The organism is Vibrio sp. 2092 (assembly GCF_033339635.1).
In the GTDB taxonomy this organism is placed as follows: Bacteria; Pseudomonadota; Gammaproteobacteria; order Enterobacterales; family Vibrionaceae; genus Vibrio; species Vibrio alginolyticus.
In genome coordinates this window covers 221612-336954 of sequence record NZ_JAWOUY010000004.1, presented here as the reverse complement: position 1 = coordinate 336954, position 115343 = coordinate 221612, and the positions used below count along the sequence as shown (strand labels likewise).

The window sequence follows — 115343 nt, the reverse complement described above, 5'->3', positions numbered from 1 at the left end:
TTGTCAAAGGGAACAATCCCATTATTTACATTTGATATCGTTCACGACTAAGGAAAGATAAAAAGCACGAATAACGTCCAATATTGGAGTGAAAAACCAACATCGTCTATTCAAAACTGGCTCTGTTTTTACTTCGAAACATCTTGAGCGTATTGAAGCGCTCGGGCTTCTTTATCATAGACTTGTGACAGAGTTTGATATTGTGAAGAGAGGCGCTTGTAATCTTCAGCAAGTTCCAAAGCGTTGGTGTTATACCATTCCGCAGTTATTTGATTGGCTGTTTTGTTTGACTCGCGGCACTTCTGGGCCAGTATCTCCCACCCATTTGCTGACCATTGGGATTGTGTGCTCAATTTAAGCAGCTGATTCGCTTTAGTTGTGAGCTCTTCTTTGTATTGAATCGATGCTTTTAATTGCGCTTTGAACACATTTTGGTTCGACTTGGCACGCCAAAGTAGCACGAGCTCATGCAGTGAAAAGGTTTCGGACAATAACTGACGCTGTTTATGTTCGGTCAAAAGTGTATTGAATACCTCAACATGCTGATTGTAATTGGACTCTAAACGATTGAATTGGGTAAGATTGTCATTCCACGACGATGGGTTACATTGAATATTGGCGTGCCCCGTTATCGGGAACAGAAGAAATAGTAGTATCCAATTGAGTCTGTTGATCATTATTGCTCGCGTTAGTTGACTTGCTCTTTTGAGTATATACCCAAATTTCTACGACATGCGTGCTGCTGGTGGGATAAGAATAAAGAATGAAAAGGAAAAGGGCATGAAGAAAATTCTCGTCGCATTGATTGTCATGCTGTTGCTCGGCGGAGCGGGGGCTGGATACTATTTCTTCTTTATGCAGAAAGATGAACCTGAAGCACCAAAGGCTACACAAGTCGAGCAATCGTCACTGCAAAAAGAAACATCCAAACCGATTCTGGATTTAGAAGCCGTTCCCCCGGAAGTTACCGAGTACTACGTTATTGAGCGTCGTGTCAATGTTTACAACAAGCCTAACCCTAATGCTTTAGTTGTCGATACGCTCTATAAGGGAGAAAAAGTATCGGTGTTAGAAAAAGTAGATGGGTGGTACCGAATCTCCGGCTATCTTGTCTATGAAGAGGGTGGAGAAGAAAAAGCCGAATGGTTGAATGCTGAAGGGTTATCGGATGCAGAGCCAGTTATTAAAGAGCAAGAGCGCTTAGAGATATTGGATGAATACCTACAGAAGTCGGATGATTTAAAAGTTCACTTGGATATTTTCCGTAAGAAAACACAGCAATTGTTAGACGATGAAACCTGTGATCCGAGTGATTTTGAGGAGCTCGGAGGCTGGGTTCGTTCTGTGACGTTCAAAAAGCGCAACGTTTACTTCATCTATTGTGGCGGTTTGGAGCAAGAGAACAAGATCTACTTAGATGTTGATAAGGGCGATATTTTTTATCGATAACTCACCACCAATTACACTAGTTTTCTAAAGACGTTTTGATAAATGCAATAACGATGCAAACCTGAAATCAGAGATTTATAACTTTTTAGTTGTGAACCATAATCAATAGGAATACTATCAACGAGTCAAGTGACCTAACTTGGCTCTTTGTGTTTTTAGTGAGTTCCTATGCCTTGGATTTACCTTAGAAAGTTGATTTTGCTGCTATTTGCAATGGTATTGCTACCAGTGCATGTATCTGCTGCGCAAATCGACCACAAGGCTCACGTACCGCACTTTTCTAAGCTACAACCTTTTGTAGCCGTAAGTGTATCGCCAAACTCTTCCGTCGATTTTTCTGAAGTTTCAGAAGAAAGCTCTCAATCTCCAGTATCTGAAGGCCATGCAAGTCTCGATTCCGTTGCTTTGTTTAACTCTCAGCGCTGGACGTCTTACTTACGGGAAGGGCTTGATGACGAGCACGTAGATTTTGTCGGCGATCTCACTACTCCGTTTTACGCTGATGCGGGTTACGCATACAGCTTGATGGACATTAACTGGCGTCACAACCAGTCCACATTTTATCATTTCACAAGCGATCATCGCATTTCTGGTTGGAAAGAGACCAATGCCATGTACGTCGCACTCAATAGTCAGTTTTCTGCCTAAACACCATTTATTTGCACCATTGTGCACTCTTAACACGACGATTGTATTCGACAGGACGTGAGCGTTCTGAGCATTTCATACCCTGAATTTATTCTGGGAGCATCTGTCGTGTGTTAAGCCTTGTTATTAAAAGCTTCACTTCATTGTGAAGGGATGATGTTTACATGAAAAAAACACCAAAGCAGCAAAAGAACAGAAAGCTGATGAATCACTACTCAGCTTGGAAATATGTCGTATTAATCACGACGGTCATTATTTTAACCCTAAGTGCTATACCAACTTGGTTTGGCGAACAGCCTTCTATCCAGTTGACGTTTGCGGATCAAAACAACAGTGAAATGTCGGTTGTTCATCTGAATCAACTGCTAAAAACCAACCATATTTCAGCCGACAAAATCATCGAAAAAGACGGCAAAACAACCATTGTATTCGATGGTGAAGATGCGCAAAGTAAAGCTCGTGCGTTGTTAAACAAAGAGCTAAATAAAGACGACAGCATCACTTTCTCATACGTATCGGTTGCGCCAGAATGGTTGAATGAGATGGGCTTTAGCCCAATTAAACTCGGTCTTGATCTTCGTGGTGGCGTTCAGTTCTTGTTGAATGTTGATGTGAATAAAGCGTTTGAAGAGCAACGTGATGCGTTGATTGATGAAATCAAAGCGAATCTGCGTGATCAACGTGTTCGTGGTGTGCAAGTTCGAGCAGAAAGCGGCAACCGAATTACGGTAAACAGTGACAGCGAGCAAGCATTGTCGGAAGTAAACAAGTTCTTGCGTCAAAACTACCCGGGCTGGATTTCAAAAAGTTCATCTCGTGGCTTTGTGCTTGAACCGAGTGAACAAAATATCCAAGAATTTCAATCGTCGACTCTTCAACAAAACCTGAAGATCATGCGTGGTCGTATTGAAGAACTTGGTATCACAGAAGCACTAGTGCAACGCCAAGGTAAAGAGAGCATTCGAATTGAGCTCCCTGGTGTACAAGATCCTGCTCAAGCGAAAAACGTTATTGGTGCAACAGCAAGCTTGGCGTTTTATGAAGTGAAAGATGCGAGCCAAGCACACAGCAGCCAAGATCTTGTTCTTCAAGATAATGACGGTCGTACTGTGATTTTGGCAAAACGACCAGTTCTAACGGGCGAGCACATCGTGAACGCTCGTGCTGGTGTCGACAAAATGGGCATGTCAGAGGTAAATATCTCTCTTGACCACGCTGGTGGTAAGAAAATGAGTGACTTCTCAGCGACTCACATCGGCAAGCCAATGGCGACCGTTTACCGTGAATACAAAACAAACGATCGCGGTGTAACTGAGCGTAGTGAGCGCGTTATCAGCGTCGCGACTATTCAATCTCAGCTTGGTAGCCAGTTCCGTATTACTGGGGCAGGTAGCATGGACGATGCGCAGCAGTTGGCGCTATTGCTTCGCGCGGGGTCACTGACCGCGCCAGTTACTATTGTGGAAGAGCGAACAATCGGTGCTTCTCTGGGTGCAGAAAACATTGAAAACGGCTTTGCAGCACTGGCTTTAGGTATGGGACTAACACTGACCTTTATGGCACTTTGGTACCGCCGCTTAGGTTGGGTAGCGAACGTGGCGCTTTGCGCCAACATGCTTTGTTTGCTTGGCTTAATCGCCTTGTTACCAGGAGCGGTTCTAACGCTTCCGGGTATTGCCGGTTTAGTGTTAACCGTCGGTATGGCAGTAGACACCAACGTTATTATCTTTGAACGTATTAAGGACAAAATGCGTGAAGGCCGCAGCTTCGCTCAAGCGATTGATCTTGGCTTTGACAGCGCATTCTCGACCATCCTTGATGCCAACATTACTACCATGATCACCGCCGTGATTTTGTACGCCATCGGTAATGGCCCAATCCAAGGCTTTGCCTTAACACTCGGATTAGGTTTGTTAACCAGTATGTTTACAGGCGTATTTGCCTCTCGAGCAATGATCAATTTAATTTGGGGCCGCGATGCCCGTCGTGATGTGAGGGTTTAATCATGGTCGAAATGCTAAAACAAAATATTCGTAAAATTCGTTACTTTACTACGCTAGTTTCCATCATTTTAACGGTGATCGCGATCGTCGCTCTAGGCTTTAAAGGGTTGAACCTAGGTTTGGACTTCACTGGCGGTATGGTGACAGAAGTAAAGGTAGATAAGCAGCTAACTAACCATGATCTGCTTGACGTTCTGCAACCAAAGCTTGGTGAATCTGCGTCAGTGACACGCTCTGGTGAAGATGGCCGTTGGGTGATTCGTTACTCTGCGCCGGAAGATGGACAAACGTTGCCAAGTGTAGAAGAGGTGTTGAAGCCAATCTCTCACCAAGTTGATGTTGTCAGCAACAGTATAGTTGGCGCTCAAGTTGGCCAAGACTTGTTTGAACAAGGTGGCTTAGCATTGTTGATTTGTGTGTTGAGTATTCTCGGTTACTTGTGTTTCCGTTTTGAGTGGCGTTTGGCCAGTGGTTCACTGTTTGCTTTGGCCCATGATGTGATCTTAGTGCTTGGTTTCTTTGCAATTACTCAAATGGAGTTCAACTTAACCGTTTTTGCAGCGGTGTTAGCAATTTTAGGTTACTCATTGAATGACTCGATCATCATTGCAGACCGAATCCGTGAGCTGTTGATTGCGAAACAGAGTTGGAAAACAGAAGACATCAATGATCAAGCTGTTATCGCGACGTTTTCACGCACTATGGTGACATCTGGTACGACATTGATCACTGTTGGTGCATTATGGATTATGGGAGGAGCGCCTTTGGCTGGTTTCTCAACCGCCATGTTTATTGGCGTTCTGTCGGGTACATGGTCTTCGATTTCGATTGGTACTGTGCTGCCGGAGTGGTTGAAACTGGAGCCGAAACATTATCTTCCAGTTGAGATTGACGCAGCGCCGTAGCATTATTTTTAAGGTAAAAGTGCTTGCGCCACTCATCTTGAGTGGCGCTTTTTTGTGCTTATTTCACGCGCATCAAGCGATGTTTCACAAGTCCCAAATCGAACTCTAAGACTTGTGAGCGCTTCATTGCTTCGACTTTATTCAACATCGACTCTTGGTAGCCTTTCTTCTTCATCCACTGAAGAGGTACAGAGAAAGCATCTTCATTAACGACATAAGACTCGCCTTTATGCTCACCGCTATAGACGTTCACAACCCAAACTCGGGCTTGAAAGTCCAATACTTCACCCATGACTTTAGCGATTTTATTCAGAATATTTTTCATTGTTTCCAGTTTGCCTTAGCTTAGTAGCAACCAGACACCAACCCCCATCATTAAAGTGCCTGCGATACGGTTCATTAGGCGTACATTCTTAGACTGACCTAATACGTGTTTCAACCCTTTACCACCAGTAGCGTACAGAGACATGCAAATGAACTCAAACAGTAAAATAATGGAGACAAGTATGATCAGTTGCGGTGCAAGTGCTGCGTTTTGGTCTATAAAAGGCGGTAAAAGAGAAATCATAAATGCCCAGCCTTTTGGGTTTGCGATTGCGGTAACGAAGCCTTGCATGATAAGTGCGATATTGTCACTCTTTGGTGTTTCTAAGTTGTCGACATTAATCGCAAGTTTCCCTCGCGACCGCCACATTTCAACACCAAGATAGAGTAAATAACCGCCACCAATGAACTTTAACGCGATAAACATCCAAGGATAATTGAGCATAATCGCAGCGATACCTAACACCGCAGAGACTGACACCAGCGCAACACCGAGAAGCTCTCCTATCATCATCCATAACGTGCGACGATAACCGATACTCATACCTAACGTTAGGGCGAGAGTCATGCACATACCAGGCGTGATTGAGACAAAAAAGAAAGTAGGGATGAACATACTGAGCAATGCAAGATTCATATCTGTTGATGATTTAGTGATTAAAGAGAAGCCACAAAGATAGTGCAAAGTGGAAAAGGATGCTACTACAAAGCGAACGATTACTTTCACTAGTAGCTAGTTGATGTTCTTCGAATATATAAATTTAAAATGAAATTATATTTTAATCTATGCGTCATAATAGTGCGTATTGCACCAGTATGAGACAAGCTCTTATATCATTTTTAGATTAAATATATTTAATTTATTATATTTTATCGGTATTAATCATCACTGTATTAAAATAATCGAATTGATAACTAAATTATCATTAAATGCAGTAATTAAATGATATGTTTGATAATTATTTTTACTGATAATTGAATTATTATTCTAATCTCAAGTTTGTTGTAATCATATAGGCTTAAAATTCAGATCTTAAATCATGACATAATGTAACGTCTACCATTCTGTATGTAAGTTCATGATATTTAATAATTATGTTTCTATTTCTGTTGGTGTGGCTTTTGTGGAAGTGTGATTTAAAACAATGACTTATGTAAAATTAACCATTTTATAACATTTCACGGGTAATGAGATCTAAATCAATCTTATGCAATTGGATGAGTTTTTTATTTGAAATGTAATATTTCTAGGTTAACTTAAAATAAAGGCAGCACGGGATTGGTTGTCAAAAGAATAAATAAACATGTCAGTTGGTGAACTATTTCATCAGTGTATTAAGTTTGCTTTTTAAATGCCGTTAAGAATGGAGTCTTCAATGAAGAAAGTCGCTTTGATCACTGGATCAAAAGGCGGAATTGGTTCTGCTATTTCCTCTCAATTAGTCAATGACGGTTACCGTGTAATCGCTACTTATTTCACAGGTAACTACGAATGTGCGCTGGAGTGGTTCAACAGCAAAGGGTTTACCAAAGATCAGGTTCGCCTTTTTGAGTTGGATGTAACAAACACGACAGAGTGTGCAGAGAAATTGGCGCAATTGCTTGGGGAGGAAGGAACCATTGATGTTGTTGTCAACAACGCAGGAATCACACGTGATGGCGTGTTTAAAAGGATGACTGCGCAAGCTTGGAATGATGTCATTAATACCAACCTCAATAGTTTATTCAACGTTACGCAACCCCTCTTTGCTGCAATGTGCGAAAAAGGCGGTGGTCGTGTCATCAATATCTCTTCAGTCAATGGTCTTAAAGGGCAGTTTGGTCAAGCAAACTACTCGGCGGCGAAAGCTGGGATGATCGGTTTCTCTAAAGCCTTAGCATACGAAGGTGCTCGCTCGGGTGTGACAGTTAATGTTATCGCTCCGGGTTACACGGGTACGCCAATGGTTGAGCAAATGAAGCCAGAAGTGCTGGAATCCATCACGAACCAAATTCCAATGAAACGTCTTGCGACACCAGAAGAAATTGCAGCATCAGTGAGCTTCTTGGTCAGCGATGCGGGCGCCTACATCACCGGAGAGACTTTGTCGGTGAACGGCGGCCTATACATGCACTAAGGAGAGAAGATGATGGAAAAAGTATTTATCGTAGCGGCGAAGCGTACTCCAATTGGTGCTTTTGGTGGCAGCCTGAAAAATACTTCTGCTGGCGATCTGGCAGCAGTAGCGATTAAAGGCGCGTTGGAAGCGGCAAAGTTGCCTGGCGACAAGGTTGACGAAGTGATTGTTGGCAACGTTGTTGGTGCAGGTCAAGGAATGGGTGTTGGCCGCCAAGCGGCACTGTTTGCGGGGATTCCTGAATCTGTTCCTGCATATGGCGTAAACATGGTTTGCGGTAGTGGCATGAAAACGGTCATGGATGCCGTGTCCCATATCCGTAGTGGCGATGCTGAGATCGTTGTTGCAGCGGGTGTTGAAGTCATGTCTCAGATTCCGTTTGCCGCACCAAGCAGCATTCGTGATGGCAACAAAATGGGCAATCTGGAGCTAAAAGATCTGCTCGTAGCGGACGGTTTAACCGATGTTTACAACCAATATCACATGGGTGTGACGGCAGAAAACGTAGCAAAACAAATCGGCTTAACTCGCCAGCAGCAAGACGAATACGCGCTGTCTAGCCAACAGAAAGCGGTAGCCGCTATCGAAGCTGGCAAATTTCAAGACGAAATTGTGCCAGTGGAAGTAAAGCAACGCCGTGAAACCGTGATGTTTGATACGGATGAATACCCAAAAGCGAACGCGACAATGGAAGCCTTAAGCAAGCTACGTCCTGCTTTTGACCGCGAAGGCACTGTGACTGCGGGTAATGCATCAGGCATTAACGATGGCGCGAGTGCGATTATCGTGGCGTCTGAAAGCGCAGTTAAAGCGCATGGATTAACGCCGCTTGCTGAGATCGTAAGCTATGCGCAATCGGGTCTTGATCCGAAGATCATGGGCCTAGGTCCTGTAGAGTCGGTCAATAAAGCACTCGAAAAAGCGGAACTCACAGTAAATGACATTGACGTTTACGAGTTAAACGAAGCATTTGCAGCGCAAGCACTTGGCGTGATTCATCAGTTGGCGGAAACAAACCAAGTTCCAGTTAACGCGATTCAAGATAAAGCGAACTTTAACGGTGGTGCTATCGCGCTAGGACACCCGCTTGGTGCATCTGGCAACCGAATCTTAGTCACGCTGGTTCACGAGCTTCATAAGCAAAATGGTCAATATGGCGTTGCTTCACTTTGTGTGGGCGGCGGCATGGGCACGGCTGTGGTTGTAAAGACAGTTAAGTAATTATTTAAACGGACATTTTTAATTCTTTCTCTAGGAGACAAACCATGTACACAGATTTCTTCAAAACATTTAGCGATCAAACTGAAAAAAATCTAGAACCTTACTTGAAGTTCAACAAGCTAGTGACAAAAAACGTAGAAGTGTTGACCGAGCTTCAATTGAACGCCATTCGCACATACAGTGAAGTGGGTCTAAACCAGATGAAAGCAGCGACAGAAATCAAAGACGTAACGTCATTGACTGCTTTCAACAGTCAGCAACTAAGCGTACTTACTAAACTTTCTCAACAAATGATGGATGACAGCAACAAGCTTCAAGCGATTGCAAAAGAGTTCAAAGAAGACGTTGAGAAAATGACTTCGGAAAATCTAAAGACTGTTACTCCAGCGTAATTTGTCCGATTCTCGCCGCCCCTAGATTTGGGCGGCGTTGTTTTTTCCGAATATAGGAGTAAGACTATGTTTCAACACTTCTTTTCGGACTATCTTGTGAAGCTTCAGGAAACCAATCATCAGTGGTGGCATGATTTCGAAGTGAACAAGGCAGTCGTGAACTCTCCTTTAAACAAGGCCATGCAAGAAGTGAACTTTGAGGATACTGCCAAACTGTTCGAACAAGCTGCGAATCAGCCTGCTGCGATTTTAAAGCTGCAAGCACAGTGGTGGGAACAGCAGCTGCAAATTTGGCAGAATGTTGCATTGGCAGGGAACCAAGCACAAATCGTCGAAGCTGAAAAAGGGGATAAGCGTTTCTCAAACGAAGCGTGGCAAAATGAAGCCATGTATAGCTTCATCAAACAATCCTACCTTTTATTTAGTAAGACCTATCTGGACACCATCGAGTCTTTGGAAGGCTTAGATGAAAAGACGAAAGAACGTATTATTTTTTTCTCTCGCCAAGCCATTAACGCCCTTTCTCCTTCCAACTTCATCGCCACTAACCCAGAGCTTTTGAAGCTGACACTTGAGCAAAACGGTCAAAACTTACTGGCAGGCTTAGAGCAGTTGAAAGAAGACGTTGAGTCGAGCGCAGACATTTTAAAAATTCGTATGACGAATAACAATGCATTCCGTGTGGGCGATGACGTTGCGACGACACAGGGCAATGTGGTTTTTCAAAACGAATTGTTTGAGTTGATTCAATATCGACCTCTAACAGAGAAAGTGAATGCGACGCCGCTGCTCATCGTCCCACCTTTCATCAATAAATACTACATCCTTGATTTAACAGCAAAGAACTCAATGGTTCGATGGTTGTTAGAGCAGGGGCACAGTGTATTTATGATGTCTTGGCGTAACCCAGGCAAGGCACAAGCGCACATAGAGTTTGGTGACTACGTGACAGAAGGCGTGGTGAAAGCCGTCGCTGCAATTGAAGATATAACAGGACAAGAGCAAATCAATGCGGCTGGTTATTGTATTGGTGGTACTGTTTTAGCAAGCACGGTTGCGTACTACGCTGCAAAACGTATGAAGAAGCGCATTAAGTCTGCCACTTTCTTCACCACGTTGCTCGACTTCTCTCAACCAGGTGAAGTCGGCGCGTATATCAATGACACCATTGTTAGTGCAATTGAAGCGCAAAATAACGCAAAAGGGTATATGGACGGCCGTTCCTTAAGCGTGACGTTTAGTTTACTGCGTGAAAACAGCTTGTACTGGAACTACTACGTAGACAACTACTTGAAAGGCAATAGCCCAGTCGATTTTGACTTGTTGTACTGGAATAGTGACAGCACCAACGTCAGCGCTGCATCTCACAATTTCTTGCTTCGCGAGCTCTATTTAGAGAACAAGCTGGTGCAAGATAAAGGCGTCAAAATTGGTGGAGTATGGATTGATCTAAATAAGATCAAAATTCCTAGCTATTTTGTGTCAACGAAAGAAGACCACATTGCGTTATGGCAGGGAACTTACCGTGGTGCGCTGAACACGGGTGGCAACAAAACGTTTGTCCTCGGTGAGTCTGGTCATATTGCGGGCATCGTGAACCCTCCAGCTAAAAATAAGTATGGTTATTGGTTGAACGATAATTTGGATGACTCTGCTGATGAGTGGTTGAATAACGCGGAACACAAAGAGGGATCGTGGTGGACACACTGGAACGAGTGGTTACTCCAATTCAACCCTAAAGAGCAAGTTGAGCCTTTCTCTATTGGCTCAGAAAACCATCCGGTTATTGATGAAGCGCCAGGACAATACGTCAAACAGGTTCTGCCAGTAAAAGAATCTTAAACAACTCCCTATAGCAGTAAATCTTAGCGGCCTTTATGGTCGCTTTTTTTATGTATGATTGCTTGTTTATTTATTGTTGGCAGTACCATTGAGCAATAAATAAAAAGCGCCGAGCATTTGCTCGGCGCTCAGTGTCAACAAATAGGCTAGTTGACGAGTAGAGATGCGTTACGTTACACCTCTTTATCCTTACCAAATGACAGCAGCCAGAGAGAGATTGCTGCTACCGCCACAAAGCCGGAAAGAATAATCACTGGCATAGCACTGTAGCCAAGGATATGCCAAATTACAGATTCTAATGTACTCATGGTAAGTCTCCTTAGTGCCAGCCTTCAACGCCGCTCATGTCTGGTAGTTTGTGCGCAATACCTTTGTGACAGTCTACACATGTTTTCTCGCCTGAGGCTAGAGCGGTGGAGTGCTGTTCTGCCGCACGTGATCCTTGCTGAGAGTAATCCATGAAATCAAACTCATGACAGTTACGACATTCAAGAGAGTCATTCTTTTTCATACGTGCCCACTCTCGCTCTGCGAGGTGTCCACGACGCTCTTGGAACTTCTCTGGCGTATCGATCGTCTTCGTTACGAAGTGTGCAAATAGCTCTTTAGATGCCTGTACTTTACGAACGATCTTATCCGTCCATTCATGAGGAACGTGACAGTCTGAACAAATCGCACGAACACCAGATCGGTTGGAGTAGTGAATTGTTTCTTGAATTTCAGCAACGATCGGCGCGTGACAGCCAGAACAGAATTCTTCTGTGTTGGTTGCTTCCATACCTGTGTTGAATGCGCCCCAAAATAGAAGGCCACCAGCGAAGCCTAGAAATAAAACCACACCAGCGGCAGCTTTACTCGGGCTCGACAGTCTCTTCCAAAACGCTTTAAGTATTTTCATAAGTAACCTCTTAGTACTCGCGTTTCAATTACTGAAGCGAATCGACTGCCTTAAACTCGTTTTCCACTAGTGGCTTTGCATCCGTTTGTGGAACGTGACATTGCAAACAGAAGTAACGACGTGGAGACATATCTGCCAGTACCGCATCTTCTCTGTTTACATAGTGCGTTACGCTAATTTTAGTCGCACCTGACTCTTTTGCATTTTTCCAGCTATGGCATGCAAGACACTTGTTAGCATTTAACGAAATTTCGTAGTGACGAATGCTGTGTGGGATCAACGGTGGTTGATAAACATAGCTGTCTTCAACAATTTGATCTTTAGGGAAGTCTTTGAACTCGTCTGCTGGACGCGTATCTTCCAATTGAGACATTCCACGTAAAGATTCTAGACCTCCAATACCACCTGGATTATCCAACTCAGCTTGCGCAATGCCTGTCACTAACGCACCTACAGATAAAACTGCGACAAGTAATTTTTTCATCATTTCATCTCCGCCTTTATGGCTTAAATTCTTTATTAGGCCGCCATAATGACGGCCGTAGCATTCAGTATCTGAAGGTTAAGAAATCTTAGTGATTTTGACTGGGCACTTCTTAAAGTCTGTCTGTTTAGACAATGGATCAGTCGCATCTAGGATAAGCTTGTTAATCAAAATACGTGCATCAAAGAACGGTACGAATACCAAGCCTTTTGGCGGACGGTTACGACCGCGAGTTTCAACACGAACGCGTACTTCACCGCGTTTGTTTGCCATGAGTACTTCTTCACCACGACGAACATTGCGTGCTTTTGCGTCTTCTGGATGCATGTAACACACTGCGTCTGGTACTGCTTTGTATAATTCAGGTACACGACGAGTCATGGTGCCTGTGTGCCAATGCTCAAGAACACGACCAGTACATAACCACATATCAAATTCATCGTTCGGTACTTCTGGTGGCGCTTCGTATGGCGCGGAAATGATCTTCGCTTTGCCATCAGCATTGCCGTAGAAGTCCCAACCAGAACCTTCTTTTGCGTATGGGTCTGAACCTTCTTTAAAGCGCCACTGTGTTTCTTTACCATCAACAACAGGCCAACGTAGACCACGTACTTGATGGTAGCGGTCGTATGGAGCCAAATCATGCCCGTGACCACGGCCAAATGTTGCGTATTCCTCAAACAGACCCTTTTGGACATAGAAACCGAAGTGGTGAGCATCGTCATTCAGTTCACGAGCTTCTTCGATAGGGAATTTGTCGACGTTACCATTGCGGTAAAGTACGTCGTACATTGTTTTACCACGGTATTGAGGCGCTTTCGCTAGAAGCTCTTCAGGCCACACTTCTTCCATTTTGAAGCGTTTCGAGAACTCCATTAGTTGCCAAAGGTCCGATTTTGCTTGACCGACTGTGCCCACTTGTTGGTACCAAGCTTGGGTACGACGCTCTGCGTTACCGTAAGCACCTTCTTTTTCAATCCACATTGCGGTAGGAAGAATAAGGTCTGCTGCTTGTGCTGTTGCTGTCGGGTATGGGTCAGACACAACGATGAAGTTTTCTGGGTTGCGGTAACCTGGAAGACGTTCTGTGTTGATGTTTGGACCGGCTTGCATGTTGTTGTTACATTGAACCCAGTAACAGTTCAGAACGCCGTCATTCAGCATACGGTCTTGCAATACGGCGTGGAAGCCAGGTTTTGGTGGAATCGTACCTTCTGGCAGTTTCCAGATGTCTTCTGCAATCTTACGGTGTTTAGGGTTAGCAACCACCATGTCCGCTGGCAGGCGGTGAGCAAACGTACCAACCTCACGAGCGGTACCACATGCTGATGGTTGGCCCGTTAGTGAGAATGGGCTGTTCCCCGGGGTCGAGATCTTACCGGTTAGTAGGTGGATGTTGTAAACCAAGTTATTCATCCATACACCACGAGTATGTTGGTTCATACCCATCGTCCATAGAGACATCACTTTCGTGTTTGGATCCGCGTATTGCTTCGCAAGCTCGATAAGCTTCTCTTTCTCAACACCAGAGATTTCAGATGCTTTTTCTACTGTGTATGGCGCTACTGATTTCTTGTACTCTTCGAATGAGATAGAAGTGAGTTTGCCAGAGTTCGGGTTCTTCGCTGCTTTTTGTAGCGGATCATCGTCACGTAGACCGTAGCCGATGTCAGTGTCTGCTTGAGTGAAGTTCGTGTGTTTGTTCACGAAGTCCCAGTTTACTGCATCGTTTTCGATGATGTAGTTTGCGATGAAGTTAGCAATTGCAAGGTCAGACTGAGGATTGAAAATGTAGCCGTGGTCTGCCAACTCAAATGAACGATGGTAGTAAGTAGAAAGCACGTTCACTTTAACGTGAGGGTGGCTTAGGCGGCGGTCAGTAATGCGAGTCCATAGAACCGGGTGCATCTCTGCCATGTTTGAGCCCCAAAGAACGAAAGCGTCTGCGTTCTCAAAGTCATCGTAACAACCCATTGGCTCATCGATACCGAATGCGCGCATGAAACCTACAACGGCAGAAGCCATACAGTGGCGAGCGTTTGGATCAATGTTGTTTGATCGGAAGCCTGCTTTCATTAACTTTGATGCAGCGTAGCCTTCCATTACTGTCCATTGGCCTGAGCCAAACATACCTACGCTTGTTGGGCCTTTTTTCTCGAGGGAAGCTTTCCATTTCTCAGCCATGATGTCGAAAGCGTCATCCCAAGAGATAGGTGTAAATTCACCATCTTTGTGGAATTTGCCATCTTTCATTCGTAGCATCGGTTGAGTTAGACGGTCTTGACCGTACATGATCTTAGAAAGGAAGTAACCTTTGATGCAGTTCAGACCTTTGTTTACTGGTGCTTCTGGGTCACCCTGTGTTGCTACCACTTTGCCGTTTTGAGTGCCAACAAGAACAGAACAGCCTGTACCACAGAAACGACAAGGTGCTTTGTCCCATGTGATTTTGGTTTGATCAGAGCTTGCAATCAGGTTGGCTGCAGATGCTGGTAGTGTCACACCTGCGACAGCAGCAGCTGATGCAGCCGCGTTTGCTTTCACAAACGCACGTCTTGTCATTTTCATACTTCACCCTCGATTTGGGAATGTTGTGTTCCAGTGTCTTCTTCATCCGTTTCTTCAAGCCCAGTTTCGATTTGGTGATAAACCAATACCGTGCTTAAGACGTTCGGTAAATTGTTAATGGCATCGATAGTGTCTGTGATGAAACCTTGGTTCTCAGTTTCAAGTACGACGATAATCTTGCCTTCAGGACTGTCACCATAGATTTCCGCATTTTCGTGTGCTTCTATCTTTTGTTTGATTTCGTCCAAATGTTCCGGCAGCACATGTACTACCAAACTTGAAATATGCACTTCATTTAGTGACATATAGCTCTCTCATTTATTTTTATTGCCTTTGGCCGACGACATTCGGCTTAGGCTGTTATATTGCTCACATTGATGGATGAAGTCGGGCACACTGAAACACAGGCGCCGCAGCCGTTACACTCATCAAGGTCTAAATTGGGTTGTGCTACTTTCCCCAGTTCTAATTTGAACTGAATTGCCATCGGGTCGCACATATCCCCACAGCTTCGGCATTCGACATTTTGTTTTGCTAAGCAGTTATCGTTGATACTTGCTTTTGCTTGCCAAGGTTGTTCTGTTTTTGGCAAGAAAAGGGGCTCAGGACAGGCGTTTGCACATTGATAGCAAAATGTGCATTCATCGATGGAAAAATCGACCGAGGGGAATCCGCCATCACTTTTGGTTATAATCTTTGTTTCACAGGCCTCAATGCATTTACCGCAGCGAGTGCAATCGTCCGTAAACTGTTCCGGTTTAGTTAACCAAGGCAAACGTACGGCGTTGTCGGGGTGCGCTTTTCTTGCAAAGAGTCTTCTTCTGGAAAGGTCTACCACTTAGTCACCTCGAAACTTGGAACCCAAACTAAGCATAGTCCACAATTTTCATTAATAAACTGTCATTTAAACTAACGAAATTGTAGTTTTTGACATATTTGTATAAATACCTCTTAGGGGGTAAATGGTATGCAATATTGTTTTGGATCAATAAATTCCGTCGCAGGTGATCACATATTGATAAAGTTGAAAGGTAATGGGTTCATTGCACGTACAAATAGGATTGTTAATGGGCGAGGAACTCAGATTGTTTAAAAATGTGAAAAAGTCAGTGACGCGCACGATTGCGTCCGCGATGCTTCTTATTTTGCTGCTCTCAGTCGCTACGACTGGTTTTGCGATTTTTACGTTAGCGTCCAGTTTGAACGATGCTGAAGCCGTCAATGTTGCTGGCTCGATGCGAATGCAAAGCTACCGTCTGGCGAATGATATTCAGGTTAAATCTGTTGACTATTCTTCACATATTGACGCATTTGAACATTCGATATATTCACCTTCAATGAAAGCGCTTCAGCATTGGTCTGTGCCTGAAGACATCACTCACGATTACTACCGTCTTATTATCAGATGGCATGAACTCAAGGCGGTGCTTAGAGGAGACAACCCGGCAGAATATCAACTCCTAGTGGCCGGTTTTGTTGAACAAATCGATGAGTTTGTATTTAAGCTGCAAAGCTTTTCGGAGCAAAAACTGATTAACTTAGCCTGGATCGGCGGGTTAGGGTTGGGTGGCATCCTTTGTGTCAGTATGTTTGTCGTTCATTTTGTGCGCCTCGAAGTTGTTCGGCCTCTGCGTGCCTTAGTTTTTGCTAGCGAGCAAATTAAAAATCGCTCATTCAATATATCGCTCAATGTATCTAGCGATAATGAAATGGGAATACTGACTCGAACCTTTAACCGGATGGCGACAGACCTTGGTAAGTTGTACCGAGGATTAGAGCAAGCGGTTGATGAGAAAACACGTAAATTGCAGCATGCCAACCAGTCTTTAGAAGTGCTGTATGACTCGTCAAAAGAACTCACGGCGTCGCGTATTAATCAAGACAATTTCCAGGCGATTTTGCAGCATATTGTCAGTCTTGAGGGCATTAAAGCGGTCAAACTTGAAATCGAGCAGCTGGGAGAACCGAGCTGGATATTGATGGAAGGAGAAGAATGCTGCCAAGATTGTGATGAAGATTGCCACGGTAAAGCCCTGATGCTAGATGGCGAGCACTTGGGCTATTTATATTGGAAAGCAGGGTTACCTTGTCCGAACGAGGCTCTTATTGACAACTTCGTGCAGATTTTATCACGCGCCGTGTATTACAATCGGGCGCAGCGCCAAGCAGAACAAATTCTGCTGATGGAAGAGCGAGCCACTATTGCTCGGGAGTTGCATGATTCATTGGCTCAAGCACTCTCTTACTTAAAAATTCAGGTCGCTTTGTTAAAGAGAAGCGTAAAGAACTTACCTGACGAAAAGGCGATCGCGCAGGCTAATCAAGTTATTGCTGAGCTAGATACGGGCTTATCTGCGGCTTATACGCAGTTACGCGAGTTGCTGACGACGTTTCGTCTTACGATTAAAGAGGGCAGTTTTGGCCAAGCATTGCAAGACATGGTTGAAACGCTCAGTGAACAAACTGCTGCGGACATTACGCTAAAAAATAGACTTTCATCAACTGAACTGGATGCACATCAGCAGGTTCATTTACTACAGTTGATAAGAGAAGCGGCAATTAATGCTATCAAACATGCGCAAGCAGATAATATTCACATTCAATGTCTCGATAATGATGGAAAAGTCACAGTAACCGTTAGCGACGATGGAATAGGCTTTGAACATCAAGACGAAAAATTAAATCATTACGGTATGAGTATCATGCAAGAGCGGGCCGCTAGACTGCATGCCGATCTTCACATCGAAGCATCGATAAACAAAGGTTGTACCGTAAAATTAGAATTCCAACATAGTAAGGAAGTAAACAGTGACAGTGTGTAAAGTAATGCTGGTGGATGATCATCCACTCATGCGAAGAGGTATCCACCAGCTTTTAAGCTTTGAGCCTGAGTTTGAGGTTATTGCAGAAGCAAGTAATGGCGCGGATGCAGTAGCGAAAGCGCATGAGCTGGAACTGGATCTTGTACTTCTTGATCTTAATATGAAAGGCATGTCTGGCCTTGATACTTTGCAAGCACTGCGTGCAGATGGCTGTGAAGCCAGAATTGTCATTCTAACCGTTTCAGATAGCCCAGCAGATATCGAAGCAATAGTTCGAAGTGGTGCCGATGGCTATTTATTGAAAGACACTGAGCCCGATGAGTTGGTTGAGTTGCTAAAACAAGCGCACCAAGGGGACAAGGCATACAGCCAAGAAGTTTCTAAGTATTTGAGTGAACGTTCAGAGCAAGAGGACGTGTTTGATACACTGACCGATCGTGAATCGCAGATCTTAAGAGAGGTGGCAAGAGGTTTCCGCAACAAGCAAATTGCCGATCGTCTTTTTATCTCTGAGTCTACGGTTAAAGTACATATGAAGAGTTTACTTAAAAAGCTTCAAGTTCCTTCTCGTACTGCAGCAACCGTCCTTTATCTTGAGCGCTTTGGCGACATCAAATAACATTGTTGGATTTGAATCTGTAATAATAAATAAAATCAAACAGTTATATTGATTCTGACGAATAAAAAAACCGCCTGTTAGGCGGTTTTTTTACTTGTCTGGGCGAATAGAGTACAAGTCACTGTTGTGCTTACCACACTCCAAATAGTACTGATAAGCCACTTTTTTGCTTTCAGCAATGACTCTCATGCAGTGCATTTTCCCCTGTTCAAAATATCGAATCTCATATTCTACACTGGTATCAAGTTGCTCAGCGGCTGCCATACTTCGCCTCCATAAACCATCCAAAAAACATCCATGCAAATTATATGCCGTTATAGGGAGCGTCGTTCGGTACGTTTTTTAGCCGATAATTGCGCTCTAACTCACTTTTTTGCGGATAGCTGTGATCAAAAAGTTAATTTCAAACTCTATATATTATTAAGGTGGCAATCAATATTTGTCACACTGGTGTAAGTTTGCCGCAATACTAAGTGATACAGGTTGAGTATAGAACTTAATCAACAGAAAAGGGAATACGAATAAGTGACTAAATTAAAGGATGTATCTAATAAGGCGCTTCGTTATGGCCTTCTATTTTGTTTCGTATTTCTGCTTGCCGGTTGTGCGAAAAAGTTTTTATACAGCAATATCGATTGGTTCGTGCTCGATTACTTAGAGGACTATGTCTCGTTGCAAGGGGAACAAGAAGTCCTAGTGGAAGAGCGCTTATTATTGTTGGCAGACTGGCACAAGAAAGAGGAGTTACCATTATATATCGAACATTTAAAAGACCTTGAGAGATTAAAAGCGAGCGATATCACCTTAAATTACTTACAACAAAATCGAGATAGAACGCGAGCGCATTACGATAGAGTGGTAAGCAAAGCAGCACCAGATCTTTTTGCGTTAAGTTTGCAATTAACGAAAGAGCAAGAACGCGAGTTTTTGAGTAATGTACAAGAACATTATCAAGAGCGAAACGCAAAATATGCCGATAAGACAGAAGACGAAGTGCGTGAAATTATTCTGGATAACACTGAAGAGTGGATGGAAGAATGGCTGGGGAATCTATCAGGAAATCAGCGTCAATTAGCTCAAACATTTTCTCAGCAAGTTATTTTAAACAGCCCTTTATGGAGAGATTATCGAGCCACGGTATATCAAGAGCTCGAATACTTGTTCGACAACAAATCTAATGTTGTGACTTATCAAGATATATTTATGCGACTCTTGTTCGAGCCAGAGAGTTATTATAGTGAGCAGCTTTCTCTGAATATTGACTCTAACTTTGCATTGGTTGATCAACTGACATTAGATGTTTCTCGTTCGATGACCGATAAGCAATGGCGTCATTTTCGTGAAAAGGTTAAAGAGTGGCGAGTACTGGCAGAGGAACTTTTAGATTAAATTCGTGCTTCAATTAGCGAGGGCAAAGTGCAGAAGCCTTTCTTATCAAAAAATGATTCAAAGCAAATTCTTATTGAACTAAGAGCGTAACATAGCGTGAGGTTTGATGAGGCAACGTCAGCTTATCAATGCGTGATAAGGCCTCATCGTACAAAACAATGAGAATAAATATGAAACATTTAGTTGAAAGATTTCTTCGATACGTCACGTTTGATACCCAATCCAATCCACATGTGACGCTTTGCCCAAGTTCACCTGGTCAGCTTGTGTTTGCTGAGTTACTTAAAAAAGAGATGATCGAGCTTGGTTTAAGTGACGTGATTTTGGATAAAAATGGCTACTTGATGGCTAAACTGCCAGCCAATGTTGATTATGAGGTTCCTCCTATCGGCTTCATTGCCCATATGGATACCGCGCCGGATGCATCTGGCAAAAACGTAAAGCCGCAATTCATCGAAGATTACCAAGGTGGCGATATTGCATTAGGGTTGGGGGATGAAGTGCTATCTCCCGTGCAATACCCCGATTTACATCACCTACATGGCCACAATCTTATTACTACCGATGGCACTACATTACTTGGCGCGGATAACAAAGCCGGTATCGCAGAGATTCTTTCCGCGGTAGCTCTGCTACTGGAAAACCCAGACATTCCACACGGCGACATTTGTATCGGCTTTACTCCGGATGAAGAAATCGGTCGTGGTGCAGATTTGTTTGACGTTAAAAAGTTTGGCGCGAAATGGGCATACACTATAGATGGTGGCCCGCAAGGTGAATTGGAATACGAAAACTTTAATGCAGCAAACGCTGATGTAATTTTTCATGGAGTTAGCGTTCATCCAGGTACCGCAAAAGGCAAAATGGTCAATGCGATGAACTTGGCTGCGAAATTTCAAGTTCAAATGCCCCAAGATCAAACTCCGGAAACAACCGAAGGTTACGAAGGGTTCTTCCATTTAAAATCGGCAGAAATGGGCGTTGCACGAAGCGAGCTAGGTTACATTATTAGAGACTTTGACCGTCAAAGACTTGAGGATCGAAAAGCCTTTATGCAGAAACTCGTCGATGAAATGAACACGGGTTTACGCCATGGTTCTGTAGAGCTAAAGATAAAAGACAGCTATTACAATATGAGAGAAATGGTTGAGCCTTACCCTCATATCATTGAGCTGGCAAAGCAAGCGATGGAAGCGTGTGATGTGGAACCGATTATAAAACCTATTCGTGGTGGTACAGATGGTGCTCGTTTATCTTTTATGGGTTTGCCGTGCCCGAATATCTTCACCGGTGGTTTTAACTTCCACGGAATTCATGAGTTTATTTCTGTTGAAATGATGGAAAAATCAGTACTCGTTATTGTCAAAATTGCTGAGCTCACAGCGAAAAAACACAGTTAAAAGACTACGTCGAGACCTCTTGCAGATTTAATAACAAAATAGCCCAGATCTCTCTGGGCTATTTAAATATTAAGATGGAATACTAGCGCACGTCTTTGTCTTCAATTTCAATGTCTTCTAGTGGTAACCAGTCGACTTTCACACCCGCTTGATCGAACATATCTTGACTGACTTGGATTTTATCTCCCCAGCGAGATAAAAAGTCTTCAGACTGCTCAGGGCAGTGTACGTGTGAGATCCCTGTTTGAATGATCTTTGCCGCGCAGTTAGGGCAAGGAAAATGCGTTACCCAAATATCACATCCGTCTAAGTCACGTTTTGAGAACAAAATTGCGTTCTCTTCCGCGTGCAGTGTTTTAAGGTATTTCAACTCGCGCTCATCGGTGTCGACACTGTCAGAAACACCATGCGGATAGCCATTAAATCCAACAGATACAATGCGATTCTGTTTAGTAATAACGGCACCGACTTGTGTTGATGGGTCCTTACTCCAAGACGCCACTAGTTCTGCCATCTGGTAAAAGCGTTTCGCCCATTTAGAAATCATAGTCATCCTCTCTGTCGAAGGCGTTGAATTAATTGAATGATAACCCATTTATATTAAAAAAATAGTCAAAATCGGGGTCTTGAGTATGAAGGCGTCACTTTTCACCTTTTTAGCCACAAAACGTTCTTATCTTGAGCACTGAATCTCACTTTACGTCCGAATACAATACTCCCGTTAGTGTTTCCAAGCACACGCTAAAATTCGCGATCTCCTAAGGCGTATATTAAATAGTTATGATTGAGTTGTATGTATATTGCTCATTGAATACCACTGTTAACTAAATTACTTTATTTTCCTTTTGTTTCTCATGTTTACATTTAGAAACACCTTGGGCGCTTTTCAGTGAAGTTTTCAGTGGCAGCAAGGAGTAAGGTTGATAGGAATTCAACAATATCCTGTTCTATAAAGACGGTAAATACATGCAAAAGAAACCACTTGTCGCACTAATGGCGGCTACAGCAATCCTCGCTGGATGCGGGGAAGCTAATAATGCCCAAACGAAAGGTCAAGCGCCTCTCGTAGTGACTCAGGATGTCACGGTTATCGACTACCAACCGAGCAAGTCTTATATCGGTCGCATTGAAGCAGTAGAAGATACCAATATTACCGCGCAGATTTCTGGCTACTTAAAAGCTCGTCACTTTGAAGAGGGGCAAATGGTAGAAAAAGGGCAGCTCCTTTACTCTATCGAGCCATCTTCTTTTGAAGCCCAAGTCGCGAGTGCTAAAGCCGCACTTGCACAAGCTAAAGCGGCGCTAAAAAAAGCCGAATTAGATCATACTCGAGGTAAAAACTTGTTGCCTCGCGGTAGTATCTCTCAATCTGAGTTTGATGCTTTAACTGCGGCACTTCTTGGTGCGAGAGCAGAGCTAGAAGCGGCAAATGCTCAACTTAAACTTGCTGAAGTTAACCTTTCCTATACTCAAATCCGAGCACCTTTTAGCGGACGTATTAGTGATACCAAAGTGAGTACGGGTGATCTGGTTTCTCCATCATCTGGCGTGCTGACGACATTGGTGAGCTTAGACCCAGTGCATACTTCATTTAGTGTGAGTGAGCGCGAGCGTTTAGCTATGGGTATGGATCAAGTAAAAGGTGATGGCTCGGCTGAATCAAACCGCGTTGAAGTTCAGCTTGAACTGGAAAATGGACAGTTTTTTGAGCATCTCGGTAAGCTTGATTTCTTAGGTAATCGTATTGACACCAAAACGGGTACGATTGCTATGCGCGCTAGTGCCAAACCCAGAGCAGAAGTTACTTCCGGGTCAACACATCAAAGTGAACTTGAGAGATAAGAACACGAAAGACGTTATTGTTATCCCACGACGTGCCGTACAGACTGACTTAGAAGGTGACTTTGTGATGGTGATGGCTGAGGGAAGTGTGGCAGAGCGTCGTAACGTCGAGCTTGGCCCTCAGGTTGAACAAGGCATTATCATTCGAGAAGGGCTCGATCAGGAAGATACGGTTATTACACAAGGCCTACAACGTGTGCGTAATGGTGTAGAAGTGCGCCTTCAAGCACCTGCTGAAGATAAGCAGTAGGGGGCACTATGTTAAGTCGTTTCTTTATTCAGAGACCTAAATTCGCGCTGGTTATTTCGATCATATTAACGCTAGCCGGCGCGATCTCACTGGCGATTTTGCCAGTGGCTGAGTACCCACAGATAAGCCCGCCATCAGTAAGCGTTTCGGCTTACTACACTGGCGCGAGTGCGGAAGTTGTCGAGCAGGCCATTGCGGACCCCATAGAGACCTCAGTCAACGGCGTTGAGGATATGATATACATGTCTTCAAAGAGCGCGAACGATGGCTCTTACAGCCTAAACGTCACGTTCGATGTTGGCACCGATCCAGATATGGCGCAAGTTAACGTGCAAAACCGCGTGTCACAGATTGAGTCAAAACTGCCTCAAGAAGTTCGCATGGTTGGTGTGACGGTGAAAAAGCGTTCACCTGACTTGCTGATGGTACTTAACTTCTATTCACCTGATGGCAAATACGATGATCAGTTCTTGATTAACTACATTAACTTGAATGTAAAAGATCAGTTGGCTCGTGCGAAAGGTATCAGTGAAGTTAACGTGATTGGTGGTGGCGAATACGCAATGCGTGTTTGGTTAGATCCTGAAAAAATGGCCAACCTTAAGCTAACCACGTCAGACATATACGCCGCTTTGGCTGAACAGAACGTTCAAGTTGCGGCAGGGCGTGTAGGTGCAGCACCATACAACAATCCGCAAGAAGTTCAGTTTAACCTTGTGACCAAAGGTCGCTTGGAAAGCGTGAGTGAGTTTGAGAACGTAGTCCTTCGAGCTAATCCCAATGGCTCTACGGTTTATCTGAAAGATGTTGCTCGCGTTGAACTAGGCAAAAAGTTCTACGATGGTAACGGTAAGTTCCGTGGCCAGGACGCGTCAATCGTTGCGTTGTCTCTTCAATCGGATGCGAATGCGTTAGAAAGTGGTCAGGCCGTCATGGAGCTCCTTGAAGGCTTGAGCAAAAACTTCCCAGAGGGAATGGAATACGAGACCAGCTACGATACAACCGTGTTCGTATCTGAATCGATCAAAGGGGTAGTAAAAACACTGATTGAAGCGATTCTATTGGTGATTGCTGTAACTTACTTGTTCTTGGGTAGTGCGCGTGCAACGTTGATTCCTGTTGTCGCGATCCCCGTTTCTCTGATTGGTACGTTTGCCATCATGCAGGCAACGGGCTTCACCATTAATACGGTTACTTTGTTTGGCTTGATCCTTGCGATTGGTATCGTGGTGGACGATGCGATTCTGGTTATCGAAAACGTCGATACTACCATGGCGAAAGACCCAACCATTTCACCGCGTAAAGCGACGTTGCTAGCGATGAAAGAAGTAACGGGACCAATCATCACGTCGACCTTGGTTCTACTTGCGGTATTCATACCCGTCGCCATGCTGCCAGGTATCACCGGTATCATGTATCGCCAGTTCGCTTTGACCATCTGTATTTCGGTTGTGATTTCATCCATCAATGCATTGACGCTGTCTCCAGCACTTTGTTCTCTGGTATTGAAGCAGGGTGGGGGCAATACCGCTAACTGGTTCCAGGCTTTCAACCGAGGCTTAGAGCGCATCACTACGCGTTATGGCCAGATCGCTGGTTTCTTGGTGAAGAAGTCTTTACTGCTCGTGACGTTCTTTATAGTTGCTATCGCAGCGGTCACTTTCTTTGCGAAAACCACCTCTACAGCGTTTGTTCCTCAAGAAGATAAAGGCATTTTGCTGGTTAACGTACAGCTACCAGATTCAGCCTCTTTATCACGCACTGAAGAAGTCACCAATGATTTAATGAAAATGATCGGTGAAGAACCTGGTGTGGATGGTGTGACGGTTGCGAACGGTTACTCGTTTATGACAGGCGCAGCAGCATCAAACGGTGCTTCTGTATTTATCAAATTGCATGACTGGGATACTCGTAACTCGCTGCAAGGAGAGCACTCTGCTAATGCTATCGCGGCACGTATTAACGGTCGAGCGGCGACAGAGCTACCTCAAGCGGTTGTTTTTGCGATGGGACCACCGGCGGTTCCTGGTATGGGCGCTGCGTCTGGTTTTGAGTTTGTGCTTGAAGACACGCTAGGGCGAAGTCGTACCGATTTGTCGATGGTCATGGGAGAAATGATCCAAGCGGCTAACCAAGCGCCTGAAATTGCCTACACGTTTAGCACGTTCCGCGCGAATGTTCCGCACTACTACGTTGATATCGATCGTGAGAAAGCGCAGCAATTAGGTATTTCGCTGTCGTCTATTTTCCAAACCTTGCAAGGCAACTTAGGTTCGCTTTATGTGAATGACTTCACCATGTTTGGTAAGAACTTCCGCGTAACCATGCAAGCTGATAGCCAGCACCGTAGCAGCATGGAAGATCTAGAGCGTTTCCATGTTCGTTCTTCGAACGGTGATATGGTTCCGTTAAGTACGCTAGTGAGCTACGAGCAAGTGTTTGAGCCTGATGTGGCATGGCGTTACAACATGTACCGCAGTGCTATCATTCAAGGCCAACCAGCTCCGGGTTACTCTAGTGGTGATGCGATTGCCGCAATGGAACGCGTTGCTGCTGAAGTTCTTCCGCAAGGGTACACGTATGAATGGACAGGTATGGCTTATCAGGAAGTGCTCGCGGGTAACCAAGCCATTTATGCGTTTGCGCTGGCTTTGATCTTCATTTACTTGTTTATGGTGGCTCAGTATGAAAGTTGGAGTATTCCACTGGCTATTATTTTGGTGGTCCCAGTAGCCACGTTAGGTTCCTTCCTTGCGTTAAATCTAACTGGCACGCCGCTTAACTTGTATGCCCAAATTGGTCTTGTCTTGCTCATAGCCTTGGCGGCGAAAAACGCAATTTTGATTGTGGAGTTCGCCAAGCAAGAGCGTGAAGAAAAAGATGCTGATATCGATAGTGCAGCGGTTAAAGGAGGCACGTTACGTTTCCGCGCTGTGAATATGACATCTTGGTCATTTATCCTGGGTATCTTCCCGCTTATCTTTGCCGCTGGCGCGGGGCACGTGAGTCAAAACTCACTCGGCGTGTCGCTGATTGGTGGTCTATTGTGTGTGCTTCTAGCAGGTACATTCTTGATCCCAGGCTTCTACGCTCTGGTGCAAAGACAGCGTGAGAAAGTTCATGGCGGCAACACCAAGCTGGTTCCTCTTGATGATGAATAATCACATCCGAAGTGCGCAGTAAGCACGAAGTGACAATTGAAAAAAAGCCCGAAGCAATGATTGCTTCGGGCTTTCTATTTTGAAAAGGGTTATTTTAGCGCAGTTTTGAATTGTGCAACGGCTTCATCCATATCATGAGCTTGAGCAGAGACAGAGTTCACTTCATGCAAGCATTCCTGAGCGGATTGCATGTTATTCTCAGATATTGCGTTTAGCTCGGTGATTGAACCGCTAACTTGGTTCATCACGATACCTTGTTCTTCAATTGCTGAAGCTATGCGCTCCGAATTACCTTGAATTGAATGCATGTCAGTAATGATCTGTTGCAGGCTAGAATCCAGTTTTTCAGAAGCATTAAGTGTTTGTTGCCCTTGATCGTTACATTGATCAATATCAGCAACAACTGTAGACATTTGAGTTTGAATGTCTGCAACGACCCGCGTGATTTCCTCTGTGGATTGATGAGTTCGGCTAGCTAGGGCGCGTACTTCATCGGCGACAACTGCAAACCCGCGGCCTTGTTCGCCTGCTCGCGCGGCTTCAATTGCTGCGTTGAGAGCTAGTAGGTTGGTTTGCTCTGCTATTTCTTGGATGATGTTCACGGCACCACCAATTTTATCTACATGCTGATTCAGCGAGCCAATCGACTGCTGGCTGTTTGATAAAATCGTGGTTAGTTGACCGATGTTGGTTACCGTCGCCTCAACAACTCCTCGACCTTGTTCGGCATTATTCGCTGCCTGATGTACGCCTTCTACCGCAACTGATGTGCTTTCAGAGATTTCACCTATTGTGGCAACCATTTGCTGAACTGCCGTCGCCATTGATGCTGTGTGGTCAGTTTGCGTGTGGAATTGCTCCATAACGCCTTCTAACTCACGATGCATATTATCGGTACTTGCAGTGAGTTGCGCCGATTTTTCTTGGGTACTACTAATTAGATGCTCAAGCTTATCCAATAGGTCATTGAGGTGATGACTGATATCAAATAGCTCGTCTTGACCTTTCAAATCAGATCGAAGTCCCATGTTGTTCGTTTCGCTGATACTTCGAATGGTGCCAAGTAAGCTATTCACTCGCGTATTGATTGAACGTGAAATTTGCCAAATCAATGCGAAAATAACGACTAAGATCAGAGCTGTAATGACCTGCTTGATGGTCGACATTTGTTCATCACGTTGTGCGGCAGCAGAGCTAAGGGCTGTGGAAAAGGTTTCAAATTGCTCTTCTACGGCATGAGATAATGCGCGAGTTTCACCGAGTAGGCCTTTGTCATAAGCAACCCCAACAACTTGCTTTTGGGCCGCCAATTGCTTACCTGTTTTGATAAGCTCAGGAGCATATTGCCCCTCAAGCAAGTCACTATTGAATAGTCCTGCTTTTACCGCAGAGTCAAAACGGACTAATGCCAATAACTGCTGGTGGTCTGAACGTTGTTTTGCTTCTAATAGTGCTTGTTCGTAACCAGCGAGAAGCCCACTCTTTGAATCAAGCCCGTATCGTTGGTAAGCGCTGACCAGATTCTGAAAGCCCCTTTGGTATGCGAGCAAGTCTTGCTTAAATTGTTGACTGGAAGGTAATTCATTACTCTTGAGTATGTTCGCAAGCTCTTTTTCTGTGTCTATAAACTTGTCAACATTGGCGTCAAACTTATTTAGATATTTGTCATTACTACGTAGTAGGAAATCTTTTTCATTTCTGCGTAAGTTGAGTAAGCGTATTTCTAGATCACCAACGAGTTTGATGGCGTGATTAAGGTCATTGCTCTTATTTTCAAAATGGGATGACGTACCCAAAAGGGCCACGATGCCTAAAATGGCGATAACTCCGAGGAAGTAGAGTTTTTGCCTAATAGTCATATTGTTGTTTCCTGAATAAGTAACTAAAAAGAGAAATCCAATGAGATTTCCAAGGGCTAGCAAACGTTGTTCAACTAACATGTCGAGAACACGACATGCACTAATACAGCACTTTTTTACGTTGCTGTTTTTTCGCTCCGTGCTTGTTTTTTGTATCAAGTCGTCGGCGTTGAGAAGCGCGGGTTGGTTTCGTTTTAATACGCTTCTTCTCCTGTAAAGCGGCAGCTTTTATCAATGCTTGAAGCCGATTTAGGGCGTCTTCCTTATTTTGTTCTTGTGTCCGAAATTGTTGCGCTTTGATGATGATCACGCCATCTTTACTTATACGACTATCAGAAAGTGCAAGTAATCGCTCTTTGTAAAAGTCAGGTAAGCTGGAATTCCGGATATCAAAGCGCAGGTGTATAGCGGACGCTACCTTGTTAACGTTCTGGCCACCATTTCCTTGAGCTCTAATTGGGGATAATTGAATTTCCCACTCTTGAATTGTGACGGAGTTCGAAATTTTGAGCATGATAAGTAAATGCCGGTAAGGACGATTGAAAGAGCTGATAAATTAACATTACAGATGCACAAATAGAAGAAAAGACATGAGCACGATTGATTTTAGACCCTATGAGGGATTCATATTTGATATGGATGGTACTCTAATCGATACCATGCCAGCCCACTTGGCAGCTTGGCAAGCAACTGCTGAGCGTTTTGATTTTCCGTTTTGCCAGGAATGGTTTCACAGTTTGGGAGGGATGCCGAGCTTTAAAATTGTTGAGGAACTAAATCGTGTGCATGAGCTTTCGTTAGATCCTAAAACTGTCGCGACATTTAAAATGGAAACATTCGCTGCTATGGAGCTTCATGGTGACGTTATTCCTTGCACGAACATCGTGTTAGAGGAATATTTAGGCCATAAGAAAATTGCAGTCGGGACTGGCAGCCAACGAGAAAGTGCCATGCGCTTATTAAGTCATGCAGGTTTATTAGACAAGTTGGATGTTGTAGTAACCGCGAGTGATGTAGAGAACCATAAACCCTTTCCAGATACCTTTTTGGTGGCCGCGGAACAACTCGACTTGGAGGCGTCACAGTGTCTTGTGTTCGAGGATACTGAGTTGGGGAAGCGAGCGGCGCATGCAGCTGGTATGGATTGCGTTATGGTGCAAGATAATGAGTTGATCTTTTTCCCAAAACCATAGTGGCAATATCCCTTAATATGAGATCAAAATGGGGTGCAAATGCACCCCATTAATTTTTACCACATCATCGATCATGAATCATAGATGCTTATTCTGGTTGAACTAGCTCTTGATATTCAAATGAAGGTACCACAACTTCTACGCGACGGTTTTTCTCACGACCTTCGCGAGTGCTGTTGTCAGCAACTGGGTTTTCTTCACCCATACCTTTAACTGTCAAACGATCTGAACCAATGCCAGCTGCGGTTAGGTAATCAGCAACAGATTGAGCACGACGCTCAGACAGTTTTTGGTTGTATGCCGCAGGGCCTGAGCTATCCGTGTAACCAGTAATCTCTACTTGAGCTTGAGGATATTCGTTCAAGAATGAAACAAAGTTGTCCAGACGTTCAGAAACGGACTCTGTTAACTTAGCACTATCGAATTCAAACGTACCTGTACCGTACTCTTCTTTGTGCACCTTGCTCATCATCACTGGTTCTGGATCTGGCTCGATCACTTCTTCCGTTACAACTGCTGCAACAACTGGAGCTGCTGCGAATTTGTAGTTAACACCGATACCAAAGAAGTTAGCATCCATGTCGTCCCACACGTCGTCAGACATGTCTTGGTAACGTTGGTATTCAGCGCGAACACTCCAGTTTCTATCGATCGAGTATTCAGCACCCAAAGAACCTGTTGGGACAAAGTCTGTTTCGTCATCAGACATCATGTAAGCACCACCGATCTTAGCAAACAGATTCCAAGAGTCGTTTAAGTGCCAGTTGAATTTAGGTGCAAGTGTTAAAGCCGTTAGATTGCCGTCAATCGTATTAATCGTATTAGCCCCTGACCTAGAGTTTCCTTCATAGTCGCCTAAGAAGTCTACGCCGTACTCTAGCCCGATGATATCGGTAAAGTCATAACCGATATGTAGTCCTGCACCGAACGCTTCATCATCACAAGGGCTATTTAGATAGCAAGCGTCGTCAAGTGTAGTCATGCCCACTTTGCCCCCGATGTACATTTCAGCTTGAGCAGAGTTTAAAAGCGCGCTACTACCAGCTACCACTGCTGCTACTGCAATTGCTACTTTGTTCATAATGTTTCCTTGTATTGATTGCATATTAACTTCTACTTCGTTTTATCAAAAAATTAGAAAAAACCAGCGTTTATAAGAAATTAGTTTAATATTCTAATCATTTCATATCAAGCAACAATATATTTGAACTTGATCAACATTTACTACCCAAAAATACCTCACAAACTTCTGATATTTCTTACATTGTAGTAAAGATTTTTTGGTGCATAAGAAAATTGATGATTATTTTGAACTTTTTTTCGTAAACTTTACTTTACATTGTGCGCGGTGGTTAACAGGTGGTTTTTATTTGCATTTATTTGCAAAAACTGATTGCAAGTCTACGCCTAAGCCGATAAGTTACTTAAACGCTAGACAGAAAATGACCACAGCCCTTGATGCTGCTCGCTTTGTGAACAATGTTGCAATGAGTTCAGTTGGTAAGAATGGGGTCGGAAATAAAACCAGGAAGTAGAAGTAATGTTTCAAACTGATGATGTAAGAATAAATAGAGTAAAAGAGTTATTGCCACCTGTTGCAGTATTAGAGAAGTTCCCAGCGACTGAAACCGCTTCTTCGACCACTTTTGATTGCCGTAACGCCATTCACAATATTCTTGAAGGAAAAGACGATCGATTACTCGTGATCGTTGGCCCGTGTTCTATTCACGATCCGGCTGCCGCGGTTGAGTACGGTAAAAAGCTAAAAGTACTACGTGATGAACTGGGCGAGCAGCTTGAGGTTGTTATGCGAGTTTATTTTGAAAAGCCGCGTACAACCGTTGGTTGGAAAGGCCTTATCAATGACCCTTACTTAAATGACACCTATAAGCTAAATGATGGTCTACGTATCGGACGTAAACTTCTTCTTGATCTAACCGATATGGGCTTGCCAACGGCAAGTGAATTCTTAGATATGATCACACCTCAGTACGTGGCGGATTTGATCAGTTGGGGCGCTATCGGTGCTCGTACGACAGAATCTCAGGTTCACCGCGAGCTAGCTTCTGGTCTTTCTTGTCCTGTAGGTTTCAAAAACGGTACAGACGGGAATATTAAAATAGCGAGCGACGCGATTCGTTCTGCAAGCGCTTCCCATCACTTCCTTTCAGTAACAAAATACGGTCATTCCGCGATCGTAGAAACCGCTGGTAATCCAGACTGCCATATTATTCTACGTGGCGGTAAAGAACCAAACTACAGTGCAGCACATGTAGCTCAAATTAAAGATGAGCTGGACACTGCAGGTCTGCCGAAAAAAGTGATGATTGATTTTAGCCATGCTAACAGCTCGAAGCAGTTCAAGCGTCAAATGCTGGTGTCTGATGATGTATCCGAACAAATCTCTGCTGGCGAAGAAGCCATTTTTGGTGTGATGATCGAGTCTCATTTAGTTGAAGGTCGCCAAGACTTAGTGGATGGCAAAGCAGCCACTTATGGTCAGTCGATTACTGATGCATGTATTGGTTGGGAAGATACGGAAACGGTACTTCGTCAGCTTTCTGATGCAGTAAAAGCGCGCCGCAACAAGTAAGCTCAACAGAAAAACTTTTTAAAAGCGAAAAGTGAATAGTGAAGAGCCAGAGGTACTATGCCTCTGGCTCTTTTTGTTGAGAATTACTCTCGTATCTTTCTATTGTTTCTGCTTTCCTATATGTTATCTGTATACGTTGTAACCAAAAGGAATTTGGAATTGAATCGTAATGTATGGCTTCTATCCCTCTGCCAAGCCTTATTAATGACAGGGAATATTTTACTCATATCTGTTATCGCCCTTATTGGCAAAACACTTGCGCCGTCATCAAGTTTTATCACATTACCAGTTGCACTGCAGTTTTTGGGACTGATGGCCGCGACAATTCCTGCGTCGCTAATTATGGGCAAGTTAGGGCGTCGCCTTGGTTTTAGCCTTGGCAATGTCATTGGCATTTTGGGTGCTAGTCTAGCGACGTATGCATTAAGTCAACAAAACTTCTATCTGTTCTGCATGTCTACGTTTTTGCTTGGTGTTGGTATAGGTTTCGGTACTCTATACAGGTTTGCTGCCATTGAAGTGTGTGAAGAGTCGGCAAGGCATAGGGCGATTTCGATATCTATGGCGGGTGGGGTGTTAGCGGCGATCCTTGGACCTAATTTGGCGGTGTACTCACAACAGTGGTCAGGTGATGGCTTATACATTAGTGCATTTGCTGTGCTTGTCGTGCTTTATATAACCGCGTTGGTTGTGCTACAAACCATTCGTTTTCCACCTGCACACACACAGGCGCTACACGCTAAGGCGGATAAGCTGAGACTGATTATTCGTCGACCTAATTTCATGCTGGCAGTTATCGCGGCAATGGTTGCGTACGCGGTGATGAACATTTTAATGACAGCAACTCCTTTAGCGATGATTGGTTGTGGCTTTGATTTTGATAAAGCGGCGGGAGTGATCGAATGGCACGTGTTGGGTATGTTTGCACCTGCGTTTGTCACGGGCCGTCTGATAGAGCGGTTTGGCGCTAAGAATATGATTTTGGCGGGTGGATTGCTATTTGTTGCTTGTATTGGAATTAATATACATGGAGTGTCTATCTGGCATTTTAGTCTTGCTTTAATCCTGTTAGGAATAGGGTGGAACTTTATGTTTATCGCAGCAACTGGGCTGTTTAGTCAAAGCTATGAAGCGAAAAACAGAAGCAAGGCTCAAGCGTTTAATGAATTCTTCGTGTTCAGTTGTGTCACCATCACCGCATTACTATCTGGTTGGCTTGAGTCTACCGTAGGTTGGCAGAATCTTAATTTGTATGTTCTTCCATTTGTGTTACTCGTTATCGCGATGTTTGCGTTAAAAACGAATAAAAAGCCAGAATCACAAACCGCTTAATTAAGTCTTAATACATAACCCGGCCGCTCGTGCCGGGTTTGTTTATTAGCTCAAATCAACAATCTCTTCTTTATGTTTTTATCGATAATGTGAATTCCCATAATAAAAATGTCGATTTGATAAGACTTTTTATCTAACTTTTTGTAATAAAAATAAAAATCCTGTATATATCTTGCCGAAAATCAATAAAAACTAAAGAAGTTTCGTCTATGTCAGCCAATATTTCTCATAAAGCTCAAGAAACTCTCGTGAGGGAGTCTGAGGAACTCGTCTCAACAACGAACTTACAAGGTGTTATTACATATTGTAATGAAGCCTTTTGCCGCGTTGCTGAATACACTCACGAAGAACTTGTCGGTCAGAACCACAATATAGTTCGTCATAATGATATGCCTAAAGCCGCTTTCGGTGACATGTGGGCACGCCTTAAACAAGGTAAAGCCTGGCGTGGAATGGTTAAGAATGCCACTAAGTCTGGCGGTTACTATTGGGTTGATGCTTATGTCACCCCTATCTACGAAGACAACCATGTTGTTGGGTATCAATCAGTGCGCGTGAAACCAAAGCGAGAGTGGGTTGATATTGCGACAAAAGCCTACAAAAGCATGCGTGCTGCAGAGAAGTCTGGTCGAACTTGGTCGTTGAAAATCAATGAAACCATTCGCTATGCGATTCTACTTGGTGCACTAACCGCACCTGCAACCGCATATGCGTTGTCTGTTGAAGGGCCGTTGGCTTGGCTTGCAAGTGCGTTACCTGCAAGTGTTCTGGCTCTGTTATTCCGCCAAGAGTTAATTGATACACCTCAGCAACTTAAAAAGTTACAAAAGCAATATGACAGCGTAAGTCGCTTGATCTATTCCGGTAACACGGCATTTTCGATTGCCGATTTCCATATCAAAATGCTATCCGCAAGAATTCGAACCGTGTTAGGAAGAATGACTGACTCCGCATTGCCTTTGCAGCATTGCGCCGAAGAGCTTAGTCAAACAACGGCAGAAGTCTCGGCTGCATTAAATCAGCAAAATACCGATATTCATCGTGTGCGAGATGCTACCCAAGAGGTGGAGTCGTCGGCAAATTCGGTTTCTTCGAGTACCAATGATGCCCATATGTTGATTGATGATACATTGAAGTCATGCTTGATGGCGAAGGAGACCATCGATCAAACGCACACCAATCTAGCGAAGTTAAGCCTTCAAGCTGAAAAAGCGACGGAAACGACGTATCAACTGAGTGATCAGGCGCAGAAGGTGAACCATTTGATGGAAGAGATTGGTGGGATCGCAGAGCAAACCAATTTACTGGCACTTAACGCGGCGATTGAAGCAGCAAGGGCAGGGGAGCAAGGTCGTGGTTTTGCTGTTGTAGCTGATGAGGTCCGCGCGCTTTCTGGGCGCACATCCAATGCAACTGAACAAATCCAAGCTTCTATCTCCACTATGTTGGCAACGATTCAAAGTTGGCAGAAAGATATTCTGGCAAACAAAGAGCAAACCGATGCCTGTTCTCAAGTAGCAGAACAAAGCGCGTTGCGTTTGTCTGAAGTTGAACAGATGATGCAAACCATGAGTGGGCTGATGGTTGATGTAGCAGAAGCGGCGAATAACCAGTTAAAGCTATCTAGTGATGTAAACCAGCACATTCATTCTATCGCTTCGACCGCAGAACAAAACTTGGCAGCAACACATTCAGTGGAACAAAACAGCCGGCAGTTAAAAGACCAAGTACAAGATTTCTATCAGCTCGCACTTCGATTTGAAGACAAATAGTCGTAACGAAAGTTGTAATGTTTATGTCCTGGCTGCGTTTATGCGAATAGGAGCCAGATAAAAGAAAGCCCCGCCATTGCTGGTGGGGCTTTTCAGTTTTCACATTCGCAATAGAGAAAACTGACTATCTTTTTACTGCAATTACGCGAGTAGCTCTTTTGCTGTGTGCACTACGTTTTCAGTCGTGAAACCAAACATTTTGAATAGTTCGCCGGCTGGTGCAGATTCACCGAATGAAGTCATACCAATGATGCGACCGTCGAAGCCTACGTACTTGTACCAGAAGTCAGCAATACCTGCTTCAATTGCGATACGCGCTGTTACGTCTGATGGCAGTACAGCTTCACGGTAAGCGGCGTCTTGTTTGTCAAACGCATCTGTTGATGGCATTGAAACAACGCGTACTTTCTTACCTTCAGTAGTTAGCTGTGCTGCTGCTTCTACTGCTAGTTCAACTTCAGAACCTGTTGCGATAAGGATTAGCTCAGGCTTGCCTTCGCAATCTTTCAGAATGTAAGCACCTTTCGCGATGTCTGCTACTTGTTCTGCTGTGCGCTCTTGTTGCGCAAGGTTTTGACGAGAGAAGATAAGTGCTGTCGGTGCATCTTTACGTTCAATCGCTAGTTTCCAAGCTACAGCGGACTCAACTTGGTCACATGGACGCCATGTGCTCATGTTTGGTGTTAGGCGTAGCGATGCCATTTGCTCAACTGGTTGGTGAGTTGGACCATCTTCGCCAAGACCGATAGAGTCATGCGTGTACACTTGGATGTTCTGAATTTTCATCAGCGCAGCCATACGCATTGCGTTACGTGCGTACTCCATGAACATTAGGAATGTTGCGCCGTAAGGAACGAAACCACCGTGTAGCGCGATACCGTTCATGATCGCTGTCATACCGAATTCACGTACGCCGTAGTGGATGTAGTTACCAGAGAAGTCGCTTGCTTCTAGAGACTTAGAACCAGACCACATGGTTAGGTTAGAAGGTGCTAGGTCAGCAGAGCCACCCATGAACTCTGGTAGTAGAGCACCAAATGCTTCTAGAGCATTTTGAGACGCTTTACGTGATGCAATGTTTGCTGGGTTAGCTTGAAGATCAGCAATGATTTGGCTTGCTTTCTCTTCCCACTGTGCAGGAAGCTCACCGTTTACGCGGCGTTTAAATTCAGCTGCCAGCTCAGGGTACGCTGCTTCATAAGCTGCAAATTTCTCGTTCCACGCTGCTTCCTTAGCTGCGCCTGTTTCTTTCGCTGACCATTCTGCGTAGACTTCTTGCGGAATTTCAAAAGGACCGTGCTCCCAACCTAGTTCTTTGCGTGTTGCTGCGATTTCTTCTGCACCTAGTGGCGCACCGTGACAATCGTGTGAACCAGATTTGTTTGGTGAACCAAAACCGATGATAGTCTTAGTACAGATAAGTGTAGGACGTGGATCCGCTTTCGCTGCTTCAATTGCTGCGTTGATTGCGTCAGCATCGTGACCATCGACTGCAGGGATTACGTGCCAACCGTAAGCTTCGAAACGCTTAGGTGTGTCGTCAGAGAACCAACCTTCAACGTGACCGTCGATAGAGATGCCGTTGTCATCCCAGAATGCGATCAGCTTGCCTAGACCAAGAGTACCTGCAAGAGAACATGCCTCGTGCGAAATACCTTCCATCAGACAGCCGTCGCCCATGAACACGTAAGTGAAGTGGTCAACGATGTCGTGGCCTTCTTTGTTGAATTGCGCTGCTAGCGCTTTTTCAGCTAGAGCCATACCAACCGCGTTAGTGATGCCTTGACCTAGCGGACCCGTTGTGGTCTCGATACCTGGCGCGTAACCATACTCTGGGTGACCAGGAGTTTTAGAGTGAAGCTGACGGAAGTTTTTCAGATCGTCGATAGACAACTCGTAACCTGCAAGGTGCAGTAGAGAGTAAATCAGCATTGAGCCGTGGCCGTTAGACAGTACGAAACGGTCGCGGTCTGCCCACTCAGGGTTTGATGGGTTGTGGTTTAGATGAGAGCGCCAAAGAACTTCAGCGATGTCAGCCATACCCATAGGTGCACCTGGGTGACCAGAGTTAGCTTGTTGAACACCATCCATGCTTAGCGCACGGATTGCATTTGCTAGATGTTTACGATCCATAGTGATTACTTCTCGATATTTGATTTAAATAGAGGGAACTCGCCGAAACAAGTTCAAATAGAATTTTTTGAAAATAGTGCTGATGGTAAAAGCGAGTAGACGGGCTACTCGCTTTTGGTAAGCAATTAAAGCTTAGCTTCGATCATCGCTTCTAGTTTGCCTTGGTCAACGGCGAAGTTGCGGATACCTTCAGCCAGCTTCTCAACAGCCATTGGGTCTTGGTTATGTTCCCATAGGAACTCAGCGTGAGTCATTGGTGCTGGACGCTCAGCTGCGCCTTTAGAATCAACTAGTTTCTCAACTACTTCACCTTCAGCTGCTTCTAGTTCTGCAAGTAGAGCAGGAGCTATAGTTAGACGGTCACAACCAGCTAGTTCTAAGATCTCACCGATGTTACGGAAGCTTGCGCCCATAACTACAGTTTTGTAGCCGTATTCTTTGTAGTAGTTGTAGATCTTAGTTACAGATAGTACGCCTGGATCTTCTTGAGCTTCGAAGTCACGGCCTTCTTTCGCTTTGTACCAGTCCATGATACGACCAACGAATGGCGAGATTAGGAATACACCCGCTTCTGCACAAGCACGTGCTTGAGCGAACGAGAATAGAAGCGTTAGGTTACAGTTGATGCCTTCTTTTTCTAGGATCTCAGCTGCGCGAATGCCTTCCCAAGTTGAAGCCAGTTTGATAAGGATACGGTCGTTAGTGATGCCAGCATCGTTGTACATTTTCACTAGTTGACGAGCTTTCGCTACGCTGCCTTCCATATCGTAAGATAGACGAGCGTCTACTTCTGTAGAGATACGACCTGGGATAGTTTTTAGGATTTCTTTACCGATGTTTACTGCAAGCATGTCACAAGTATCTTGAACTTGTTGAGCTTTGTCGTTGCTCTGTGCTTTAGCGTATTCGATTGAAGCATCGATTAGAGGTGCGTACTCTGCGATTTGAGCGGCTTTAAGGATAAGAGAAGGGTTAGTTGTTGCGTCTTCTGGCTGATACTTTTTAATTGCATCAATTTCGCCAGTGTCTGCTACTACAGTCGTTAGTTTACGAAGTTGCTCTAACTTGTTGCTCATAATCGATCATCCTATTTAAATGGGCTTAAGCGTGATTTTTGTTATCACAGCTTGTGCATTTGCAAGCGAGTTAGCTAACCGTCTCATCGCATTTAATGAGACATCTGCTCAGCCAACTACGGAAAATTTCGTTACCGAACAAATGCTATGAACATTTGATCGATAGCTGAGTAAATGATGTGTCCATATTTATCCTATCTATGCTGAAAGTCAATCGCTGAAATGGACTTATAGTGAACTTCATCAACGTTTTTTTACTGTGTGTTTAGTGGTTAACCCAAATAAACGTTTGCCCTTATTGTTCAAAGCTTGAGCGTTGTCCAAGAGGGTAAAAAATTGTAGTGAGAAAATGTTATTGCGATGAGCAAATGTAGCGTTTAAATTGATAAAGAACATATGCTAAGTCAATGAGCATATGTTCACTTATTGCATACAATATCGATCCTCTTAAAGGGCGAGAGAAACCATGAGCAGTTCTAATCAAGATATTTCCATTGAAAACACGGATTTGTTGACAGAGATTTCCGTCGCGTATTATCAAGACGGTGCGACTCAGGAAGAGATATCGAGAAAATTTGCCATATCACGCGCAAAGGTCGGGCGAATGCTCAAGCAGGCGCGTGATGAAGGCATTGTTGAAATTACCGTTAAATACCATCCGGTGTTCAGCGCCAAGATCGAACAACGTTTGATCGAGCGATTCGGCGTTAAGCGCGCGCTTGTTGCTCTTGATCAACCGAATGAAGAAGCGCAACGACTACAGGTATCGGGATTGGTGTCCAATTATCTCACTAGCACGCTCAAAAACGGCATGGTGGTGACGGTCGGACAAGGGCGCAACGTATCGTCCGTCGCTCACCATATAGGTGTTATTACGCCGCGTGACTGTAAATTTGTGTGTGGCATTGGTGGTATTCACCCGCGTGGCGGTATGTATAACGCCGACCATATTTGTCGTCAGTTGGCGAAGAAGTATGGGGGAACCTCTGAAACCCTTTATGCGCCGGCATACGCAGAAAATAGAGAACAGAAGTTGGCCTTCATGCAAAATGCAACCGTGAAACAAACGCTCGACCTAGCGCGTAAAGCCGATGTCGCTTTGGTTGGTATTGGTGACATGAGCGAAAACAGTTACATGGTCGACTTAGGTTGGTTTACGCCTGATGAAGTGGTTCAGTCGAGACTTCAACAAGGTGTGGTAGGGGATTTTGCAGGTTATGACTTCTTTGATATTCACGGTAATGTAGCGAACACGGTAATGAGTGACCGAGTAATTGGACTTGGTATTGAAGAGTTTCGGCCGATCTCGGAAGTTATTGCGATCGCAGCTGAGAACAGCAAGCCACTCGCTCTACTCGGAGCATTAAGAACTGGAGCGATAGACGTGATCGCCACGAGCGTTAGCAACGCATTAACCGTGCTCAACTTAGATGAGCAAATGCACGGTAACGCGACATCTGAACGCTAACGGAAATAGTCGGCTTTTGATGTAGTCAGGCTATGAGGAGGGACAAATCACTCATAGCCAGTTTCTATTTCGAAATGACAAGTTTGGTTTAGAAGCTGCGTTTAGTTTATTGGAACACATCATCTTTAGATAAACGTAAGATACTTTGTTAAACAGACACTTGTCTTAACACTCGATAGGTAGAGAGTGGTCTGCACCCCATTCGGTCCAAGAACCGTCGTACACCGACAGGTTGTCCAGACCAATTTGATACGCCGCGAGTAATAAAATGCATGCGGTTACACCGGAACCGCAACTAAAAATAATCGAATTGTCACTATCTATCGTTAGTGCGCTAAATATCTGTTGCAACTCTGAATTTGGTTTAATGTGACCGTTGGTCAAGAGTTCTTGAAACGGTAAGCAAACCGAATTTGGAATGTGCCCACTACGTAGACCTTCTCGTGGCTCAGGCACTTCACCAAGGAAGCGAGCTTTGGCTCTGGCATCGATGATATTGGCACTTTTATTGGTTGAATGAGCAAGAACATCTTGTGCACTCAAAAAGGCATTTTGGTTGAGCTTACCCGTAAAGTTGCCTTCTTCGCTTGGTTGCGATAGGGCACTTTCGGCAGGGAGTCCTGCTTCAATCCAAGCTGGAAGACCGCCATTTAAGACTCGAACATTGTCATGCCCCATGGCTTTGAACATCCACCAAGCTCTTGGTGCCGCTAAAGTGCCTGAGTTGTCATAAACCACAATCAAGTCTTCGTTGTTCAAACCGAGTTGTTGCGCACTTTGGTTGAAGCCTTCTTCTGTTGGCATCATATGCGGTAGGGAGGAGCCGGGTAAGCAAAAGTCATTGTCGTAATCAAAGCGTAAAGTATTTGGAATCCACTTATCTTGAATCTTTTTGCCTTCAGAAGGGATTTGAAACGCAATACTAGCGTCGAGGAGCTTGACGTTAGGTTGGCCGAGAAGGCTATTGAGTTCATCAGTACTAATCAGTGCTTGCATTGTCTTTAGTTTGTTAGGTGGATAATCTTACTGTTTTACAACAAAAAAATCGCATGTTCAAAAGAACGATGCGATTTTTAAGCTTGAGATTGAAGATTTATGATGAAGGGGCGCTTTCGCTATGCCTTCAATCTATCTAGTTACATGGTCCAAGTGTTGTCTCCAGAAGTAATCACTTTCTGAATTGGGTCACTACCGTCATAGAACCAAATTTCAACAAGTAGGCTACCTTGGCTATCAGAAACATTAAAGTCGACATTTGCTGTACCATTGTTGAGTGGAACCGATGCGACTTTGCTTGGGTATTTTGCATCGTAGTTACCTGAACTGTTCTCGACAAACTCTTTGTACACGCTTAGGTGTGCTCGTTGTGAAGAGAAACCACTGATGTCTACATTGAGCGTACCTTCCGTCACTGGGTTGTAGCTAAAGCCATCTGGTACTACTAGATCATGCATGGTTGCATCTTCCACTGTTACCGTTGTCTCTTCTTCAGTAGTTTCTTCCTGCTGGGTAGTATCTTCCTCTGGCACCGTGGTTTGGGTTGGTGGAGGTGGTGTACTGTTACCACCACCGCCGCCTCCGCCACAAGCCATTAGTGCTAATCCCATGATGATTGTGATAAGTGCTTTCATAATGTTATCTCCCTATGGAATGTAGCATTTGTTAGGTGTTGGAGAGGTGTGCCAATCTGTGCTTAGTTCGCCACCAGACTCAGCCCAAGTTTGGAATTGAGGGTATGCATCGACCATGTCTACACGCTCTAGCGGCCAATCCCAATCTTCTACTATCAGCAGTGCCCAAGGTAAGTTGTTTGCTGTTTTGAAGTACACTCCTTGTGCAGGGTCACTTGCATCGACGCCGACACCGAAGAGGTTTTGGTCATCAAACTGTTCTGTTGGTGCTTGGTCTGCTAAGTGAACTTCCCATTTACGACCTGGTTGGAAGGTAATCCCGTCGCCATGGTAAGTCCCCGGCGTTGCGAAGATGAACGGGTCGTATGGCATGGCTTGAATGGCTGAACGGTCAGAGCCTTCGGTGAAGTACACATTCAAGGTAAAGGTGAGTGAAACGTTATCATCACAGCCAGACTCGGTACGGAAGTAGCTACAGCTGCTCGCCGCGTGTGTGCTTAAGTCTTCACTGATGATGAAAATTGCTTCATCAGAAATACTTTCCAAACCATTAGATGCTTGTTCTACACCATTGAAGGATAGCGTTGTTAATCCGTTTTCAATCGAGCTTCTCAATACACCCGGTAGTCGGATTGCGAAGCCATTTTTGTAACTTGCGCCGTAGGCCGCTAGGTCACCTGTAATCTGGATATTCTCAACATGACCAGCAAGACTGGTTTCAGTGATGCGGAATTTCACGACCACATCGTTCATGTCGTAGTCTGCGGTGTATGGCCAGTTATCTTCGTAAGCCACGGTGGCGTAATCTTCTGCACTCGGGAAATACTCCACTGAGTAACCATTACCAGTGATGGTAATTGGGTAATCTTCCACCTCACCAGACGTCGAACCACCATCGTAGTTTAATCCGGTTTGTTGGCTAAAGCGGAATCGACTCCAGCTTGAACCTTCCGTTGCAGCGGTTGAAACTACAAACGGTAGGGGATTATTACCCGCAGACAGTAATTGGTCGGTAAAGACTTGCTCACCTTCATCATCAAAGTCACCATCGCGGTTCCAGTCAAACCATGCTGATAGGTAGCCAGAAGTAGAAGCTGTCACATTCACAATTGAGCTTAAGCCTGGATCAAGTGCGGATACAAAACCAACACCATCTTCATCGGCTGTGCCCACAGAGTTATCGTTTGCCTGTCCGTCGGCATCACCATCTGGAGCGACGGAACCAAGCCAAGTTACACCGTCCACTTCGTGACGAGGACCGTTTGACGCAAGTGTTGTGTGGTAGCTGTCTGGAGCATCACCGAAATCAATTGGCTCGTCTTCGTTAATCACCGGAGCATTTGCACAACGTGCACCGTCATTTTGGCTTGAGCTTGGACCGTTGGATACAAACTCAACCGCAGGAACGATACCTGCTGCGATATTGGCTGCGTTACCTTCCGAAAGGTCAACGCGATAGATTTTGCCATCTTGGTTACGTGACACGTAGTAGTTGCCGTTTACATCGAAGTAGCCAGCACCAAATGTGCCTTTCTCACCTGTGTCACCTATCGCAGTTGCGCTACCGTTTGATGGGTTGAACTGATATAGCACACCAGAGTTGTTGTCGATGCCGTAAAGGGAGCCATCACCTGGATGGAATGCAAAGTCGGTTAGGTTCACTGTCGCTGTTGAGCTAATTTTCACGATGCTCAATGTCGCATTTGGATCAGAATCGAGCGGAGAAAGGTCAATGGAGAAAAGTCCTTTGCCTTTGCGGTACAAGTAGTAGACGTGGTTGTAAACGTCACCTACGTAAAACGTGTGGTCGGTAGGAAGGCCCGAAACATCAAGCGTCTCTGCTTGGAAGTCTTTACCAAGACGAACAATCTTTTTGTTTGTGGTGTCGTAGCCGTAGATATAACGGTCAGTGAAGTTAAAGCCTACACCGTTGATGCCCGAAGCCAAACCTGTGTCGTCCTCTAAAAGAGTCGTAGAGCCTGTAACCAAATTGACGCCATAGATTTGAACCGGGGTTGATTGGAATAGGTATGCTTGGCTTGGGCACGTATCAAATGGCGCCGCTTGTGCATAAGCGCTCACTATTAGAGACCCAAGTAGTAGTGATGTCCTTTTCATAATTCGCCCTCTCATTGGTTCGTGATATATGCAATGAAAGGAATGTGCCAACTTTTAAATTGTTGAATTTTATGAAGTTAAAATTTGTAAGAAGAAGGGTTTTAAATCTGATTGTCAAAATGAGAAAAAAGCCCAACATCGAGTTGGGCTTTTTGGGAATGATTAGAGGTTTAGAACTAACTACAAACCGGACAGGTTGGCATTTTCATCAGATTCATTTCTCGCCAAGACATGCTGAGCGCGTCCAAAATCAGAATTTTGCCTTTCTTTGGTTGGCCGTAATCAGCAATCACTTTAATCGTCTCCATCGCTTGTACTGCGCCAACAATACCCACAACAGGAGCCATGACTCCGGCTTCGACACAACTTAACGCACCGCTGCCGAAGAGGGCACTTAAGCACTGGTAACATGGTTGCGCTGGGTCATCATAAGTAAACACGCTCACTTGGCCTTCCATACGAATAGCCGCGCCTGAAATTAGCGGTGTTTTGGTTGCAAAACATAGGCGGTTAAGTTGATTACGCGTATCGACGTTATCTGATGCATCGACAACAATTGTGTGCTTTTCGATCAAGCTTTTTAGCTCTGTATCATCAAGACGTTTTTCGATGGTATCTACGATAATGTACGGGTTAAGTTCGCGTAGTGCATCAGCAGCCGATTCGACCTTCTTACGACCAATATCCGCATCGTGGTGCAGAACTTGGCGCTGAAGATTAGACAACTCGACGATATCATCATCAATCAGCGTAACTTTACCGACACCAGCAGTGGCCAAATATTGGCTTGATGCACAGCCTAAACCGCCAGCACCAAGCATCAATACTGATGCTTGTTTGAGTGCTTCTTGTCCTTCAAAGTCAAACTGACGAAGAATGATTTGGCGGTTGTAACGCAGCATTTCCTGATCGGAAAGAATATCCACAACGACTTCCTAGTAAAGGGTTGAGTTGAATAGTTGAATCTGAACCGTTTCGCCCACTTCAACTCGGCCGCGTTCACGTTCCAATACAACAAAGCAGTTCGCTAGGCTCATTGAGCGGAACGCACCAGAGCTTTGGTTGCCCGTTGTTTCAACCACAAACTTGCCATCTTCTAATGTGTAGATACCACGTTGGTAATCGGTACGACCTGGCGCTTTCTTAAAGGCGGTTTTGGTTGTTGCCGGAATAGACTCGGGTGCTTTCCATTCTGTATGGCCTGCAAGTTTTGCCAGCATTGGTTGAACAAGCACGTACATAGTAAGAACTGCAGAAACCGGGTTCCCCGGCAGACCACAGAACCAAGCTGTACTTAGCTTACCAAACGCGAAAGGTTTACCCGGCTTGATTGCTAGCTTCCAGAAACCGATTTCCCCAAGTTCTTCAAGAATGTCTTTGGTGTAATCCGCTTCGCCCACACTGACACCGCCTGAGGTCACGACCACATCTGCCAATGTTTGTGCTTTCTCAAAAGTTGCTTTCAGAGTCTCTGGGCAATCTGGAATGATGCCAAGATCAACTGCTTCACAACCGAAGTTCTCAATAAGTGGTTTAATGCCGTAACGGTTGCTGTCGTAGATTTGGCCTTCGTCTAGCGGCTCGCCCAGTGGTTTAAGTTCATCACCAGTAGAGAAGAAAGCAACTTTTGGCTTACGTACTACTGTCACATGGCTTATACCAAGAGACGCAATCATCGGAATATCGCGAGGTGTCAAACGTGCACCTTTTGCCAGTACGATGTCGCCTTGCTTGATGTCGTCACCTGTTGGGCGGATGTTGTTTTGTGGCTTCACGTCGGTTTGGTTGAACTGAATGCCATCATCTGTCACTTCAGTGTTTTCTTGCATGATAACGGCATCACAACCCTGTGGGATTTTTGCGCCAGTCATGATGCGAACACAGGTACCTTGAGGCCATTCACCTTCAAAAGGTTGTCCTGCAAATGATTTACCTGCCAGAGGCAATACAGAAGATGACTCAAGATCTTGAATGCGAATAGCGTAGCCATCCATTGCTGAGTTGTCGAATGGCGGTACGTGGATAGGAGACAAGATTTCTTCTGCCAGTACAAAACCGAGTGCTTCAGCAAGTGGAAGAGAAAGCGTTGTTTGGATAGGTTTGATTCGCGATAACATTTTGTCCATCGCTTCTTCAATTGGCATCAAGCCAGGTGCGTCGCAGCAGCCCATTGAGAAAATCCTGTGTTCTTTTGTTTTGTGGCAACTTTACCATAAAAGGGGACTGAGTAAGAATGTCCACCTATAAAATATGGGTGTAATTATTCAAAAATCCGAGTATCCTTGTCAGCCATCCAAAAGGGGTAAAAAACCTGCGGAGCTCAAGAAAATCAGCTCAGTACCTTCATCTGATGTGACTTGGTGTAAAGACACGAACTGAGCAACTCAAAGCGAAAAGTATGAATGCAATTTTGATTGGGTCTGTACGAAGGCTGAAGTAAAACAAAAGAGGAAGTGGAATGTCAGGTCTTAGCGAGTCAGCGAAGTTAGTAAAAGAAGCGCTAGAGCAACGCGGTTTGGAAACGCCAATGCGCCCAAACAACGTAAGTCGTGAAGAGAAGAAAGAGAAGATCGAACACCACATGCGTGAGATTTTAGGTCTACTTCAACTTGACCTCACTGACGATAGCCTAGAAGAAACCCCTCACCGCATTGCTAAGATGTACGTTGACGAAATCTTCTCTGGTCTGGATTACTCCAACTTTCCTAAAATCACGGTGATTGAGAACAAGATGAACGTGAGCGAGATGGTTCGCGTGAAGGACATCACAGTGACCAGTACTTGTGAACACCACCTTGTGACCATCGATGGCAAGGCTGCTGTGGCTTACATTCCACGTGGCAAGATCATTGGCCTGTCAAAGATCAACCGTATCGTTCGCTTCTTTGCGCAGCGTCCACAAGTTCAAGAACGTATGACTCAGCAAATTCTTGTTGCACTTCAAACGCTGCTTGAGTCCGATGATGTGGCAGTGACGATTGACGCAACACACTACTGCGTGAAATCTCGCGGTGTGATGGATGCAACCAGCGAAACGACAACAACTGCATTGGGTGGCATCTTCAAGAGCAACCCAGCAACGCGTGCCGAATTTCTGCACGGTTTACGCTAGGTAACCAAGTACTATTCTAAGAGGATGGCAAACGCCATCCTTTTTTTATGCTTGTTTAGAAAATGACTTCATGATTTCTGGCCAATACATTTTGACGTAACCTGCCGATACCCAAACAACCAATACAGTCGCGATACTGAGCTCTAGAAAACCAAAGTCGTGTAGCCAGTGCCAGTGAGGGTGCGATTCGGCAAAAAAAGAGGTTAAGCGATGCATTGCGATAGCGCTGATCACGGAAGGAAAGGTTACTGCCGCGATAGAAGGTTGAAACTTCAAGCGAAGTAAGCGGAAGTAACATAAGTAGATCAATAAAGTCATAGTGATGGCGATCCCGGCCAATGCGCCTGTCAGTATCGGATCAGGTAAGGGAAAGTTCACCAAGTATGCTGCTAATGACAAGTTTACCGGCGCGGCCATAATCGCGAGGGTCGGTCTTGCTCGCCTTGGTAGAGAGCCGAAAAACACCAAACGATACAACACGAGTGGCAGCATGAAGAAATAAATGCCGATGCACATCATCGCTAACGTTTCGGAAAATAAGTTGTGACCTAGTTGAGAACCGGCTAGTGAACTACTGATCAGCCCCACCGGATAAAGAAACCAACTCGGTACGATATTGGACATTTTGAAGTTCATTAGCTGAAAGCTAAAAAACAGCACCATCATAGTAAAATGCAGCAAAAGCGCCATAAACCAAAGTGGATAAGCGATGATAGGCGCTACAGCGGCAAGGTAATCTGCAAGGATCAGTAACGCCATACTCATTGGTGCCATTAAACTACCACTCAGCGGGTGACGAATGTCGACCATGAATAATCGTGGATTAGCGGCATATTTTATGAGTACAGGGGCGAGTAAAAGTGCGCCGAGTGACGCCAAAAATGGACGTATCGGTTCACCAATCTCAGGAACATAGAGTGCCCAAGCTTGCCCTAAACCTATCATACCTAGTGCCAACGCGGCTTGAGACGGCGGGACACTATAAAACTGCACAAGTCTTCTCCAGTTCAAATCTACTCCATTTGATTTTTGCCTGAATGAAACGAAACATGACGATTTGGATGAAATGCTCTATTTAAGTAGCGAATACTAACAAGTATGGAGAGGGGTTTCTCATGAAAGGTGGTGAGCAAATATCAGAGAATGATAATTTTGTGAGTTTGGTATCGAATATTTGGGAAAAGATGTAAAAATGCAGAGTTTATCGCTCCAAACCCTTCGATAGTCTGGAGCGAAGTGATAACAAAGAGAATGTTATGTTGATTGATTCTCCGGTAGATCCTGTTGGCGTAACTTTTCGTTTTTGATTGTGCGATGCAGCAGCTGGCTGTAAATAGGTTGTCCACCCAACAATTGAGCAATAATCACAGCGCCCAAACAAGTAATGATCAATGGCAGGATTAAGTAGTAGTTATTCGTCATTTCAATCACTAACAGAATACCTGTAATCGGTGCACGTACCGTTGCTGCAAACAGGGCACCCATGCCCGCAATCGCAAATACACCAGGCTCGATATCAAGCGCAGGGAGTAAGACATCAGCACTTGCTCCGAACGCATAGCCAAATAAGGTTCCCAGAGCAAGCATAGGTGCAAAGATGCCTCCCGGCGCACCAGAACCAAAACAGAGCAGGGTTGTAATTACACGACCAAAGAAAAGCAAAACTAAAATGGATACCGAGTAGTTACCGTTAGTAATGTCAGGAATAAGGCCGATACCACCACCAGTTAGTTGGGGTACGTACAAAAGAAGCAAGCCAAACACGCCTCCCAGTAACGAACCTACAATCAAGTAGCGCTTACGATCGTTTTTGTGAATTGCGACAAAACTGTCTTGTGCCACGGTAATCAGTTTATTGAAGATCACGCCAAACACGCCAAACAATGCGCCAAGCAATAAAAACAGCCATAGGGTTTGAAGCTCTGGCGACTGGTATTGCGGCATAGTGATAACGGCGTCTTGCCCGTTGATGGCGCGAAACACTATGTTCGCCATAATGGCAGAAATGATCACTGCGCGAATTGAGATCAAAGAGTAGCGAAACTGAGGTCGCATTTCCTCCACAACGAACATAATGCCTGCGAGTGGGGCATTAAAAGCCGCAGCCAAACCGCCAGCAGCACCAGAAGCGAGCAGGGAGTGGCGGGTATCGTCATCCTTTACCCGGAATATATCGGTCACCATTCGACCTACAGCACCACCCATTTGAACGGTTGGGCCTTCACGACCCAGCACCATACCTGAGCCAAGTGCGCCCATGCCGCCGAAGAATTTTACTGGTAGAACTCGCCACCAGCGCACTGGACGAATATTATCCATTGCCCCTTCGATTTCAGGAATACCAGAACCTGCCGCTTCTGGCGCAAAGCGGTGCACAAGAAAATAGCCAATAAAAGCTAAAAGTGCGCTAATGAGAACCGCTGCCAGCCACAACGGTAGAACATTACCAATTTCGCTTCTTAACCATTCTGTTCGTGTTTCAGAAACGAAATGAACGGCAAGCTCGAAATACGTACCGACAAAACCAGCCAACGTACCCACAATGGCGGCCATAATGAGAACAGAAAATGGTGTTGACCCTCGAGAGACAAACTGGTTAATCGCATCTTTCGGTACGTGCGCCAACACAGATTTCACAATTCTCTCGCGTTTGGTCATTAACAAGCTCTCCTGTTGCTGGGGGAAGGGACGAAAGAAAGTATACGCTTCGCAGAGTCTAGACCTAATCAATAAAGATGCAATTTAGCTTTTCACTATTGAGTGTTCGAAGTGTCGCGATATTATTCATTCACTCAGATTGTGCTATTGCTCTCATAATTTAGGATAAAAAACTTGTTTTTTGAGAAAAATGAACCATGCTTTAATTGTAAAGCAACATGACTGCTTCAGAAGGAGGGATGTGAAGTTTTACACACAATTTGGATGGATTCAAACCCTACGGTAAGTCCTCGTTTTATGTTCGGGATGCATCAATAGACATCGCCGATTCGCACACTCACGATTGAGTAACGAGGTAGAGGCGCACGAACATGTGCGCCTTCTTAATTTCTGCGTTATAACTTTCATCAGCATAACTTTCATCGCCACCTGCCACTATTTTTCTCTTGAACATTTTCTTGCAGTTAGTAATGTCTTGGTTCGATGTCAACCAACTAGAGCAGTGCATGCGCTTTTATCTTCGACTCTTACTTTCTTTATGTTGTTGTTCGGTAACGTTTCCGGCACTTTCAACGCCGAGCTGGTGGCAAGACACGTTGTCAGCAATGCCATATTCCAATTTAAAAGAACGTATAGAAAAAAGTGGAAGCTGGTATGGTTGCGAAGTGCAGTTGCGAGACAACTCAACGTTTATCAACGCATTTTGTTTGGATGATTTTTCGTACTACCAGCAGCACTTGTATGGTGAAGTGATTTTGAGAAGAGAAAGTGCTCAGTTCTCGTTTCTTACTGAATACGAGTGGCAGCGTCTGAATGACTTACTTCTCAACTTAAGAAAGGATGGGTTAGTTTTACGCAGAGTCACTATCGGAAAAGAGCAATATGATGTCGTTGAAGCTCTGGAAAAGAAATCTTCCGAGCTTGTCGATAAAGAAGTTATTTTGTTGATGAACCGCTATCCACAAGAAACGATTCGAAGTTTGCTTTGGGTAAAACCGGACGAGTTTCTGACGCCATCACCGTCCTTAAATGTGCACTTGCGCAGTGATGGCGAAATTATCGAGGTCAAAGTGACTCGTTTTTAGATTCTTTATGGAGAGATAGGAAGGTCGCCATTGCTGATTCATCCAAAAAACCATCCGATTTTTTGTGAGCGCGCAGGTATTGATATCCTGCAATTAGCTTGCGGTGTAGCTCTTCTGCATCGTCTGACAACGGCTGATTCATAACGTGTTGAAAGGCAAGTTTGTACGCATCCATATCCACGACTTCAGCACGGCGATATAAATAACCGCATCCCGTTGCTAACCATTCGAGAGAGCAATTGGCGCGCATTGCAATTTGATTTGCTTTAGTTAGGCTAGGTTCACTGCCTTTAAGGTATTTGCGTATTAAAGCTTCAGACACATCGACGCGTCGAGCGAACCCGCTGATGCTTTCTTCTCCGATCAGGGTGGCTAGGCGTTGGGCAAAAGACATATTTCGTACTCCAGTTCGAATTGCGAAAGTTTACCCGTTGAGCCGGTACGAAAACAAGACTACGATGAATGCAGATCAATTGAAGGAGAAAACCCATGGTTGCAAAAGTAGTAACTGCACCAAAAGGCCCAGAGTTCTCAGAGCTGGTTCAAGGATATTGGCGTGCAGTTGAGTGGGGAATGACGGCTCAAGAGCGTTTGTCATTTCTTAAGCAACACATTGAGTTAGGCATTACGACAGTCGATCACGCCGACATCTACGGTAATTACGAGTGTGAGGCGTTGTTTGGTGAAGCGTTAGCTTTAGACAAGAGTGTTCGTGAGCAAATTCAGATCGTGACGAAATGCGACATCAATTTGTGTGGCGATAAAACGCCAGAGCGTAAGATCAATCACTACGACACGAGCTCAGCACATATCTACCAATCGGTGAATAACTCGCTAGAACGTTTGAATGTGGATGAAATCGACGTACTTTTAATTCATCGTCCTGACGTGTTAATGGATGCAGACGAGGTTGCAGAAGCATTTTCTGAGCTTCATAAAGTCGGCAAAGTGAAGCACTTTGGCGTGTCTAACTTCACTCCACGCCAGTTTGAACTGCTGCAATCTCGCTTAGGTAAGCCGTTGGTTACTAACCAAGTGGAAATCAACCCACTTAACTTTGAGGTTGCACACGATGGAACGCTTGATCAAATGCAAATGTTGCGCACGCGACCAATGGCTTGGTCTTGCCTCGGTGGTGGTTCAATTTTTAGTGGTGACAGTGAGCAAGCTGTTCGTGTCCGTAACGAATTAGAAGCAATTCGTGAAGAAGTGGGCGCAGCGAGTATTGACCAAGTAATTTATGCCTGGGTACGTCGTTTGCCATCTAACCCTATTCCAATCATTGGTTCTGGTAAAATCGAGCGTGTGCAAACTGCAGTCAATGCATTGAATATCGAACTTACTCGAGAGCAATGGTATCGAGTATGGGTGGCTTCTAAAGGTCACGGTGTGCCATAGAATTGATATCTTATCGATGAAATTGTTATTAAAGGCATCCTCTATCAGGGTGCCTTTTTAGTTTTAGCGCGTTACTGTTTACCCATTATGGAAATGGAAAGAATGAAATTCGAGCAAAAATGGGCTTTGGATGTTTGCTGCAACTTTTTGCTTACTTTGGGTGGAGGAGTTTTACCCATGTTTGTTTTATGTCACTAAACAGCGAATGTGATGCTTGCTTTTTAGTCATTTTGTTCACTCATTCATTCATATTGCGTATGCTTATCGAATAATAAAGAAATAAAAAACTCGTCAGTTTTCTCGTATTACATGCTGTAACAATCTGTTAGACTCCGGCGCAGATTGTGGAATATAAAAAGGTGATTGAATGTCTTTTCCCGTACTCATCTGTGATGATTCAGCGTTAGCACGCAAACAGATGGCGAGATCACTACCAGCCACATTGAATGCCGATATTACGTTTGCTATCCACGGAAAAAACGCGCTAGAAGAACTCGAAAAAAACGAGTTTAAATTGATGTTTCTTGATTTGACCATGCCAGAAATGGATGGCTTTGAAACACTAGAGCACATGCAACGGTTGGGGGATAAAACTCCGGTGGTTGTGGTGTCGGGGGATATCCAACCTAAAGCGAAAGAGCGCGTGTTCGCACTGGGTGCAAAAGCGTTTATTCAAAAACCGATTGCCAAAGATGAACTCAAGAAGGCGCTTAAAGAGTTGGTCGAGCCAGAACCTCGTCCTCAAATTATCACGCCTGTCTCTATTGAGTTACCGATTTTACGTCGTCGCGATATTTACATGGAAGTGGCTAACGTTTCAATTGGTCGAGCAGCCGATGCGTTGGCGCGTCACTTTGATGTGTTTGTGCAACTACCTCTGCCGAACGTCAATATCTTTGAAGTGAGCGAACTTCACATGGCCCTACGCGACTTGGCGTCGCATGACAACGTATCGGGTGTTTGTCAGGGATTTTGTGGCGAAGGTATTGCTGGCGAAGCGCTAGTGATCTTGAGTGACTCAAGCGTATCTGATCTCAAAAAGTTGATGAAAGTACCAGCAGACAGCGAAGAGCTAGAAGAGCTTGAGCTGCTAATGGATATTTCTAATATTTTGGTGGGGTCGTTCTTAAATGGTTTAGGCGAGCAGTCTGAAGTCCGATTCTTCCAAAGTCCACCAGTACTCCTTGGTCAGCATATCTCAATTGACTCGATCATTGAATCTACAACTGGAGCATTCAGCCGCACGATGACATTCGAAGTGAGCTACAACATTGAAGGAACGTCGATTCGTTGTGACTTGTTGTTTATGTTTGTGGATGAATCCTTGCCGCTGCTTGATAACAAACTGTCTTATCTAATGGAGGAGTTCTAATGTTGAATATGCCAGCAGAGTTTGAACAACTCCATTGGATGGTGGATATGGTACAAAACGTCGATATGGGCTTAGTGGTCATTGATCGAGATTACAATGTACAGGTCTGGAATGGGTTTATGACTCATCACAGTGGTTTGCAGTCTCATGATGCGATAGGTCGTTCTATATTTGATATCTTCCCTGAAATCCCACAGGAGTGGTTTAAATTAAAAACAAAACCAGTGTATGACCTAGGCTGTCGCAGCTTCATCACATGGCGACAACGACCTTACTTATTCTGCTGTCGCAATGTTCGACCAGTTACGCAGCAAGCGGAGTTTATGTACCAGAATGTTACGTTGAACCCAATGCGCACACCGACTGGAAAAATCAACTCGTTGTTTTTGTCTATACAAGACGCGACGGCTGAAGCTCTGATGTCTCAGAATCAATAGCGATAAAAAACTTTCTCAAAAGCCAAGGTCCGCCTTGGCTTTTTTGTATACTTATAATTGTGTTTCCCAATGCGTAGAACGTGAATATGGACTTTAATCTCGCTCTAAAACTCTACACCGCAGAGCAAGTAAAAAACGGTGAAACGCTGGCTGCGCAAATGGCTGGTGTTTCTATGTATAGCTTAATGCAACGCGCTGGTATGGCCGTGTATGAGCGCTTTTTACATCTGTATCCTAAATCAAAAAATATCTTAGTGATTTGCGGTAAAGGGAATAACGGTGGCGATGGTTACGTATTTGCATCTCTTGCGAAACAAGCTCAACTCAATGTACATGTTTTCCAAATTGGTGATGTATCTGTGCTAAAAGGTGATGCTTTGCGCGCATACCAAGACTGGCAGTCAATCGACGGTGTTAACAATGATTGGGATGAATGGAATACCGCATTGCTAGAAGCAGATGTGATCATCGATGCCATGTTAGGCACTGGTTTAAGCGGTGAGGTTCGTTCGGAGTATCGTCGCTATATTGACCAAATTAATCAAATTCATACCCCTGTGATTGCAGTCGACGTTCCTTCTGGTCTGTGTGCTAATACAGGTGCAGTTTTAGGTGATGCTATTCGTGCCGAGCATACTGTAACCTTCATTGGGGTTAAGCAAGGCTTATGCACTGGACAAGCGAGAGATCGAGTTGGCGAGCTCTACTTTTGTGGTTTAGGCGTCAATACTAAGTTTGATACTATCGAAGTAGAAAGTGCATTAGGTATTGATCATCAGGTTGTTTCAAGATTAATGCCCAAGCCAAATCCAACGGTCCATAAAGGTGACAACGGGAAGTTGCTTTGTGTTGGTGGCAACCAAGGGATGTCTGGAGCGATTCGTTTATGTTCCTCCGCTGCGATTAGAGCCGGAGCGGGTTTAACTGCCGCAATTACTCACACGAGTAGCCTTATTCCACTGCAGGTTGGTTGCCCAGAAGTAATGAGCCAGAGCATCACCGCTGACTTACTCAGGGATACTGAGAACGACTTAACTAAACGCATACGCTGGGCTGACGTATTAGTGTTTGGTCCTGGCTTTGGAGATGATGAGTGGGCTTATCAAGCCTATCAATATCTGGCTCAAGAGCAGAAACCTAAAGTTGTTGATGCTGATGGCCTCAATATTCTAGCGATGCTGAGCCAGCGATGCGATGGCACTCTAGTGTGCGACAACCATCGAGTGATCACGCCGCATCCTGGAGAGGCAGCTCGACTACTAAATGTAACCATTCAACAAATAGAAAGTGACCGATACTCTGCTGCAAGACAACTGCAAGAGCGTTATGGCGGTGTAGTGGTTTTAAAAGGCGCGGGGACGCTTATTTACGATGGAACGAGAATGTACGTCTGTCTAGCGGGTAACGCCGGAATGGCGACGGGGGGAATGGGAGATGTGTTATCTGGAGTCATTGGTGCATTACTAGCCAAAGGTTTACCAATTTCTGTTGCCGCACGTTTAGGTGTGGTACTTCACAGTCATGCTGCTGATATAAACGTGAGTCAGAATGGTCAAATTGGTCTTTTGGCAAGTGATGTCGTTAGCACTCTTCGTACCGCTATCACCCAAGAGCTCTATCGAAATTAATTAGATTTCATGCATTGCTGAGAAAATTGGTCGATTTTTTTGAGTACTTTTTTACGAATTAGCAGGGCATCTTAGTATTAGGTGATTGAGTTTTAGGCAGATTTGAGAGGTGATGCGTTTTAATTTTTAAGATATGACGCAAAGGTTTGCGCAATGGGTTAACTTAAGTGCTTTCTCAAGTTGTTGATAGTTATAAATAATAAGAGGTTTTGGTGACTTGGGGAGCGTTTTTGATATGCGATTTTCCAGATGGTATCACAAAAAAAATTCAAATATCAGACTTGTAGGAAATAAATCACAGCCTATAATGCTGAAAACCGGAGCGTCTGCCAACGCTCCGGTTTTTTTGTGTCCGAAGAACAGTGAACTCGTCTGCCAACGAAGTCACTACGCACTCTGAAATGACACATATACATATGAATCAAGGAATTACACAATGCGTATCGAACAAGAACTTAAGTTAGGTTTTAAAGATGTACTGTTTCGCCCGAAACGTTCTACCCTTAAGAGCCGTTCTCAAGTAAATTTAACCCGCGATTTTACATTCAAGCATAGTGGTCGTCAATGGTCTGGTGTGCCAGTAATCGCAGCAAACATGGATTCGGTTGGTAGCTTTGCAATGGCTAAAGCGCTGGCTGAGCATGGTGTAATGACCGCTGTTCACAAACATTACACGGTAGAAGATTGGGCTGAGTTTGCTAAATCAGCAGATAAAGTAACCATGAATAACGTTATGGTGTCTACGGGAACATCTGATGCAGACTTCCAAAAAACCAAAGACATCATGGCGCTTTCAGATGAATTTATTTTCATTTGTATCGACATTGCAAATGGTTACTCAGAGCATTTGGTCGAGTATGTTGAACGCGTGCGAGCAGAGTTCCCAGACAAGGTCATTTCTGCAGGCAACGTGGTTACTGGTGATATGTGTGAAGAGCTAATCCTAGCTGGTGCAGACATCGTTAAAGTGGGTATCGGCCCAGGCTCTGTATGTACAACTCGTGTAAAAACGGGTGTTGGTTACCCGCAGCTTTCTGCAATCATCGAGTGTGGTGATGCAGCCCACGGCCTTGGTGGCATGATCGTCGGTGACGGTGGCTGTTCTTGTGCGGGTGACGTAGCGAAAGCATTCGGTGGTGGCGCGGATTTCGTAATGCTAGGTGGGATGCTAGCGGGTCACGAAGAGTCAGGCGGCGAAGTGATCGAGAAAGACGGCGAGAAGTTCATGAAATTCTATGGCATGTCGTCGAAGAGCGCGATGGACAAGCACTCAGGTGGTGTCGCTGGCTACCGTGCGGCCGAAGGTAAAACCGTATTATTGCCATACCGTGGTAGCGTTCACGGCACTATTCAAGACATCCTTGGCGGCGTTCGCTCAACATGTACATACGTAGGTGCAGCAAAGCTTAAAGAGCTAACCAAGCGTACTACATTCATCCGCGTTCAAGAACAAGAGAACAACGTGTTCGGTAAAGAGTAAATCGACTGTATGTAACAAGTGTAAAAAGCAACCATATATTGATATTTGGTGCAACCATAATTTGATATTGCCTCTTCATAAGTCTATTGCTTTTTAAGTTTATGACATTTTTGAAGGGGCTATTTTATATCTGCTTTAGGATGAAATACCTAGCTAAGTGAGTTTGTTTAACACTTCTATCATGGCGTAGGTTTTTCCAACTTGAGCATTGTAATTTCTCAAACTTAACTAAGCGGCAATGAAAATACATGCTTAACCATAGGAGCCATCGTAATCGCTAAGTCATTAAATAGGCGAGGTCTTCCAGGTTGGTTCCCTTGCTTGATTTGCTTCCATAGCTGAACAGTCTCTTAATTAAAAATGTCCGTTAACAGCGGGTGATTAAAGCTTGGTTGTTGTGTTTCCAATTGGTTGTTCTGTAGCGAGGCTGGCTATTAGCCTAAGTATATGAGTGAACTTAGCTGCTCAGCTCATGGGTTGAAGATTTAGTTGCCTGATTTAGGAAACAAAGCTAGTACCCGGCACTAATTTGAATTTTAAGGTAATAAATCACGAATATAACAGTAGAAGTGAAAGACATGCGCTTAATCTGATTACGCGCATTTTCTGTGTTTTAAGTTTAGTATTTCACTTCGTAGTTCAAGTGGAAGCGACGACCCGGTGCGTTGTAGTAACGTGAGTTGTTACGCTCTGATTGCGCGTACGCCGTCATGTAGTCTTCGTTGAATAGGTTTTCAACAGCGAAGCTTAACGTACCGAACGGAAGATCGTAGTCCACACCAGCGTTTGCAACGAAGTAGCTGTCTACTGCGTATTCCGCGCCAGAAGTGATTTCATCTTCTTTATCACGGTTGCCTGAGTAAACCAGCGTCATGTTGTAGCGACCGAATTCGTAAGCGTCGTAACTGATAACAGACGTTACTTTCAATGGTGCGATACGCGTGCCGTCTAGTGGTTCCCAGCCGCTGTCTTCGTTAAGTTTACGCTCACCTTCTTGCCAAGAGATCGTGCTGTCTGTACGAAGGTTAGCAAGAATGCTGTAACCAAGCGTTGCTTCCGCACCCCAAACTTTTTCTGGTGCACGAGTACTTTCTAGCGCATCGCCGGCTTCGTTTACGTTTAGTGTCGAACCTAGGTCAGATTCGCTGTAGAACGCTGCAAGAGAGTAGTCCGCTTCACCAAGGAAACCGCGCACACCCACTTCGTAGTTGTCAGTAGTAATTGGCTTGATAGCACCTTCAACTGTTGAGCTGTTGCCAGAACGAATGTCACGTAGTGCTTCGTTCGTTGACATACCTTGCGCGAAAGATGCAAACAGCTGGTGGTTGTCGGTCAGATCGTGTGTCACACCAATGTTGAATAGGAACTTGTCAAAGTACGGATCACCGCCTTGAACTTGATCACCTGCATTGTTGTGCGTGTTACCTACCGTGAAATCATCCACGCTTAGGCGAACGTACTCGTAACGGATACCGTAAGAAAGAACCGTGTTATCGCTTACATCAGTAGTGAACTGTGCGAATGGTGCGATAGCAAATTGCTCTACATCCGGTGTGTTGTTGTAGAAACCGACGCTGTTTGGCTGTTTGAACGACTGTTGTTCAACGTCCATACCCCAAGTCACGAATGCCCAATCAATTTGGCTAGAGATGTTGGCTTTCACGCCGAAACGATCAAAATCTGTCTCGTTGTGGCCGTATAGCGTTTGACCAAAGGTTGGAGAATTTGGGTTCTTGTCTTTCATCGCAAGCGTGAACGTCTCAGTGTCCTGAGTCATCCAGTAACCCGTTACATCTAGCATACCTAAGCTAAAGCCCAGATCTTGGTAACGTGCTTGGTAGTTAGCGAACGTACGTGTCACATCGTTTGGTTTCGCGCCATCTTTGCCTGCAACGCCGTTGTTGTAACCAGGGCCACAGTGAACCGCTTCTGCAGGTTTGCCGTTAGCTGCATCGCCATTCGCTGCACACCAACCGTCGTTGTCAGTAATGTTACGAACGCCAACAGTCAAAGTCAGTGAGCGATCTTCGTCGATGTTACGGTTCCAAACGCCGTTTACGTTTAGGTTGTCCATGTCATCTTCGTTGTTTACCGAAGGTAGGCGGTCACCGTTAGCATCGTAGCTGCCGCCACGTTGCTCGTAACCCAGACCTAAACGCCATTGATCTTTCTTATCACCGCCAGTCGCTTCTTGGTAAACGTTCCAAGTGAACGCATCGCTACCAAACTCTTGGAAGCTTGTGCCAACTTTAGTGCGATATTCTACTGCGCCTTCTTCTGGCATTTTGGTGATCACGTTGATGATACCGCCCTGTGCGCCAAGGCCGTATACCGCAGAACCACCGCGGATAACTTCGATACGCTCAACGTTTTGCGGATCAATCGCCGACAGCTCTTGGCCAAAATCTAGGAAGCTGTTGTTTTGTGCAACACCGTCAATCAATAGCAGAACGCGACGACCACGGATTTGGTTTTGACCTTTGCTGCTCAGGTTACCGTGAACAGAAGTCCCCATACCTGGAACCAAGGTTGAAAGCACATCGTTGATGCTGCGGCTTTGGTTCAATTGAGATTGAAGTTGTGCTTGGTCGATAACGGTCACAGAGCGAGGAACGTCGTTAAGCAGCTGTTGAGAACGGCTTGCGGTAACAACCATTGTTTCCATTGCTTGGACTTGGTCGTTACTTTCCGCTGAAACGCCGAAAGGTGAAAGAGTAATTGCACTTACCACTGCAATATTTAGCTTAGATAGTTTGAGTTTCATAACTTCCTGCAACTAAAAGTTGTCTTTTATAAACTTGTTAATAAATTGATTTAGCTAGCGATTATTGAGCACTTTGTAATTACGTGGTAGTCTAGCACGCAAAGAAGTAATGTAAATATCAATAATTATCATTTGTAATTTAATGGGCAATTTTACAGCAGTCGTTATCATTTCAATAATTAGCCAAATGCTGTCTATTCAGCTTGCTTATGCAAGTGGATTAAACGCATCAGTTGTCGATGATCTAGACCATACGATTTCGACGTCGAATGTGACCCATTTCCCGCGTGTTGCAAGCGTGTCTACTTTTGGTGCAGAGCTAGTAATAGCAATGGGTGAGAAGCCTGTTGGTGTATCCGATTATCCTGGTGGATTTCCTCCTTATCTCTCTGCTTTAAATGACGTGCCAAGTCTTGGTAATCGTTCAAGAACCAGCTTTGAAGCTTTGTACGATGTTAAGCCAGATTTGGTCGTTGGTTTGGGGCGAATGTTAGAGCCTTACTATCAGCGCTTTGTCGAAATCGCACCGCCTCTCGGTTTTGATTTGATTACTTTAGAAGACAGTTTTTCTGCTGTAGAGCGTGCAAGCATGGCAATGAGGCGAGAAGAGCAAGGGAAATCACTAAATATGTGTTTTCAGACTTTTCTTGATGAAATGCAATCAAAGCTCGGTAATAGACAGTTTTCTGGTTTATTTCTGACAAGTGCTGGCGTCACTCCGCGAGCATACTACTCACACTTTATGTCCGTTGCTCTTATGGAAAAATTGAATATCCGAAGTGCGAATGGTGACTCGCCGTACGCGACGAAAACGCCTTTTTCTGGGCAAGTGGGTCTTGAGTGGTTGGTAAAACTCGATCCCGATGTGATTTTTATGTACCAGAACGCCGAGCCACAATTTACCGAATCGAAAATTTGGCAAAGCCTAAAAGCGGTGAAGAACAATCGAGTTTACTTGGTTGATATGACATGGCGAGAGCCAGAAGGGCCACTTTCACGAATTTGGGTCGCGATGGATATCGCCCACAAAGTGTATCCCGATCTTTTCCCTGCGCCTTCTGTTGAACGAGTTTATGAGGTGATCAATGGCTCATGTTCTTAGGATAACCAAACCAAGTGCGGTGATGGTTCGCAGTTTGGCGACGGCTTTGTTACTAGCTGTGGTTTATGTGTCTTTGTCGAGTGGCATTTACCATTTTGATGCCCAGCAGATCATGGCGTTTTTGATTTCTGATTCAAGCAACCAAGCATCCTTAGTGTTTTGGGAACTACGTTTACCTCGCACCTTAATCGCACTCTTTGGTGGGGCGGCGTTGGCGGTATCCGGCTCGCTCATGCAAGACATCGTTCGCAACCCGTTAGCGTCTCCAAACCTGACCGGTGTGATGTCTGGCGCTGCGCTTAGCGTGTTAACGGCGACCATGTTCTTGCTGCCATTGCCAACTTTGTTTTGGGGGATTGTAGGTGGTTTGCTTGGCGGTGCCATTACCTTATCCATTAGTTGGAAACAGGGCGTCACACCAGCGCGTTTGGCGTTAGCTGGCATTTCCGTGAGTGCGTTTTGCCAAGCAGCGGTGACCTACATTCTTCTGTCGGATCGCGTAGACAGTGAGTCACTGTTTTTCTGGTTAACGGGCAGTAACGCAGGCGCGAATTGGTCGGTGTTTACGCCGCTTGTTTATACCGTCATTCCTGCGTTTATATCGCTTGCGGTGACACATCGACAGCGTGGTTACTTACTGCTGGATGACACGGTTGCTCGTGGTTTAGGTATCGCGATCAACCGTTATAGATTGGCGTTTGGTTTTGTCTCTGTCGTGCTTACTGCGGTTGCGGTTGGTGCATTTGGTCCTGTCGGTTTTGTTGGCCTTGTTGCCCCTCATCTCGCTCGCATGATGGGGTTGGGACTTGGCGGTGCAGCTTTGATTGGTGCGGCACTCGTTACCGCAGCAGATCTCCTTTCTCGAACCCTGCTTATGCCGTTGGAAATTCCGATTGGCGTCATTACCGCGACTTTAGGTGCGCCTTGGTTTCTTATGTTGATTGTTCGTAAGCTGAGAGGGAAATAATGAAAACGCGTTTCTTATTCCCTTGCTTGGCTTTGCTGGTGTTCGCTCCTGCACTGTTTATCGCTTCTAACCCAGAGCTTAGACAAGCAGGTGAACTGTTTATTACTCGCGGTACTTACCACCCATTTTGGTCGCTAACGTTACCAAGATTTTTGCTGGCGATTATGGCGGGTATGATGCTGGCAGTATCAGGCTTATTGCTGCAAACCACCCTCAAAAACCCGTTGGCAGACAGCGGTATTTTAGGGGTGAACGCTGGTGCTTCTCTTGGTGCTGTTTGTGCGATTTTGTTGCCCGCTTGGTTTAATTGGAATATCACCACAGAAAGCGCGTTACTGCTGTTTTCAATGGCGGGTGGTTTGCTCAGTGCGATTCCTGTTTTGATCGTTAGCCGAATCGGAAATACCAGTCTCACTCTACTCACAGGTGTAGCGATCACGGCGATTCTTGGCGCGTTGAGTTCGGCGCTAATCTTCACCATTGGTCAGGGTAAAACCGATATCGCATTGCAATGGATGGCGGGTGGTATGTACGGCCGAGGTTGGGAACAAGTGAGTTATCTTTTGCCTTGGTCCTTGGCCTGTTTAGCGTTCATTATTTTGGTGTATTTGCCATTGAAATGGGTACGCTACGATGACGCGATTTTGCGTGGCATTGGTATCAACGGTGCTCTGCTGCGTTTGGGGATTCTGTTAGGTACGGTATTTATTACTGCGCCTGCCGTCTCAGCAGTTGGCCCGACTGGATTTGTGGGGTTGGTGATTCCGCACATTGCACGTTTGCTCAGTGCAAATGATCCTTTGCGAACCATGTTCACGACGTTGATTTTCGGCGCTGGTTTCCTCGCACTTTCAGATGCTTTAGCCAAACACTTACTGTTCCCAACCGAAATTCCAGCGGGCGTGATTACCGCACTGCTTGGTGTGCCATTTTTCCTCTTCTTGTTAAGGAAACACTCTTAATGACCCTATCTTCAAAAGGGCTTGAAGGGCAATCGCTCACTTCAGGCTACAACGATACGATGATCTTGAACGAGGTGAACATCCGTCTTCAAGAAGGTAAGGTAACGGCGTTCATTGGCCCAAACGGGTGCGGTAAAAGTACGTTGATGAAGACCTTAACCGGTGCGATAAAAGCGAAAAAAGGCGACGTGACCTTTAAAGGTAAAGCGCTTAACCAATGGAAGCTTAAAGATCTCGCTAAACACATTGCGATTCTGCCTCAACATCCTACGGCACCAGAAGGTGTCTTGGTTGAGCAGCTTGTTGCGCTTGGTCGTGTTGCTCATCGCAAGTGGTATCAGGGCAACAGTGAGCGTGACCAAGAAGTGATGACTGAGTCGCTTGCTTCTGTCGGGTTGGCTGGTTACGAAAAGCGTGTAGTGAGTACGTTGTCGGGCGGTGAGCGTCAGCGCGTTTGGCTGGCGATGTGTTTGGCGCAAGAAGCTCAGTGGTTATTGCTGGATGAACCAACCAGTTATCTCGATTTAGGTCACCAACTCGAGTTACTTGAAGTGCTCGATAAGTTGAACAAGGAACGCAACTTAACCATCGTTTATGTTCTCCATGAACTCAGCCAAGCTGCGCAGTTCTGTGATGAACTGGTACTAATGAAAAAAGGTCAGATCTTAAAACAGGGGGCGCCTTTGGACGTGCTTACTCAATCGACCCTTGAATCGGTGTTTAAAGTGGAAGGAAAAATGGAAGTCATTGATGGCTACGTTTACTGTTTACCAAAAGCTTATGTTCGTGAGGAAGTGCGTTAATGGAAAACCTGTTTAATCAGTTTCGTACTTTGGTAGCTTTGCCTGAGAATGTTAAAGCGCTGAGTATCACCGAGCAGCAAGCTATCTTGAATCGACACGAACCTTTCTTCCGCTTACGTTTTGTTGAACAGCCGAAAGGCATTAAAGCCAGTGAATGGTTTGAGCGTGAGTTTCCTGCTGTTGTGCAAGATTACGCAAACTCTATTGAGGCAAAGCTGCCTTTTGCCGTGCCTATCTGGCAGAAAGTGTTCAACGCGATTTTGCTGACGTCGCTGGTCGGTCACCGTGTGGTGTTTGATCGCGTGTTGCAATTAACACTCGATGACCTGTATCTGACCATTGGTGAAGACCATCGTGTCGCAAGCATTGAAGTGTCGAGTGCAACGCCTTTCTTTTCTCTTGAAAGTGACAACGAAGCGATGCAAGTGGAATCAGAACAGGCCTTAGATGAGAAACTCGCGCAAGTCATTACGACGCTCTCTGAACCATTGGTGCCGTTGTACAAAAAGCAGAAAGTTAGCCCGAAAGTGTTTTGGGGGAATGCCTTGTACGCGTGTGATTTAGCATTTTCTAAACTTGCGCATCAGCCATTAGCAAATGACACGTTAGATCTAGACGTGCAAGCGGCATCAAAGTGGCAGCAAAACCTATTTAACGCGGTAACACCAAAAGGCGGTGAGTTAAACTCGGTAAAAAAGGTGACCTTTAATGGTTTTCAAAAGCTCTACGTGAGACGAGAAACGTGCTGTCTGAAATACAAAATTGAAGGCAAAGAGAAGTGCTCAACCTGTAACTTGCACGATTCAGAAATCCAAGAAAACATCATGCGTATGAACATGCTTGGGTTATTTCAGTAAAATCGATAAATTATCATTTTTTATTGACCACATGTAATTTCAGTAAAAGTCGCTTATTTGAAAAGGTTTTATGTGATTTAGAGCAAAGTTATGGTCTACTGTAGTTGCGGATAAATGACAGTAGGAAGAATACACGAATCGAAGTGGCTGTTGTTACCTATTTGACTGCTCATACCGTTGCCATTCCGCTGTTAACTCTGCTTTTTCTTTTCTCGCTGCAATCAGCATTTCTATATTTACGTCAGTGTTTGGGTGCCTTTGAATGTATCGCTCGTAATCAACCGGAACACCATTGATGTGCAGTTCAAGATGTAAATGCGGCCCTGTTGTTCTTCCTGTGTTACCCGTTTTCCCTATCACTTGTCCTCGGCTGATCTTCTCACCAACATGGACGTTGCGCTGAGATAAGTGTAGGTAGCGTGATACAGAGCCATTTGTGTGGCGGATATTAATGTAGTTGCCTGCAAAACGGTTGTAGCGGGACTTTAAAACGATGCCATCGGCAATACTACGAATCGGTGTACCTACAGGTGTGGCATAATCAGTTCCTAAGTGCGGAGTCGTTATATTGGTCACTGGATGTGTTCGCTTTAAGTCATAGTCAGAGCTCACTCTGTAGTTTTTATCAAAGGGTGAAGAAAACATGAACTGATTATTTATCGACACACCATGCTCATCAAATACGTTACCGTGACCATCATTGATAATAAATAAATCAGTTTTACTGCCTAAATAGTAAAAAGAACTAATGTAAGTTTCATTTTTACTATTTAATTTAGTTCTTAAGATAAAGTTATCACCTCTTTTAATAGAGTCAATAATATTAAACTTGCTTTTGATAAGTGCTAATAGCAAGTTGATCTCTTTTTGACTCACTCCTGATTTTAATAATGAAGCGACAAAAGAGTATTCAACAACACCGATAGTGATTTTTTGCCTACGAGTATTCTTATTAATTGATGGCTGCACATTCTCACTTTCGAATTCTAAAGGCTTGATGGTAGGTAGCCTATCTACAGGAGTGAGGAAGTAGTGAGAAAGCGATACGCTAATCAATATGATTAACGCAGTAGTGATAAGGGCTACGGTAGGAGCTTGCACACTCCTTTTTATTATTAAAATAGTCATTAGTTTTGTTGGTTTATCAATACTGACAGTTGTGCGTAGAGTATAATATTTTAAATAAAAACTAGCATTAAAGCATGAGTAATTCCTCTGTTTTCACTAAGTTAATAATTATAGGATGTAAAAATAATTTTAATAATTCAGTCAAAGTGACGGTTGGCTTGGTGTTTATGCCTATTTTGTTGGTGTTAATGTCACGTTGAGAAAATATTTTTCAATAATATAATCTCGGGAAAATATATTTTGCCAAATTACTATGTTCGCTAAAAATACGCTGAAATTAACATTAGGTCTTACGCTTACATCTCTTTTATTGAGTGCATGTGGTGGTGGTGATGGAGGAGACAACACACCTCCAGCTAGAAGCAAAGGAAGCATTTCCGGTATGGTGTTTGACGCCCCAGTCAATGGCGCCAAGATTGAGGTTTTCGAGTTCAAAGATGGAAACTTAGGTCGGAAGTTGGCTAACACGACGTCTGATGCCTTCGGAAACTATCTGCTAGAGTTTGAATCGTCGTCAATGCCTCTTTTTGTTGTTGCAAAAGAGGGGAGTTATACCGATCCGTTTACAAATGAAACGGTATCTGTGAGTAATGCGAAGACACTTAAATTTGAAGGTGTTGTGAACTTTAAAGAGGGGAGTGAGCAAAAGTTAATGCTTACTCCGCTGTCGAACTTGGCAGCAGGCTTGGCAAAGTACAAAATTTCCCAGGGGGCCACAGATGAGAGTGCCTTTTCAACTGCTTTGGATAGTATCAATAGCATGTATGGTTTTGACGTAAATGAGACCAAACCTATTGATATTACCAAAGGTGGGCAAAGCAGTTTTGCTAGTACTGGGCATCAATACGGCGCTTTATTAACAGCATACTCGTCTTACTCTTACGATCTTATAAAAAAATACGGCAACAGCGATAACGTCTACACTTCGATGCACTTCGCTGACATCCAATATCGGGATGTTATTGCAGATGGTGTTCTTGATGGTCTTGAAGTGAGCAAGACTTCAGGAGCAGTGACTCCCCTCAGCTTTGGACAGAAAAAGATAAACAGCGACGTTTACACACGTGACTTATCTCAGCACGTTTTGATCGTGGTAAACGACCCAAGTATCAATATTTCAGGTACTGATGCTGCCGACTATGTCGACTTTAGTAAGAAGCTTAATGACTTAGGTACATATGGCAGTACAGATGGCGTCATTCCACCGCGAGATGGGACGGAGATTGATACCACAGCGCCTATCGTGACACGCATTGACCGTGATGTACTTGCAGGCACCGATAAAGTTGACCTAAAAATTGTTGATGATATCGGTGTAGAAGACGTATCCGCCTTTATTCAGTATCAGATTAATGGCTCTTGGTCTGGTGAATTTCAATGTAACGACATACAAGATTTTGGAAGCACATTCTGTTCGGTTGAATTTGATGACTTTGAAGTTGGCCTTCGAGAGACCAACGTTAAAGTTAACATTAATACCAAAGAGATCGATAGTGTAGATATGAACCCTGCCACAGGGCTCTCGAACGTAACAGCAGCACGGTTAGTCTTGTATACAGCGGATGTACTGGGTAATGAGTTAATTCCAGGCAGCCATTCGGGTCTTCATATCAACTTTGAATGGGATAACGATGCGCCTGTTATCGATATTACATCGGCGAGTGCAATTAATAACCAACTTAAAGAATACGTTCTGAAAGGCGTTGTAAAAGAAAGCTCGCAAGAGATTAGTTCGGTCAGTATTTCATTTAAAGATGGCTTACATGAGGGCGTCACATGTTCTCCTGTCACTGTAGAGTCTGGAAATGCTTGTGAGTTTAGTAAGGCTTACCCAACTGATGAATTCCTATCTACGACGGTCTTTGAGGTTCGAGCGAGGGATAGCAAAGGCAATACGGGCTCTGCGCAGCATGCAGTAAGTCGTGACGATCAAGCGCCAGCACAGACGATAACCTATCCTGAAGGTACGTCAATGACGTACGTAAATGTGGGTTTAGATGGTGAACGAACCACTTACGATGGTATCTACTCTCAAGATACGTACACCCCAGACAATGTTCAAGCAAGCCGCGATTTCCTGAAGATTGATTATGCGTACGCAAGTTTAGGGATTCAGAGCTCATTAAAAGGGATAGATTTTAGTAACTTCAACGCTAATTTATTGAAAGAGAATAAAATCCCTTATGTTCGTGTGAAAGTATCAGACGTAAATACCGATACGGTTTTAGGCTCCAACGCTAATAAGCTTAAGCTCGTCGTCAAGTACTACGTAAGCCAAAACAACGATAACAACTACTCACTTCAGCAAGTTATTGACACAACCGCATCAGATGACGATTACATCGCAAAAATTCCGCACGAAACGCTGTTAGATAGCAATGGGCGAGTAGAGGATGTCATTTATTACATTCCTTTTGTAAGAGATATTTTGGGTGACAGCTTTAAATCGGTATCAGAAAACAGTAGTCAAAAGTTAGTCATTCAAACCATCGATGAGTCTGATAACGAAAGCACTCCAAGAGAAGTATATTTTAGAAGTAGCTTTGACCTACCAACCATAAAAGTGGTGACACCATTTATTGGTGCGCGAGCTCAACTTGAAGGGTTGAGCCCAAGTGGTGAATTCACTTCACTTGCAAGTTGTACCACTATCCAGCAACTGGAAAGTGACCAGTCCATGGCTCTTGACGTAGCGAGTTGTGAAACCACAACTGACGTAGTGAATTATGATTTCATGCGTGTTCGTTTAATTGGTATCGAAGGCAGTGAGCCATACTATTACCAATGGAAAAGAGATCCAGGGACCAAGAAAGTAACGGTTGACTTAAACAAGGCCAATATTGGTGTGTATTTTAAGCTCAAAGGTTCTCAAACTTACTATATTACTGAACTATCGACATATCAGACTGGTTTATTTGATTTCCAGTGGGATCAAGTGACAGCGGGAGAGAAAACTTCAGAACGTGCGATTCAAATTCTTGATGAGGTGCGCTACGCGTTATCAGGTACGAATAACAACTCATTCTTTGGGTTTGACCCAACGGTTGTGTCTTATGCAACCAATGAAATGCTTACGACTAAAGCGATTCCAGACAAGCCATCAAATGACTATCTACACCGATTCCTTGTTGAAGCAATTGATAGTATTGCCGAGAGAATGCCAAGAAATAACTCATTAGATTTTGCATCTGCTATTTACGATGATTTTAGCTACGATGGAAAAGCAAATGGTATAGGGGCCGGAGGAAGTCAAGTTACGCTCGATTCTTACACGTTTGGCGCTGAAACTTACCGAAAAGATCTGGCGCAATCCTATTATGAAATCATGGCGAGCAAATACGGTATTGAGACCAATATCGCGCAGCTCTATGCTGATGATATTTCGATGGCTAATCCTGACTTAAATGGTAAGAACATTTTTGATACAGAGGGTAGCAGTATCGATACCTTGCCTCCGCAGCCAAAATTAACCATTGAAAGCGGTAGAGAGACGATGGTTGGTAATAGGCTTTATATCGCTGGCGAGGTTGTTTCTAAAATTGTCCTAGACGATCCTTCTGGTATTGTAGGAACCGACGCTCACGGCCCGAAGTTTAGCACGATGTGGTATCAAGCCAATGAGCCAAATATTGAAATACCACTGGACATCAACATCGTAGAAAACTCAGACAGCAGCAATGCTTATCGAAAAGAGTACTTCTTCACCCTTAACTCCCAGTCTAGTGAACTAAAAGATATTATAGAGTTTGCCGTGGAGACCAGTGCTATGGACCCACATGGCAATGCGTATGGTTATAATGGTAAATCTCCGTTTGTAGAATCGGTGTTTATTGATAACGATTTCCCTAAGGCCAGTTACCTTCCACCCAATGATGTCGATGGTAAACCTGTAGAAAACGGTATTTATTTAAATGCGAACAATACTCATGAATTAACCTTCAAGGTTGAGGATATTGTTGGTGATAAGCTTGCCTCGAGAGGCCTTGTTTTCTACCAGCAAACCGGTGAAAAAGTAACATACACACCAGAAAACTTTGCAAGTAACTCGAAAGACGCGTTTAAAGTCAAACTATGTACGGGCGAGATTTGTTCAAATCAAGGCTCTACGATTTATCCTGGTGATGGAGATTGGTTAGTTGTTGCAGCAGCAGAGGACAACTTAGGTAACTCCGTTTCAGAGTTAACTAGCACCGCTCCGAGATTCAATATTCGTATCGACTCTGAAGCCCCTATTGTAAAAAGTGAGCAGGTTCAAAGCCGTTTAGGTGGTAATAACCAATGGGCACCTGTCATTGATTGGGGGACGTTAAGCTCTGGCAATAACGTAAAAATAGATTTGCGCCGCGGATCTGGTCAGGCTCTGACATTAGAAAGCTGTGACCCTCTAACAGAGGCGTGTGACGTACCATACCTAGTTGGTGAACAGCCTGACGTTAAAGTCCAACTGGTTTCAAAAGCATTTGATTACGATGAATGGAATGAGTTTTACGTCACTGCGACGGACAACGCTTACCCTGCCAATGTCAGTACAACAGGGAAATTCACATTCCAAGTCGATAACAAAGGCCCTGAAATCATCCTAAATACACCTTGGGTTGAAGACACATTGTCCAAAGAGAACTATGTCATAGGGCGTGAGTTCAACGTGCGATTTAAATCCGTAATAGACGACTCAGACCTTGAGCAAGTCTCGCTGTATCAAAGTGGTAAAGATTCGCCAATTAAGACAATTGTGCCAACGGATTCATCTAAAGAGTTTGTCATGTCTCTTATCAAGAGTGACACAGATAAAATAGACATTTCTGAAGATGAAAAAACAACGTCATTGTATGTAAAAGCAACCGATATTTATGGTTTTGAGTCTAGTTCTAACACGCACAAGGTTATTCTTGATCGTGATGGGCCAACATTAGGCTTAAGTGGTTTCAATGCGAATGACTACTACTTAGGTAACTATGTCTTTGACCTAACGGCGCTAGACCTAAATGCAAACGGTGATGTTTCAATTAATGGCGTAAATCGAGAAAGCCTAGAGTATTGGACGTTTAGCGATCTGGAACCATTACCTGGCTCTCCCGGTACAAAAATCAATGAGGATCTCAAAGTGAGCCTTGGTGATTTAGGTACGGGTACACACAAGATTCGTTTAAAAGGGTCTGATGTTCGTGGCAACACAACCTTAACCAGTGATGAGCAAGATTTTACCGTAAAAGTATACAACTCCATCCCGCAGGTGACGCTGGCGATGAGTTACACGGATGGAACGCCAATTACAAACAACACCATCTATCAAGATGGGAATATCGTACTTACGCTTGATATTGTTGATGATAGTGGCGTTGATCGAATTGACTCAACGTATAGATTCTCTGGAGAGCAAAACGGGACTAACTTTACGTTCTCAGAAACCGCAGATGGCACTTGGACTGCAACGTTGCTTTCTACACAAATTGCCAAAGATGGTAATTATGAACTTGATATCAAAGTTTATAACAAAGTTCGTTACCTTGATGAAAAAGACCGAAAGGTTGGAAAAGTAAACCAAACCTTTAGCGTACAGCGTGAAGGTGTGGTTCTAACAGTTGAAAGCCCGCTGGACTTCCAAAATTACTTATCTGATGGTGTTCTTGATGTCACCTTTACTACATTGAGTGCGGTCAAAGCCAAAACGTTAGAGTGTTGGGTTCGTGAAGAATACAACTCTCTGGATGCGCCACCAACTAATGAGCAACCAACTTCTGGTGTTATCAACGTATCGCAAGAGCCTTACAGTTGTAGTGTCAATGTTGGGCAAAACATGACCAAAGCACCTGTTACTTTGATCACTAAAACCTTGGGTACAAATGGGCGTGAAACGATCAACAAGTTCAATTTCTCGATGGTGGATATTGATGCACCGACAGTCGTAGATGGTAACTCATACAGTTTTAAAGGAAGTGATGTTTGGTTTGATGAAGCTTTGAAGAAGAAGATGCTCACATTTGAGCTCTCTTTCAATGATGCTTTATCAGGCGTGAATACCGAAAGTTCAGATGAATATCCAAAGTTGGTTCGTAATCTTGGCAACAAAGCTTATACACCAACGACTTGTGCCAAAGGTGTTGGAAATATCAAGTGTACGTATTCTGAATCCTATGCCGATATTATTGATGGCCTGAGTACAACTCAAGAATACAAAATCAAGAACTTATCTGATTTAGCAGGAAACTTGACGCCAGAGCACGATCTACTGCTTGAATTACCTAAAGGTTCGGTAGTCGTTGAAATTACTGATCCGGTTGGAAACACAACCATTAATGGTCAGCAGCTTGTCGCCAAATTCAGAATTAAGCTGTATGAAAACTCTAGACTAGACAATGTGATGGCCAGGTTTGGAACGGAATCCTACAACTATAAAGATAATCCGGAGAAGTTTGCACAATTAGAGGTGTGTGCAGATGATCCAACCTACAAGTGTTCAACATTTACAAGTGAACTTCCTAGCGATGCGGATGGAAAAACGATCAGGACAACGATTACCGCAACGGATGTGTGGTCGAGAGTAGGTGAAGCGACCGTTGATATTAAAGTTGACAACACACCTCCAAGTGTTGGCGATGAGATTATCGTAACCGAATCGCCAACAAATCCTGATAATGTTCGTTTTCGTTTTGACATAACGGACACTGGTAGCAGCCTGGCAACAGTAAACTACTCGGTTTTAAACCCGAGTTATCAAGAAGAAAGAGTAGAGGATGGGAATGGTTCATCTACGTACTTTGAACTACCGAAATCTCAGTTAGAGGGGCGTGGTTCAATCACAGTAGACATCAAAGCGACAGATAGCGTCGGACTGTATTCTGATATCAGAAAAGTCATTGATATTAGTGTTCCTAAAGTCACAGTTGATTTCGATGGAATTACGAGTTTGCAGGGTGGGAAACTGTTTTTAACCAAGGCAAGCCAGCCGTTTACGGTATCTACGGTGGAAGGAGAAAGAGTGAAAGCTTCACAATATTCTGTGGAGCTTATTCCAAGCCTCGGTGATTCCTTGCGTTACTCAGGTGATGTTATCTCATCTAGTGGTAATGGAATGATGAACTTTGCCGTCGATAACCAAGGGTCATATACCCTTAAGGTGACGGTGACGGACTCAGTTGGAAGAGAGAATACAAGCTTTGAATTACTAGGCAAAAGTTATGATGGAAAGGTTATCGAATCTATTGTTGATTATGACGCTCCAAGTATTTCGGGCTTAAGTGCTAATCAAACCTCTAAGGTGCCGACAAACGATAAGTATCAACTAGAAATTAGTGCATACATTACAGATAAAAATTTAAATCTCGTCACGTCAAAAGCGGTGAGTGGTGGTAGCACAGTGGCTCCTCAAGCGATTACTGAGCCGACAACCGAAGCGGGGCCTTATGTCATAAGCTATTTGTTACCGAAAGGCGATCATACGATCACGGTGGCAGCAACAGACAAGGTGGATAACAAGAGTGAAAGTTCTATTGACGCGCATGTGGAAGCGGCAACCGTTCCCGGGCTAAGTATCTCTACCGCCTCAAGCGCCCCTCTTTTTGGAGGCGAAGAGATTACGCTTGCGTTTAACTTTACAGAAGAAGTTACGAACTTTGATATCTCAGATGTGCATCTTGTCGCTAGTGATAGCGGTGTAACAGGAACGTTAAAACAAGATACTTGGTCGACTTCAGACAATATTACGTGGACGGTTAACTATGTCAGCCCAGAAAAACAAGATAAAAATATCACTATTCAGGTAGAAGACAATAGCTATCAAAGTACCAACACAATTCCTGGAAAAGGAAGCAGCTTAAGTATCGCGGTTGAAGGAACCTTACCAAAACTAACCAATGTGACATTTAACCCCGAGCATCAGAGCGTGGGGCAAAGCGTGAGTGTCTCGCTTGAGTTTGATAAAGAGCTCCAAGAGGCGACAGCTACGCTTGGCGGCAATCGCATTAGTTCTCTGTCAGCAACGGCAGATAAAAAGATCTGGGTTGGTGATGTACAAGTTCCGAGCACCGCGCTGTTAAGTGTCGACTTGGTTGTTAGTCAGTTTAAAGATTTGACTGGCAACATAGGTGAGGATAACACCGCTCACGAATTGCCAATCACGCCAACCTTAGCTATTAAGCCAGTGGGCAGTGTGGATGAAACGCATGCCGCCACGCTACAATTCGAAGGCACGTCGACACGTTTTGACGGTCAGTCCCTGCGTCTTGAAGTAAAAGCCCAAGGCAGTGCGACGGTATTGAAAAGCAGCAGTGCGACGGTACAAGCCGGTGGCAATTGGACCAGTGACGCGATTGATATGAGTCACCAAACCAACGGCACTTATACTGTGATTGTGACAGGGACGAACTCAGCCGGTATTGAAGTGAGTGAAAGCCAGAGCTTTACACTCGCGCAGTCTCTGCCAACGCTGACTAACGTGACGTTTACGCCTGAGCACCAAGCCATCGGCCAAAGCGTGACGGTGACGCTGGAATTCGATAAAGATCTGCAATCCGCAGCGGCGGAGTTAGGTGGCACGACGATCACCTCGTTAGTGGCAACCGCGGACCCAAGTGTTTGGACTGGTGATGTAGTGGTACCAGACTCGTCAGAGCTGAATGTGGCGTTACTAGTTCGTGACTACCAAGACTTATCAGGAAACACCGGTAGCCCGAACACGGCTTACTCCATGCCGATCACGCCAACTTTAGCTATTACGCCAGTGGGTAATGTGGATGAAACGCAAGCCGCCACGCTACAATTCGAAGGTACGTCGACACGTTTTGACGGTCAGTCCTTGCGTCTTGAAGTGAAAGCTCAAGGCGGCGCGACGGTATTGAAAAGCAGCAGCGCAACGGTACAAGCCGGTGGCACTTGGACCAGTGACGCAATGGACATGAGTCACCAAACCAATGGCACTTACATCGTGATGGTGACGGGGACGAACTCAGCGGGCATTGAAGTGAGTGAAAGCCAGAGCTTTACACTCGCGCAATCTCTGCCAACCTTGACTAACGTGACGTTTACGCCTGAGCACCAAGCCATCGGCCAAAGCGTGACGGTGACGCTGGAATTCGATAAAGCATTGCAAGGTGCTGTGGCGGAGTTAGGTGGCACGACGATCACCTCGTTAGTGGCAACCGCGGACCCAAGTGTTTGGACTGGTGATGTGGTGGTACCAAGCACGTCAGAGCTGGATGTGGCGTTGCTTGTTCGTGACTACCAAGACTTATCAGGAAATACCGGTAGCCAGAACACGGCTTACTCCATGCCGATCACGCCAACTTTAGCTATTACGCCAGTGGGTAATGTGGATGAAACGCAAGCCGCCACGCTACAATTCGAAGGTACGTCGACACGTTTTGACGGTCAGTCCTTGCGTCTTGAAGTGAAAGCTCAAGGCAGCGTGACGGTACTAAAAAGCGGCAGTGCAACAGTACAAGCCGGTGGCACTTGGATCAGTGACGCAATGGACATGAGTCACCAAACCAATGGCACTTATACCGTGATGGTGACGGGGACGAACTCAGCGGGCATTGAAGTGAGTGAAAGCCAGAGCTTTACACTCGTGCAATCTCTGCCAACGCTGACTAACGTGACGTTTACGCCTGAGCACCAAGCCATCGGCCAAAGCGTGACGGTAACGCTAGAATTCGATAAAGATCTGCAGTCCGCAGCGGCGGAGTTAGGTGGTACAACGATCACTTCATTAATGGCAACCGCGGACCCAAGTGTTTGGACTGGTGATGTGGTGGTACCAAGCACGTCAGAGCTCAATGTGGCGTTGCTTGTTCGTGACTACCAAGACTTATCAGGAAATACCGGTGGCCAGAGCACGGCTTACTCCATGCCGATCACGCCAACCTTAGCTATTGCGCCAGTGGGCAGTGTGGATGAAACGCATGCCGCCACGCTACAATTCGAAGGTACGTCAACACGTTTTGATGGTCAGTCCTTGCGTGTTGACGTGAAAGCCCAAGGCAGCGCGACGGTATTGAAAAGCAGCAGTGCAACGGTACAAGCCGGTGGCACTTGGACCAGTGACGCGATTGATATGAGTCACCAAACCAATGGCACTTATACTGTGATGGTGAAGGGGACGAACTCAGCGGGCATTGAAGTGAGTGAAAGCCAGAGCTTTACACTCGCGCAGTCTCTGCCAACGTTGACTAACGTGACGTTTACGCCTGAGCACCAAGCCATCGGCCAAAGCGTGACGGTAACGCTGGAATTCGATAAAGATCTGCAATCCGCCGCAGCGGAGTTAGGTGGCACGACGATCACTTCATTAGTGGCAACCGCGGACCCAAGTGTTTGGATTGGTGATGTGGTGGTACCAAGCACGTCGGAGCTCAATGTGGGGTTGGTTGTTCGTGACTACCAAGACTTATCAGGGAATACCGGTAGTCAGAACACGGCTTACTCCATGCCAATTACACCGACAATACACCTAGACGTTATCAACGATGTTACTGGAGTGGAAAGCATGACAGTAAGTGGTAGCAGTGAACGGTTTGAAGATGGTGAGTTCATAGATATTAAAGCAGTCGACGCTGATGGTACAGAAGCCACAGGTATGGCTACCGTGCTTTCAGACTCATGGACAACTGATTTAGATCTTTCAGGACTGAAGGAGGGGGTAGTGACGATTTATGTAAATGGTACCAACAAGCTTTCCGCCTCTGCCGAAGAGGCTCAAGCAACATTTAACTATGATCGTTTCGCAAGTACAGCCTCCTTAGGTGCTGTTTACAACCGATATTTTAGTGAGAACAAAACTTTAAAAAATGCGGCATAAATAAAGCGAGCTAAACGCTCGCTTTATTTCTTTGGGACTTTTTGTGATATTTATCAAAATAATTGCCTTTATTGATAAGTTACTCGAATTAATGAATCGTCTTAATACAAGGCTGAATAACTATAATAACTAGGCCAATGTTGCTTTTAGGTGTGTATGAAGTGATTGTGATGGTCGCTCGGCAGGTGCTGTGGTGAATGTGTCGCGTTGAAAATCTTTTTAAATATTATATATTTACGCTCGTTTCTATACTCTGAGTATAGTGTTCTGCATGAGGTCGATGGGTCATACCTCGCCTCTTTAACTCGCGATGAAGCAAATTTAATCCTAGCAAGCTTCAGAGCCGTTACTTTTGTGAGTGCGTAATGCGCTCACCTTTTTATTTAAACTTCCTCAGTAACAGTCAATTTGTTGTTTGTTGCTGAGGAGGGCACCTCATAAACTTCTGAATTTCCTCGTGCTTACCTGAAGCGCACGTTACTACGATTTTTGTTAACTTCAGTCCATAAATTAAATTTTTTTAGATAGTAAGATTTTACCATTTTGACAGAGTGGGTGATGTTACTGGCTTTTATTGTGGTTAAATCGCATGTTTTAATAGTAAAAATCACCATTTTTTTGGTGTTTTTGATTTCGGGCGATTTTTCTATCTCGTTGAAAATAAATGGCTAAGTAAGTAGGATACGCAGACCAAATCGTACTTGTAAGCCTTATCAGCTTAATTGTCACCGCAGCCATATTTACGATGTTGGTTGTGGAGAATTCAAATGCATTTAGTTTGCAAATTTATACCTAGCTCGAAGCTATCCTCCAACGAGCTATCTTATGTTCTTACACCGGACGAGTGTATAGGACAGCTTTCGCGTTTGCGAAATTCAGATGACATCCTTAGAAACCTCCCTAAAGAATTGGCGCAAAAGATTTCCATCTCTGCCAAAAAAACGACCAGCGCATTGCTAGCTGCGATAAGAATCGAATTGGGGAAAGGCAATTGGGTGTCATTATCTACCGTTGCTCGTCGTTCGCCATTGACGGACTCTCAGCTGCAAAGCTTCCCTAGACTTAAATCACTCGTTGACTTTGTATCAGCTTCGAATGAAAGCAAAGCTTTTAAAGCAGGATACAAGCAGGTTACCGACGATGTTGCTTTAGTTCGTAGTTACACGCATGTCCCCTCTGAGCCAAGTCCAGATCAAAAAATCGTTGTCGAGTTTGCAGGGCAGTGGTCTAGCAACGCGGCATGTTTGATGTTGGGAAAAACCGAAGCACAAAAAGAAAAAGTGACTGTAGGCAAGGCTGATACAGAAAACAAACACCGCAGCCTCGCGATATTTAAAGATCTCGAAGCTGAGGGCAAAACGCTCTATATCAAAATCCCTTGCACTGACCAGCCTCAGCCAATTTTGCTTAAACTCGCCGAAGACCTGCAACCCGTTGATAAAGAAACTCAAATGGATGAGTGGGACAACGTGTTGGTGCCTGTGGTTCCGCTGCACTTCCCTGGTAGCGATAAATCAGATGAAGCTGCAGAAGTGTTTAAATCAGGCTACGTGTATGTTGTTTGGAACAATAAAATTTGGCGCGAAGTGGCAATTACGGAAAATGGTTACTTTTCAGATACGGACATTAATAGTGTTCGTGAAGGCTCTAGACCCAAAAGGCACGCCGATATCTATATGACCAATCCTGAAACAGGCGGTGTTTTCGCTTATGAGCCTTTCCAAATCGTGCAGAACGGCAAGGTGGTAAGTGAAGGCTCTTTGAATGGCTCTGGAGAGGCTCGAGTGTTCAACTTAGTTGAGGAAGAAGTTGAGATAGTCATGACTGGCTATGAGCCACAAATCAAAGAAAAGATTGAAACAAATTTGAGCCCTATTAATGCTTCTAGCCCAGTGGAGCGGAGCGCGCAAGGTTACCCTCTCCCGCATATATGGCTTCCTTACAAGATTAAAGGTGAGCCTCAAGAAGTATATTTGGCTTATAACAGTAAACGATTGAGCGAGAGTGAACTATCTGAACTAGAAAGTGATCCCGGAACTAAAGCCATAAAAGTCACTGATCTTGACCATTATAGCAGCGAGAAAAGCTTTAAAATTGGAGACGGTTCTGTTCGTCTGCTCTCAGTATTACCAAGTGCTGCGACCTCAAAACCTGAAAAATACGCAATGTTACGAAGCCAGCTAAATAAAAATGTAGCGATCGTGTATTTACTTAAATCTGTCGAGATAGTTTTCGAATATCCGGGTTATACGACGCTGGACGAGTCAGATGATTACTTTGAGTTAAGGCAAAGCGATGGTGATTGGTCGCAGCGAGTGTGCTTGCGCCAATGTATAAAAAAAGAGAATGGTTCTAGGTTGATTCGTTTTACTGGTTGGCCTGCAGAGGTTAAAGAAGTGGATCTTCTCCGTGGTTATCAGGGCAATAGTCATCACGGAAGAGATAATAAAACGATCATTTTTGCTCAAACACCCATTGCGGATTTACTGGCTTATAAGAAAAAAGATCAGACAAGTTAACAAAACAACTTATTCGGGTTGCGTTGTCACACCATTAAACGCGATCGAGAAAGATAACGAAGAGAATATAAGATGAATCTACGTCATACATTATGCTTGATTACTTTAGCGGTCTTATCTGGCTGTAATCAAGAATCGGCCAAGGAACCTGAACAACACGCGCCAAAACCTCAGACGGTTCAAGACCGAATCGCAGAAAAAAATGCTCAACAGTGGGAAGATGGTCGTGTTTATATCACAGAAAACAATTACGTTATTTATGACAAAGAGACGGGTAAACCTAAACACTTTATTTTTAAAGCTAAAGAATGGCCACGTGAAGATCTCACCAATGAAGGCTCTTATGATTTACCACGTGTAGTGTTTCGTTGGGATAACGCCCGAAATGAAGCGAAAGACCACTATGATCAAAGGGATAAAGTGTGGAGTATCAAAACGGATGGGACGGACTTGCGTCTGGTCGCAGATGAGTTTGTTGGCAAAGTTCGTCTAATGCGTGTCTCTCCAAATAATCGCTACTTGGCTTTGGCCTATTCGGCCTCAGAAGGGATGTTTAAAGTAATTAAAGATCTTAAGACGGGTGAGTATATTGAACTAGGTCGTTCACGTGGCTACCCAGAGTTTCTATGGGCTGAAGACAGCAGCTATCTTTACTACGTAGACAAGTTTAAAGACTGGAAGTACACCTTAGCGACAGGCGACAAACAGCAAGTAGACACAGAGTTTAATGAGTACTCCGTGATTTATGATGGCAAGCGTTATATGGTCGATGAATATGGGGTTGGTGTCTTTGATGAGCGCACGGGAAAGGAGCTTTACTCGATAGTGCCGGATAGTTCACGTTCTGCAGATGAAGCCCGTTTTCGTAAGAAATCAATTAGCCCAACGGGGCGCTATTCTTGGGCCGAAACTAGAACGCACCGTTATCTTATTGATACCCAAAGTAGAACCTTCCAATCAGAAGAAATCGTACCGCGAGCGGTAGGTAAACTGCGCTATTTTGAGATTTTGAGTAAAGATGCGAATTATGCTCGGGATGGAGCGGCACGGGCCATCCTCAGTAAACTAAAAGAAAATAAAGAATTTGGTTCTTATTTAAAATGGGAGCAAATAGGGACGGGCCACAGTGCCAGTAATTCTTCTCTTTACAATGCCTTTGCCAACAATGGTGATTTTGTTAAAGGGGATGAACTGTGAGCACTCATGATACCTGTAACGCGATACCTTTGCGTGCCAATTACTATTTGTTTGGTGCTTATTTTCCTGCAACTCAGGAGGGTAGAAAAAACGTCTATCCAACTTGGCACGAAGAGCCTAGCTTGCTTAAAAATAAAGACGTGACTAATCTTCGCCCGTTAGCGAAAGTGCCGATGCTTAACGTCACCGATAGCGATAGCCCTAAGCTTTGGGCTACCGACCATAAATTTAAGTTATGTTCACTGGGTAATGGAAAGCCAGATCAATATGGGGCTTTTGAGGTCCTGACACCAGAGCACACAATTCATGCTTTAGGTAGGGATCTACCCAAAGAGGGTGAGCAGACCTTCACTTTCCGCTTTCCACCCTTGCCTTTAATAGCTTCACTTTCTGAGTTAAACCCCAAAGAGTTAGCTACAAAAGTTGCAGATTTGAGTAGCCAGTTGGAAAACAGCGAAGCAAAACTCACCTTGACAGAGATCAGCATTGAACAACTGGCTAAGCCTTACGAACCAGCTGCGAACGGGGGGCTCAGCGAAGAACAGGCAGAATATAACAAGTGGTATGAAGATGTAACTGAATTGGGAGAGACACTAAAAGGCTTCGTTTTACCTGTTGTGGCGAGTTGCGCTGTGGTTTTTTCTGATCAAGGTTATGAAAGTGCGACGGTTACTTTGCAAAAATTTGACTCAACCAAAGAAGGTGGGGAATACAAAACGATAGGTTCTTCAGTACAAGCGGCATTACCTGAAGATGAGCATTCAGAAGAAAATGCTAAGCAATATCCATGCGCGATGTTTCACGTTGATCCTGCTGATTTTAAAGAAGGCTTATACAGTATCCGTGTCGAATTTATTCCAAGCCAGATGAAAAATGGTGTTCCACAGTTCATTAAAGACGCTCATATTCAGCAATTTTCTGAAGGCTTAGATACAGTCTATACTTACGAGCTACGTGAACAGATTACCTTTTCTTCAAGCACTCCGTTAGGGAAATTTGCCATTGTCAGTGGCGATATGATCTCCCTTGAGGAATCCTTGATTTATCAGTACCCTCAGTACTTTGGAAATATGAAACATTACCTTCACGGTAATGTACAAGGTGTAACAGCTAATACGCCAGCTTCAAGGAGTATTGCGTTACTCAAGAATATCCGAGATGTGTCTGCTCAGCTAGGAGCAGGGCTGCTGAGCGGTAGCTTGCAAGACACTTTAGATCGTGATGGCCGCCAAGCGGTGTTTAATAACGTCTCGAAACTGTATTGGGATGCAGTTAAGTCCGAGATGCCGCCTGCGATGAAAGCGGCGGGCGAATTGTATTACGGTATTTACAGTACGAAAGAAGCGCTTGATAAGTTGCAGGAACTCCACACTCCAGCTATCGCGGGTGTTGGTTGGAAGGCGCTATTTCACGATAAGGTTTTTAACACCAATGAAGCTCGGTCAAGCGCACTAGCACTTTCTTTAGAATCACGTCTGGGTAACCGACGTGTGGTTGCCGGGCGAGTTGCGGAAGCTTGGCTTTCTGGTGGTAAAACCGTTGGTTTTAATGGCTTCGGAACGGGATTGACAGCACTTAGTTTGTATAAAAAAGCTAAACAGCTGGTTAATCAAAATAAAAAGGTTGATAAAGCAGAGCAAGGAACAGAAGAAGTTACAAAAGACTACCTTGCTCAAATTCCAGTTTGGAAGACTGCTAACCATATCCAGGAAGAAAAACTAGAACAGGCTTTAAAAGATGCGCGTGATCAATCTGGCAATCAGATTGACGCCATTCTCGTAAATAGCTCTAGAGGCGCAGGAATAAAAATAGAATTTGCCTTTAACTCGCGTGAAAAAGAGTTAAAGGATCATGCACCTATATTTAAACAGCTTGCTGCTTCTCTTGCCAACGTTTTAGAGAATGAGCCAAACCTTAGAGTAGAGATAGAAGGGCATGCTTGCCAAGTCGGTACCGAGAAAGCAAATATGCAGGTCTCGGCAGAGCGCGCAGAATATGCGAAAAAACTGCTCATGAAGGAGTTCCCTGTTTTTGAAGGTCGTGTTTCGGTAGCCGCTTTTGGTGAAAGTAAACCTGTCTATGTTCCCAAACAAGGTGAAAAAGTCGACCGCAACAACCCTAATCTAAGACAAAACCGTCGGGTTGTAATCCGTATTTACCTGCAATCCCTGAACATATTCTTTCATCCCAGTCGCTATGGCTCGCATGCAATGGAACGCTCTAGGCTTGCTCTAGAAGCTGAGATGGTTGCGCAAGATAAAGCAGAAGTCGCACTGCGAATGGCGATTTTTGACAGTGTCGTTGACGTCGCTTCCTATATTCCTGCTATAGCTCCTGCGGCAAGAGGGTTTATGCTTGCCATAGAGGGTTCAAAGACAGCAATATCTGCGGTGAAAGTGATTGATAGTTTAATGTTGGACTCCTTCCTAGAAGAGTTAAAGCAAAGCCATGAGGTTGTCAGTGAGCTTGAAAGGCTGGCAAAAATACATATCGAGTTACTTAACGATTTGCGACGCAGTAAGGTAGATGTAGGTATTGAATGTAGGTCTTATCAGGAACTCATTACTCACCTTGAGAGCGAAGAAGTTCGTAAGGAGGTGTTAAAACGCTACCAACTACGAGCGCTTGCTATTAATGGCTTAGTGTTATTACTCGCTGACCTAGGATCTCAAACCAAACGGAATTCTAATATCTCGTTTAGGTTTTTGGTTGAGCGTTACAAGGTGAAGGAATACATTGAGAACTACATTTTGAGCGATGATTGGTCTGTACATACGATCAAAGGAAACACCTTAGCGGCTAACTGGAAGAACCGTTGTGATAACGAGTACTACACCGAATTATCGACAAAGATGCCACAAGGTGCGCAGCATTGGCCTGCTCCAATAACAACTAATAGCAAAGTTTCTCATCTCTCTATAACCGAAAACAGGGATAGCTTTAAAGCGTCAGGTGCATTTAATCAAATCTTCCCGATACAAACCATGTTGTTTGAACACCCAAATGAAACGATGTTTGATAACTTTACCGAGTCATTTAACCCGCAAGGAAGTGAGTTAAAGAAAGATGAAATCGGCTATTGTCGAATACTAGTTCAGTCAGCTCGCTATGCTGAAAGTGATGAACCGGAATGGATGTCATATGATAGTTGGATTCAGCAATCTAGCAGCAGTCGCCTAGGTCCATACGATAAAGTGAAAGTGCAGTTGATACTTAAAAAAGAACACAAGTATGCGAAGCCAGTTACTATTGGCTATGATCGCGTCGACGGGCTCGAAAATATTAAAGGTCCAGCTTTCAGTGACTGGATGCTGCCAATGAAGGTTAGTGACTTCAAAGCAGATCCTGATGGGCGAATAAGTGCTTTTTACAAGCAACAGGGGATTGATGACGGCGCTACGTTGATTGCTATTGAGCATATTCCCTCATTCCGCTTCGGTGATGTGATGATCGACGGTATGAAACCAATGACCTCTAAAGCAAAGCTAATGTTCTCTGATGCAATGTTCAGTATGGCAGTTTCCGGAGCAGCGATATCGGGTCAGCCAAGCGACTATTTTGCAGAAGCGGATTCCTTTAAGCGCTATGTAAAAGGCGGAGGCTTCCAAAATATGCGTTACTGCTTGGGAATTAGAACAAACCAAGGGCAACATAGTTTTTATTTACCACAAGAGTACAGTCTGGGGCAGAAGTTTGATGATGCTGAAGATGAGTTGCAAATTGGCGCTTTAAGTACAGAAACTAGACTGGTTTTGCTTGATACCTACTTGGGAGAGCAGCAACTGCGTCTACGTGAACAGGACCTTATGGTAGAGAGCTTTACCTTAATGGCAGGTGAGGGAGACAAAAATACCATCCCTATACTTCATGGCATTAAACAGCAATTGGTGGCTATAGACACCAAAGCGTCTGGTTTGAACTTTTTCAGTGAAAGAAAGTGGTACCAATCGGCTGATAATATCTGGCGTGATGGTTTCTCATGGGGAAACAAAAAGAAAGACGATCCTGCCAGTATTTATGTACTGATTTTGGGTGAGAGTCATGAAAAAGCACTTTATGAACGTTTGGGTATGCCGTGGGAAGCAGTGAATATGTGTATTCAACTGGCGCTCGACGGAAATGATGGCAAGCCAGTTAAAGGTCCTCTTTACTTCACCGATATGTATCATATTGGTGAGTTTGCCTATAAAAACGAAGAATGGATGTTTACTGAATCTATTTCAGAAAACCATCGAGAACAAGTTGATGCCATGAGTGAGTTTATAGGTGAAGCTGTAGGTAGTCTCACTAAAGAGAATGAACTATCTAAGAGCAAAAACTATACGATGTACTGCATGAGGTTTAACTTGGAATATGTTGCACCAACGGGAGTTAGGTTAAAAGGCCTAAGACCGTTTGGTGGTGTAATTGGTGGTAAAGCGAACTTGGAGCTTTCGGTTGCTCATCTAAAACAAGTCGGATTAAATGGAGTTGATGACTATGATATTGGTCGTGATGCTGTAATTTCTATTCCTTCTTTAAATGCGGATAGTGCTTTGGCTGGTAATTTCTTTAGTGATATGCCTTGGTTAATTGAGAAAGAGTCGACAGAGGAAGGCGTAGACAAGTCTGCGGCTGAAACTTGGAAGCAGTATAACGAATCTCAACGCAAGAAATGGCTGAAAGATTGGATTGAGAAACAACCTGCGGTAACTCAAGCACCCAAGCCCTTGGAAAAGTCACTTGATAACCCTTCCTAGATGCAAAAAAAACCGCCTTCGGGCGGTTTTTCTTTTCTTATGATTCATACTGAATTTAGAGTTTTCTTTTTAAGCCCCATCAACCCGCTGCAGAAATATCGTATTTCTTCATCTTATGGTTGAGAGTGCTCATTGGAAGTGCCAATTGCTCGGCGGCCTTCTTGGTGTGCCAATTGCAGGCATTTAAGCAATCGATGATTACTGTACGCTCGTATTGGCTAACGACGTCTTTAAGGCTCTTTGAAACGTCTTCTAAATCCGCTTGTGCTTGCTGCTCGTAAGCAGGTTGCTCTGGGGTAGGTGAAGCTGCTTTCATGTCGATACTTGGTACATCTTCTGGGATTTGTTCGCCAAACTCAATGTGAGTAATGGTTTCAAAATCGGACAGTAGTACCGAGCGCTCGATGATGTTTTTAAGCTCACGCACGTTCCCTGGGTATTGGTAGGCAAGCAGCTGTTTACGTACATTGGCACTTAACCCTGGCGCTTGCGGCAAACCTAGCGTGTTGGTTGTGTGTTGCACGAAATGTTCAGCAAGGGGAATAATGTCCGACTTACGGGCTCTCAGGGGCGGCAATGTAATAGGGAAGACATTTAAGCGATAGAACAAGTCGGCACGGAATCCGCCATCTTTGATTTGCTGCATAAGATTACAGTGGGTTGCAGCGATAACGCGCACGTCCACTTCAATCTCTTTGCTGGTACCGATAGGGCGAACTTTACGCTCTTGCAGTACACGCAGTAACTTCGCTTGTAGTAGCATTGGCATATCGCCAATTTCATCTAGGAAAAGCGTGCCGCCGTTGGCTGCTTCAAACAAACCGACTTTGTCTTTGTCCGCGCCCGTGAATGAACCTTTCTTATGCCCAAACAGTTCAGACTCTAACAACTGTTCGGGAATTGCCGCACAGTTTTGTACGATCAAAGGCTGTTCTGAACGGTTAGAGTTTTCGTGAATGTATTTCGCGATCACCTCTTTACCGGCACCAGTCTCACCACGCAACAGAACGTCGACAGGAAGAGACAGCACTTTATCAAGACGATTCAAGACATTGAGCATTTCTTCGCTCTCTGCAATAGGGCCTTGATAGGTTTTTTGAGTGCGCTTTTTGAGTTGCGTATTCTCACGAACGAGGGCTTGATTATCGGCACTGAGGCTTTTAATCACTTGCCCGTATTGCTCTAACCAAACAGCTTGGCGAATATTACTTGCGGCCATGCGACAAAACTCAGTCAATGCAGCCTCATTGTCGATAACACTTAAATCGAGCAAGACCAAGAGTCCAATGGTCTTACTTTCGCTATCAATCAAAGGCCAAGCCAGCAAGTTCTCGCTTTTTAGTCCTAGCGTCTGCTCAGTTTGATAGATGCTGTCACAGTCATAGCCGTTGTACTTATACAACTCGTTAATCAATACCACTTCACCATTGCGAATGGCAAAGTTAAATGGGTCGTTCTCACTTGCGGAATCAATCTGCAATGCCTCCCAAGGGTGGGAAACAATCGTTTTATCGTTATGGTGAGCGGTACTTGGAATCAACGCCTGACCAGTCTGGTCCAAAACATAAATGATGCCGTGCTTTGCGAGGGTCATTTGTCTCGCAGCGGTCAACACAGCATCCAAGGTTTGGGTAAGCTGGCTGCGATCAGCCAAAGATTGACTGATCGCAAGTAGGGCGTTGCTAAGTTCGCTATGGTTAGCTGAACGCATAGGTTAGTGTTCCTTGCTCATCGACAGACACTTCGATTTGCGTATGTGAATCATCCTTGTCATGCACTAGTAGCTGAGTCGAGAGCTGAGGCAGTAACTGACGGTTGATAACCGCGTCGATGTTACGCGCGCCCGTTTCAGCAAGGCGACAGTTACCTAGTACGAACTCAACCAAGCTTTCTTCGTAGCTCAGAGACAGCTTGTGATGGCTCTGTAGACGCTGAGAAACTTTGTTTAGCTTGTGGTGAATGATTTCTGTCATTGCTTCATCAGACAGCGGAACAAACGGAAGCACAGACATACGTGCCAATAGCGCCGGTTTGAAGTGTTGGTTCAAAGTAGGGCGGATAGCTTCTGCGATGATGTTTGCATCGATGTCTTTTGATTGATGAACTAAAGATTCGATCTCGTGCGTCGCAAGGTTACTGGTCATGATGATCAGCGTGTTCTTGAAATCGATGGTTCGGCCTTCGCCGTCGTTCAGCGTACCTTTGTCGAACACTTGGTAGAACAGGTTCAACACTTCTGGGTCGGCTTTTTCTACTTCATCAAGAAGTACAACAGAGTATGGACGCTGACGTACCGCTTCTGTCAGCATGCCGCCTTCACCGTAACCTACGTAACCCGGAGGTGAACCAATTAGGCGAGATACCGTGTGCTTCTCTTGGAACTCAGACATGTTAATGGTCGTCATAAAGCGCTCACCACCAAACATTTGATCAGCAATTGCACGAGCAGTTTCGGTTTTACCCACGCCACTTGGGCCAACCAGCAGGAATACGCCTGTTGGTGCGTCTGGGTTGCCTAAGCCTGCTTTTGCGGTTTGAATGCCTTCAGACAGTGCATCGATAGCGTATTCTTGGCCTTTGATGCTTTGTGTTAGGCTTTCTTTCAGTTTTAGCGTGGTTTCTGCTTCGTCTTGAAGCATCTTACCCATTGGAATACCAGTCCAGTCCGAGATGACGTGGCTAACTTCATCTGGGCCCACTTCAAAGTGAACCAGTGGGTTGCCATTGCGGATTACATCTAGCTGTTCTTGGCAGGCCGAAATGGCAATGCGAACGGCTTCTTCATCCATTTCTGCATATGGAGAAACGTCTTGCTCTTGTTCTGAATCTTCGTCTGCAACAAGCTCTTCTTCATTTGTTTCTCCAAAGACCAGTTCATGTAAGCGAGAGCGTAGAGCAATCATCTCTTGGATCTGCTCTTTTTCTTTGTGCCATTGCGCTTCTTGTTCTGCTAGCTCTTCTTTCGTTGTTTCCATTGCCAGTTTTAGGTCTGGAATGTTAGCAAGGCTGTGCTTGTCGCCAGTTTGCTGCAGAGCATCACGCTCAAGTGCTTCAAGCTCGCGCTGTTGAGCTGCAAGTTCTTGTTGCAGAGTCTCAACAGAAGCAGGAATGGCATTAAGGCTGATGTTCACTCGTGCACACGCCGTATCTAGTACATCGATCGCTTTGTCTGGCAGTTGACGACCAGAGATGTAACGAGCAGAAAGTGCTGCCGCAGCAGTGATAGCATCGTCACGCACGTAAACGTTATGTGACTTCTCGTATGCTGGGCGCAGACCACGAATGATCAATGCTGCTTGCTCAGGAGACGGTTCGTCGAGTTTCACCAATTGGAAACGACGTGCAAGGGCAGGATCTTTCTCGAAGTACTTCTTGTATTCCGACCATGTTGTTGCGGCGATGGTTTTCACTTCACCACGCGCTAGGGCTGGTTTTAGCAAGTTTGCCGCGTCGCTGCCGCCCGCTTGGTTACCACCGCCAACAAGGGTGTGTGCTTCATCGATGAAAAGAATGATAGGGGTTGGCGAGTTTTTCACTTCATCCAATACCGCGTTTAGGCGTTTTTCGAATTCACCTTTTACGCTTGCACCAGCTTGCAGAAGACCCATATCTAGCCCGTAAAGCTCAACACCTTTGAGGTTGTCTGGTACGTCACCTTGTACAATCTTAAGTGCCAAGCCTTCTACTACTGCGGTTTTACCAACGCCCGGTTCACCAACAGCAATAGGGTTGTTTTTACGGCGACGAGCAAGAATGTCCACGATTTGGCGGATTTCTTGGTCGCGGCAGAAAACAGGATCGATTTCGCCTTTGCGTGCTTTACCAGTGAAGTCTGTTGTGAACTTGCTCAGTGCTGAGCCATCCTCACGAGCTTGTGTTTTCTCTGAAGTAGCAACTTGCGCCTCAATAGATTGGCTTGTTAGCTCTGCAAAGTTACGCTTAAGGCTGTCAGGGTTTACCGCTTCAAGGATAGAGGCGTAACCATGTTGGCCGTAACGGAGAGGGTTGCTAACAAGAGTAAGGAGTAGGGCACCAGAGCGGATTTGTGTTTCGGATAGATCTAAAGAAGAAACCAGCCAGCTTTCTTGCAACCATTCGATTAATAAAGCAGAAAAAACAGGTTTGCTGCCATTTCCTTTGGCGTTGGTGTCGAGTGTGGATCGAACCGATTGTCTTAATAAGTTCTCAGAACAATCAAAATGACTTAATAAGACGTCAAAATCACTATTTGGCCTTTCTAATAGACTCAGTAAATAATGCTCAATTTGAACTTCGTTTGCTTTTTCAGAGACTGCAAGTGCAGCGGCGTCTTCTAATGCTACTTTTGCAATCGGGTGTAGACGCTGAATTAATGAAGAAAGGTTTATATTTATCATAGCCATTTTATTCTTTAGAGGAAAAGAGGTAGCGGCTATTATACTAAAAGTGATTGCGTTCTTTTTTTATCAAGATATTTTGACTATCGTTTGTTGGTTATTTTTAATGATTATTGTGACATTAATGTTTGTGGTTATTTTAATGGCGTTGTTATTCTAAATTAATTGATAGTAAAAGTGTCGGATTTATTAGTTTTAATGACTTTATTTACACAGTTTTATATGGTTATTTTCACTTTTTAAAGTTAGAACAATTTATTATTATCTTAATCCAACTTTTTGGTTTTTTATCCAATAAATTGTACTCAAGATATTAGTGAATAATGCCTTAATTTGTATAAGTTGTTGTTTTTATTGTGTTTTTAAAGTTGGCACGGACTTTGATTATACCAAGTAGTCGCGGTGATAAGCGATTTGGTGATTTAAACAAAACAGATTTTAGAAAAGGAAATAGCGATGCCAACTCCAGCATATATGTCTATCCAAGGTGAGACTCAAGGCCATATTACTAAAGATACTTACTCTGCAGATTCAGTAGGTAACACATGGCAAGAAGCTCATGTTGATGAGTTCCTAGTACAAGAACTTGATCACGTGCTAACTGTTCCACGTGATCCACAAAGTGGTCAGCCAACTGGTCAACGTGTACACCGTCCACTTGTTGTAACTAAAGTTCAAGATCGCTCATCTCCACTACTATTCAACGCACTAGTATCTGGCGAAAAACTTCCTGAGTGTGTGATCCGCTTCTACCGCACTTCAGTTCAAGGTAAACAAGAGCACTACTACTCAATCAAATTGATTGATGCGCTACTTGTCGATATCCAAACTCGTATGAACCACTGTCAAGACGCAGCAACAGCTGACCGCGTGACAGAAGAAGTGCTTAAGTTCACTTACCGTGCGATCGAAGTAACTCACGAAAACTGTGGTACTGCGGGTAACGACGACTGGCGTGCTCCACGCGAAGCTTAATTGCTCGTCGCGTAAAGATTCAGGGCCAACGATTGTTGGCCCTAATTCGATTATTTGTATCAGGTAAAAGATATGGTGAATGACGTAGAATTTAAATTTGAAGTGCCTGGATGTGGGCATGAATTTCGGGTTGAGAGCTTTCATGTTCATGAAGAGTTATCTAAGCCTTTCCACATCAATCTCTCATTACTTTCACTTGATCCAGATATCTCGTTCGATGAGTTAATACGTAAAGCAGGAACATTGACACTTTACGGACAAGGTGTTGGGGCTGCGCGTGTGTTCAACGGAGTGGTGAATGAAGTTCGTTACTTAGGGACTGGGCGTCGTTTTTCTCGTTATCAATTAGTCTTGGTTCCTCAAGCTTGGTTCTTATCTCAGCGCCAAGATTGTCGTATTTTCCAGCAAAAGTCAGCGCAAGACATCATCACAGAAGTACTCGATGATGGAGCAGTCACCGATTACCGATTTGAAGTGTCGGGTACTTATCCTCCAAAAGAATACGTTCTGCAATACCGTGAGTCTGACTTGCACTTCGTGCAGCGTATGATGGCTGAACACGGTATGTGGTATTACTTTGACCATAGCGATTCAAATCATACGATGGTCATTGTCGACAGTAATGACGCGATTGCACCTTTGATAAGCTCGCCACTAAATGCTTCTTACATTGGGCCGATTGTTTATCATGCCGATGGTGGCGGTGTTGCCGATCGCGAACATATCTCTGATCTCGAGTTAGTTAACCGCGTTAGAACGGGACAGGTTACGTACACAGATTACAACTACGAACACCCTAAAATTCCACAAGAGATGACACAGGCTGGCGAGCTAGACCAAGATCTCAAGCAGTTTGATTATCCTGGACGATACGTCGACCCGCTGATGGGGCAGGTGAGAACCACGGAGTGGATGTCGGAACACATAGTCGATAATCAACAAGTGGAAGCAACGAGTGACGTAATGCGCTTAGCATCTGGTTACAGCTTTAACGTCAGTGACCACCCGCGTTCTGAGATTAACCGCGATTACCTCATGTTGTCTGTAATGCACACAGGTCAAGATCCGCAAGTGCATGAAGATGAAGCGAGTGGTATGCCAACCACTTACTACAACCAGTTCTCGTGTATTCCACGTGATGTGGTGTTTAAAGCGCCTAAACTAGCGGCACCAGTAGTGGATGGCCCTCAAACGGCGGTCGTTGTAGGACCAGAAGGTGAAGAGATTTACACCGACAAGCTTGGTCGAGTGAAAGTACAGTTCCATTGGGATCGCTACGGTGATAACAACGAACATTCAAGCTGTTGGATTCGTGTAAGCCAATCCATGGCGGCGCCAACATGGGGCGCAGTTTATTTGCCGCGTATTGGCCATGAAGTCGTAGTGACTTTCCTTGAGGGGGACCCAGATCGTCCGTTAGTTACGGGCGCAGTTTACAACGGTTTGCATTTCCCACCGTACTCTTTGCCAGAAAACAAAACTCGTACCACGTTCCGCACGCAAACGCACAAAGGAACAGGTTACAACGAGTTGAGTTTTGAAGACGAAGCGAACCAAGAAGAAGTCTATATTCACGCTCAAAAAGACATGTCGACCAAGGTGCTCAACAACCGTTACCGTGATATCGGTCAAGATGAATTCTTGAAGGTTGCACGTCACCAAACGAATGAAGTTCATGGTGACCATAAAGAAACCATCCATGGGCATAAAACGACACAAGTAAACAGTACGTTTACCGAGACAGTCGAGCAAGACGTTACCGTTACATACAACGCGAACGAAGCCCAGTATGTGAAAAACAATTCTGACTTAGAAATTGGTGATAACCGTACGACTAAGATCGGTAAAAATGATGACTTAGATATTGGCGAAAACAGTAACCTTACTATCGGTGCGTCTAAGAGTTCAGATATTGGTGCGGATGATAACCAGACGGTTGGTGGCAACTTAACGGTATCAGTGAAAGGGAACACCGCTTATAAAGCTGATGGTGCAACGCAAATTATCAGTGGCGACAAGATTGTATTGAAAACGGGTGGTTCCTCTTTAGTGATGAACAGTGATGGTTCAATAAAGTTATCAGGCTCGGCTATTACGATCGAAGGCAGTGACAAAGTCGTCGTGAAAGGTGGCAACGTAGTGGTTAACTAACAATGGAAAAACAACCTCTTACAACAGAAGTAATATCAGAGCAGCAAGCCGAATCAACGGCTTGCTTTTCGCGTTTTGGAATAATAGTGGCTATCAGTGAGTCTACGGGCAGTGTGCGAGTTGATTTTGATGGTAACCCATTTAAGCAGCCACTCACTGCGAGACTAGGACGTGGCTTTCGTCGTTCTGAACTGCAAATGGCTATCGATAATCGATTAAGTTGTCGAGTTGAGTTTTTGAACGACGACTTAAGCTTGCCTCTTGTGACGGACATTTTCTTCTCCATTCTGGATGACTCTGACGAGTTTGTATTGCGAGCGAAGAAGATGGTTATCGAGACAGAACAAGAGTTGGTAGTCAAAAGTGGTGAGACAGAAACTCGCTATAGCGGGCGCGATGGACGAATTACCACTAAAGCGAAGTACGTCACTTCTCAAGCAGAAAAAGCACAAAAAATTCAAGGCGGAACGATCGCAATTAACTAATTACCTAGCATTAGCTAATTTACGTCGAGTTAGCTAATTACTTTGTATTAACTAATTGCAATCGCGTTATGGCACGCTAATAACGGATAACTAGATGCGACAAAGAATCGGTGTCGAGCACCTAAAGGCACCCATAACCAATCAAGAAGTCGAAGGCGCGTTAGCAAAAGCTGAGCGCGCTGTGAACGACCTTTCCCAATTGCCAGTAACATGGCTGGATTTCTGTAATGAAAAGCTGTCCATTGCTTCTGAAAGTATCGGTTTTTTAATCAGGCAGCGAGTTCAAATTCACAAAAGGGGTTATCCAAGTCGTGAGTTGGCGTATCTCAAGCTGATTGAACGCCAAATTGAAGAACTGAAGCAGGTGTACTTGTCGTTTTATCGCTTAGCACCGGGGTTGATTCATCAATTAAGAAGCAAAGAGCCAGAAATCTACAGCTGGCTGATGCTACAAGGCGAGTTGGGCTTAGAGTTGGATAACCTTTTGTGCGGCTTGAGTTTACTCGAAGATATTGACGTTAAAACCGCAATGGTCATCGCCGTACAATCTCCGGTTGAATCTATGGATAGCACGCTTTCGGAGCTTATTGAGGGTAATGCGACATCCGGTGCGTTTTACTTTGAATGCTTACGTGTACGTCAAACATTAAGTGTTTCTCTCATCAAGCGTTGGAACAAAGCCAGTATCATTAGCTCTCATGTTGCTTTGCCACTGCTCGCTTTACAAGACGTGAAAGAGGGGATTGATTGGCTCAATGACAATGCAGGCAGCGAACAATATCTATTTGAACGTTTGATTACCAAACGTGACAGAGGCACTTGGTTCCGTCAGTGCTTTGGCATCGAACCAAATAGATTACCATCAGCGCAAGTGCTCACTTACGCCAAGTTGCTTGAGTTAAAAGAGTTTGAGGCGTTTGATATCTCTTCTTCATTAGCACCTGTTGATTTTGCGCTGAGTGGTGATTGGAAACTGGTGCCCCAAATCATCGAGCACTTGGAAAGTCTGGAGGAAGCTGAAGGTGAAGTTTGGCTTCATGCCTTGTATGTCGTCTACGGAAAGCTTCTTCCTCTGACTCCGCAAGATGTTGGTGTCGAGTATGAATGGGAAGAGATCGTCGATCTGCTCAATGAGTGGGTGGAAGATGAAAAATATATGCAAAATCTACCAAGCCGCTTGGGTTACGCATTGAGCTTCGAGTCTACGTTAGCTGCGATGCAAGATGCTAACGTTGATGTGCTGTTCCGAGATTGGCTATGGCGTCAACTCTGTATTCAATCCAGAGCCTACGTGCCTTGGGATATGGCAATGCCGATTCATCAACAAGACTGGAACTTCAACAATTTAAAGGCCGCACCTTCTGCGAGCGAACGATTCAACTTAAGGAATAGCAATGCAGTTATGGGATATTGAGGCGCACCCTGAGCTATCACTTAAAGGTCGTTTTCAACGTGACGAAAACGGCGATGAAGTCTGGGTTGTAGTCGCCAAACGCACATGGCAATTCGATGGTGTGGTTTGGCACGAATTAGGTGAAAGTGAAATCTTCGATGATCCCCAATATTTGGGCGAAGAAGGCTTCTCTGCGATGAAAGTTGACCACGAGTTCGCGTATACCAAAGAAAACACAGATGTACTTGTTTACGGCAAAGCGCGCAGCTACGCGAAAAAGCCAGTGACATACCAAGAGTGTCGTGTGCTGATTGATGGTCATATCGATAAGACTCTCGCTATTCACGGGGAGCGAGTATGGGTTGAGCATGCTGGTAGTATAACGCTGAGCAACCCAGTCCCATTTATTGAAAAAGACATTGATTACACTTGCGCGGTAGGCGGTGATTTACGTAACCGAATAGGCGGTGGTGTTGCCGATTCCAACAAAGAATTGCTTGAACAGAAAGTACCCTCGATTTTTTATCCCCGAGAGGACTGGAGTGCCGCCGCGAAAAAACTACGCGTTGCGGGGTTCGGGCCAGTGCCTCCGTTCTTTGAGGCGCGCCAGAAGCTGGCCGGCACGTTCGATGACGATTGGATTGAGAATCGCAAGCCAATGTTGCCACTCGATTTTGATAAGCGGTTCTTCCAAAGCGCGCCTATTGATCAACAGTGCAAAGGCTTTCTTCGTGGGGGGGAGCGTTTGATGATGAGTGGTTTTTGTCATGATGACACGCTTTCATTTCGAATTCCTAAAGAAAAATACCGTGCGATCGCGACGTTTAAAGGTCAAAGTTATCAAGCTGATATGGCGATGTACACCTTATTCGTTGATGCGGAAAAGAAAACTATATCAATCAGTTACACGGCTGCGTTTCCTTGTCAGGGCAAGGAGCATTTGTTGGTGTCGACATCGATCACTAAGTTGGAAGAGGTAAGCGAGCATGCATAATTCAACAGGCCGTTACGTGCTAGGGATGGAAGTGATGACGCCAACCGGTATGAATTTAGATATTGCTAGTGCAGTTTCGTATGCTGATTTAGGAAGATTCGACCAATGTGTAGGGGATGATGGTATCGAGCGTTTTACTTACGCCAAAATCGAATACACCAAAGAAAGTGAGCAGTTTGAGAAAACGTGTGAGTTAATCACCCACTTGCTTGATTCATTGTTAGCACAGTTACCACGTTCATTGAGACCAATACCTTTGCTTATAGCTGTGCCTGCGTCTGTTTCACTAGTAAAGGTGCAAGAATGGCTTGGTGAAAGTAACTATGCTGAATTTCTCTCTGTGGTGAATGCTGTTCATGCCAGTGGGCCCAGTTTCGTTCTCCAGGCCATGAAATCATTGGATAAATATGATGCTATGATGTGTATCAGTGTCGATTCCTTGGTGAGTTCGATGCAAACACTCATCGACGATGCGATGGTAATGAGTACCAATAATCCATGGGGCGTTATTCCGAGCGAGGGTGGGGCGGGTTTAATTCTTTGTCGAAAAAACACCGTAGAAACATTGAAACTTAAGCCTCAAGCGCAGCTTGGCTACATTGATACGGAATTAAACACTTCAGACCGAAGAGGCATGTTTCGACTTGTTCAACGTGCGAGTAAAAAGCTCTATTCATTTGGTGAAGTGTATTCCGATATGACGAACCTGCGCATGCATTCGGAAGATTACGGCTTTGCTCTGGGGGCGAAAGCAGAACGATTCACGAACCCAGAACAACCGCAGCTTATCAATGAGTTGTGGGGCACAATGGGCAGTTGTTCTTCTCTCGCTTTAATTGCCTTTGCGGTCAGAGAGCACCACTTTAAGCAACCAACTACATTGTTAATGTTCGACTTTCATGGTGACAAAGGAGTTCTCCAATTACTGCAATGTTAGTGGGCACTCATCGATCAAATGGCAATGAAAATATACTCATATTATTAGGTTGAAGTTTGTAACACGAAAAAGCGTATAACTCATGCAGTGAAAGCGTAAGTAAAAAGGTCTAATAAGTTAGTAATAATAACTAAAATAATAGGCTTACTGTTTGTTTTAAATACCAACCTTGATACAAGTACGTTCAAGAAAATATTATTCAACTCTAATAATATTTATTCTATGAAAGAGTACTAAGTGTCTAATAATCAGAGTACAGCCAAAGGATATATCGATCAGTTGGTTGTTAAAGCTATTGAGAAAAAGAAACTGAATGAGCAAAGGCTAGCAGAAAAAAATAAGCCGAAGCTTGAGTACGTGCTTTTTTCACAGTTTGATGTATTAGATAAGCTTCCTTCTAAAAATGGTAAGACAACGGTTTACCATCTTGCAAAAAAAGGGCAGCCAGAGAAGCAAATCTGTTGCAAAGTTATCAATGATGACTCGCCAGAATTTGCGAGCAAAATGTTGATTAACGAAGCGAGCAGGCTGGAGCTTTCTCAACACCCTAGCGTGGCTAACTTTGTAAAAATCGGCAACGAATTCGAACGCCCATATTTGATGTACGAGTGGATCCAAGGTGAATCACTGGCAGAAAAAATGGAGCGTCATTCTTCTAAAGGCTTCCGCCACGACCACATCGCTTGGTTGGTGTATCAACTCGCTGGCGCTCTAGAGTTTATGCATACAAGAGGTATCTGCCATCTTGATATTAAACCATCTAACGTATTAGTGAGTGAAGGCGATTACGTTAAGCTCATTGATTTCGGCGCTGCTCGTTACATTGGAGAGACAGAACCATACGCAGAGGCAAGCTTGAGCTACGCTTCCCCTCTTTATATAGAAACTGGCATCGCGGAACCGCAAGATGATGTTTACTCTCTCGCTTTGCTCGCTGGACATCTATTTTTAGGCTCAATATTTGGTGATGCTTGGAATAAGCAGTTAAAAGACCGAAAGCGTCCGGCTTTGATCCCGGTTCATATTTGGAAATTGCTGAAAGAAGTCATCAACAAACCAAGAGGGCATGGCTATACCGCTATTTCTTTTGCTCAACAGTTAGCGCGAATCGATACGCAATCAATTAGCTCAAATTCTAACGCACCAATTTTCAGTAGCTTGCGTAACGCGGACTTGCTGCTTACACACTGTAAGCCAAATGATAAAACGGCGTATGGTCGCTTTAAAATATTAGAGGCGAGCTTAGTGTTGAGTGTGCTGGCAACAGCAGGAAGTTATTTATATCAACAGAATAAAGATCAATTGGATGCCATTTTTTCCCGAGGTGTCACTACTGTAACTCACGTTATTACGCCCTCTGAAACGGCTTCTTTTTTGGCTCAGCCTCCATGGAAAATCAAAGAAGAATTGTCTCAAGCTACTCAGAGTATTGATATGACAGTAGCTTATCGAACAGCATATCAAGCTCAGCAGTTAAGCCTCTCGAATTTATATGAAGAAAAACAGGCTCAGTTAACGTCGTATCAATCGTTAGCGGATGGCTTACCAATGGCATTAGTCGAACTACGTAAGGAGCTTGTCACCTTGCGAGAAACCCTTGTTCGTGACGGTGCTCTGTTTCCATATGCGGATGAGGCGTTGACTAAAGTGATGTCTGGGTTAAATGTCGCGTCTATCGATTCCATGAAAGTATCTGCCATAGCTGGCAGTCGAGATAAGCAGATTGCTCGCTTAATTTTAGATGGTGAAGCTAAGCTCGCAGAAAATGAAATGAAAGAGGCATGGTTGTTAAACCAGTCACAAGCCTATTTTTACAACCAAATCTTACCAAAGGCTGTGATGGAAAATATTAATGACTCCATCGATAAACATGCAGAGGCGCACTTTTACACCAAAGCAATTGAAGAAGCCGAATTAGCCAAAGCCTACTTCGGTAATACGCCAGAACTAGACAAAAAAATAAAGGATTTAATCGTCGCAAGAAGCGAATTTATTTTGTTTAGCACCGTGATGGAGCAATCCGTTTACGACAAACAAAAGCTACATGAATCCCTTGCCGATTTAGAACGGAATGCACCAAGTAAATTTACAGAAATCACGAAAATTCTAGATAGCATGGCGTCGGATGCGATTGAGCAGAGCCATCGATTATCTAAGCCAGCAAATGGCGCAATTGCGGTAGCGCGTGCGTTGAGAGATTACTTGACTGAAGGAGACGTGAATTTTGTCCAACATTGATATCGATCGTCTGCTTAATCCTATTTCTGATGAATCTCCAGTGGGTAACGATGCCCGTTACGAGTTTTGCTACGAAATGATGGAGTCCGAAGTGAAGAAATTCGGTTCCTTGTTTGGCGAAACAGTAGATTGGAGCGTGGTAAAAACGCACGCGACTGAAGTTCTAGAGCACCACAGTAAAGACTTAAAAGCCATTTGTTACCTCGTTCGCGCGCTAACAGAAGAGTTTGGTCTGCAAGGCTTTGAACAAGGTCTAAAGCTGCTTAGTAAGGCGTTAAATCGCTTTGGCGTTGAACTGTATCCTTCGCGAAAGCGGGGTCGAGATGGCGCGGTCGAATGGTTGAACCATCAGTTTAAACTGGTCTGCAGCAAGTTAGCGGAAAGCGCTCAGTCATGGGATTTGGTATCAAACTGCATTTCGACTATTGAAGAAGTGCAGCGCCAGTACGACGAGGTTTACCAAGACTCAGAAGCGGATTTCTTTGAGATTCGCACTCAACTCAATGTTTTATCTCAACAAGCGGCGGCTGATGAGCAGAGCGATGATGCAGTCGTTAACGTTGAACAAGCGGCGCCTGCACCAGCTACGCAGTCTGCTGCCGAAGAAACGCCAGCGCAGAATGAAGTGCAAACCGCACCGGTGAAGGCGGTTCCGCCGGCCCCTAAACCTGCGCCAGTTAAGAAAGCGGTAGCAAAAGAAGTCGATGTCGATACGGACTTCTCTTCGCCTACGGCTTCTAAGCGCACCTTGAAGAAGGTTGCGGAAGTCATGCTTCATGCGAACCCAAGTGATCCGCTGGCTTACCGGATTTATCGTCATCTGACTTGGGATGACATTGATGGTCTACCCGACCACCAAAATAATCAAACGCCTTTGAGCTTGGCAGTGTCGTCCGATCAACAAGCGGAATACCGAGATAAAGCTGAACAAGAAAGCGACATCGACACCATTAAGCGTTTGGAGCGCACATTAACGGATGCGCCGTTTTGGCTGACGGGCCATTACTTCGTGTATTCGATGCTTAATAACTTGGGCTTTGATGATGCAGCGCTTGCTGTGAAACAAGAAGTGACGCGTTTTGTTGAATCGCTAGAGGGCATCGAGCACCTCTCATTTAAGAATTCTATACCATTTGCAGATGAAGCGACCTTGAGCTGGTTATCGACTCAAGATACTACTTCTTCGACTTCTCAACCCGTTGTTCAAACGGTTGTGATTTCGCAGGAAGACTCGCTGCCAATGGAGGATATCACTCTAGAAAATCTAGGGGAATGTGCCGCAGAGCTTGCCCACAAACTTGAGCTGGATAGCTCGGGACGAGGGCAGTTCATGCTGTATTTACAATTGATAGCAGCTTACCAGTCTGTTGGATTATACCCGTTGTGTTTGCCGTATCTTGAGAAGGGGTGGGAAGTACAAAAAGCGTTTAATCTCGCGAGCTGGGAACCCCACTTATCGTCACAGTTAGAAGACCTAATTCGAAAAACACTCCATCGGTTATTTGGAAGCAAGGATCTTCTACCTGAGAAGTATGAAGAGTGGAAAGCAATTTACGACTAATTAAAGAGTTAGATAAGGAACGAATTATGTCACGTGACGGCTCGGTGGCTCCTAAAGAGCGAATTAATATCCGTTATGTTCCAGCAACTGGCGATACGCAAGAAGACGTAGAGCTGCCGCTAAGCATGATGGTAGTTGGCGACTTTACTGCGCGTGCAGATGAGACACCAATTGAAGAACGTACTCCAATTAACATCGACAAAGACAACTTTAACGAAGTGCTAGAGGGCATGTCTCCAAACGTTAAAGTCAACGTTGAAAACCGTCTTTCTGATGAAGAAGGCGGCCAGATTGGTGTTGATCTGACCTTCCAAAACATGAAGGACTTCTCTCCTGAAGCGATCGCGAAAAGTGTACCTGAACTAAACAGCCTACTTGAGCTTCGCGAAGCCTTGGTTGCACTTAAAGGTCCTCTAGGAAACGTGCCTGCGTTCCGTAAGAAGATCGCATCGGTTCTTCAAGATGAAGAAGCGAGAAAGAAACTGTTGGATGAACTAAGCATTGGCAACGACCAAGACGCGAAAGAAGAGTAAGGGATATCATGTCTGCAGAAGCACAAGCGCCAGAACAAGAAGCAGCCTTAGTTGAATCAGGCTCACTTCTGGATAGCATTCTTAACGAAACACGTTTAAAGCCAAGTGATGAAGGTTTTGACGTTGCAAAACGCGGCGTAGAAGCATTCATCAGTGAGCTACTAAGCAGTTCGAACACAGAGAAAGTCGACCAATCTCTGGTTGATCTGATGATCTCTGAAATCGACCAAAAATTGTCTAAGCAAGTTGATGCAATTCTTCACAACGAAGAAGTTCAAGCGATTGAATCAACGTGGCGTGGCCTTAAGTACCTGGTTGATCACACTGACTTCCGCGAGAACATTCAAATTGAACTGATCTCTGCGAAGAAAGACGAAGTTCTTGATGACTTCGAAGACGCTCCAGAGGTGGTGAAGTCTGGCCTGTACAAGCAAATCTACACACGTGAATACGGCCAGTTCGGTGGTAAACCTGTTGGCGCCGTCATTTGTGATTACGCTATGTCAGCTTCGTCGCCTGACATCAAATTGATGGAATACATGGCTAACGTAGGTGCAATGTCTCACGCACCATTCATCACGTCGGCATCGGCTAAATTCTTTGGTCTAGACAGCTACGAAGAGCTGCCAAACCTAAAAGATCTGAAGTCTGTATTCGAAGGTCCACAGTACGCGAAATGGCGTGGTCTGCGTGAGCACGAAGATGCGCGCTACCTAGGTCTATGTACGTCTCGCTTTATGCTACGTACACCTTACTCTGTTGAAGATAACCCAATCAAGGCGTTTGACTACGATGAGCAAGTAACAGACAGCCATGATAACTACCTATGGGGCAACTCAGCGTACGCGATGGCGTCTAAGATCAGTGAATCATTTGCTAAGTACCGTTGGTGTCCGAATATTATTGGTCCTCAAAGCGGTGGTACTGTACAAGATCTACCGGTTTACAACTTTGAAGCTATGGGTCAAATCGAGACTAAGATCCCAACCGAGATCCTGGTTTCTGACCGTCGTGAGTATGAGCTAGCAGAAGAAGGTTTCATTGCGCTAACCATGCGTAAAGGTTCTGACAATGCGGCGTTCTTCTCTGCAAACTCTGTTCAAAAACCAAAAGTGTTTGCGAACACGCCGGAAGGCAAACAAGCCGAGATGAACTACAAGCTAGGTACTCAGCTTCCTTACATGTTCATTATCAACCGTTTAGCGCACTACATAAAAGTGCTACAGCGTGAGCAAATTGGTTCTTGGAAAGAGCGTTCTGACCTAGAAATCGAACTGAACAAGTGGATTCGTCAATACGTTTCTGACCAAGAGAACCCGCCAGCGGAAGTTCGTGGTCGCCGCCCACTTCGCGCTGCGAAGGTTGAAGTATCAGACGTAGAAGGCGATCCAGGCTGGTACAAAGTATCGATGTCTGTACGTCCTCACTTCAAGTACATGGGCGCAAGCTTCGACTTGTCTCTAGTTGGTAAGCTAGACCAATAACCCATTACTGAAACCATCAAGCAGCCAGTGAAGACTGGCTGCTTTTTTCGTAGGATCGCATATGGAAAAAGGTTACCGTCTTTTAGAGCGGATCGAGCTAGGAGAACCAAAAAACTGCTACGAGAAAGTGGTGTCTCATAAGCATTTGATTGAATCCATTCACTCGCATCTCGCTGACTTGTTGAATACGCATTCCGGCAACGCAATGATCGACAATGAGTATGGTCTGCCAGATTTTAACGACGTACTTTCTAACAACACGAACCTCGTTCGCCATATTCAAAAAAACATCACGTCAACCATAGAACGCTTTGAGCCCCGACTGCTGAATGTCGAGGTTCACTACCGTGAAGACCACCATAACCCATTACAACTCGGCTTTGGTATTCGCGGCGAAGTTTCCCATAACGGCGGTAAAGTCCCAATGTCGATCGATGTCTACATGGGAACCGACGGCCAATTTAACGTTTAGTAGGTGCCACTTGAGTAACAGTAAATACTTTCAAGATGAACTCACGTATTTACGCGAGTCGGGTAGTGAGTTTGCCAAATATCATCCGAAGTTAACTCACTTTCTCTCTGAAGGAACTTTTGATCCAGATGTCGAACGACTGCTGGAAGGTTTTGCTTTTTTGACCGGACGCATCCGCGAAAAGATTGACGATGAACTTCCTGAGCTAACGCAATCTCTGATGACTTTGCTGTGGCCACATTACATGCGTTCGATTCCGTCTTTGTGCATTAGCGAACTAAAACCGCATACCGGAAGTGTTACTGAGAAAACCGTGGTGAAACGTGGTGCGGAAATGGCCAGCGAACAGGTAGAAGGCACGCAGTGTTTGTTCCGTACTTGTTATGACGTCAATCTATACCCAGTTACGATTACTAACATCGAACAAACTAACAGCCGCACCAGTTCGATGATTGATGTGACGTTATCGACGGAGCATGGCCTGGAACTGTCTCGTATCGGTTTAGATACGTTGCGTTTGCACCTGCATGGTGAGATTCATATTACTCGCACTGTCTTCTTATGGCTGTTCCGTTATCTAGATCACGTCGAGTTGGATGTTGGTGGCGGCTACAAACATCGTTTAGGGCCAGAATACGTTAAGCCAGTCGGGCATGAAGAGGACGAGGCGCTGTTGCCTTACAGCAAAAATTCCTTTGCAGGCTACCGTTTGCTGCAAGAATTCTTCTCTTTGCCAGATAAGTTCATGTTCTTCGACATTAAAGGCTTAGAGTGGCTAAAAGGCATTCCACAGCGCAGTACGGTCAAAATCAAATTCCACTTTAAGCGTGCTTTGCCTTCAGAGGTGGTGCTTAAAGATAAACACTTAAGGTTGCACTGCACACCTGCCGTTAACTTGTTTGAAAAAGACGGCGATCCAATCCGTTTAGAGCATCGACGAAACGAGTACAAGGTGCGTCCACAAAGTAACATTCAAGAGCATTACGAGGTTTATTCCATTGAGCAAGTGGAGAGTTGGAGTAAAGACGAGCGTCGCCGAAAACCACTGATTGAATTTGAATCGTTTGAGCACCAAATCAACCAGCGTGATAAGCGAGAGTTCTACAAATCCAAAGTGGGCGAGCGAGTAAGCGGAAGAGGGTTAGAGCGCTATATCTCATTCCATACTCACAATGGCGACATCGCGGATTTAGGGACTGAAACCGTATTGATGAAACTGCAATGCAGTAACGCGGACTTAGCGGAGCGCCTGTCAGTAGGGGACATCACGTACGCGACGCACAAATCGCCAACGTATGCGACGTTTAAAAACATTACTAAGCCAACACAGTCAGTAAGTCCTCAGGTTAATGGTGAACTTCAATGGCAGTTGATTGCCAACATGTCGCTCAACTACTTGTCTTTGGCCAATATCGATGTGTTGAAAGTGTTGCTCTCGACTTACGACTTCCACTCTCGAGTCGATAGACAAGCCCACCGCGCGTCGATTCATCGACTTGATGGCATTATTTCTTCAGAGATGAAACCAATCGATCGCGTATTTCGTGGTGTATCTGTGCGTGGTAACCAATTCAAGCTCGTGACGGACTCTAAGTTCTTCGTAAATGAAGGCGATATGTTCCTTATGGCCACGGTATTGAATGAATTTATCCGTTTATATTCGAGTGTGAACTCCTTTACCGAACTAGAGGTGTTCGATGAAGCGACGGGCGAGGTTTACAACTGGGCAAGCCTAATCGGGCAGCAGACGATACTATGATTAACACACTTTCTGATAAGTCGAATGAGTTTAGTTTCTACCAAGCGGTGTTGCTGTTAGAGAAACACTACCAGCTGGAGCCAAACTCAAATTTTGTTGCCGTGGGCGAGAACAAATACTTTCACCAAGAGCGAATTGAGTTCAGCGTGTCGCCAAACCTGTGCTTTCCAAAGAGTGATATGGACTTTATTACTCATATGGAAAGAAACGAACAGCAATATTCACGTATTGAGACGAACTTTCTTGGCTTGCATGGTTCAAGCTCGCCCCTACCTGCGTCTTACACTGAGAAACTCGTCGGTCGTGATCCCGATGATAACCCAGTGAAGGATTTCTTCGACTTTTTCCACAACCGCTATACAAGCTTACTGTATCGTGTTTGGAAGAAATACCGATATCACGTGCAGTACAAAAGCGGGGCGAGCGATGCGTTTTCTGGGCGCATACTGCATTTGGCTGGTCTTTCTAGCGTTATGCAAGATTGTGAAGTCGCGGAGTTAGATCGAGCGAAAGTTCTGTCTTACGTGAACCAGTTATCTACGCGTACACGTTCACCCAAGCTTATTTCCGGTATTGTTTCGCACTACTTTTCACTGCCGAATGTGCGAATCGAAGAATGGGTTTATAGACGCGTAGAAATCGCTGAAAGCCAGCGTAACAAACTCAATCGTTCCAATTGTGTATTGGGGCAAAGCTTACACTTGGGACAAAGCATTGCGGATTTGAACGGCAAGTTTAACTTGTGTATCGACAACATTGATTTTGAAACGTTTAAGCAGTTTTCCTACGATGGTGAGTTACATAAGACGCTGGTGGGCTTGATGCGCTTTATTCTGCGTGACCCAATGTCGTGGGACCTAAAGTTGACAGTTAACCTAGACAGTATTCCAGAAAACAAACTGGGTAATGGAGAAGGGAACCAACTAGGTCAAACGTTCTGGCTTGGTAACCCAGGTGATAAAGACGCCAAAATTCGACTTATCGGAAGCATATAAGAAAGCCGCTCAACGAGCGGCCCTTTATGTTTTCCTCGAAGAGGTCAGAAAAGCTTAACGACTGATCGGCTGGTGCAGTACAACGGTAGTATCAAGCCTTTGAATGCCGTTAAATGATTCAATTTCATTACAAAGATGATGAATAGACTGCAGGTCGGGCGCTTCAATTAGGGCAATAATATCAAAGTTGCCACCAACAACGCTCGTTAAGCGAACCTCAGGGATTTCTTTAAGTGCATTCGTTACATCATTCTTCTTACCCTTTTCACAAGAGATCAGTAGATAACTAGCGGCTTTTCGCCCTTCATTTTCTACACGAATCTGTGCGGTATAGCCTTTGATAATACCGGTCTTTTCTAAACGATTAATTCTTTCTGCTACTGCTGTTCGAGACAAACCAATGTTTCGGGATAGATTCGCAATCGACTCTCGCCCATTCGACAATAGACTTGAAAGTATTTTTCGATCTAATTTATCTAAACCTTGTAAAGTCATGTTTGAAATCATGTGTTCTGCCTATTTTGTTTTTATATTGTTATTAAATCGACTCAGGGAGCGTAAAGTTATACAGCTCAGCAAGAGTGAATGGGTTTTTCTGTGTCAACGGAGTGATGCGTAAGCTCAAGTCCCTCCCTGACACTTTTATGTCACTGACAAAGCTGCCGTTATGAGTGTTTGTCAAGGTCGAGTCACCTAGCAATCTGTATATCGCCCATTGACCACTCTTATTTAAAACGTGCTGTCTGCCTTCATCGGTTACATCCTGGAGTGTGATACTAATATTGAAGTCACCATTTTGCGGTGGCCATGCCATTTCACGAATGCGGCTTGGACCGTGGTAGTAACTTATATTGGTATCTGCAATTTTTAAGCTCGCTCTAATCGCACTAGAATCTAGATCGAGTACTCTTGCACTAAACGGAATATGAACGCGGTTAGTGCTTTTATTAATTAATGTGTCTCGAATAACGTTATAGTTACGCAGTTGCACTAACAGAGCCGGAGAGATTGGCATCGTCTCGCCATCCACCTGTTTTGGCGTCCACAAATTGGTATCGTAGAACGGTGCAAAATTTTTCTGAATAAATGTGTCTAACAAGCCACCTGAAGCAAACAGTAATTCAAAATCTTCAATTGAGATTTCCTCGGTCGCTGTTAGATCAAATGGGTATCGTCCCAGCCCTATCTCTTTAAACTTGGTGTAAATCTCGCTGTACCATTGGGTTTGAATGCCTTTAGCGGACTCTTTAATCATGACTGACCAGCTTTGTTGAACCACATCTAACAACCAGCTACGAACGGGTTCCGGTGATTTTTGGGCAATCTGTTTAAGTTTGATTAATGGGTCAGCTTCACTGCTGTTCATTCGATGCTGAGCTGCCGCTAGCGCCGCCATTTGCGGGTCAGGTGCATCAGCGATGTCTTTCATATACGTGCGAACACGGCTTAACGCTGCTACGGTCTCATCCCAAGGAGTAGGGGAGTTTGGTGTTTCACTGACCTGAAGTTGGTTTAATAAGTGAAAAGCTTGTTCAACACGTTTCATTAACAAGTAATCAGGCTTAACTACTTCCTCTACTGCGTTTGATGCGGAGTCTGCCGCTGCCACGAGTTTCGGGTCTAGCTTTGAAATCAGAGCATTTTTTTCACCAACGGGTGAAAATTGTGTGTTGGCATAGACCTGCTTCAGTACGGTTGTCATTGGTGAAGAAGGACCCGAGATTAAGTCTATCGCGTTCGTTAGATCGCCGACATTGTCATAGTTTTGGACTTTTAGTTCACTCAGCGCATTGCGCCAATTACTGATGTAGTCGTCAGTATATTTTTTACGTACTTCCTCTTTGAAGGCTTCTTGTTCTTCACTAGTAGGAATAACGTGTTGTGACAGACCTAAAACCCAGTTGTCACTGATGACTTGTTGTGACATTAGGTCCACGCGTGGTCGATAAAAAGTGCTAAAACCAGTGGAGGTATAGATCTTATCTACGATCAAGCGTTCACTATCGATTGGTGTGTTGAACACATTGCTAAACTCAAAACCCACAGCTCGTTGCAGATCTAGGGTTCCTAAATCAATCGAATTTGCTTCGTTTAAAATGCCTGCATAAACGAGATCAACATTCGAATTTGCTAGCAATGAGCGACGTGTTGCGCGAACAAGATCCATATTGATATCAATTGGATCAAACTGTGTGCGAAAGTAAGCGTCCAAATAGCGCATCGCCTGATTGACGACGTCATTTTGGTTGCTCAAGTCGTTCATCATTTGGAGAGTTTGATGACGCAAAAAACGGATATCACGCTTTGTTGGATCGTTTAGCATTAGATACCCCTTCAATAGAGGTAAAGCGCGTGTAAAAGTGTTTTGATTTTGTGTCAGTTGTAGACGGTAACCTTTCTCAATGAGAGGTATCAACTGTTGAGCAACGTCCTTAAGTAATGCTTCGTAAGCGATGCGAGTGCTTTGATCCAAACGGCTAATGTTGAGTGGTAATATCTCTTCATCCAAAGCCTTAGAACCTTTAAGCCACGCCCCATAAGAAGGCTCTATTGCTTTCGTCGCCTTCGCTAAAAGCTCATCGAATCTTGCATCTTGCTCCACTTGTGATTTGTCATCGATACTCAAGAGTTGATTCATCACATGTAAGTTACTGTCTAATGTCGTGAAAAAGAAGTAACTGCCCCCAGTAAGCAGGATAATAGAGCCGAGTATTGCCAAACGGCTTTGTCTCTGAATTAGACGAAGATACGTCTTGTTTTCGCCCGCAAAGTCGCTTTCCGGCAATATTTGTGAATCAATCAGAAAGCGAGAGAAATAAGGCGTTTCTGTTAACTGAGTATGCTCTGACGCGATAATAGGTAAGTTGAAGTAATTACTACAACTTTTTGCAAGTAAATTGTACTTGCGACCGCCTTGCAGACTCGAACTAAAGAAAATCTCACGGATGTCTAGTGAATAGACACCGTTGTTAACATCACATAGACGCTCAAGCACATAGCTGACTTCAGACTGACATAGCTCAAACTGCTTAGGGAAAGCGAGTATTGCTTGTTTCTCATCAATGTCCGTTGAATTAGCGGATGCATCTAGCGCATTACTTTCAAGCACTCTCACTAGATTTCGATAGCTATCGCGGTAGTACTCTGCAAATACACCTTTGGCTTCTTTTAGTGGGATAGAGAGGAACTCAACACGTGTCTTGAGAGAGCTAAAGTGCATGTATTCTTTAAAGCCGTCTAACTTGTCTAGCTTTGACATAATCAAATAGATTGGCAATGCTGAAGACGTTTTAGAGTTGATGGTACTCAAGCGCGCCAATAACGACGAAATGGTGTACTCTTTTTGCTCTGGCTCAGAGACGATCATGAACTCGAAATCGGTGAAGAATAGACACCCAGAAAATGGCTTTCGAGGTCGATGATGAATAACTTCTTCAATGAACGTATTCCATAAAGAAGCATCACTGCTTGATACTTCCTGGAACACTAAGCGTTGGTCTGGTTTGATGTATACAGCGCTGTCAGATTCGTACCATTCAAAAAAGTCATTCTTAGCGGTTCTAGTGCGATCCATCGGTTTGATTGCACTAGAATTAAATAAAAATTGACGTCGCCCTGACCCTTTATTACCAAGCATCAGGTAAATTGGTTTCTTGCCTGAGTTAGCAAGAAGAGGCTGGATAACCATAGAAAGTGCTTCTTCCTCGGTTTCCAAATGTTGAGCTTTAGCGTTGTTCTTTTTCTTCAACCATAATGTGAATTGAAAAGTGACGTAAACAATGGCGATAGCACCAAGGGTCAGCCAAAGATAAAGTTGATCGATTTCGTCAAGAAAAAGCAGATAAATAGTGGTGATAATTGCAGCCACTAAAAACATCAATATAGTAGAAATCACCACTGGATTTCTAAACAGTTTTTGTTTGAACATAAGCCTAAAACTTCTTTAATTGTATTGTTATTTATTGTCAGTTTTTTCAGCTTGTAGCTGACTCAATTTATATAGGTAGATGTTCAGTAAAAGGGTTGCGCGGTCAATTTCCTTTTGCTGTGAATACTTTTCAGCGTATTCAATACGACCTAAAAGCGGGAATAACGAGTTACTGTATTCGTACGCCTTTTCAGAGTTCTTATCTACATTCTGTCTAGCTACGTTGGCAAACACCGTTCTTGCGTCTGAGAATCGCTTATAAACATCCATAAACTGGTCTTCTAAATGGGCGCTCTGTGTCAAAAAGTTCTGACGTAGTTGCTGTGCAGAAGACGAATCCGGATAGATCGCGATTAATTCATTGGTCAAGCTATCGAGCTCGCTGAGGTTACTTACTTTTGCCGAGTCTAAAAACCAGTTATTCATCATAATATCGACACGATTAATCGCCTGCGTTTTCAATGACTGAGCATATTTTTTATTTTCGTAATCTAACGAGGCGACCAAATTTACAAGTTCATTAAGTGAAGCTTGATTAATTTTTTGTTCCAATGTTCGATAACGTTGTTGCTCGTACATGAAATGTGAACATATCGCAGTAACAATCAAACCAATAACGAAGTAGATCATAAATCGACCAGACTTTGCCGGTGATGCTTTCTCTTGGCTATTTAGGTTGGGTGATGACACCGGTGCCGGAGAGGGAGACACATTCACTTTAATTTCAGGTGCCTTCTGCGTTGCTGCAGGAGCGCTAGTGTTGGCTTGTTTTTTCTCGCGTAACTCAGCCGCAATTTGTTGTTCTTTTATCTGCTCAATCCATTGATTCAAAATACGGCGAATGCGACCTAATGACGGCGCTTCAATACCGTAATGAAGACGAAGCTCTTCCTCAATCCTCAAGCATAATTGATGTGCTGCCTCTATCAATGGAAGCTCTTCTGGTAACGCTCGATGCTTATTAATTCGTTTTTCAGTATGCTCTACCATCCATTCAATAGCGCTCATTCGTGCCTTTGACTTTGAATGCTCTGGATACGCGTTGAACCAATATACGACACACACATCAAGTATTGAGTTTAACCCTTCAACAAGGCCTCTTAAGCCGTCGTTATAGGTTGACGCAACGGTAAAGTAACAGCAACAACGTAGGTCTTTCGCTTGGGTACTCAAGATCTTTTTTGAGAGTGTTTGAACCGTTTTCCACGAGACTCTCCCTGTGACTTTATTCAGGTTGTTTATTTGACGTTTAATTTCGTCAAAATCCTCAGAACCATTAGGATTAGAGCCGCTTGGGTTATTTTCATCGATTGGTCTTCGAGCGAAGTCGGTAAAAAACATAAGGAAAGTTCCAACTGATCATATAGAAGTATTAAGTTATATAGGATTTCACTACTGTTATATTAAATTATAAGCAGTGCACATCTGCCGCAATTCTATAGACAAAATAAGCGGATTGGATAATAAAAATTCATTAAAAGAAATTAAATTACTTTTAGTGTGATCTTTGTTCATAATATTAATATCAATAGTTAAGTCTATTTATAAGAAGAAACTTATATATGAAGATGAGAACGTTGATTAAAAAGTAACTAAATTGTTATCGGAGATTACGTTTTGTTCAATTAGCAATCAAATTCTGTTACTTCTATTTAAATAGAAAGATTTACTGTCTCGTCACTTAATCTGTAGTCGGTTCTTTAGTTTTTGTTTGTAGGTAAAACAACCAACCTGATAGTTGAAATGTATTAAATTATAGGTGTTTTTTTAGGCTTATTGAAAAAGAGAATATAATTGATATCTTTCGCCTCTAAGTAGAATATCGGTTTTCCTAGAGGGACGAAATGCTAAAACCAAGTCAAATTGGGCTGATTTCAGCCATGTGTCTATTTTCTTCTGTTGCAATGGCAAAAGGGGAGCGATATGGACTCTCTACCAGTATGTTGACTATCGATAGCATTAAATACGATGAAGGTAAAAGTGGTGAGCAGGATACGCTTAGGTTCGGCTTGGTTCATACTCGTCCTATTGATGAAAACAATAACCGTTGGCGTTGGTGGTTAGGGATAAACTATCTAGCAGAAGATATTGAAGCGCCAGCAAACGGCTTATATCAAGAAGCGACGAACTATGAACTTCGTGTTGTTCCTCAATATGCGTTGACTTCTTGGAGTGTTTTCACGCCATACGTTGGTGCGGGCTTGTCTGTCGGTTACTCGCAATATTCTAATCGCTGGCAAGTAGACCAAGAGGGTTATCGTTATGAGAGTGTTGAAGACATCGACCAGTTTGAGTTAGGTGCGGTTGTGACCCTTGGTACTGCTATAAAGTTAGGCAGTAATCCTGACGCCCATATACAAATTATCCCGCAGGCCTCTTATATCCTTCCGGTTGTAAATGATGGAATTGGTGGGCTTGAACTATCAGTTTCTTTGCTCTTTTGAGGTTCGTAAATGTACTCAAATCAGCTAGTTTTATTTATCTCAAAGTGTCCAGAGGAATACACCGGTGCAAAGCATATTGAAATGCCTGAAAGTGGTGGTTCGATAGGTCGTTCCCCAAGCTGTAGCGTGTCTTTAGCCGATCACAACCGCTTTATATCGGGCACTCATTGTTTGCTCAGCGTGTATGGAGATACCTACTATATAAGTGACGTATCAACTAACGGCACAATGGTAAATGGGAATAAAATACTAAAAAATCAACCCGTTGCGATAGTTGATGGCGACATCATTTCTTTAGGGCAATATGAGATTGGTGTTTCTCTTGAGCACGTTACCTCAACACTAGACATCGCCGCTGATATTGCTCCTGAGCGAGTATCTAGCGATCCTCTGGTTAGTCTAGGAGATGCGGTTGTCGAAGAGGAAGAAAAAGTCGGTGCCTTAGAAGATTTGTTTATGGAGACTAAACAGGATGACATTGATTGTCATGATCCTGTTGCTCACCTTAACTTTTCGATGCAGCGAGATGACGATTACTTAATTCGTGATAATGAGCGTACAGAATCTGAACAACCTAGAACCGTGGAAAGCACGCGTCAGGTGGTCGATGACAGTTTCAGCATATATTCCGAATTCGATCAGCCAAGCCTAATCCCTGAAGACTGGATGGCTGCGGAAACCAAGAGTAACGCATCAGTCAATGATGCATTAGCGCCAGAAAGCGGTAAGGCACATAGAGCCGATATTGCCTCAGCTGAGGTGATGCAACCTGGCACGGTAGCCCCAGATAGCACGATTCAAAGACAACATCGTACGCATAATGTTACTGAGATGGTCGTAGAACAGGCTAACACAGGGTCAAAATGGGAAGAGATGACCCAATCTTTTACGCCTTCTCCTAACACTAATCAGCAACTTCAAATACCTACGGCAGAGCACGCGATAAACAGTACGACGAAAGCACAAGTCGATACTGATGCGGCCGTTTGCTCTCAAGATATAGCGCAAGCGTTTTTTGATGGTTTGGGTATTCGAAACCCAGAGTTGATGACAAACGAGGCGCAGTTATTCAAGCAAATGGGTACTTGCTTGCGTTTATGTATTGATAACCTACAGAAAGAGTTGCACGAAGTGGAATCGTTAAAAGATGAGCAGAGTGCGAGTGAGGCTAACTCGAACATTGCAGAGCTAATGCTTACTTTGAATAGTCAGCAATTACTGGCTCCAAATGAACTGGTTGAACAAATGCTCGATGAGCTGAACGACCACCAAGTTATGTTTAACAAAGCACTGAATGAGCTCATTTTAGAACAGTCAGAAACGAACGATCCCGTAGCATTTGCTAACAGGGTCGCTAGCCAGTCTTTGTTCTCAACTAAGTCAAAGCTGTGGGCCGAATACCTAGATTTCTACACTAATAATCGTCGCCTGCTTAATGAAACATCCTTAAAAGGGCTGATTAAGAAAAACTATAACAAAGTGATTAAGGGAAACCATGCGTAGTATCGCCGTATTACTCGGATTTGCCATGTTGTCCGGTTGTTCCATGTGGGATCAATTTAAAGAGTCCACTGGTATCACACCAGAAACTTCGTCGATTGAATTGGTTATTGAGGCATCACCTGTACTCAATGTGAGAAATGGGGGCCAGTCATCTCCAGTTATTCTCCGTCTTCACGAATTAAGTTCGCCAGTATTGTTCCGAAGCTTAGATTTCTTTGCCTTGTTTGAGAGCGATAAAGCGTCGTTGGGTGATGAGTACATCAAACGTTACGAATATCAAATACAGCCAGGTGGAAAAGTTCATGAAATGCTAACGCTAGACCCTGACACTCGTGCCGTCGGTTTTTCAGTGGCTTTTCGTGATATTGATGGTTCGTCATGGCGAAAAGTGGAAGTTATTGAAGAGAAGAGCGAGTACTACATCAAGCTCAAGTTAGAGGGCAGTGAGTTAATTTCTGATAACACTCGCGGCATTGAACAGGTTTACTTTTAAGGGATAGAAACATGTCTTTATACAATCCAGTTGTTTGGCAAGATGGAATGTTCATGAAGCCGCAGCATTTTCAACAACTCGATCGTTCGCAAAGTAAACTATCGAGCCTACTGAGTGCCAATGCATCGCCTTTGCATTGGGGAATTAAACGTTTAGAAATCAACTCTCAGTTACTAGCACTGGGTAAAATCGGTATTACTCGTGCTGAAGGTATTTTACAAGACCGGACACCATTTGAGCTTCCGTTGCTTGCTGAGCTGCCTGAAGTGAAAGATGTAGATCCTTCGATTGCCGATAAAGTCGTTTATTTGTGCTGTCCGTTACCATCGGAACGTTCTGAGTTATTTGGTACCAAAAAAGACGGTGCGCGCTATACGATGGAATCTCAAGAAGCGGTTGACGCTTGTTATGATTCGGAAGACATGGCAAATATCGTCGTCGGTAAGCTTAACTTTTGCTTAATGTACGATCATGAAGATAAGAGTGCTTACACGTCTATTCCGATCTTAAAGATCTCAGAAGTGAAGCCTGATGGCAGCGTGATCTTAGATGATAGTTTCATTCCTACCTGTATCGATATTCATGCGTCGACAGTACTGAGTAAATTTGCGACCGAGTTTGCTTCTATGTTGAAGCATCGCGCGGAATCGATAGTCCAGCGATTAGGGGTGGTGGATCAACAAGGTGTATCATCGGTTTCTGACTTTATGCTATTGCAAGCGCTCAACCGATACGAACCCTTGTTTTGGCATTTCGCCAGCACAGAAGCTGTGCATCCTGAGTCTTTGTATCGAATTCTTCTTCAGGCAGAGGGTGAGCTTTCGACGCTGTGCTCAACGACACGCCGACCTATTGAGTTTACGAAGTACAATCATGGTGATCTTACTAGCTGTCTTTCTCGCGTCCTAGACAGTGCGAAAATGACATTGAGCGTGATGTCTGAGCAAAGAGCAATTCCACTGACCTTAAAAGATCAGAACTATGGCATCAGAACGGCAGCAATCCCTGACAATAAGATCATTGATACAACAACCTTTATCCTCGCAGTTAAAGCCGACGTGACCTTGGATGTTCTGCATACCCAGTTTGTCAGCCAAACGAAGATCGGTTCTATCGATAACATACGTGACTTGATTAACCTTCAACTGCCTGGGATTGAGATCAAACCAATGCCAGTTGTGCCACGCGCGCTGCCGTATCACGCTGGCTACACCTATTTCGAGCTCGATAAAACGGGCGAAGAGTGGATGGCATTGAAGAACACTGCTGCGATTGCGATTCACGTTGCGGGCGATTTCGCTAACTTATCATTGCAACTTTGGGCCGTTCGTCTATGAGTTACGCAGAAACCGACGTCACCGTAGTCTTATTCCAACCAGAGCCTGGCAAACCAATGGAGGTAATGCCAGCGCCTGACTTGTCGAGAAACATCGCAGTACAAGATCTATCTATCGACAACATGGGTATTAACCCGCTAGTGGACCAGTTCTCATGGTTGATCGCCAGTCTGTCTTGTATGTCTTCGATCCCTTGGCTTGATGACCCGATGCCATTTCGTGAACAAGTGGCACGTGAGATTCGAAAAGGTGAACGAAAACTTAATGAAATGGAGCTCGATCGTGCTTCGGTTCTTGTTATTCGTTACTGCTTGTGTGCGGCGATTGATGAATCTGTTTGTCGACAAGAGTGGGGGGCAAATAGTCACTGGAGCCAGAACAGCTTACTGTCTGAATTCCACAACGAAACATCTGGTGGTGACAAGTTTTTCGTTATTCTCGACCGCTTAAAAGCCGACCCTCGCAAATACCGTCACGTTATAGAGTTTCTCTATTTATTGCTTCAACTTGGTTTCCAAGGCAAGTACGGCCGTGAAGAGCGTGGCAACGAAAAGTTAGCGGAAATTGGCAGCACCATTTATCGATTAGTGCGAGATGACCGCCTAGCAGAACAAGAAAAAGTTTCTTTAATCAACCTTAAAGCTAAATATCTAAAGAAGCCGTTAAAAAGGGTAATTTCACCCAAGCTGATCTTAAGTCTTAGTGCGATGACGTTTGCGCTTATGTATGCGGCAACCTACATCGTCATAGACTTAAAATTTCAGCAACTGCTT

83 protein-coding genes and 1 pseudogene (1 of these 84 cut by a window edge) are annotated in these 115343 nt (G+C 44.4%); 53 read left to right on the top strand and 31 right to left on the bottom strand.

Features of this window, described 5'->3' with window-relative positions; genetic code table 11:
* Positions 1 to 128: 128 nt before the first annotated feature.
* The gene (locus tag R7P80_RS10090) at positions 129 to 677 is read right to left on the bottom strand and encodes a hypothetical protein (protein ID WP_017635183.1); all 549 of its coding nucleotides are present in this window, start codon (positions 675 to 677) and stop codon (positions 129 to 131) included.
* Between the two features lie 103 nt (positions 678 to 780).
* Between R7P80_RS10090 and R7P80_RS10085 the strand changes: the two genes are divergently transcribed.
* The 4 genes from R7P80_RS10085 to secF all read left to right on the top strand — a co-directional run bounded on the left by R7P80_RS10085 (position 781) and on the right by secF (position 5005).
* Complete coding sequence (locus tag R7P80_RS10085; protein WP_005385650.1) at positions 781 to 1449, top strand: SH3 domain-containing protein; 669 nt, start codon at positions 781 to 783, stop codon at positions 1447 to 1449.
* Between the two features lie 168 nt (positions 1450 to 1617).
* Positions 1618 to 2097 carry a hypothetical protein gene (locus tag R7P80_RS10080; protein ID WP_005373572.1) on the top strand — a complete coding sequence of 160 codons (480 nt, stop codon included), beginning with the start codon at positions 1618 to 1620 and terminating at the stop codon, positions 2095 to 2097.
* 164 nt (positions 2098 to 2261) lie between these two features.
* Complete coding sequence (secD, locus tag R7P80_RS10075; RefSeq protein ID WP_005373570.1) at positions 2262 to 4100, top strand: protein translocase subunit SecD; 1839 nt, start codon at positions 2262 to 2264, stop codon at positions 4098 to 4100.
* Between the two features lie 2 nt (positions 4101 to 4102).
* Entirely contained in the window at positions 4103 to 5005 is a 903-nt protein-coding gene (secF, locus tag R7P80_RS10070; protein ID WP_005373567.1) for a protein translocase subunit SecF, read from the top strand.
* Between the two features lie 58 nt (positions 5006 to 5063).
* Here secF and R7P80_RS10065 read toward each other — a convergent pair whose 3' ends face one another.
* Positions 5064 to 5330, bottom strand: coding sequence for a hypothetical protein (locus tag R7P80_RS10065; protein WP_017635186.1), 267 nt, complete (start codon positions 5328 to 5330; stop codon positions 5064 to 5066).
* Positions 5331 to 5345: 15 nt separating this feature from the next.
* Entirely contained in the window at positions 5346 to 5966 is a 621-nt protein-coding gene (locus tag R7P80_RS10060) for a LysE family translocator (protein WP_021035942.1), read from the bottom strand.
* A gap of 739 nt (positions 5967 to 6705) precedes the next feature.
* Here R7P80_RS10060 and R7P80_RS10055 point away from each other — a divergent pair.
* The 4 genes from R7P80_RS10055 to phaC all read left to right on the top strand — a co-directional run bounded on the left by R7P80_RS10055 (position 6706) and on the right by phaC (position 10901).
* A complete protein-coding gene (locus tag R7P80_RS10055) occupies positions 6706 to 7446 on the top strand; it encodes an SDR family oxidoreductase (RefSeq protein ID WP_025767929.1) in 741 nt (246 codons plus the stop codon).
* 12 nt (positions 7447 to 7458) lie between these two features.
* The gene (locus tag R7P80_RS10050) at positions 7459 to 8667 is read left to right on the top strand and encodes an acetyl-CoA C-acetyltransferase (RefSeq protein ID WP_031777157.1); all 1209 of its coding nucleotides are present in this window, start codon (positions 7459 to 7461) and stop codon (positions 8665 to 8667) included.
* A 44-nt stretch (positions 8668 to 8711) separates the two neighbouring features.
* Entirely contained in the window at positions 8712 to 9059 is a 348-nt protein-coding gene (locus R7P80_RS10045) for a phasin family protein (RefSeq protein WP_005373550.1), read from the top strand.
* 66 nt (positions 9060 to 9125) lie between these two features.
* Positions 9126 to 10901 carry a class I poly(R)-hydroxyalkanoic acid synthase gene (gene phaC, locus R7P80_RS10040; protein WP_025767928.1) on the top strand — a complete coding sequence of 592 codons (1776 nt, stop codon included), beginning with the start codon at positions 9126 to 9128 and terminating at the stop codon, positions 10899 to 10901.
* A 173-nt stretch (positions 10902 to 11074) separates the two neighbouring features.
* Here phaC and R7P80_RS10035 read toward each other — a convergent pair whose 3' ends face one another.
* The 6 genes from R7P80_RS10035 to napF all read right to left on the bottom strand — a co-directional run bounded on the left by R7P80_RS10035 (position 11075) and on the right by napF (position 15689).
* Complete coding sequence (locus tag R7P80_RS10035; RefSeq protein WP_005373546.1) at positions 11075 to 11209, bottom strand: TIGR02808 family protein; 135 nt, start codon at positions 11207 to 11209, stop codon at positions 11075 to 11077.
* An 11-nt stretch (positions 11210 to 11220) separates the two neighbouring features.
* On the bottom strand, positions 11221 to 11799 hold the full coding sequence (locus R7P80_RS10030; protein ID WP_005373542.1) for a NapC/NirT family cytochrome c: 579 nt from the start codon (positions 11797 to 11799) through the stop codon (positions 11221 to 11223).
* A gap of 28 nt (positions 11800 to 11827) precedes the next feature.
* The gene (locus R7P80_RS10025) at positions 11828 to 12283 is read right to left on the bottom strand and encodes a nitrate reductase cytochrome c-type subunit (protein WP_005389061.1); all 456 of its coding nucleotides are present in this window, start codon (positions 12281 to 12283) and stop codon (positions 11828 to 11830) included.
* A gap of 78 nt (positions 12284 to 12361) precedes the next feature.
* Complete coding sequence (gene napA, locus R7P80_RS10020; RefSeq protein ID WP_025767927.1) at positions 12362 to 14851, bottom strand: periplasmic nitrate reductase subunit alpha; 2490 nt, start codon at positions 14849 to 14851, stop codon at positions 12362 to 12364.
* Positions 14848 to 15156, bottom strand: coding sequence for a chaperone NapD (locus R7P80_RS10015; RefSeq protein WP_005373535.1), 309 nt, complete (start codon positions 15154 to 15156; stop codon positions 14848 to 14850). Before R7P80_RS10015 ends, napA begins: the two co-directional genes overlap by 4 nt.
* A gap of 47 nt (positions 15157 to 15203) precedes the next feature.
* Positions 15204 to 15689 (bottom strand): ferredoxin-type protein NapF, encoded by a 486-nt coding sequence (napF, locus tag R7P80_RS10010; RefSeq protein WP_225491548.1) that lies wholly within the window; start codon positions 15687 to 15689, stop codon positions 15204 to 15206.
* Between the two features lie 247 nt (positions 15690 to 15936).
* On the opposite strand from napF, the gene narQ reads away from it, so the two are divergent.
* Both narQ and R7P80_RS10000 read left to right on the top strand, forming a co-directional pair.
* Positions 15937 to 17673, top strand: coding sequence for a nitrate/nitrite two-component system sensor histidine kinase NarQ (gene narQ / locus R7P80_RS10005; RefSeq protein ID WP_025767926.1), 1737 nt, complete (start codon positions 15937 to 15939; stop codon positions 17671 to 17673).
* 4 nt (positions 17674 to 17677) lie between these two features.
* Positions 17678 to 18292, top strand: a complete 615-nt coding sequence (locus R7P80_RS10000) for a response regulator (RefSeq protein WP_031777156.1) — start codon at positions 17678 to 17680, stop codon at positions 18290 to 18292.
* A 90-nt stretch (positions 18293 to 18382) separates the two neighbouring features.
* Here the strand turns inward: R7P80_RS10000 and R7P80_RS09995 are convergent, their stop codons facing one another.
* Complete coding sequence (locus R7P80_RS09995; protein ID WP_005373524.1) at positions 18383 to 18556, bottom strand: hypothetical protein; 174 nt, start codon at positions 18554 to 18556, stop codon at positions 18383 to 18385.
* 261 nt (positions 18557 to 18817) lie between these two features.
* Here R7P80_RS09995 and R7P80_RS09990 point away from each other — a divergent pair, with 261 nt between their 5' ends.
* Together R7P80_RS09990 and pepT are read left to right on the top strand one after the other, a co-directional pair.
* Complete coding sequence (locus R7P80_RS09990; protein ID WP_053304525.1) at positions 18818 to 19681, top strand: DUF6279 family lipoprotein; 864 nt, start codon at positions 18818 to 18820, stop codon at positions 19679 to 19681.
* 170 nt (positions 19682 to 19851) lie between these two features.
* Positions 19852 to 21081 (top strand): peptidase T, encoded by a 1230-nt coding sequence (gene pepT / locus R7P80_RS09985; RefSeq protein WP_176311456.1) that lies wholly within the window; start codon positions 19852 to 19854, stop codon positions 21079 to 21081.
* An 82-nt stretch (positions 21082 to 21163) separates the two neighbouring features.
* On the opposite strand, the gene R7P80_RS09980 is transcribed toward pepT, so the two are convergent.
* The gene (locus R7P80_RS09980) at positions 21164 to 21628 is read right to left on the bottom strand and encodes a dCMP deaminase family protein (RefSeq protein WP_005373515.1); all 465 of its coding nucleotides are present in this window, start codon (positions 21626 to 21628) and stop codon (positions 21164 to 21166) included.
* 419 nt (positions 21629 to 22047) lie between these two features.
* On the opposite strand from R7P80_RS09980, the pseudogene vmeY reads away from it, so the two are divergent.
* Positions 22048 to 23173 (top strand): annotated as a pseudogene (gene vmeY, locus R7P80_RS09975) (multidrug efflux RND transporter periplasmic adaptor subunit VmeY).
* Between the two features lie 8 nt (positions 23174 to 23181).
* Positions 23182 to 26334, top strand: a complete 3153-nt coding sequence (gene vmeZ, locus R7P80_RS09970; protein ID WP_225491549.1) for a multidrug efflux RND transporter permease subunit VmeZ — start codon at positions 23182 to 23184, stop codon at positions 26332 to 26334.
* Between the two features lie 89 nt (positions 26335 to 26423).
* Here vmeZ and R7P80_RS09965 read toward each other — a convergent pair whose 3' ends face one another.
* Both R7P80_RS09965 and arfB read right to left on the bottom strand, forming a co-directional pair.
* Complete coding sequence (locus tag R7P80_RS09965; RefSeq protein ID WP_025767924.1) at positions 26424 to 28193, bottom strand: methyl-accepting chemotaxis protein; 1770 nt, start codon at positions 28191 to 28193, stop codon at positions 26424 to 26426.
* A gap of 100 nt (positions 28194 to 28293) precedes the next feature.
* The gene (gene arfB / locus R7P80_RS09960; RefSeq protein WP_005389036.1) at positions 28294 to 28707 is read right to left on the bottom strand and encodes an alternative ribosome rescue aminoacyl-tRNA hydrolase ArfB; all 414 of its coding nucleotides are present in this window, start codon (positions 28705 to 28707) and stop codon (positions 28294 to 28296) included.
* A gap of 76 nt (positions 28708 to 28783) precedes the next feature.
* On the opposite strand from arfB, the gene R7P80_RS09955 reads away from it, so the two are divergent.
* The gene (locus tag R7P80_RS09955) at positions 28784 to 29386 is read left to right on the top strand and encodes a beta-phosphoglucomutase family hydrolase (protein ID WP_017819896.1); all 603 of its coding nucleotides are present in this window, start codon (positions 28784 to 28786) and stop codon (positions 29384 to 29386) included.
* Between the two features lie 88 nt (positions 29387 to 29474).
* Here the strand turns inward: R7P80_RS09955 and R7P80_RS09950 are convergent, their stop codons facing one another.
* Positions 29475 to 30467 carry an OmpA family protein gene (locus R7P80_RS09950; protein ID WP_005373499.1) on the bottom strand — a complete coding sequence of 331 codons (993 nt, stop codon included), beginning with the start codon at positions 30465 to 30467 and terminating at the stop codon, positions 29475 to 29477.
* Positions 30468 to 30926: 459 nt separating this feature from the next.
* Between R7P80_RS09950 and aroG the strand changes: the two genes are divergently transcribed.
* The 3 genes from aroG to R7P80_RS09935 all read left to right on the top strand — a co-directional run bounded on the left by aroG (position 30927) and on the right by R7P80_RS09935 (position 35083).
* On the top strand, positions 30927 to 31979 hold the full coding sequence (aroG, locus tag R7P80_RS09945) for a 3-deoxy-7-phosphoheptulonate synthase AroG (protein ID WP_017635200.1): 1053 nt from the start codon (positions 30927 to 30929) through the stop codon (positions 31977 to 31979).
* Positions 31980 to 32138: 159 nt separating this feature from the next.
* Positions 32139 to 33311 carry an MFS transporter gene (locus R7P80_RS09940; protein ID WP_025767923.1) on the top strand — a complete coding sequence of 391 codons (1173 nt, stop codon included), beginning with the start codon at positions 32139 to 32141 and terminating at the stop codon, positions 33309 to 33311.
* A gap of 209 nt (positions 33312 to 33520) precedes the next feature.
* Entirely contained in the window at positions 33521 to 35083 is a 1563-nt protein-coding gene (locus R7P80_RS09935) for a methyl-accepting chemotaxis protein (protein ID WP_017819900.1), read from the top strand.
* A 141-nt stretch (positions 35084 to 35224) separates the two neighbouring features.
* On the opposite strand, the gene tkt is transcribed toward R7P80_RS09935, so the two are convergent.
* Both tkt and tal read right to left on the bottom strand, forming a co-directional pair.
* Positions 35225 to 37216: a transketolase gene (gene tkt / locus R7P80_RS09930; protein WP_225491550.1), complete on the bottom strand. Its 1992-nt coding sequence runs from the start codon at positions 37214 to 37216 to the stop codon at positions 35225 to 35227.
* A gap of 125 nt (positions 37217 to 37341) precedes the next feature.
* Entirely contained in the window at positions 37342 to 38292 is a 951-nt protein-coding gene (gene tal, locus R7P80_RS09925; protein WP_005373488.1) for a transaldolase, read from the bottom strand.
* 466 nt (positions 38293 to 38758) lie between these two features.
* Here tal and R7P80_RS09920 point away from each other — a divergent pair, with 466 nt between their 5' ends.
* Positions 38759 to 39760 (top strand): sugar-binding transcriptional regulator, encoded by a 1002-nt coding sequence (locus R7P80_RS09920; RefSeq protein WP_005387670.1) that lies wholly within the window; start codon positions 38759 to 38761, stop codon positions 39758 to 39760.
* Positions 39761 to 39925: 165 nt separating this feature from the next.
* Here the strand turns inward: R7P80_RS09920 and R7P80_RS09915 are convergent, their stop codons facing one another.
* From R7P80_RS09915 to moeA, 5 genes are all read right to left on the bottom strand, one after another.
* Positions 39926 to 40756: a sulfurtransferase gene (locus R7P80_RS09915; RefSeq protein ID WP_206953445.1), complete on the bottom strand. Its 831-nt coding sequence runs from the start codon at positions 40754 to 40756 to the stop codon at positions 39926 to 39928.
* A gap of 140 nt (positions 40757 to 40896) precedes the next feature.
* Positions 40897 to 41391, bottom strand: a complete 495-nt coding sequence (locus R7P80_RS09910) for a hypothetical protein (RefSeq protein ID WP_169629067.1) — start codon at positions 41389 to 41391, stop codon at positions 40897 to 40899.
* A 12-nt stretch (positions 41392 to 41403) separates the two neighbouring features.
* Complete coding sequence (locus R7P80_RS09905; protein WP_225491551.1) at positions 41404 to 43509, bottom strand: LruC domain-containing protein; 2106 nt, start codon at positions 43507 to 43509, stop codon at positions 41404 to 41406.
* 176 nt (positions 43510 to 43685) lie between these two features.
* Positions 43686 to 44435 (bottom strand): molybdopterin-synthase adenylyltransferase MoeB, encoded by a 750-nt coding sequence (gene moeB / locus R7P80_RS09900; RefSeq protein WP_042522662.1) that lies wholly within the window; start codon positions 44433 to 44435, stop codon positions 43686 to 43688.
* A 9-nt stretch (positions 44436 to 44444) separates the two neighbouring features.
* Complete coding sequence (moeA, locus tag R7P80_RS09895) at positions 44445 to 45680, bottom strand: molybdopterin molybdotransferase MoeA (RefSeq protein WP_042522661.1); 1236 nt, start codon at positions 45678 to 45680, stop codon at positions 44445 to 44447.
* Between the two features lie 287 nt (positions 45681 to 45967).
* On the opposite strand from moeA, the gene folE reads away from it, so the two are divergent.
* Entirely contained in the window at positions 45968 to 46621 is a 654-nt protein-coding gene (gene folE / locus R7P80_RS09890) for a GTP cyclohydrolase I FolE (RefSeq protein WP_005373478.1), read from the top strand.
* Positions 46622 to 46666: 45 nt separating this feature from the next.
* Here folE and R7P80_RS09885 read toward each other — a convergent pair whose 3' ends face one another.
* The gene (locus R7P80_RS09885; RefSeq protein ID WP_005373475.1) at positions 46667 to 47614 is read right to left on the bottom strand and encodes a TDT family transporter; all 948 of its coding nucleotides are present in this window, start codon (positions 47612 to 47614) and stop codon (positions 46667 to 46669) included.
* 261 nt (positions 47615 to 47875) lie between these two features.
* On the bottom strand, positions 47876 to 49279 hold the full coding sequence (clcA, locus tag R7P80_RS09880) for a H(+)/Cl(-) exchange transporter ClcA (protein ID WP_005373473.1): 1404 nt from the start codon (positions 49277 to 49279) through the stop codon (positions 47876 to 47878).
* A gap of 470 nt (positions 49280 to 49749) precedes the next feature.
* Between clcA and R7P80_RS09875 the strand changes: the two genes are divergently transcribed.
* Positions 49750 to 50364 carry a hypothetical protein gene (locus tag R7P80_RS09875; protein ID WP_080996737.1) on the top strand — a complete coding sequence of 205 codons (615 nt, stop codon included), beginning with the start codon at positions 49750 to 49752 and terminating at the stop codon, positions 50362 to 50364.
* Here the strand turns inward: R7P80_RS09875 and R7P80_RS09870 are convergent.
* Positions 50345 to 50758, bottom strand: coding sequence for a helix-turn-helix domain-containing protein (locus R7P80_RS09870; protein ID WP_005387686.1), 414 nt, complete (start codon positions 50756 to 50758; stop codon positions 50345 to 50347). The two genes, R7P80_RS09875 and R7P80_RS09870, sit on opposite strands and share 20 nt — an antisense overlap.
* Positions 50759 to 50853: 95 nt before the next feature.
* Between R7P80_RS09870 and R7P80_RS09865 the strand changes: the two genes are divergently transcribed.
* The 5 genes from R7P80_RS09865 (at position 50854) to R7P80_RS09845 (ending at position 56679) form a co-directional block, all read left to right on the top strand.
* Positions 50854 to 51762 (top strand): aldo/keto reductase, encoded by a 909-nt coding sequence (locus tag R7P80_RS09865; RefSeq protein ID WP_005387688.1) that lies wholly within the window; start codon positions 50854 to 50856, stop codon positions 51760 to 51762.
* A 367-nt stretch (positions 51763 to 52129) separates the two neighbouring features.
* Complete coding sequence (locus R7P80_RS09860; RefSeq protein ID WP_005373466.1) at positions 52130 to 53134, top strand: response regulator; 1005 nt, start codon at positions 52130 to 52132, stop codon at positions 53132 to 53134.
* On the top strand, positions 53134 to 53571 hold the full coding sequence (locus tag R7P80_RS09855) for a PAS domain-containing protein (RefSeq protein WP_225491552.1): 438 nt from the start codon (positions 53134 to 53136) through the stop codon (positions 53569 to 53571). The genes R7P80_RS09860 and R7P80_RS09855 overlap by 1 nt, the downstream gene beginning before the upstream one ends.
* Before the next feature lie 86 nt (positions 53572 to 53657).
* The gene (locus R7P80_RS09850) at positions 53658 to 55199 is read left to right on the top strand and encodes a bifunctional ADP-dependent NAD(P)H-hydrate dehydratase/NAD(P)H-hydrate epimerase (protein ID WP_005387691.1); all 1542 of its coding nucleotides are present in this window, start codon (positions 53658 to 53660) and stop codon (positions 55197 to 55199) included.
* Positions 55200 to 55635: 436 nt separating this feature from the next.
* Positions 55636 to 56679, top strand: coding sequence for a GMP reductase (locus R7P80_RS09845; protein WP_005373458.1), 1044 nt, complete (start codon positions 55636 to 55638; stop codon positions 56677 to 56679).
* Between the two features lie 619 nt (positions 56680 to 57298).
* Here the strand turns inward: R7P80_RS09845 and R7P80_RS09840 are convergent.
* Positions 57299 to 59443: a TonB-dependent receptor gene (locus R7P80_RS09840; RefSeq protein ID WP_225491553.1), complete on the bottom strand. Its 2145-nt coding sequence runs from the start codon at positions 59441 to 59443 to the stop codon at positions 57299 to 57301.
* 142 nt (positions 59444 to 59585) lie between these two features.
* Between R7P80_RS09840 and R7P80_RS09835 the strand changes: the two genes are divergently transcribed.
* From R7P80_RS09835 to R7P80_RS09815, 5 genes are read left to right on the top strand one after another with little or no spacing between them, the layout of a single operon-like run.
* Entirely contained in the window at positions 59586 to 60545 is a 960-nt protein-coding gene (locus R7P80_RS09835) for an ABC transporter substrate-binding protein (protein ID WP_158155849.1), read from the top strand.
* Positions 60529 to 61512, top strand: coding sequence for a FecCD family ABC transporter permease (locus R7P80_RS09830; protein WP_047101251.1), 984 nt, complete (start codon positions 60529 to 60531; stop codon positions 61510 to 61512). The genes R7P80_RS09835 and R7P80_RS09830 overlap by 17 nt, the downstream gene beginning before the upstream one ends.
* A complete protein-coding gene (locus tag R7P80_RS09825; RefSeq protein ID WP_225491554.1) occupies positions 61512 to 62474 on the top strand; it encodes a FecCD family ABC transporter permease in 963 nt (320 codons plus the stop codon). The genes R7P80_RS09830 and R7P80_RS09825 overlap by 1 nt, the downstream gene beginning before the upstream one ends.
* Positions 62474 to 63277 carry an ABC transporter ATP-binding protein gene (locus R7P80_RS09820; RefSeq protein WP_158155853.1) on the top strand — a complete coding sequence of 268 codons (804 nt, stop codon included), beginning with the start codon at positions 62474 to 62476 and terminating at the stop codon, positions 63275 to 63277. The genes R7P80_RS09825 and R7P80_RS09820 overlap by 1 nt, the downstream gene beginning before the upstream one ends.
* Positions 63277 to 64134 carry an IucA/IucC family C-terminal-domain containing protein gene (locus tag R7P80_RS09815; protein ID WP_225491555.1) on the top strand — a complete coding sequence of 286 codons (858 nt, stop codon included), beginning with the start codon at positions 63277 to 63279 and terminating at the stop codon, positions 64132 to 64134. The genes R7P80_RS09820 and R7P80_RS09815 overlap by 1 nt, the downstream gene beginning before the upstream one ends.
* A 153-nt stretch (positions 64135 to 64287) precedes the next feature.
* Here R7P80_RS09815 and R7P80_RS09810 read toward each other — a convergent pair whose 3' ends face one another.
* The gene (locus tag R7P80_RS09810; protein WP_225491556.1) at positions 64288 to 65262 is read right to left on the bottom strand and encodes a peptidoglycan DD-metalloendopeptidase family protein; all 975 of its coding nucleotides are present in this window, start codon (positions 65260 to 65262) and stop codon (positions 64288 to 64290) included.
* Between the two features lie 253 nt (positions 65263 to 65515).
* Here R7P80_RS09810 and R7P80_RS09805 point away from each other — a divergent pair, with 253 nt between their 5' ends.
* From R7P80_RS09805 to R7P80_RS09790, 4 genes are all read left to right on the top strand, one after another.
* Complete coding sequence (locus R7P80_RS09805) at positions 65516 to 76057, top strand: tandem large repeat (RefSeq protein ID WP_225491557.1); 10542 nt, start codon at positions 65516 to 65518, stop codon at positions 76055 to 76057.
* A 767-nt stretch (positions 76058 to 76824) separates the two neighbouring features.
* Positions 76825 to 78576, top strand: a complete 1752-nt coding sequence (locus R7P80_RS09800; protein ID WP_198556872.1) for a hypothetical protein — start codon at positions 76825 to 76827, stop codon at positions 78574 to 78576.
* Between the two features lie 72 nt (positions 78577 to 78648).
* On the top strand, positions 78649 to 79773 hold the full coding sequence (locus R7P80_RS09795; protein WP_151515697.1) for a Tricorn protease domain-containing protein: 1125 nt from the start codon (positions 78649 to 78651) through the stop codon (positions 79771 to 79773).
* A complete protein-coding gene (locus R7P80_RS09790) occupies positions 79770 to 84512 on the top strand; it encodes an OmpA family protein (RefSeq protein ID WP_225491558.1) in 4743 nt (1580 codons plus the stop codon). Before R7P80_RS09795 ends, R7P80_RS09790 begins: the two co-directional genes overlap by 4 nt.
* 79 nt (positions 84513 to 84591) lie before the next feature.
* Here R7P80_RS09790 and R7P80_RS09785 read toward each other — a convergent pair whose 3' ends face one another.
* Both R7P80_RS09785 and tssH read right to left on the bottom strand, forming a co-directional pair.
* Entirely contained in the window at positions 84592 to 86223 is a 1632-nt protein-coding gene (locus R7P80_RS09785; protein WP_225491559.1) for a sigma-54-dependent Fis family transcriptional regulator, read from the bottom strand.
* The gene (gene tssH / locus R7P80_RS09780) at positions 86210 to 88888 is read right to left on the bottom strand and encodes a type VI secretion system ATPase TssH (protein WP_213960691.1); all 2679 of its coding nucleotides are present in this window, start codon (positions 88886 to 88888) and stop codon (positions 86210 to 86212) included. The genes R7P80_RS09785 and tssH overlap by 14 nt, the downstream gene beginning before the upstream one ends.
* Positions 88889 to 89344: 456 nt before the next feature.
* On the opposite strand from tssH, the gene R7P80_RS09775 reads away from it, so the two are divergent.
* The 13 genes from R7P80_RS09775 to tssG all read left to right on the top strand — a co-directional run bounded on the left by R7P80_RS09775 (position 89345) and on the right by tssG (position 104865).
* Complete coding sequence (locus R7P80_RS09775; RefSeq protein ID WP_005373415.1) at positions 89345 to 89863, top strand: Hcp family type VI secretion system effector; 519 nt, start codon at positions 89345 to 89347, stop codon at positions 89861 to 89863.
* 72 nt (positions 89864 to 89935) lie between these two features.
* On the top strand, positions 89936 to 92014 hold the full coding sequence (tssI, locus tag R7P80_RS09770; RefSeq protein ID WP_005373412.1) for a type VI secretion system tip protein VgrG: 2079 nt from the start codon (positions 89936 to 89938) through the stop codon (positions 92012 to 92014).
* Positions 92015 to 92016: 2 nt separating this feature from the next.
* Positions 92017 to 92499: a hypothetical protein gene (locus R7P80_RS09765; RefSeq protein WP_158159483.1), complete on the top strand. Its 483-nt coding sequence runs from the start codon at positions 92017 to 92019 to the stop codon at positions 92497 to 92499.
* Positions 92500 to 92593: 94 nt separating this feature from the next.
* The gene (locus R7P80_RS09760; RefSeq protein ID WP_225491560.1) at positions 92594 to 93913 is read left to right on the top strand and encodes a hypothetical protein; all 1320 of its coding nucleotides are present in this window, start codon (positions 92594 to 92596) and stop codon (positions 93911 to 93913) included.
* A complete protein-coding gene (locus tag R7P80_RS09755; RefSeq protein WP_053307562.1) occupies positions 93894 to 94886 on the top strand; it encodes a DUF2169 domain-containing protein in 993 nt (330 codons plus the stop codon). The genes R7P80_RS09760 and R7P80_RS09755 overlap by 20 nt, the downstream gene beginning before the upstream one ends.
* Positions 94879 to 95823 carry a hypothetical protein gene (locus R7P80_RS09750; RefSeq protein WP_053307563.1) on the top strand — a complete coding sequence of 315 codons (945 nt, stop codon included), beginning with the start codon at positions 94879 to 94881 and terminating at the stop codon, positions 95821 to 95823. The genes R7P80_RS09755 and R7P80_RS09750 overlap by 8 nt, the downstream gene beginning before the upstream one ends.
* Before the next feature lie 237 nt (positions 95824 to 96060).
* Positions 96061 to 98061, top strand: a complete 2001-nt coding sequence (locus R7P80_RS09745) for a serine/threonine protein kinase (RefSeq protein ID WP_053307564.1) — start codon at positions 96061 to 96063, stop codon at positions 98059 to 98061.
* Positions 98048 to 99622, top strand: coding sequence for a type VI secretion system protein TssA (tssA, locus tag R7P80_RS09740; protein WP_225491561.1), 1575 nt, complete (start codon positions 98048 to 98050; stop codon positions 99620 to 99622). Before R7P80_RS09745 ends, tssA begins: the two co-directional genes overlap by 14 nt.
* A 26-nt stretch (positions 99623 to 99648) precedes the next feature.
* On the top strand, positions 99649 to 100155 hold the full coding sequence (gene tssB / locus R7P80_RS09735) for a type VI secretion system contractile sheath small subunit (RefSeq protein WP_005373381.1): 507 nt from the start codon (positions 99649 to 99651) through the stop codon (positions 100153 to 100155).
* Between the two features lie 8 nt (positions 100156 to 100163).
* Entirely contained in the window at positions 100164 to 101639 is a 1476-nt protein-coding gene (gene tssC / locus R7P80_RS09730) for a type VI secretion system contractile sheath large subunit (protein ID WP_005373378.1), read from the top strand.
* A 61-nt stretch (positions 101640 to 101700) separates the two neighbouring features.
* Positions 101701 to 102111 (top strand): type VI secretion system baseplate subunit TssE, encoded by a 411-nt coding sequence (tssE, locus tag R7P80_RS09725; protein WP_005373376.1) that lies wholly within the window; start codon positions 101701 to 101703, stop codon positions 102109 to 102111.
* Between the two features lie 10 nt (positions 102112 to 102121).
* The gene (gene tssF / locus R7P80_RS09720) at positions 102122 to 103870 is read left to right on the top strand and encodes a type VI secretion system baseplate subunit TssF (RefSeq protein WP_053307566.1); all 1749 of its coding nucleotides are present in this window, start codon (positions 102122 to 102124) and stop codon (positions 103868 to 103870) included.
* Positions 103867 to 104865: a type VI secretion system baseplate subunit TssG gene (tssG, locus tag R7P80_RS09715; protein WP_225491562.1), complete on the top strand. Its 999-nt coding sequence runs from the start codon at positions 103867 to 103869 to the stop codon at positions 104863 to 104865. The genes tssF and tssG overlap by 4 nt, the downstream gene beginning before the upstream one ends.
* Positions 104866 to 104919: 54 nt before the next feature.
* Here the strand turns inward: tssG and R7P80_RS09710 are convergent, their stop codons facing one another.
* The 3 genes from R7P80_RS09710 to R7P80_RS09700 are packed head-to-tail and all read right to left on the bottom strand — an operon-like array spanning position 104920 to position 110134.
* A complete protein-coding gene (locus tag R7P80_RS09710; protein ID WP_005373369.1) occupies positions 104920 to 105372 on the bottom strand; it encodes an Lrp/AsnC family transcriptional regulator in 453 nt (150 codons plus the stop codon).
* 31 nt (positions 105373 to 105403) lie between these two features.
* Positions 105404 to 108793 carry a type VI secretion system membrane subunit TssM gene (tssM, locus tag R7P80_RS09705; protein WP_225491563.1) on the bottom strand — a complete coding sequence of 1130 codons (3390 nt, stop codon included), beginning with the start codon at positions 108791 to 108793 and terminating at the stop codon, positions 105404 to 105406.
* 27 nt (positions 108794 to 108820) lie between these two features.
* Positions 108821 to 110134: a type VI secretion system ImpA family N-terminal domain-containing protein gene (locus tag R7P80_RS09700; RefSeq protein ID WP_225491564.1), complete on the bottom strand. Its 1314-nt coding sequence runs from the start codon at positions 110132 to 110134 to the stop codon at positions 108821 to 108823.
* Positions 110135 to 110637: 503 nt separating this feature from the next.
* On the opposite strand from R7P80_RS09700, the gene R7P80_RS09695 reads away from it, so the two are divergent.
* The 5 genes in view from R7P80_RS09695 to icmH are tightly spaced (at most 11 nt apart) and all read left to right on the top strand, a layout consistent with a single transcriptional unit that may run on beyond the window.
* Complete coding sequence (locus R7P80_RS09695) at positions 110638 to 111237, top strand: hypothetical protein (protein WP_225491565.1); 600 nt, start codon at positions 110638 to 110640, stop codon at positions 111235 to 111237.
* Between the two features lie 9 nt (positions 111238 to 111246).
* Positions 111247 to 112740, top strand: coding sequence for a type VI secretion system-associated FHA domain protein (locus R7P80_RS09690; protein WP_137282735.1), 1494 nt, complete (start codon positions 111247 to 111249; stop codon positions 112738 to 112740).
* Positions 112733 to 113233 (top strand): type VI secretion system lipoprotein TssJ, encoded by a 501-nt coding sequence (tssJ, locus tag R7P80_RS09685; protein ID WP_005386118.1) that lies wholly within the window; start codon positions 112733 to 112735, stop codon positions 113231 to 113233. Before R7P80_RS09690 ends, tssJ begins: the two co-directional genes overlap by 8 nt.
* 11 nt (positions 113234 to 113244) lie before the next feature.
* Complete coding sequence (gene tssK / locus R7P80_RS09680; RefSeq protein WP_005373357.1) at positions 113245 to 114570, top strand: type VI secretion system baseplate subunit TssK; 1326 nt, start codon at positions 113245 to 113247, stop codon at positions 114568 to 114570.
* Positions 114567 to 115343: the 5' portion of a type IVB secretion system protein IcmH/DotU gene (gene icmH / locus R7P80_RS09675; RefSeq protein WP_005373354.1), read on the top strand. It continues 15 nt past the right edge of the window; 777 of the gene's 792 nt are visible here — the first part of the coding sequence; it begins with the start codon at positions 114567 to 114569; its stop codon lies off the right edge, out of view. Before tssK ends, icmH begins: the two co-directional genes overlap by 4 nt.

Coding starts and splice junctions, on each gene's coding strand:
- R7P80_RS10090 (WP_017635183.1), bottom strand. CDS start 677: ATGATCAACAGACTCAATTGGATACTACTATTTCTTCTGTTCCCGATA.
- R7P80_RS10085 (WP_005385650.1), top strand. CDS start 781: ATGAAGAAAATTCTCGTCGCATTGATTGTCATGCTGTTGCTCGGCGGA.
- R7P80_RS10080 (WP_005373572.1), top strand. CDS start 1,618: ATGCCTTGGATTTACCTTAGAAAGTTGATTTTGCTGCTATTTGCAATG.
- secD (WP_005373570.1), top strand. CDS start 2,262: ATGAAAAAAACACCAAAGCAGCAAAAGAACAGAAAGCTGATGAATCAC.
- secF (WP_005373567.1), top strand. CDS start 4,103: ATGGTCGAAATGCTAAAACAAAATATTCGTAAAATTCGTTACTTTACT.
- R7P80_RS10065 (WP_017635186.1), bottom strand. CDS start 5,330: ATGAAAAATATTCTGAATAAAATCGCTAAAGTCATGGGTGAAGTATTG.
- R7P80_RS10060 (WP_021035942.1), bottom strand. CDS start 5,966: ATGAATCTTGCATTGCTCAGTATGTTCATCCCTACTTTCTTTTTTGTC.
- R7P80_RS10055 (WP_025767929.1), top strand. CDS start 6,706: ATGAAGAAAGTCGCTTTGATCACTGGATCAAAAGGCGGAATTGGTTCT.
- R7P80_RS10050 (WP_031777157.1), top strand. CDS start 7,459: ATGGAAAAAGTATTTATCGTAGCGGCGAAGCGTACTCCAATTGGTGCT.
- R7P80_RS10045 (WP_005373550.1), top strand. CDS start 8,712: ATGTACACAGATTTCTTCAAAACATTTAGCGATCAAACTGAAAAAAAT.
- phaC (WP_025767928.1), top strand. CDS start 9,126: ATGTTTCAACACTTCTTTTCGGACTATCTTGTGAAGCTTCAGGAAACC.
- R7P80_RS10035 (WP_005373546.1), bottom strand. CDS start 11,209: ATGAGTACATTAGAATCTGTAATTTGGCATATCCTTGGCTACAGTGCT.
- R7P80_RS10030 (WP_005373542.1), bottom strand. CDS start 11,799: ATGAAAATACTTAAAGCGTTTTGGAAGAGACTGTCGAGCCCGAGTAAA.
- R7P80_RS10025 (WP_005389061.1), bottom strand. CDS start 12,283: ATGAAAAAATTACTTGTCGCAGTTTTATCTGTAGGTGCGTTAGTGACA.
- napA (WP_025767927.1), bottom strand. CDS start 14,851: ATGAAAATGACAAGACGTGCGTTTGTGAAAGCAAACGCGGCTGCATCA.
- R7P80_RS10015 (WP_005373535.1), bottom strand. CDS start 15,156: ATGTCACTAAATGAAGTGCATATTTCAAGTTTGGTAGTACATGTGCTG.
- R7P80_RS10000 (WP_031777156.1), top strand. CDS start 17,678: ATGCTGGTGGATGATCATCCACTCATGCGAAGAGGTATCCACCAGCTT.
- R7P80_RS09995 (WP_005373524.1), bottom strand. CDS start 18,556: ATGGCAGCCGCTGAGCAACTTGATACCAGTGTAGAATATGAGATTCGA.
- pepT (WP_176311456.1), top strand. CDS start 19,852: ATGAAACATTTAGTTGAAAGATTTCTTCGATACGTCACGTTTGATACC.
- R7P80_RS09980 (WP_005373515.1), bottom strand. CDS start 21,628: ATGATTTCTAAATGGGCGAAACGCTTTTACCAGATGGCAGAACTAGTG.
- vmeZ (WP_225491549.1), top strand. CDS start 23,182: ATGTTAAGTCGTTTCTTTATTCAGAGACCTAAATTCGCGCTGGTTATT.
- R7P80_RS09965 (WP_025767924.1), bottom strand. CDS start 28,193: ATGACTATTAGGCAAAAACTCTACTTCCTCGGAGTTATCGCCATTTTA.
- arfB (WP_005389036.1), bottom strand. CDS start 28,707: ATGCTCAAAATTTCGAACTCCGTCACAATTCAAGAGTGGGAAATTCAA.
- R7P80_RS09955 (WP_017819896.1), top strand. CDS start 28,784: ATGAGCACGATTGATTTTAGACCCTATGAGGGATTCATATTTGATATG.
- R7P80_RS09950 (WP_005373499.1), bottom strand. CDS start 30,467: ATGAACAAAGTAGCAATTGCAGTAGCAGCAGTGGTAGCTGGTAGTAGC.
- aroG (WP_017635200.1), top strand. CDS start 30,927: ATGTTTCAAACTGATGATGTAAGAATAAATAGAGTAAAAGAGTTATTG.
- R7P80_RS09935 (WP_017819900.1), top strand. CDS start 33,521: ATGTCAGCCAATATTTCTCATAAAGCTCAAGAAACTCTCGTGAGGGAG.
- tkt (WP_225491550.1), bottom strand. CDS start 37,216: ATGGATCGTAAACATCTAGCAAATGCAATCCGTGCGCTAAGCATGGAT.
- tal (WP_005373488.1), bottom strand. CDS start 38,292: ATGAGCAACAAGTTAGAGCAACTTCGTAAACTAACGACTGTAGTAGCA.
- R7P80_RS09920 (WP_005387670.1), top strand. CDS start 38,759: ATGAGCAGTTCTAATCAAGATATTTCCATTGAAAACACGGATTTGTTG.
- R7P80_RS09915 (WP_206953445.1), bottom strand. CDS start 40,756: ATGCAAGCACTGATTAGTACTGATGAACTCAATAGCCTTCTCGGCCAA.
- R7P80_RS09910 (WP_169629067.1), bottom strand. CDS start 41,391: ATGAAAGCACTTATCACAATCATCATGGGATTAGCACTAATGGCTTGT.
- R7P80_RS09905 (WP_225491551.1), bottom strand. CDS start 43,509: ATGAAAAGGACATCACTACTACTTGGGTCTCTAATAGTGAGCGCTTAT.
- moeA (WP_042522661.1), bottom strand. CDS start 45,680: ATGGGCTGCTGCGACGCACCTGGCTTGATGCCAATTGAAGAAGCGATG.
- folE (WP_005373478.1), top strand. CDS start 45,968: ATGTCAGGTCTTAGCGAGTCAGCGAAGTTAGTAAAAGAAGCGCTAGAG.
- clcA (WP_005373473.1), bottom strand. CDS start 49,279: ATGACCAAACGCGAGAGAATTGTGAAATCTGTGTTGGCGCACGTACCG.
- R7P80_RS09875 (WP_080996737.1), top strand. CDS start 49,750: ATGTCTTGGTTCGATGTCAACCAACTAGAGCAGTGCATGCGCTTTTAT.
- R7P80_RS09870 (WP_005387686.1), bottom strand. CDS start 50,758: ATGTCTTTTGCCCAACGCCTAGCCACCCTGATCGGAGAAGAAAGCATC.
- R7P80_RS09865 (WP_005387688.1), top strand. CDS start 50,854: ATGGTTGCAAAAGTAGTAACTGCACCAAAAGGCCCAGAGTTCTCAGAG.
- R7P80_RS09860 (WP_005373466.1), top strand. CDS start 52,130: ATGTCTTTTCCCGTACTCATCTGTGATGATTCAGCGTTAGCACGCAAA.
- R7P80_RS09855 (WP_225491552.1), top strand. CDS start 53,134: ATGTTGAATATGCCAGCAGAGTTTGAACAACTCCATTGGATGGTGGAT.
- R7P80_RS09850 (WP_005387691.1), top strand. CDS start 53,658: ATGGACTTTAATCTCGCTCTAAAACTCTACACCGCAGAGCAAGTAAAA.
- R7P80_RS09845 (WP_005373458.1), top strand. CDS start 55,636: ATGCGTATCGAACAAGAACTTAAGTTAGGTTTTAAAGATGTACTGTTT.
- R7P80_RS09840 (WP_225491553.1), bottom strand. CDS start 59,443: ATGAAACTCAAACTATCTAAGCTAAATATTGCAGTGGTAAGTGCAATT.
- R7P80_RS09835 (WP_158155849.1), top strand. CDS start 59,586: ATGGGCAATTTTACAGCAGTCGTTATCATTTCAATAATTAGCCAAATG.
- R7P80_RS09830 (WP_047101251.1), top strand. CDS start 60,529: ATGGCTCATGTTCTTAGGATAACCAAACCAAGTGCGGTGATGGTTCGC.
- R7P80_RS09825 (WP_225491554.1), top strand. CDS start 61,512: ATGAAAACGCGTTTCTTATTCCCTTGCTTGGCTTTGCTGGTGTTCGCT.
- R7P80_RS09820 (WP_158155853.1), top strand. CDS start 62,474: ATGACCCTATCTTCAAAAGGGCTTGAAGGGCAATCGCTCACTTCAGGC.
- R7P80_RS09815 (WP_225491555.1), top strand. CDS start 63,277: ATGGAAAACCTGTTTAATCAGTTTCGTACTTTGGTAGCTTTGCCTGAG.
- R7P80_RS09810 (WP_225491556.1), bottom strand. CDS start 65,262: ATGACTATTTTAATAATAAAAAGGAGTGTGCAAGCTCCTACCGTAGCC.
- R7P80_RS09805 (WP_225491557.1), top strand. CDS start 65,516: ATGTTCGCTAAAAATACGCTGAAATTAACATTAGGTCTTACGCTTACA.
- R7P80_RS09800 (WP_198556872.1), top strand. CDS start 76,825: ATGCATTTAGTTTGCAAATTTATACCTAGCTCGAAGCTATCCTCCAAC.
- R7P80_RS09795 (WP_151515697.1), top strand. CDS start 78,649: ATGAATCTACGTCATACATTATGCTTGATTACTTTAGCGGTCTTATCT.
- R7P80_RS09785 (WP_225491559.1), bottom strand. CDS start 86,223: ATGCGTTCAGCTAACCATAGCGAACTTAGCAACGCCCTACTTGCGATC.
- tssH (WP_213960691.1), bottom strand. CDS start 88,888: ATGATAAATATAAACCTTTCTTCATTAATTCAGCGTCTACACCCGATT.
- R7P80_RS09775 (WP_005373415.1), top strand. CDS start 89,345: ATGCCAACTCCAGCATATATGTCTATCCAAGGTGAGACTCAAGGCCAT.
- tssI (WP_005373412.1), top strand. CDS start 89,936: ATGGTGAATGACGTAGAATTTAAATTTGAAGTGCCTGGATGTGGGCAT.
- R7P80_RS09765 (WP_158159483.1), top strand. CDS start 92,017: ATGGAAAAACAACCTCTTACAACAGAAGTAATATCAGAGCAGCAAGCC.
- R7P80_RS09760 (WP_225491560.1), top strand. CDS start 92,594: ATGCGACAAAGAATCGGTGTCGAGCACCTAAAGGCACCCATAACCAAT.
- R7P80_RS09755 (WP_053307562.1), top strand. CDS start 93,894: ATGCAGTTATGGGATATTGAGGCGCACCCTGAGCTATCACTTAAAGGT.
- R7P80_RS09750 (WP_053307563.1), top strand. CDS start 94,879: ATGCATAATTCAACAGGCCGTTACGTGCTAGGGATGGAAGTGATGACG.
- tssB (WP_005373381.1), top strand. CDS start 99,649: ATGTCACGTGACGGCTCGGTGGCTCCTAAAGAGCGAATTAATATCCGT.
- tssC (WP_005373378.1), top strand. CDS start 100,164: ATGTCTGCAGAAGCACAAGCGCCAGAACAAGAAGCAGCCTTAGTTGAA.
- tssE (WP_005373376.1), top strand. CDS start 101,701: ATGGAAAAAGGTTACCGTCTTTTAGAGCGGATCGAGCTAGGAGAACCA.
- tssG (WP_225491562.1), top strand. CDS start 103,867: ATGATTAACACACTTTCTGATAAGTCGAATGAGTTTAGTTTCTACCAA.
- R7P80_RS09710 (WP_005373369.1), bottom strand. CDS start 105,372: ATGATTTCAAACATGACTTTACAAGGTTTAGATAAATTAGATCGAAAA.
- tssM (WP_225491563.1), bottom strand. CDS start 108,793: ATGTTCAAACAAAAACTGTTTAGAAATCCAGTGGTGATTTCTACTATA.
- R7P80_RS09700 (WP_225491564.1), bottom strand. CDS start 110,134: ATGTTTTTTACCGACTTCGCTCGAAGACCAATCGATGAAAATAACCCA.
- R7P80_RS09695 (WP_225491565.1), top strand. CDS start 110,638: ATGCTAAAACCAAGTCAAATTGGGCTGATTTCAGCCATGTGTCTATTT.
- R7P80_RS09690 (WP_137282735.1), top strand. CDS start 111,247: ATGTACTCAAATCAGCTAGTTTTATTTATCTCAAAGTGTCCAGAGGAA.
- tssJ (WP_005386118.1), top strand. CDS start 112,733: ATGCGTAGTATCGCCGTATTACTCGGATTTGCCATGTTGTCCGGTTGT.
- tssK (WP_005373357.1), top strand. CDS start 113,245: ATGTCTTTATACAATCCAGTTGTTTGGCAAGATGGAATGTTCATGAAG.